This is a genomic window from Tianweitania sediminis (genome assembly GCF_017813335.1).
In the GTDB taxonomy this organism is placed as follows: Bacteria; Pseudomonadota; Alphaproteobacteria; order Rhizobiales; family Rhizobiaceae; genus Tianweitania; species Tianweitania sediminis.
Map to the genome: position 1 here is coordinate 224473 of NZ_JAGIYY010000001.1, position 113345 is coordinate 337817.

The window sequence follows — 113345 nt, forward strand, 5'->3', positions numbered from 1 at the left end:
AAGGGTGTGCGGACACACAGCACGACGCCATGCCTGGGTGCGAGTTGGCTGGCGACATAGCCACCGATCGCCCCGCTGCCGATGATGGCGATCTTCCTCGGCTCCGTGTTGGTCGTGTTCACAGGATCAAATCTCGTTTTTCTTTGCTCTGGACGTTGCGCCCTGCGCCTTGCCACGTTTGCGGCTCGCGACCACCTGTTCAAGCGTCACAGGCCGAAGCCGCTGTGGATCGACCCCCACATCGAACTGCCGCGTCCCGGGTGACAAGCGTCCATGCGAGTGACCATGCAGGTTGATGGCCTTTCTGCCCATGCCGTTCCAGGTCCTGAAGGGGTAATGACACAGGACCAGCCGCTGATCGCCGAGAAGCAGTTCCTTGTAGTGCGCGACGCTTGTCCAACCGGAAGCCTCGGCGGTTTCCACGGGATCGTTGTTGCCGATGATCAGGTGTTTGTGGCCGTTCAGGCGCGACAGGAGGTTTTCGACGTGGAGCCGGGTGCCGCGGGCAAAATCGCCAAGATGCCAGACCTCATCGCGAGGGCCGACGAGCTCGTTCCAGGTGGCGATCAGCGCCGCGTCATGATCTTCTGTGCTCGCGAAAGGTCGACGATCGATCCTGAGCACACGCGGATCGCTGAAATGCGTGTCGGCGGTGAAGAAGATCATGCGAACGAGGAGGCCAGACGCTTCATGCAGGAGTTCCAAAAACAAAAGGTCGGCACAGGGCCGACCTCTTGGTGTGTATCACCGCAGCGCGCCAGTCCATCCGTGGTCGCGCTTCGCTGACTAGCAGGATCACACAATAAGATCGTTAACATATGGTTAACATCGGTATCGCTGGCGAACCGGCGTTGCCATTTTCGTCCTTCTGTTTGTTTCTCGAACTGCGTTCCGCCCCTTCTACTTCAAGGAGGCGGAACTGACGTTCGGTTACAGCCGACCGGAGTTCTGTTTCCTTTCGCGGAACTGCCCGCGTTTAACCTATTTCCGAATTCGCCTAAGTACTGGATTGAAAGGCCAACGTCCTTTTGCAAGACTGCCTTCTGCTGACATGGATGGACAGGCAACACCAAGTCCGTTTCGGCACGATCGCACCAGTCGCAACTGGGGAGGGCCGGGAATGAAAGAGCGCAACCGCGCTAAGCAGCGGCGCAAAGAGCGTCGTCTCGCGAGGAAGTTGTTCAAGTCAGGCACCAAGCAACCGCCGGAGGTTTTTGTCGCCTACCTGCAGGGCCTGGTTCGGGGAACCGAACTGCGCCAGGCGCAGGAACTCGCTATCCGCGACATCCCGATGATGGACATCTTCGGACAGCGTGTTTCCGGCCTCGGGGTGGTGCGCGCTTCGGCGGATGAGGGCGAATACGACGCCCTCGGTGCAAAGGAACCGGATCTGATCCTGCACTGAGCCACAGCGTGGCGATCCTCATCAGGCAACAAGGGTTGCTTCGCCCCGGATTTCTTCGGTCATCCGCATCTTGAGGTCGACAAACGTCGGATCGGCCTTGAGATGGTAGTCGCGCGGATAGGGCAGCGCGATCGGAACATCGGCCTTGATGCGACCGGGACGCGCCGACATGGCGAGGCAGCGGCTGGCCAGGAAAATGGCTTCCTCGATGTCGTGCGTCACGAAAAGCACGGTCTTACGTTCGGACTGCCAGATGTCGAGCAAGAGTTCCTGCATCAACCCACGCGTCTGGTTGTCCAGGGCACCGAACGGTTCGTCCATCAAGAGGATGGCCGGATCATTGGCAAGCGCGCGCGCGATTGCCACGCGTTGCTGCATGCCGCCGGACAGTTGCCGCGGCCAATGATGCTCGAAGCCATTGAGGCCGACCTTGCGGACATAATCCTGCACGACGCCGTCGCGGGCCGATTTAGGCATGCCTTTCTCGCGCAGACCAAAGGCGATGTTTTCGGCAACCGTGAGCCAAGGAAAAAGCGTGTAGGACTGAAACACCATGCCGCGATCCGACCCCGGACCCACGACCCTTATCCCGTTCACCAACACCTCGCCCGTGCTCGGATCGTCGAGCCCACCCACGATGCGCAGAAGCGTAGACTTGCCACAGCCGGACGGCCCCAGGATCGTCACGAACTCGTTTTGCGCGATATCGAGGCTGACGGGCGTCAGGGCGACGGTCGGCTCTCCGCCGCGCCGGGCAGGAAACACGCGCCCGACGTTTTTGATCTCAACAGCGCTCATGCAAGGCTCCACGGAAACAAGCGCCTGTTTGCAGCCTTAAACAGGAAGTCCGACACCAGGCCGATGATGCCGATGACGATGATGCCGAAGATGATCTGGCCGGTGTTGAGCATCGCCTGACTGTCCACGATCATGTGGCCGATGCCCGACGAGGAGCCGATCAGTTCCGCGACGATCACATAGGTCCAGGCCCAGCCAAGAACGAGGCGAAGCGTTTCGGCGATCTGCGGCGCTGAAGCCGGGATCAACACGCGCTTCACGATGCCGAGGTCGCTTGCTCCCAGCGTGTAAGCTGCTTCAACCAGGTCGCGGCGGGTCTGGCCTACGGTGAAGGCCACCATCAGGATGATCTGGAAAACCGAGCCAATGAAGATCACCAGCAGCTTCTGCGTTTCGCCAATGCCGGCCCAAAGGATCAGCAGCGGAATAAAGGCGGAGGCCGGCAAATAGCGCGCAAAGGAAACGAAAGGCTCGAGTAGCGCTTCCACCACCTTCCAGGCGCCCATGGCGATCCCCAAGGGGACTGCGATAATGGCCGCCAGCACGAAGCCGCCGACAACACGCCAGATGGTGACGGCAATGTCGTAGCTGAAGTTATATTCAGTCAGCAGGCTCCATCCTTCCTGCACCATCCGCAGCGGACTGGCGAGGAAAAGCGGAGACACGAAGCCGCCAAAAGTCGCCGCGCCCCAGGCGGCCACGAACAATGCGAAGAACAGGAAGCCGAACGCCAGCTTCGCGGCGCCCGGCAGCGGTTGCAGCGGGCGCAAATAGCGCCCGCGTCGAATGGTTGTCATTGGTACGGCCGGACGCTCAGTTCATCCAGCTGGTATCGATTAGCGTCGACGTTTCCGGGATCGACTTGATGATGCCGATCTTTTCCAGCAGCGGCCCGGCTTTGGCATAGAACTCCTCGATGCCCTTTTCCATGAACGCCTTGTTGGCTTCGGCATCCTGCCACTTGAGGAACGAGGCCGATTTGCCGAAATCCTCGCCGCTCTGCTTCACGTCGGCACCCATGATCTCGTAAGCCTTGGCCTGATCCGTTTCGATCATCTCCAACGCTTCATAATAGCTTTTCGCCAGTGCCTTTACGGCTTCCGGATTGGCTTCGATGAAGTCCGGCGTGCAGCCGAACGTGTCCATCACGATCGGATAATCGAGCGTGGTGGCGATGATTTTGCCGGCAGAGGGGTTGTCGCGAACGGTGGACAGATAGGGTTCGTAGGTCATGGCAGCGTCGTTCTGGCCTGCCACGAAAGCTTGCGCCGCGGCTGACGGCTCAAGGTTGACCACGTTGACGTCGTCAAGCGAGAGCCCGTTTGCGTCGAGCATCCAGGCGAGCACGAAGTAGGGCGAGGTTCCGGGTGCCGAGGCGGCGATCGTCTTGCCCTTGAGGTCTGCAATGGATCCCGTTTCGTTGCGAACAACCATTCCGTCGGCGCCATAGCTCATGTCGAGCTGGAACAACTGCTTGATCGGCACGCCATTGGCGTTCCAGATCATGAAGGTTTCCACCGTGGTTGCGGCACATTGGATGGCACCCGAAGCAACAGCCAGATGCCGGTCCTTTTGCGGGATCTTCTTGATCTCCACGTTCAGGCCGTTCTTCTCGAAGAGGCCGGCTTCCTTCGCAAGCGTCAAGGGCGCAAAGCCCGTCCAGCCGCTGATGCCGATTGCGACATCCGTGCTTTGTGCCGCAGCTGGACCGGCCAGCATGAGCAGGCCGATGGTGGCCGAAGAGATCATCGTCTTGATGGACATGGTTCCCACTCCAGGAGTTTTCTTGTTGAACTCGCCTCCCAAGCCAGCAAAGCACCACGCGGGTCTTGCCATGTCAATCAACCGGGCGACCGCCACTCCATAACGAATCCTTCGCTAAACCAACAGGTTTGGTTGCCCCTTGTGCACCAAAGATCGCGCGCACAACGACTGAAGCGATTTTGGGGTCACGCATTCATGGTGCGGTAAGGAATCCAGCTTTACCCAGCCGCCTGTCATTCCTCTGTCAGGACCGCGAACATGAAGTTCGATGTGGACAGAGCCGAGCCCAGATATGAGATCCTGGGTATCTGCTTTGTATTGGTTGTATTGAATCTCGTTATCTGGGTAGGCCTCTCATGAGGCCTCACCAACGGCGACGACGCGCGCCCTAGCGTGTCTCGAGCCAGTGCCAGACATAGGTCCCTAGCGGCGCTTCGACATGGATGCGCGCTGTTTGTTCATCCACGCGATGAAGCAAGGCTTGCTGGCCGCAAACCAGCGTTGCGGCCGACGGGCTTCCCTCTTCCAGATCAGCAAACGTCATTTCCGAGACAAGCGCGCGCAATCCTGGCCCGCTGATCTCGATCGTGACGTATGCATCCGTTGCCGGGCTCACGGCGAAGCCGGACGCGTTCCAACCCGGCGTTGCGACAAGCGGCTTTGCCGCGGTCAACAGCATCCGATCGCGCCCGACGCGGATCGGGTGCACACTGCCCGCAGCGACCTGCCATAGGCCGATGCTCGGCACGGCCGGCGCGAACATTCCAAGCGCGGCATCGAGGTTGCCGCTCACGAGCAGCCGGTGAAGCCCGAGCACCGGGCGCGCAGTCCAGCTGTCGTACTGGAGAACGACAGATCTCCAATCCGGCGCCTGTGTCCAGAATGTGCCGCGATCAGCCATGGTTTTGGGGAGCGGTTCAGGCATTGAGGCGCGCTCCATCTGGATCAAGCGCGCACGGATCGCTGATCCTGGCGCGGAAGGTTTGACCGAGGTGAACGAGATCGATCACCTCGCCTTTGCGCTCCATGCCGCGCTCGATCAGCCCGAGGGCAATGGGCCGGTTCAGGGTGGGGCTGTTGTAGCTCGACGTGACGAAACCTATGGAGCGGCGCTTCTTGTTCACCCGCTCGACGCCATGCGCGCCCACCGGCAGCATCTGCTCGCCTTCAACCGTCAGCCCAATGAAATGCTGGCGATCCGTGCGCTGCGCGTTTTCCGTGAAAAGCGAGCGGCGGCCGACATATTCGTTTTGCCGCTTCTGCATCGGACCGGCGACGCCCAGATCATGCGGCATGGTGGTGCCATCCGTGTCTTTGCCGGCGATGACATAGCCTTTTTCGGCGCGCAGCAAGAGCAGCGCCTCCGAGCCCATCAGAACGGCGTCTAGCGGCTTGCCGGCTTCGCCCATGGCAGCCAACAAAGCAGCCGCCTTGGTTGAGGGCACGGTGATCTCGTAGGAGCGATCGCCGGTAAAGGACACGCGCGACACCCGTGCCGGTGCGCCATCGAAGCTGCCGTCCGCAAAAGCCATGTGCGGCAGGGCGGCGTCATTGAGATCGACCCCAAGACCGAGTGCCGTAACGAGGTCCTTCGCCTTTGGGCCGCTCGCCGTCAGCGTCGCCCACTGCGGCGTGGAGTTGTGAACGAACACGCGCGACGGGTCGAAGCGGTCCTGGCGCCATTCCTCAAGCCGGGCAACCACACCCGCCACGTGGCCAGACGAGCAGGAAACGACATAATGCTCGTCCGAGACTTTGGAGGTCACGCCGTCATCATAGATCACGCCGCTTTCGGTCAGCATGAAGCCATAGCGGATGCGGCCGGGCTTCAGGTTCGACAAGGTGTTGTAGGAGTTATAATCCACCAGCGCGCCGGCGTCCGGGCCGATCACCTCGATCTTGCCGAGCGGCGAGCCATCCAGGATGCCAACCGTGGTGCGCGCGGCCATCGCTTCGCGGCGAATATTCGCAGGCCCGTTTGCACCACCGAACCAGGCCGGTCGCAGCCAGCCGCCATATTCGCGGAAATTTGCCCCGGATTGCCGGTGTTCCCGCTCCAGCACGAGCCGACGCACGGGATTGAAGAACTCGCCGCGCCGGCGCCCCGCCACGACGCCGAACGGCACGGGCACGAAAGGTGGGCGATACGTCGTGGTGCCGGTTTGAGGAATGGTTTGCCCCGTCAGCGCGGCCATGGTGGCAAGGCCGTTCATGTTGGAGGTCTTGCCCTGGTCGGTCGCCATGCCAAGCGTGGTGTAGCGCTTCAGATGCTCCACCGAGCGGAAGTTCTCGCGCTCGGCCAGCGCGATGTCCTTCACCGTCACGTCATTTTGGAAATCGACCCATTGCCGCCCCTTGGCGTCACGTTGCGGCCAGGCTGGGGCGATGGCGTAAGGATGTGCTTCGCCGCCAACGCCAAGGATCTCGTTGAGGGAATACTGCCCCGCAGCCGCGCCGACCACCTTCAGGCCCGGTAGGTTTTCATGCGGCACAAAGGCAGCGATCGTCTCGTCGTAGCGCAGCTTGCCGCCCGCCTGGCAATGCAGATGCACGCTCGGCGTCAAACCACCGGCCATCAGCAGGCAATCAGCGGTGATCCGCTTGCCGGAAATGGTTACGGCTTCGACGCCCTTCGCGCCATGCACGGCCTCGATGCGGGCATTGGCGACCGCACCCTCGCGTGCACCGCTTCGCAGGTCGGCAACCGTCACCTGCGCGCCGGCCCGACGCAGCGCGTCGGCAACGGAATAGGCACGATCATTGTTGGTGGCGAGCACGACCTGGCGTCCAACCAGCACGTTGTGACGGGCGAGATAGCTCAGCGCGGCATCGGACAGCATGATGCCGGGGCGATCGTTGTCCGGGAAGATCAGCGGCCGCTCGATGGCGCCGGCCGCCACCACGATCTCTTTGGCGCGCACGCGCCATTGCGCATCGGACTGACCCGGACGGCGCTGCCAAAGCGCAACGAGGTTGTGGTCGTACACGCCGTAAGCCGTCGTGTCCGTCATAACACGCTGGCCGGCGGCCTGAAGGGCGGCAGCAACTTGCAAGGCCCATTCCAGGCCGGGCTGGCCGTTGATTTCGGCCGAACGCGACAGGAGGGAGCCGCCGACTTCGCGCCCGTCTTCCACCAGCATCACCGACTTGCCAGCCTTTGACGCCTGATCTGCAGCTCGAAGGCCGGCTGGCCCCCCGCCAATCACCAGCACATCGCAAAAGGCTGCGATCTGTGGGTTGTTAGCCGGAGGCTCATTGGCGGGATCGAGGCGCCCGAGCCCTGCCATTGCGCGGATCGACGGTTCGAAGCGGTGCCAATCCGGCCAGATAAAGGTCTTGTAATAGAAACCGGCGGGCAGGAATTGCGCAAAGCGGTCGATGAACCCGTTGCGGTCGGAGGCTGCCACCGGGCTCGCGTTTACCGACTGCACCGCCATGCCGTCCACGAGTTGTTCGGTCGTGGCGCGCAGGTTCGGCGTGGTGACCCCGTTCAGCGTGACATCCACAAGGGCGTTTGGCTCCTCCACGCCGTAACCCATGATGCCGCGCGGGCGGTGGTATTTAAACGAGCGGCCCACCACGCGCACGCCATTGGCCAACAGCGCGGAAGCGATCGTGTCGTCTGCACGGCCATGGTAGCGCGTGCCATCGAAGGTGAAACGGAGTGTTTCGCTGGCAATCGAGCCGATCCTGTGGCTGGTCATGCCTCACCCCCGCGCAAGGGCTGCGTGTTCGCCACGACGTGGCTCACCGTGTTGCGCTCCATCAGGAAATACTCGCCACAGGTTTGATGCACCCAAATTTCGCGCGTCGCGCCGCGCGGATTGGACACGCGGTGGAGATATTTGGACCAGTCTGCGGCCGACACCTCCGGCGCAGGCTCAGGCCGGACCTTGCCGGCTTCGGCCGCAAACAGGAACTCGGTTTCGTCGCGCGGGCCGCAAAAGGGGCAGGAGAACAGCTGCATGGTTGCCTCCTAATGCGCGATGCCGGATCCGGCCGCTTCGTCCACCAGCCGGCCGGTGCGGAAACGATCGAGATCGAAGGGCCTGCTGATGTCGTGATGCTCGCCGGTCGCCAAAAGGTGCGCAAACACGACGCCGCCGGCCGGAATGGCTTTGAAGCCGCCCGTGCCCCAGCCGCAATTCAGGTAAAGCCCCGGCACGGGCGAAGGTCCGATAATCGGCGAGGAGTCGGGCACCACATCCACCACCCCGGCCCATTGTCGCAGCATCTTCAGCTGTCCGAAGCTCGGAAACATTTCCAGCATGCCGGAAAGCACGATTGCCTGCACAGGCGGGTTGCCGCGCTGCGCATACGACGGAATGCGGTCGATGCCGCCGCCCACCACGATCTCGCCCTTGTCGGACTGAAACATGTAGGTGCCGGTGCCCAGATAAAGCACTACCGTGTCGAGGCACGGCTTCACAGGCTCAGACACCATGGCCTGCAGAGAATAGGATTTGATCGGCAAGTTGAAGCCGGCCATGCCCGCCACCACGCCGGAATTGCCAGCGGTCGCGATGCCGACCGCCCCGGCGCGCACATCGCCTTTGCTCGTTTCAACGCCAACGCAGCGGCCGTTTTCCATGAGGAAGCCGGTGACCTCACAGCGTTCAATGATGTCGACGCCGTATGCGCTCGCCGCACGCGCATAGCCCCAGGCCACTGCGTCGTGGCGTGCCACACCGGCCCTGCCCTGCCAGACCCCGCCGAAGATCGGATAACGCGCCGCATCACCGCTGTTCAGAAGGGGCGCCTTTGCCAGCACCTGTTCGCGGGTGAAAAGTTCTGCATCCGTGTCATTGATCTGCATCGCGTTCACAATGCGGGCGGCGATCTCCATCTCGGCATCGGAATGCGCGACCGTGACCACGCCACGCTGCGAGAACATGATGTTGTAGTTCAGCTCCTTGCCGAGCGTCTCATAGAGCTTCAGCGAATAGTCGTAGAGCGCCACGCTTTCGGGATAGAAGTAGTTGGAGCGGATGGTGGAGGTGTTGCGCCCCGTGTTGCCGCCGCCGATCCAGCCCTTCTCGATCACCGCGACCTTGGTCATGCCGTGGTTCTTGGCGAGGTAGTAAGCGGTTGCGAGCCCCTGACCACCGCCGCCGATGATCACCGCATCATAGGAAGATTTTGGTCCGGGCGGCGAGCGCCATGCTTCTTCCCAGCCGGAATGGCCGCGAAGACCCTCGCGAAAAAGGCTCCAGGCCGAATAGCGCTTGTTGTTCCGCGGTGGCTGCAACGCAGTTCTCCGATTAGCCGGCAAGCGGCTCCACGTCCTGCCTATTGCCCGCCCGCGCGCCGTGACACGAGCGAACCGACATTCATTCCAGTTCCTGCGCCATGTGCAGTTGGGCGTAAAGCCCGCCCGCCGCGAGGAGCTCGCGATGGGTCCCGGTTTCGGCGATGCCGGAGCGATCCACAACGACGATCTTGTCCGCGTTGCGGATTGTCGCCAGCCGATGGGCGATCACCAGCGTGGTGCGGCCCTTCGAAAGCTCGGCAAGCGACTTCTGGATCTCCCGTTCCGTTGCCGTGTCGAGGGCAGAGGTTGCCTCGTCCAGGATCAGGATGGGCGGATTCTTCAGGAACATGCGGGCGATCGCCAGGCGCTGCTTTTGCCCGCCCGACAGCTTGACCCCGCGCTCGCCCACCACGGTTTCCATGCCGTCCGGCATGGCTGCGATCAGCGTTTCCAGGCGTGCCAGCCGCGCCGCTTCGGCAATCTCCGCATCGCTTGCGTCGAGCCGGCCGTAAGCGATGTTGTCGCGGATGGTGCCGCCGAACAGAAAGACATCCTGTTGCACGAGGCCGATCTGCCCGCGCAAGGAAGCCAGTGTCATGTCGCGAACATCGATTCCGTCCACCGTGATCGCGCCGGCCTGAACTTCGTAGAAGCGCGGCAGCAGCGAACAAATTGTGGTTTTGCCAGCTCCCGACGGCCCCACAAAGGCTACGGTTGAACCGGGCTCGATGCGCAGATCGACGCCTGACAGGATGGGCTGGCCGCCGTAGCCGAAGCCAACGCCGCGATATTCCACCAGGCCCTGCAGCGGCGGGGCTTCCGTCGCACCCGGACGGTCGGCAATGTCGGGTTCGGTGTCGAGCAGTTGCGTGTAGCGGCGAAAGCCGGCGATGCCCCTGGGATAGGTTTCGATGACCGAGTTGATCTTCTCGATCGGCCGGAAAAATACGTTCACCAGGAGGAGGAAGCCGACGAAGCTGCCGGTGGAAAGCTCGCCTCGCAGCACGAAGAAGCTGCCCGCGATCATCACCACCAGCTGGATCAAGCGCATGCTCATGTAGTTGAGCGACATAGAAGCGGCCATGATCTTGTAGGCCTGCAGCTTGGTTGACCGGTAATTTGCGTTGTCGCTGGCAAAAAGCCTGCGCTCATGCTCCTCGTTGGCGAAAGCCTGGACCACGCGCATTCCGCCCACATTTTCTTCGATCCGCACGTTGAAGTTGGCAACGCTGCCATAAAGGCGCTGCCAGTTCTGTTCCATGCGCACCCCGTAGACGCTGGTGACCCAGGCGATCACCGGAACAACAGCGGCCGTAATCAGCGCGAGCTTCCAGTTGACCGAGAACATGAGGGCGAAGGCCCCGATAAACGTCATCACCGCGATAAAGAGATCCTCGGGGCCATGATGCGCCACCTCGCCAATCTCCTCGAGATCCTTGGTGACACGGGCGACGAGATGGCCTGTCTTGTGGTTGTCGTAGAAGCGGAAGGACAGCTTCTGCAGATGGTCGAAGCTCTTGCGGCGCATCTCCGTTTCAATGTTGATGCCGAGCATGTGGCCCCAATAAGTGACCACGGCCATCAGGCCGGTGTTGATCGCGTAGATCACGAGCAGGCCAATCGAGGCAGCGACGATCAGCGGCCAATTGCCGGTGGGCAGCAGGTTGTCCACAAAGGCGCGCACCGCCATGGGAAAGCCAAGCTCAAGCAGCCCGGACAGGATGGCACAGCCGAAATCGAGGAAGAACAAACCTTTCCAGGGCGCATAGTAGCCGAAGAAGCGCCGAAGCATAGGTTGGGAAACGGCTGATGGCCGCGTCGGAGGCGGAGTGGCAAGCATGGAGCGTCCAGGATCTTGAACCGGCAAGGCGCACGGCCTTCGGCTTGCCAGCGCACGCGCGCCTTCTAGCGCTTCAACGATGGATCGGCAATGTTGACGGCTGTCAGCCCTAATCAGGCACTCGAACCGCGCGGTCCACGAAGCCTTCCACAAGGCCGATGAAGCGCGTCGGGGAGATGCCCCGCTGGCGATATTTCCAACGTTTCAGGTACCAGTCCTGAAGCAATGGCTTGATCAGCCCGGCCAGAAGGGCTGCCTCGACGTCCACGAAAAGGCCGCGCTCCTGGCCTGCCTTGATCGCGGCGGAAAACAGCGCTTCCGTGCGCAACTCCTGCGCGATCGCGAAGGCACGCGCCTGCTTGTCGAAGGCTTTCACTTCCAGAAATGCAAAATAAAACCAGCGCTGCAGATTTTCGGTCAACAGCACGTGCCGGCGGATCAGGCCGCGCAGCCGCAACAGCGGATCCTCCGCTTCCCCCGCTTCCATCGGAGCAACGGCGATGTCCACGGCATGGCTGACGGCCGTCAGGATCATCCGCAGCAACGTTTCCTTGCTGTCGACATAGGTGTAGATCGCGCCCATCGACAGGCCGCTGTGTTCGGCAAGATCGCGGGTGGTGGTGGAATGGAAGCCGTTGCGGGCGCTGAGTTCAAGCGCGGCAAGCAGGATCTTTTCCAGGTTGGGAACGGCGACGTGTTCCTTGCGGATCCGGATCACCTCGCCATGCCGGCGAAACACCTCAGCGCATAACATAGCGGCCGTGATGTTGCGTGGATCAACAGGGTCGCCTGCCTCGATCCGATCCGCCACCTGTTCAACTGCATCCGCCATGCCTGCCGGTATCGCGTACCCGATGCCGGCGCGCAAGCGACGAGCGCTGCCCATGTCATCGGCTCTTCATGCGCGCCGGTTCAAGAAGGATCCCGGCGTTTTGACGCTGCCCGCTTCAACACCTAGATTGCTTGCCATGACAAACACACCTCAAGCTGCAGGCTCCACGCCAGCGTGGGCCAACTCCGTTCTTCAGTTCTGGTTCGATGAACTCACCAGGGAAGACTGGTTTTCCGGCGATGCCGGCGTTGATGCCCGGATCAACGAGCGCTTCGCAGAACTTTACGCGGAGAAATGCGCCAGCATTCCGGAGGGAGCGCTTCAGGACCCTCGTACGGCGCTCGCCGCGATTCTCCTGTTCGACCAGATCCCGCGCAACCTTTTTCGCGGTTCAGCCAAGGCGTTTGCAACCGACGAGATGGCGCTGACGATTGCCCGCACCGCAGTCGACAAAGGCTTCGATTCTCAACTCGGCAAAGAGGAACAGGCGTTTTTCTACATGCCCTTCGAGCATTCGGAGACTCTGGCGGACGGGGAGCGCTGTGTTTCCTTGTTCAAGAGCCTCGGTGACGAAGAAATGATCCGCTTTGCTGTGGAACATCGCGACATTCTCGCGCGCTTCGGCCGATATCCCCACCGCAATCGGGCCTTGAACCGGGAAAGCACGGCGGCTGAAGAAGCCTTTCTTGCGGAACACAAAGGCTTTGGGCAGTAGCCGGGTGCGCTTGCAACCAAAGGCGCCCTGCCAGTATCGTGACGCGGAAGAAAAGACTTGAGGGAGCGAAGCGTGGCCAAGGAAGTGGGTTCAAAAAGCGAACAGTCGCAATCGGCGGAAACAGACAAGCCCAAACGCAGCCGCAAGACGCAAACCGCCGAAGCAGCGAGCGCAACTTCCAAGCCCGCCGCCGCGCCGCGGACCCGCAAGCCGAAAGGTGCCACAGCCGAACCACAGCCATCGGCAGCTGAGCCGGCGCCCAAGGCACCCGCTCGCAAGGCGTCCAGCCGATCCAGCAAGGCGCCGGCCGGGGAGGCGAATATGCCTGCTTTTGAGAACACAGCGCCTGCCGCCGACAAAGCCGCAACTGCTGAAAAGGCGCCGGCCAAACCGCGCACCCGCAGCGCTAAGGCAAGTGCGAGCGCCACAGAAACCGCTACCAACAGCAAAACCGCTGAAACCATCCCTGCTGTCGAGAAGCCCGAGGCGGCTCCCGATGCTATCGACGCGAATGCTGCTGCGCCCACGGCCTCGGCCAAGCCGCCGGCTTCAACGCCGAAGCCGTGGCTTGCGAGCTATCCGCCTAATGTTCCCGCCGACATTGTCGGTTTGCCGGCCGACTCGCTCGGCGCCATGATCGTGGCGGGCTGCAAGACACATGGCGCGAAGCCTGCCTTCACCTCGATGGGCAAGTCGCTGAGCTTCACCGACTTCGCTGCGGAGTCGGAAGCCATGGCGGCCTACTTTCAGTCGCTCGGACTGAAGAAGGGTGCGCGCATCGCGCTGATGATGCCCAACATCCTGCAATATCCGATCGCGCTCGCGGGCGCGCTGCGGGCCGGATATGTGGTCGTCAACGTCAACCCGTTGTACACGGCCCGAGAGCTCGAGCATCAGCTGAACGACTCCGGCGCAGAAGCCATCGTCATCCTCGAGAATTTCGCCAACGTCCTGCAGCGTGTCGTGAACAACACTGCCGTCCGGCATGTGATTGTGGCCGCCATGGGCGATCTGCTCGGGCTCAAGGGGTTTGCCGTCAACCTCGTGGTGCGGCGCGTCAAGAAGATGGTTCCCGCCTGGCAGCTGAAGAACCACGTGCGCTTCAACGCCGCCTTGAAGGCTGGCCGCGGCATGACCTTCAAGCCTGTCACGGTGACGGCGGACGACCTGGCCTTTCTGCAATATACCGGCGGGACCACCGGCGTTGCCAAGGGCGCCATGCTCACGCACGGAAACGTGCTGGCCAATGTCGCCCAGAACGCGGCCTGGCTGGAAAGTGCGTTCGTGAAGCACAAGAGGCCCGAACAAGCGGTTTATCTCTGCGCCTTGCCGCTTTACCACATCTACGCCCTGACGGTGAACGCCCTGACCGGCATTCATCTCGGGTCGCAGAATGTGCTTGTCGCCAACCCGCGCGACATTCCGGCCCTGGTGAAGGACTTCAAGCAGCACAAGGTCAACTTCTTCCCGGGCCTCAACACGCTGTTCAACGCGCTCCTCAACAACGAGGACTTCAAGAAGCTGGATTTTAGCGCGCTGGTGCTGACCTTTGGCGGCGGCATGGCCGTGCAGCAGGCTGTTGCTGATCGTTGGCAAAAGCTGACGGGCGGCGTCATCTCGGAAGGCTATGGTCTTTCCGAAACGTCGCCGGTGGCCACGGCCAACCCCTTCGACGCCGAAAAGTTTTCCGGTACGATCGGCTTGCCGTTGCCGTCTACGGAAATCTCGATCCGCAACGACAACAATGAAGAAGTGGCAACGGGCGAAGCCGGCGAAATCTGCATTCGCGGGCCTCAAGTCATGAAGGGCTACTGGAACAGGCCTGACGAGACCGCCAAGGTCATGACGGCGGACGGTTTTCTGAAGTCCGGTGACATCGGCTTCATGGACGAGAAGGGTTACACCAAGATCGTCGACCGGAAGAAAGACATGATCCTGGTTTCGGGCTTCAACGTTTATCCAAACGAAATCGAGGACGTGGTGGCGCGCCACCCGAAGGTTCTCGAAGTGGCGGCAGTCGGCGTCCCGGATGAAAAGTCCGGCGAGGTCCCCAAACTTTTCGTGGTCAAGAAGGATGCTTCTCTTACCGAAGATGAAGTTCGCTCGTTCTGCCGCGAGAATCTCACCGGCTACAAGCGGCCTCGTTTGATCGAGTTCCGCGATGAGCTGCCGAAAACCAATGTGGGCAAGATCCTGCGACGAGAGTTGCGCGGCTAGCCGTCGCGCATCTCACTCCGGCGCATCGGCATCGAGTCGATCAGGTCGAACACCGTCTCGGGCTCGATCAGTTCCGTTTCGCGCAGCTTCTCACCGCCGTCCTTGCCAACCAGCACGACGGTCAGATCTGCGTTCTCATCCACGCGAAACCGGGTCCGCAGCGCCGAAGCGGTGGGCAGCCGCTCCCTGGAAACCCCATCGGCAACGAGGTTGCCAACGATGCTGAGGACCACCAGGTCCCGCTCGTTCGCCTGGCTTTGCTGTTCTGCAAAGCGCCCGTCCTGCTGCGCGACCTCGGCTTCCTCGCCAAAGATCAGCAGCACGCGCTTCTTCCACTGATAAGCAGCGAGCGGGCCTGGATCAGCGAAAGCACCGCTGATCGGCAGTGCCGCCACCAAGAGCGAGCCTGCAAGAAGTACACGCAACATCGTTTGCCACCTTCTCATCAGAATGAGGTGGGGCGCGATCCTCAGATGTCGAGGTGCGGCGGGGGCGCGGCAGCCGTCCCGCCGCTGAGGATGTCCAGCTGTCTTGGCAGATCCACAACAGACGCAAGCAGCACGTCGGCCAGGCTTCCAAGGCTCGCGCGCGTACCGGTGCCGCTCAGAACACCCACCGCCAAGCCTGCTCCCCCGGCTTTTGCCATCTCAAGGTCGTGGCGATTGTCGCCCACCATCGCCACTTCATCCGGCCGCACGCCGCAAAGATCTGCAAAGGCATGTAGCGCATCAGGCGCAGGCTTGGGATTGGCAACGGCATCATAGCCGTAGGCGGCAGCAAACATCTGCGCGATGCCGAGGCTGAGCAGCGTTTTTTCTGCGCCAGCCGTGGAGTCGTTCGTGGCCACGCCGAGGCTCAAGCCCCGCTTGTGCAGCAGGGCAATCGTGTCGGTTACGCCTGGAAGCGCAACGGCCTGGGCAGCGCCTTCTTCCGCCGTGAAGCTGTCGAACTCGCGGATCAGGATTTGGCGTTCGGCCGGTGAATGATCGGGATACCACAGCGCCACGATTTCAGCGTTGGTGCCGGCCGCAAAAACCGAGTCCGGCTTGAAGCAGCGATTGACGCGATCAAGCCCGCCTCGCTCAAGCAGTCGTTCGGCACGCTCGGGGTCGCCGTCCGCAGCCTTCATCGCCATGCGCTCGCCGATGGCGAGCCAGGTCTTCTCGAAGTCAATAAGAGTGCCGTCCTTGTCGAACAAGATTGCCTTGATGGCCATGACGCCCTCAGCCGCGCAGAGCAGAAACGGCGGCGACGAGACCTGCGGTAGATGCGTCGCGTCCTGACGCATCTTCCTTGCCTTCCACCACCGGCTGCAGTTGCGTTGCCAGTTCCTTGCCGAGTTCGACACCCCATTGGTCAAACGCGTTGATGCCGAACAGCGCGGCTTCCATGAACACCCGGTGCTCGTAGAGCGCGATCAGGCGCCCAAGGGCAAACGGATCCAGGATCCGGTGCACGATGGTGATCGAGGGGCGATTGCCTGGGAATACCCGGTGCGGCGCCAGCGCCTGCGCGTCCGTTGCCGACACACCCTTCTTGATCAGCTGAGCGGTGGCTTCTTCAAGCGTGCGGCCGCGCATCAACGCTTCTGATTGCGCCAGGCAGTTGGCGATGAGGAGGTCGTGGTGGACCTTGAGATCCGGCTCATGGGCTTGTGCGGCGATGATGAACTCCACCGGAATGACATCCGTGCCCTGGTGCAGGAGCTGGAAAAACGCGTGCTGCCCATTGGTGCCGGGCTCACCCCAAACCAGTGGGCCGGTCGGCGTTTGCACCGGCTCGCCATCAGAGGTGACGCGCTTCCCGTTGGATTCCATGTCGAGCTGCTGCAGGTAGGCAGGGAGGCGGAGAAGGCGCTGGTCATAGGGGATCACGGCGCGCGCGGGATAGCCGCAGATCACGCGGTGCCAGTAGCCGATCAGCCCCAGCACCATCGGCAGGTTCTTTTCTGCGGGTGCTTCGCGGAAGTGCTCGTCCATGGCCCGCGCGCCATCCAGGAAGCGACGAAAGTTCTGCGGGCCAACGGCAAGCATGATCGGCAGGCCAATGGCCGACCAAAGGGAATAGCGACCGCCAACCCAGTCCCAGAAGCCGAACACGCGCTCAGGAGGGATCCCGAAGGACGCGACCTTGTCGAGCGCGGTGGACACGGCCGCGAAATGCTGCCCAACAGCGTCCTCGCCCAGCGCTTCGGCGATCCAGCGACGCGCGGTTTGCGCGTTTGTCATGGTTTCGATCGTGGTGAAGGTCTTGGACGCGATGATTACGAGCGTTGACGCCGGGTCGAGCCGCTTCAAGGTGTCGTGGATGTGGGCACCATCCACGTTGGACACGAAATGCGCCTGCGGGCCGTCGTGGTAAGGCGCCAAGGCCAAGGTCGCCATCACCGGGCCGAGATCCGACCCGCCGATGCCGATGTTCACAACATCGGTGATCGCCTTGCCCGTGGACCCACGCGTTTCACCCTCGCGGACAGCGTCCGCGAAGGCGCCCATGGCTTCGAGCACCTCGATCACACTGGGCACCACGTTCTGTCCGCCGGTGGAAACGGTTGCATCCGGCGCAGCCCGCAAGGCCGTGTGCAGAACCGCGCGATGTTCCGTGGTGTTGATGATCTCGCCCGCGAACATCGCGTCGCGACGAGCTTCCACACCCGCGGCTTCGGCGAGCTTTCCCAGTAGCTGCATGGTTTCGCCCGTCACCGCACATTTCGACCAGTCGAGCAGGAGATCATCGAGTTCGGCGGAAAAGCGAGCAAACCGCTGCGGATCTTCGGCGAAGGCTGCCCGCATGTCGCGCGGGCTTGAAGCATGATGAACCCGCAAGGCTTCGATGGCTGCAGCAACTGAAGGCTTCATCACAGGTGATCCTTTCCGGAGATCCGGCTTCTGCTTGGACGGGCCGTGTCATAGCAAGCACCGGCGCCTGCGCGCCAGCCGCTTTGCTCCGAAGCATCTATTCCGCTGGTTGAAGCGTTCATCAGAAAAATTGGTGGCTCAATGGCTTGGGCCAGTCTTGATCAAATAGGCAGGCTCCCTTAGCATTGTTGGTAGAGGACATTCGCAATGCCGCATCGCAACGACGCCGCCATCTGGTCCGGCCTGTTCCGGATCTCGCCGGACTCCGGGCAAACGCTGCAAGCGCAGATCCGTCAGGCCATCGTTGCGGCCATTCTCGACCGACAGATCGCAGCATCAATGCCCTTGCCGTCTTGCCGTGTTCTGGCCGACAAGCTCGGCGTCGCGCGCGGCACCGTGGTGATCGCGTTTCAGCAACTGGTGGATCAGGGCTTCCTTGTTGCCAAGGAAAGGCGCGGCCATTTCGTCAATCCGCAAGTGCTGACGTCACCCAGCAAGCCGCATGTGAAGCCGGACATCGCGCCGCCCGGGATCGACTGGAAGGCACGACGGCAGGTTTTTGCGAGCGACATGCCACGCGTCACCAAGAGCGACAACTGGATCAAGTCGAGCTACCCCTTCGTTTACGGTCAGTTTGACCCCAACCTGTTTCCAACGGCCGAATGGCGCGAATGCAACCGCATGGCGCTCGCCGTGCTCGAGATTCGCAACTGGGCGTCCGATGTGGTGGACCGCGACGATCCGCTGTTGATCGAGCAGATCCAGGCGCGTTTGCTTCCACGCAAGGGGATCTTCGCCAACCCCGACGAGATCATCGTGACGCTTGGCGCGCAAAACGCACTCTACATGCTGGCTACCCTTCTCATGGCCAAAGGGTCACGCGTGGCCATGGAGGATCCTGGCTATCCCGACGCGCGGGCGATCTTTGCGCTCGCGGGCGCCGAGATCGATCCCGTGCCGGTTGACGCCAATGGGCTCGTGGTTTCGGCCGTGCCAAAGTCCAGCGGCTTCGTGTTCACCACGCCAAGCCATCATTGCCCGACCATGGTGGCGATGAGCCCGGAGCGGCGGCAGTCGCTGATTGCAGGTGCCATTGCCAACGACCAGATCATCATCGAGGACGGCTATGACAGCCAACTCGTCGACCAGGCGCCGCAGCAGGCGCTGAAGAGCCTCGATCGTTCCGGCCGCGTGGTTTATGTCGGTTCCCTTTCCAAGACCCTCGCGCCGGGCCTGCGCCTTGGCTACATCGTGGCGTCCGCCGACCTGATCGCCGAGCTGCGGGCGCTGCGCCGCCTGATGCTGCGTCACCCGCCGGCCAACAACCAGCGCGCGGTGGCTCTTTTCCTGTCGCTTGGCCACCACGAAGCGCTTGTGCGCCGCTTGTCCAGCGCATTCGATGAGCGTCGCCGCCGCCTGTCCCAGGCAGTTGCTTCCTTCATGCCGGAATGGCGGACGAGCGACCCTGCCGGCGGAACATCGCTTTGGCTCGAGGGTCCGCATGGCGTCGACTCGCGCGCGGTTGCGGAAGCCGCGGCGGCCCGCAGCGTGCTTGTGGAACCCGGCGAGCGCTTTTTCGCCGAAGCCAACAAGCCGCAGCGGTTTATGCGACTTGGGATCTCGTCGATTGCCTTGCAAAGTATCGAACCCGGCATCCGCGAACTCGCATCTGCGGCCGGTCGGCGGTCCGCAGCGGCCTAAGATTAATCCGCTAGACTGCGAGAAAGGTGTCGTCGAAGGGCAAGCGCAGAACCGCGCCGCTTTCTTGCACGATCTTCAGGGCGCCGTCGCCGGCAGAAACGGCAACAACAGGAACGGCCGTTTCGGCAAGCGGCACCGCGCCGAACGCCTGGCGCACAACAAGCGTTTCGCCGTCGAGCTTGAAGGCGGTTGGCACGCCCTGAGCCGTCAGGCTGTTTTCGCCGGTCGACGCGCGGTGCCCGCCGGGATGCGCCCTTGCGTCCTCAATGCCGAGCACCCCGGTGTGGCGGGCGTTCCAAGGCGGGTAATTGCGCCCACCATTTGACATCCACAGCATGGTGATAGGCAGGGTTTCAGCGTTCTTCAGGACGAGAACCATGTCTTGTTCAGCATGGCGGCTGATCGCAGTCCAACCGAGCCCTGCCCCTGCATCCTCCGCCAGCGTCAGGAAATCCTCGTGACGTTCGGCTGGTGGGTAGATGCGCAGATCCTTGGTGCCCCCTTGCGCCAGAGGAAAGGCGCTCAGGTCTTCGACGTGGGCCGGATAAGCAAGGGCAAAGCGACCCCGCGCAGGATCTGGCTCAAGCGGCGCATCCGGCGTTTGGGCAAACCGTTTGGGCGAAGATGCCAACAGCCCTCCAGCCTTCATGCGCGTCATGAGGTGGTGCGACACGGACAACAGGCCGCTGCCGCCCCTGAGGCGATGTTCCTGGTACACGAAGGGATGGTTGGCGCGCAGGGTGATCTGCTTCTCGATCGTTGCGCCGAGCACAGGACGCTGGAGGCGGAAACTCGCGCTGACGCCGCCGCCGTCCACCGCTTCTTGCTCCACGAAGCCCCAAGCAGAATTCGCCGGCCAGCCATGCACCGGCGCATCTTCAAGGTCGCTGCGGGAAAACGGCGCGCAGAAGAAATCGCCTGACAAACGCGCCAGCCCCAGGGAAGTGCCGTCGGGCAACTCCTCACCGCTGTCCACCCACGGCGCGCGATGAAGCGGCCGCAACGGCCGGTCGGCGGCCTCAATCACACAATCAACGATATGGCCGTTGCGAAGGTCTAACCGGAGCCGAATCCCTTCCGCCGCAAGTTCGTGCTCACCCGTCATGATTACCCTTTCCGCAGCGGCTTCCTCCTAGCCCTTGACCCCGGTTGCCGCAAATGGTCCGGGGAACTCGGGAGCCGGTGAGAACTTTTGCTCTGGCCCGCTGCAGGAGCATTTGGTGATCCGCAAGAAGACCCGACCGCCGCGCAACCTGATTCTCGTGATGGGCGATCAGCTTGACGGCGCGTCAGCGGCCTTCCACGGCTTTGACGCGGCGCAGGACATCATCCTGCAGATGGAACTGCGGGAGGAAGCGAGCACCGTGCCGCAGAACAAGCGGCGCATCGCCTTCTTCTTTTCCGCCATGCGCCATTTCCGCGACGAACAACGCGCGCTCGGACGGCAGGTCTGGTACACGGAGCTCGACGATCCCGAGAACCGGCAAAGCTTCCCGGCCGAACTCCAAAGACGCTTCGACCAGGCCAGGCCGGATGGTGAGATCATCGTGCTGGAACCCGGCGATTACCGCGTCCGCGCAGCCCTCGAAGCACTCGACCTTCCGATCCGCTTCATCGAGGACGATCATTTTCTGTGCAGCCGCAGCGAGTTCCAGGCGCTGATCGCCGCCAACCCCACCATGATCCTGGAAACCTTTTATCGCGCAATGCGGCGCAAGCTGAACGTGCTGATGGAAGGCGAGGAGCCGGTCGGCGGGCAATGGAACTTCGACCGCGACAACCGCAAGAGCTTCGGCCGCAAGGGTCCACCTTTGATGATCCCGCCGCCGCGCTTTCCGGCCGATGACACCACACGGGCGGTGCTGGACCTCGTGGAGCGCAGCTTTCCCGACAATCCCGGCAGCCTCCAAGACTTTGCCATTCCCGTGACGCGCGCACAGGCGCTGCAATCGCTGGACGATTTTGTGCGCCACCGGTTGCCAGATTTCGGCCGCTTCCAGGACGCCATGGCTGGTGGCCAGGCTTTTCTGTTCCACAGCGTTCTTTCAGGCCCGCTGAACCTTCATCTTTTGCGGCCCCTTGAGGTGCTTCGCGCCGTTCTGGCCAACCCTTCCAACGCACCGCTCAATGCGGTGGAAGGCTTTGTGCGGCAACTGATCGGCTGGCGCGAATTCGTTCGCGGCATCTACTGGCACCTGATGCCGGACTATGCGGCCCGCAACGCGATGGGCGCGACCCTGCCGATGCCACGGTTCTACTGGACCGGGGACACAGACATGCGCTGCCTCCATGAAGCGATCGGCCACACGATCGACCACGCGTACGCGCACCATATCGAACGGCTGATGGTGCTGGGCGAGTTCGCGCTTCTGCTTGGCGTGCGGCCCTACGACGTCCACCGCTGGCACATGTCGATGTTCTGGGATGCGATCGACTGGGTGTCCCTGCCCAATACGCTCGGCATGAGCCAGCATGGCGACGGCGGGGTCATGGGTACGAAGCCCTATGCCGCGTCGGGCGCTTACATCGACCGCATGAGCGATCATTGCGGGCGCTGCCGCTACCATCCGGGCAAGAGCCTTGGCGAGGACGCTTGCCCGTTCACCACCCTGTACTGGGACTTCCTGGCACGGCATCGCCGCAAGCTTTCGCGCAATCCAAGGATGCGCGGACCCTATCAGAACCTGATGCGGAAGCCGGCTAAGGATGTGCTTGCTATCCGCCGCCGAGCCACGGCGCTGCGCAAGGAACTGACCCGCGAAACCTTTTTGCGCGAGCCGGATCAGGCATAGCGGCGGGGAAAGGTCGAGATTGCGCGCGCAGCCGTTTGAACGCCGGCTTCAAGGGCGGCCTCAAGCGCTTCGCCACGGCTGAGCGATGCCAGGAAGGCAGCGTTGAACGTATCGCCTGCCCCGACGGTGTCGATCACGGCCACCTCTGGTGCTGCGGCATGGCATGAACCCGCCGCGGTGAGCGCGGTTGCGCCCTCCGCGCCTCGTTTCACAACGACGATCTGGTTAGGCCCTATCGTCGTGGACAGATGCTCCAGTGCGGCTGCGTCATCCATGGCCCCAGTGAAAGCTTTCGCTTCTTCCGCATTGATCAAGGCGATGCCGCACGCCCGGAGCCAATCAGCGAAGGCCTGCTTGGCGTCGTTCATCCAGCCTTGCGGCGGCCAGCCCGGATCAACCGCCGTTTGCCAGCCTCGCTCCTCCAGCCTGCGCAGGATCTGGGGCGTGGCACTCATGATCTCCGGCATCAGGAAAGCGCCCGACAGGAGCGCGAAGCTTTGCCCATGCGGGGCTTGCGGGAGGCGCTCCAGGAGATCCGCCGCTGATGCGGAATGAAGATGGCCCGGCGTGGTGAAGAACACGCGGTCGCCGCCCTTGTGCACAATCCCCACCGTCACGGTCGTATCGGCTTGTTCGTCGATCCACTCACAGAACTGCGGGTCGAATTGTTCCCGCAGCCATAGGCCGTTCGGGTCGCGTCCGGTGGAGCTCACCAGGCGATGGGGCACGCCCAGGCCGCTCAGTGCCAGTGCCGTGTTTCCAGCCGAGCCGCCGGCGCGCAGTTCGGACCGCTCCACCACCACTTCCGTGCCGATCGCGGGCCAGCCATCGACTTCGCCAAGCACGAGGTCCACGTTGACATTTCCCAGCACAAGCAGCGGCGGGACGGTCATGGCGCTTCGCCGTTCGTGACCTTGGAGGAGCGGAGCGGCGTGCCGAACCCGTCGCCGACCCGTGCGGCAGCAGCCTCGATCGCCAGCCGCTGAACCGCAGGGAGGAGAACGGCAACTCCAGCCAACCCGTTGAGCGGCGGCAGCTGCACGTGGATCGCACCGTCAATCGTCGGCTGATCGCCCAGATCAAACAGAACGGGACGAAGGCCGTAGCTCACAGCAGCCTGCGCCGTGCGTGTCACGGCGGCAGCGTCCGCACCGACCGGCCGCGCCAGCACCAGAGTGTGGGTGGGCTCCAGCATTTCCATCGGGCCATGCAGCAGCTGTCCCAGTTCCAGAGCCATCGCCGGCGTACGGGCAAGCTCCATGAAGGTCAGGGACGCGGCTTGCAAGGCGCCATGCAATTGACCACGGGCGGACATCACCAGAAGCGACGTGTCTTGCAGGGTGTCCAACGCGTCGGCGGGCGGCTCCGCACCGAGTGGATCACCGCTGTTCAGCACATCGATAAGCGCGTTCATGTCCTCGCCAAGAGCTGCAAGAATGGCCGCATGCAGGCACAGCGTCAGCGTGATGCTGCGGGTTGCCGCGAAAGCCTGCTCCCGCCCGCCTACCCCGATCAGGCAGGGAACCGCGCGTCCAAGCGTGGAGTCCGTGTTGAGGGTCAGCCCGAAATGGTCGGCGTGATCTGGCGTCCGGTCGAGATAGGCCGCCACCTCGCCCGAACCGCCGGATTGCGAAACCAGGATCGTTACCCGGTCGCGCGGCGGCTGCGGCATACGCATGGCTTCCGACAGCACCTCCGCGGCTGCTTCGATGCCTGCCGCGCGGTAAGACGCCAGCACCATGCGGTTGGCCCAATGGGAGGCGCCCATTCCAAGAAGCGTCAGGCGACCGGTTTCGCGGATCCGCGACGCGATGGCTGGCGCCTGCTCATGCGCTTCGTGAAACGACTGAAGCGCGTCGGTGTATTGCCGCGCCATCTCCCGGCGCAGCACCTCAAGTCCAGGCAAGCTCATCGCTCTGCCGTCGAACGGGCGACCACGGGAACATAGTCTTCCAACTCAGGCGCCGGGAAGTGGACTGTCCGACCGGTTTCCGCCGAAAGGTAAAGCCCCATCAGCATTTCGACGACGCCCAGTCCGTCTTCGAAGGTTTCCAGCGGTGTTTGTCCGGTACGGAAGCATTCCACCATATGCCGATTTTCGTCTGTGTAGCCGTAAACGCCGGCTTCGTCTTCCAGCACCGGCATCAGCCCCTGCTCTGCATTCTGCTTCTCAACGAGGTCCTCGCCTTCCGAGCCGGTGACCTGGCGCGACATGAAGATCTTGAGCCCGGTGGACAGCGAGTTGAACTCCATGGCGTATTCCGGCCCGAGCAACTCGAGCTGGATGCGCAAGCCGGCGCCGACATAGGCCCAGGAGGTGGAGGCTTCCACCATTAGCGCGTTGCCGTCCTCATCCTCGAAGGTTAGCGTGCCGCGCGCGAAATCCTCCGACGGACGATTGCGATAATCCACCCCGAAGCGCTCGCGCAGCTGGTCTGCGTAGTGCGGCCGGGTCCATTTCAGATTGGCAACCTGGCCGTTGGCCGTCTTGAGCTTGAGTGAAGAACGCGGAGCGCCGGGTGCGGTGAGGAGATGGCGGCCCACTTCAACCGAATGGCACATCATGTCCGACAGAACGCCGCCACCCTGCTTGTCGCCCTGCCAGAACCAGGGCTCATGCGGGCCGGAGTGCTCTTCCGCCGCCCGTGCGAGGTAAGGTCGTCCGGTGGTTGATGCGGCACGCCGCCAAATGATCTCCTTACCGCGCAGAACGGGCGTGCAGAAAACCTGGTTTTCAAGATAGCCGTGGTTCAGCTTGGCCTCCTGCGCCAAACGCAGCATTTCGCGCGCTTCGCCCACGGTGCGGGCGAGCGGCTTTTCACAAGCCACCGCAAAGACCTTGGAGCGGCCGGCCGTAACTTCCTTGTGCAGCACCCGCATCACGTCGAGCCGCGTGTAGTTCGGCGAAAGGATCCAGATCGCGTCGACATCATCGGCCTGGAAAAGGGACTCGAGGCTTTCATGCGCGCGGCATTGTCCGAGGCCCAGTTGCTCAACCTTGGCGACAAGCCGGTTCCGGTTTTCAGCACTGCGGCTGTAAACACCGGTGACGTCGATGTTGCGCACGCCCACCATTGCGGCGAGATGAAAATGCGCGATGAAACCGCTTCCAACGAAACCGACCCGCAGGCGAGGCTTGGGAAGATCGACCATGAATCATGCACTCCTGAGTTGGACTTGAGCGAGCGGCGCAGCCGTGCTGCCGCGCACCTGAAGGGTGGTCGGCAACACGAACGGCTCGCTGGGTGGCGCGCGCCCTGACAGGATGTCCAGGAGCACGCCCATGGCAGCCCGCCCCAGTTCGGTTCGGGGCTGGCTGACCGTGGTGAGCGGCGGCTGGAAAGCCTCGCTCAGGTAGAGATCGTCAAAGCCGACAACGGAAAGATCGCGCGGAACTTCAAGACCGGCGCGCCGTGCCGCGGCAATGGCGCCGAAGGCCATTTCGTCGTTGGCCGCAAAGATGGCGGTCGGCGGCTCCGGCAGGGCAAGCAGCTGGCAGCACAGGCCCTTGCCGGCGGCCAGCGAATAATCGCCGCGCAAGACGTAAGACGACGGCACGGGCAGCCCGGCACCTGTCATGGCTTCACGAAAGCCGCGTTCCCGGAGGGACGCCATGGGTTCGGGCACGGGACCGCTGATGTGGGCAATGCGCCGGTGCCCGAGCCCCACCAGATGCGCCACCGCATCGGCAGCAGCCGCCTTGTTGTCGATCTGGACATGCGGCAATCCGGACTGCTCCACCATCTCCAGCGCCACCACGACCGGCAACTGCGCGAGAAGATCGCGGTGCATCTCGTCCTCCGGCAGGCTGCCGGTAATCAGGATCATGCCGTCGGCATGACCGTCGCGCAGCATGTCGAAGTAGCGATCTTCGCCGCCCGGCTGGTTCTCCGTATTGCCCATCAGAACGGAGTAGCCGGCTTCACGCGCGCAGGCTTCGACGCCCTTGAGGACATCAAGGTAGAAAGGGTTTCCAACATCGCGCACCACCATCAGCACCGCCTTGGAACGGCGGGTGCGCAGGTTGCGGGCGCTGACATTGGGGCGGTAGTTCATCGCCCGAGCTTCGTCGCGAATGCGCGACAAAGTGGGTTCTGCGACGAGGCCGGTGTCGGACAAGGCGCGCGACACGGTGGCCGGCGAAACGCCAACCCGTCGTGCGATGTCGATGATCTTGACGCGGCCGGTGATCATCTTGGGATCAGCAAAGGGGCCAGGTCATGTCCGCAGCGCCTGGCCACGGCCGTAAAACAGCATCAGCAGCAAAAGCGTGGCGCCAAACACCATTTGCCGGCCGGATTCATCGATGTTGACCGTGGTCAGGATGCCTTGCAGGACCGTCAACAGAATGGCGCCAGCCATCGTGCCGGTGTAGCCCCCCTTGCCGCCGGACAACGGCGTGCCGCCGAACACCACCGCAATAATGGACGGCAGCATGTATTGCTCGCCGACATTGGCGAAGGAGGAGCCGGTATAGCCAAGCAGGCAGATTCCGGCGATCGCGGCGAACATGCCGGACAACACGAAAAGCAGGATGCGCGTGGTTTTCACCGGCATGCCCGCCATGAAAGCGGCCTGCTCGTTGGAGCCAATGGCATAGATGCGATAGCCGAGGATCGTGCGGCGCAGAAGAAATGCCATAAGCAGGCCGATCGCGATCCACAGCCAGATGATGCCCGGCAGCCCCAGGAACAGCGGCTGGGTGACGAAGCCGGACAGGCCGGGTGCTGCGCGGCCGGAAGGAATGCCGTTGCGGATCACCACAAGCAGGCCCTGCAGCACGCCCAGCATGCCGAGCGTCATCACCAGCGGCGGAATCCGCAACAGCGTCACGCCAATTCCGTTGATCAAGCCGATCAGCGCGCCCGCGGCGAGGCAGCCGAGAACGGCAAGGAGGATGCCGGAATCCTGTCCGCTCATCAGGTTGCCGGCAATGATCGCGGCGAGCGAAACCACGCCGCCGACGGACAAATCGATGCCTTCGCGTCCGCCGAGAATCACGAGGTTCTGGCCGGCGGCGACGATTCCCATCAGCGCGGCGACGATCAGCAAACGCAGGATCTGCTGCGCCGATGCGAACCCAGGCGAAAGATATTCGCCCAGCGCCAGAAGCAAAACGATCAGCAGAAGGGCCACCATCAGCGGCGCCTTGAGCGCGGCCATTGGGGAGAACCCCGCGTCCTTGCGCGTTCCTTCCACTGCACTCATCGGCGCGCTCCCCGGCTGACCAGGATGCCCACCATCAGCGCCACGAGGATCGCCACGCCCTGAACGAGGTTTTGCCATTCCGACGGCGTGCCGACGAAAAAGACCAGCGAACCGATCAGGCCAATGATCAGCGCCCCGATCACCGATCCCGTCACCGTGCCGAAGCCACCCGCCAAAGCCGTGCCTCCGAGAACCACGGCGGCGACCGAGTTCAGCGTCATCTTGCCGCCAACCAGCGGATCGCCGCTCGCCGTATCACCCGTGATGCAAAAGGCAGCCAACGCGGCAAAGAGACCGGCCAGCGCATAGCCGGTGATGCGGATGCGCGTCACCGGCAAGCCGCTTTGATACGCCGCCTGCTGGTCGTCGCCCACCGCGAGCAGGCGCGTGGTCAGCTGCGTGCGGGCAAGCACCAGCAAAAGCACTGCAAGCAGCACCGCAGCGTACATCACGAAGGGAATATCAAGAATACGCCCGCCATAGGTGCGCCAAAAGGCGGTGGGTGCCGGTGTGCCGGCCACCGGCAGCACATAAAGCGCAAGTCCCGTAAAGAAGATGGATGTTGCGAAGGTCGCCACGATCGCCTGCAAGCGCAGCGCCGCCACGACAATGCCATTCACGATGCCGCAAGCGAGGCCAACAAGGAGGCCGAGGCCCAGCCCGAGCAGAACCGCACTCGTGCCGCCACCTAGTGCGTCCATGGCGGTGATGATCGACACGTTGACCAGCGAAACAATGGCACCGGCGGACAAGTCGATGTCGCCGGCATAGACAACATAGGTTTGCGCAACGGCAAGCAGCATCAGGGCAAGATAGGTTTTCACCAATCCCGTGATGCCGACCAGGCTGACGCTTCGTGGCTGGTACAAGCCGTTGAGCACCAGCAGAACCACCAGGATCAGCAGGGCCGGCAGGAAAGGAAAACGCTCGATTGCGCGCTTCAGTCCGTGCCCTGCAGTTTTCGGCGGTGCGATCGCGATGTCGCTCATGCTGCCTCGTAAGCGGCTTGATAAAGGTTGAAGGCGGTGCGGTCTGCGCCCGTCAGTTCGCGCGTTACCCCGCCGCCGTTGAACACGAGGATGCGATCCGCATTGCCGAGAAGCTCGGCGTCCTCGGAGGAATACAGCACGATCGCCATGCCTTCGGCAGCAAGCTTGCGGATAAGCTGGAACAGGTCCGTCTTTGCCGACAGATCGATGCCCTTAGTTGGATCGTCGAGCAAAAGCACGTCCGGCCGATCAATCAGCCAGCGGGCGATCACGATCTTCTGCTGGTTGCCACCCGACAAGGAGCTGATTGGATGTCCAAAGCCGGCAAACTTCGTGCGCAAGGCTTCAAGCGCTGGCTTTGCGCGGTCGCGGAGCGAGGATGGTGCGGCAAGAGCCAGGCGCTGCTTCAGGGCGTGGATCGGCGTGACATTTTCCAGGATCGGGCGGCCGGCAATGACGCCGTCCCGCCTGCGGTCGCCCGAAACATATGCCACCCCGCGCTTGATCGTGGCGCGCGGGCTGTTTGCATCAAGCGGTTCGCCCTTGAGCGACACGCTGCCGGAGGATGGCGGCGAGGCACCAAATAGGGCGCGCAGAACGGCGGACTGGCCTTGGCCGTGCAAGCCGCCGAGGCCGAGGATTTCGCCGGCGGCAAGGTCGAAGCTGACGTTGTGAAAGCCGACGCCTGAAAGGTTGCCCACAGACAGCACGGTCTGCGCAGCCGCCTTGTTTGCCGCGGGCGCCCGTGCGGCCGTTTCCATTCCCGCGCTTTCGCCGCCCACCATCAAGCGGATCACCTCCGCGGCATCTGTTTCATCGATGCGCTTGGTGGCCACGGTTTCGCCGTCGCGGATCACGGTGACGCGGTCGCCCAGCGCAAAGATCTCGTCCATTCGATGCGAAATGAAGACGATCGATCGGCCTTCGGCTTTCAGGCGCCGCAGGATGTCGAAGAAGCGGTCGACCTGCGCCCGGTCGAGTGCGGATGTCGGTTCGTCGAAGATCAGGATCGGCGCTTCGGTGGACAGCGCCTTCATGATCTCCACCAGCTGGCGCTGGTCAGGCCGGAGCGCTTCCACCGTCGCACCGGCGGAAAAGCCTTCTCCCGTGACGCCATCGAACAGGGCGATGTAGCGGCTTGCGGTGGCAACCAGCTGCTTGCGGTCCACGAATACGCCGCCGGGAAGGTTGGACAGCAGGATGTTCTCCGCAACGGTGCGGTGCGCGGCGAGGCTGAGTTCCTGATAAAAGATGCCGATGCCGTAGGTTTTTGCTTCCTGCGGGTCGTTGATGGTGACCGGCTTGCCGTCGAGGAGAAGTTCGCCGGAGTCCGGACGCACGCTGCCGGCAACGATCTTGCAAAGCGTGGACTTGCCAGAGCCATTGGAGCCGATCAGCACGTGTACTTCGCCTGCCTCGACCTCAAGATCGCCACGGCGCAGCGCCTTGGTGGCACCGTAGGTCTTGCTCACAGCCTTGGCGACAAGTCTGGCCACGCGAAAGCCTTTCCAGCAGGAATTCAGGATGCGCGAAGGCTGGCCCGCTCCGGCTGGAGCGGACCAGTTCGCCCGTCAGGTGGCGCTTTTACTTGAAGAGCGCCTCAGCTTCCTCGATGGAAAGCTGGTCGGTGTAGGAGTAGTAGCCCGGCTTGCCCTCAACCTGCTTGGCCGCTTCAGCCAGGTTCGACGAGTCAATGAACGGGATGTCGAGATACATCGCGTTGCCGTACTGGCCAGCCGTTGCCGGCTCCTTCAGTTCCTTGTCCTGGAGCAGGAGAACCGCGACGTTGAGCGCCGAAGCCATCACGCCCGGAGGATTCACCGAAGCACCCGAGTTCAGCTTGTCCTTTGTCCAAAGATCGATGAAGTCCTTGCGGATTTCGCCAGTGGCCGCGATCTGGTCGCTCTTGTTGGCGTCCATGATCGATTTCCAGGCGCCGGCAGCCATGCCGTCCTGAACCCAAACGCCAGCAATGTCCGGATAGGTTGCGAGCAGGTTCTGCATGGCCTGCTGGCCCTGCGCCTGATCCCAGTTCGCATTTACCTCGTTGACGATCTTGATGTCCGGGTGCTTGGCGAAGACTTCCTTGTAGCCAGCCACGCGCATTTCGTTGGCCGGATGGCCCGCAACGCCGTTGATGGCAACAACATTGCCCTTGCCGTTCAGGGTCTTGGCGAGCCATTCGGCGCCAGCCGCACCCCAGGCCTTCTGGTCGATACCGACATACATCGCGTCGGGCGACGACACTTCCGCGTCGGTTGCGATCACCAGGATGCCAGCTTCCTTCGCCTGGGCGAAGACCGGATCAAAAGCGGTCGGGCTGTTCGGGTTGATGATGATGGCATCCACGCCTTCCGAAATGAAGTTGCGGACGTGAGCGATCTGGCCGGGAACGTCGACATTGGCGCTCTGCACCACGACTTCAACGTTGTGGCCCTTTTCCTTCCAGGCAGCCGCGGCAGCTTGCGCTTCCTCGATCATCTGGGTGCGCCATTCCGAGCCGACCCAGCCGTTGGACAAACCGATCTTGAAATCTTCGGCATGTGCGGCGGCCGAAAGGGCAACTGCGGCAACCGTGCCGAGCGCAAGCGAAACAAGCTTTTTCATGCATTCCTCCCAATGAGCAAACTTCGATCGCCACGCTAAATCGACATGAAATCGATTTCAATAGGCATTTTGCTGGCCAAAAGCGCTGTTGAAGGGGATCGTTAATCCTCAGCGGCAAACACCGCCGCCTGTGAGGAAGCGCAGCATGAAGATCGCGACATTCAACATCAACAACGTCAACAAGCGGCTGGAGAACCTGTTGGTGTGGCTGGACGAAAGCCGGCCGGATGTCGTGTGTTTGCAGGAACTGAAGGCCGAGCAGAAGGCGTTCCCGCTGCGGGCGATTGAAAATGCCGGCTATGGCGCAGTTTGGAAGGGCCAGCGGTCCTGGAACGGTGTTGCGATCCTGGCGCGGGACGCCACACCCGTTCTCACCCGCGATCACCTGCCAGGAGACCGGGAAGACATGCAAAGCCGCTATATCGAGGCGGCCGTTCGGGGCGTGCTGATTGGGTCGATCTACGCTCCCAACGGTAATCCGCAGCCCGGCCCGAAGTTCGACTACAAGCTCGCCTGGCTGCAGCGGCTGCGGCGCCATGCAACAGCTCTTCGCAAAACGGGTGCGCCGGTTGTTCTTGCCGGCGATTTCAACGTCGCACCCACCGCACGCGACATTTATCCAACACGCTCGTGGGACGATGACGCGCTGGTTCAGCCGGAAAGCCGCGCGGCTTACAAACGCCTGCTTGGCCGCAGTTGGACGGATGCGTGGCGCAGCCTTTATCCGGACGAGCCGGGCTATACGTTCTGGAGCTACCTCAGGAACCGCTACGAACGCGATGCAGGCCTGCGGCTCGACCACCTGCTCGTCAGCCGCGACCTCGCTTCAAGGATCCGTGCAGCAGGCGTTGATCGCGAGGTGCGCGGGCGCACGGAGGCGAGTGACCACGCACCCGCCTGGATCGAACTCGACCCTGCCTAGCCGTTCCCGTGATGGGGAACGCTGAACTCCGACTTGGACTCGCCGGCAGCTTCGCCCTTGCCGCCCGGCGCACCGCGCGCTGCATCGTCACCGATGCCCACGCCGGCATCCGCATCTTCGCCGGGCCGCCGGATCAAGGCAGCCGCTTCGATCACCAAGGGCTTCAAACCATCGCCGCCGTTGTCCAGGTGCTCAAACAGCTTGCGCCGCATGCGCGGCTCCCAGAACTTGTTGATGTGCGTGGCGACGCCCAGCGGACCATCCGCAGGCGGCTGAGAGGCAAAGAATGTGGCGATCTGGTTCGCCATGTAGATCAGCTTCTGGTCGGTGTTCATGTCGCCTCCCTTTGCTTTGCGAGCGGCTGCGAAGCGCCCTTGTCGATCTCGACCCGGTGAGGGTGCGTGAAGACGTCAAATTCTGTGCCGCGGACCAACGCCACCAGCGTCAGGCCAGCGCCGTCCGCCGCACGGATCGCCAGCGCCGTAGGTGCCGATACGGCGATAATGAAGCCGGCGCCGATCGCGGCTGTTTTCTGAACCATCTCGACCGAAACACGGCTCGTGACGATCACGGCGCCCGTGGCGCCCGCAATTTCGACGCCTGCCAGCGCGCCCGCCAGCTTGTCCAGAGCGTTGTGGCGGCCGACATCTTCGCGCGCGCAGACCACACCATTAGCCGGCGAATAAAGACCTGCGGCGTGGACCGCTCCGGTTTCGCGATGAAGCGGTTGCCGCCTCGACAGCGCCGCGACGGCATCCGCAATCTGTTGAGGCGACAGTGTCATGCGAGCTTCCACGGCAGGGATGCTGCGCATGGCCTCGTCGATCGACTCGATGCCGCACAGGCCGCAACCAACCGGGCCGGCCAAGCGGCGGCGGCGTGCTTGAAAGCGCGTGTTGGCGCTGTCCTTGAGCCGGATCTGTATGTCGATGCCGGCACCCGCTTCCTCAACCTCGATCGTGTCGATCTCGGCGGGCGAGGCGATGATGCCTTCTGTCAAGCTGAAGCCCAGCGCGAAATCGCGGAGATCGGCCGGCGAGGCCATCATGACGGCGTGGGTGGTGCCGGCATAAGACAGCGCGATCGGCACCTCTTCCGGGACCCGGCGCTCAGCCTCGAAAGATCCGCTTTCGCGCTGGGCGAAGCGGATCACCGACGTGGTTGGGGGCCGTGTTTCCATTGGCAGGAGCGGAAGGGTTAAACCCCTATTCCGCGGCTTCCAAGTGGCCGGCGATGCGGCGGCTTTGGCGTGCCTGCTCATCATATTCGACCTGCCATTCCGACGGTCCGTTGGATGGCGATATCTGTACGGCAGTCACCTTGTATTCCGGGCAGTTGGTTGCCCAATCCGAGAAATCGGTAGTGATGACGTTGGCCTGCGTCGTTGGATGGTGGAAGGTGGTATAAACAACGCCTGCCGCCACGCGATCTGTGATCGTCGCGCGCAGCGTCGTATCGCCGGAGCGGCTCGACAACCGCACCCAGTCGTCCTGGCGAATGCCACGCTGTTCCGCGTCGTGGGGATGGATTTCCAGCCGGTCTTCCGGGTGCCAAACGGTGTTTTCCGTCCGGCGGGTTTGCGCACCCACATTGTATTGGCTGAGGATGCGCCCCGTGGTCAGGAGCAGCGGGAAGCGCGGGCCGGTGCGCTCGTCCGTTGCCACATATTCAGTGCGGATGAACTTGCCCTTGCCGCGCACGAAGCCGTCGACGTGCATGATCGGCGACCCCAGCGGCGCCTTCTCGTTGCACGGCCATTGAACCGAACCGTGCTCCTCGAGATAAGCGTAGTTGACCCCAGCAAAGGCCGGCGTGGTTGCGGCGATCTCGTCCATGATCTGGGATGGATGGGTGTAGGTCCAGTCCAGCCCCATGGCGCGTGCGAGGTTCTGCGTCACTTCCCAATCAGCAAAGCCGTTCTTTGGCGTCATCACGCGGCGCACGCGATTGATGCGGCGCTCGGCATTGGTGAAGGTGCCGTCCTTTTCCAGGAAGGTCGAGCCTGGCAGGAACACATGGGCGTAGTTGGCGGTCTCGTTCAGGAAGAGGTCCTGCACGACGACGCATTCCATCGCGGCGAGACCGGCGGCCACATGCTTAGTGTCGGGGTCGGACTGCAGAATGTCTTCGCCCTGGATGTAGATGCCCTTGAACGAGCCTTCCACGGCAGCATCCAGCATGTTGGGGATGCGCAGGCCCGGTTCCGACGAGATCGAGACGCCCCAAAGCTTCTCGAAGATGTCGCGTGTGGCATCATCGGAGACATGGCGATAGCCTGGCAGCTCGTGCGGGAACGAGCCCATGTCGCAGGAGCCCTGCACGTTGTTCTGGCCGCGCAGCGGGTTCACGCCGACGCCGAGGCGGCCGATGTTGCCGGTCACCATCGCCAAGTTGGCGATCGCCATCACCGTGGTCGAGCCCTGGCTGTGTTCCGTGACGCCGAGGCCATAATAGATCGCGCCATTGCCGCCGGTTGCAAACAGCCGGGCTGCCTTGCGCAGTTCCTCGGCCGGCACGCCGGTGTAGCTTTCCGTTGCTTCGGGGCTGTGACGCTCTTCCGAAACAAAGGCCGCCCAGTCCTCGAACTCCGACCAGTCGCAGCGCTCGCGGATGAACTGTTCGGCCTGGATGCCTTCCGTCACAATCACATGCGACAGCGCGGTCATGACGGCGACATTGGTACCTGGCTTCAACGCAAGGTGATGGGCTGCCTTGATGTGCGGCGACTTCACGAGATCGATGCGACGCGGATCGATCACAATCAGCTGCGCGCCCTGCCGCAAGCGCTTCTTCAAGCGAGAGCCAAACACCGGATGCCCATCCGTCGGATTGGCGCCGATGACGATCACCACATCCGTGTGCTCGACGGAGTCAAAGTTCTGCGTGCCTGCCGAGGTGCCGAACGCCTGACCCAGACCATAGCCGGTGGGCGAATGGCACACGCGGGCGCAGGTATCGACGTTGTTGTTGCGGAAGCCCGCGCGGATCAGCTTCTGGACGAGGAAGGTTTCCTCGTTGGTGCAGCGCGACGAGGTGATGCCGCCGATCGAAGCACGACCATATTGATACTGGATGCGGCGGAACTCGGACGCCGTATGCGCCAAGGCCTCCTCCCAGCTCACTTCGCGCCACGGATCCGTGATCTTTTCGCGGATCATCGGGTTGAGGATGCGATCCTTGTGCGTGGAATAGCCGTAAGCGAAGCGGCCCTTCACGCAGGAATGGCCGCGATTGGCCTGGCCATCCTTCCACGGCACCATACGCACCAGTTCTTCGCCGCGCATCTCGGCCTTGAAGGAGCAGCCGACGCCGCAATAAGCGCAGGTGGTGACCGCCGAGTGCTCCGGTTGGCCGATGGCGATCACCGACTTTTCCGTCAGGGTCGCGGTCGGGCAAGCCTGGACGCAAGCGCCGCAGGACACGCATTCGGAATCCACAAAGAGTTCATGCGCGCTGGGCGACACACGGGACTCGAAGCCGCGCCCCTCGATGGTGAGCGCAAAGGTGCCCTGCACTTCGGCGCAGGCACGCACGCAGCGCGAACACACGATGCACTTTGACGGATCATAGGTGAAGTACGGGTTGGACTCGTCCTTCGGCATCCATTTGGCGTTGAGATCGCCGTCCTGGCGCGCGCGGACGTGGTTGTCGCCGTCGTAGCCATAGCGCACGTCGCGCAGGCCCACCGCGCCGGCCATATCCTGCAGTTCGCAATCGCCGTTGGCTGCGCAGGTCAGGCAGTCAAGCGGATGGTCGGAGATGTAAAGCTCCATCACGCCGCGCCGGATGTCCTTGAGACGACCCGTCTGGGTATGGACAACCATTCCCGGCATCACCGGAGTGGTGCAGGAAGACGGGGTTCCCGCGCGTCCCTCGATCTCCACCAGGCATAGACGGCAGGAGCCGAAAGCATCCACCATGTCGGTGGCGCAGAGCTTGGGGATCGCGATGCCCGCTTCCATGGAGGCACGCATGATCGAGGTGCCTTCGGGCACCGAGACCTGGCGGCCATCCACAGTCAACGTGATCGTCTTTTCTGCGCGGGACTCCGGCGTTCCGAAGTCGATTTCTTGAACGAGACCCATTCCGAGACTCCTATTTCGCCTGCTCGGCACGGGCATGTGCCACGAGCGCGTTTGCATGACCGTGTCCGAGACCGTGCTCGGCTTTCAGCCAGTTCACGACTTCCATATGCTTTTCACCCGACCGAGTGCCGACCAGCGACAGCCAATGATCAACCGGCTGACCATAGGTCTTCTCGATCGACGGAAAGTAGGACGCCGGGCCCTTCACTTTTTCCGCCGTCATTCTGCCGCTTCCCGCATCGGGACCGGGGCAAAGTCTTCCGGGAAATGCGTGATCGCGCTCATCACCGGATAGGGTGTGAAGCCGCCGAGCGCGCAAAGCGATCCGAACTTCATGGTGTTGCAAAGGTCGGTCACCAGCGCGAGGTTCTTTTCAGGCTCGATGCCGGCCCGGATCTTGTCGATGGTTTCCACGCCGCGCGTCGATCCGATGCGGCAGGGTGTGCACTTGCCGCAGCTTTCGATGGCGCAGAACTCCATGGCGAAACGCGCCTGGTTCAGCATGTCAGCGGTGTCATCGAACACCACGATGCCGGCATGGCCGATCAGCCCGCCCTTGGCGGCGAAGGCCTCATAGTCGAAGGGCGTGTCGAACAGGCTTTCGGGGAAGTAGGCGCCAAGCGGGCCGCCGACCTGGACGGCTTTCACCGGTCGTCCCGTTGCCGTGCCGCCCCCAATTTCGTTGACGATTTCGCCCAGCGTCATGCCGAAGGCTGCTTCGAAGAGGCCGGCATGCTTGACGTTGCCGGCAATCTGCAAGGGCATGGTGCCGCGTGAACGGCCGATGCCGAAATCCTTGTAGAAGGCGGCACCCTTGTCGAGGATGATCGGCACGGAAGCCAGCGAAATCACGTTGTTGATCACGGTCGGCTTGCCGAACAGGCCTTCGATTGCCGGCAAAGGAGGCTTGGCGCGCACAACCCCACGCTTGCCTTCGAGGCTGTTCAGGAGCGCCGTTTCCTCGCCGCACACATAGGCGCCGGCGCCGACGCGCACTTCCATGTCGAACATGTTGGGTGAACCCAGCACGTTCCAGCCGAGCAGGCCCGCTCTTTGCGCGATGGCCACCGCTTCGCGCATGATCTTGATCGCTTCCGGATATTCGGAGCGGATGTAGATGTAGCCTTTGGTGGCGCCCGTCGCGATGCCGGCGATCGCCATGCCTTCGATCAGAACGAAGGGGTCGCCTTCCATGATCATGCGGTCGGCAAAGGTGCCGCTGTCGCCCTCGTCGGCATTGCACACGATGTATTTGTTGGTGGCCTTCGCGTCGTGCACGGTTTGCCACTTGATGCCGGTCGGGAAGCCGGCGCCGCCGCGGCCACGCAGGCCGGACTCGGTCACCTGCTTGACGATCTCGATCGGGGCAAGCTCGAGCGCCTTGCGCAAGCCCGACAAACCGCCATGCGCCTCGTAGTCTTCCAGCGACAGAGGGTCGGTCAAGCCGCAGCGGGCAAACGTCAAACGCTGCTGCCGGGCAAAGAACGGGATCGCTTCCGGGTCGCCCAGCCAAAGGGAGTGGCTGTTTCCATTGATGAAGTCGGCTTCAAACAGCGAGGCGACGTCCGCCGGCTTCACAGGTCCGTAGGCAACACGGCCGGCCGGCGTTTCCACCTCGACCATCGGCTCCAGCCAGGTCATGCCGCGCGATCCGTTGCGCACAATGGTGATCTCACTTCCGCGCTTTGCGGCTTCTCCGGCGATGGCCTTGGCAACCTTGTCGGCGCCCAAAGCCAGCGCAGCGGAGTCGCGGGGGACGTAGATCTTCAGGCTCACAGCCGCACCTCGGACACGATTTCGCGAAGGCGCTCTTCATCGAGGCGGCCAATCAACTGCCCATCGAGCTGCGCGGCCGGAGCACAGGCGCACAGCCCCAGGCAATAGGTCGGCTCCAGCGTCACTGAGTTATCGGCAGCGGTTTGGTGGAACTTGATTCCGAGCAGGTCTTCCGCACGCTCTGCCATGGCTTCGCCGCCCATGGCCTGGCACGCTTCGGCACGGCAGATCTTCAGGACATGCCGCCCGGCCGGCGCGCTGCGGTAGTCATGGTAGAAGGTGATGACGCCATGCACATCGGCGCGCGACAGGTTGAGCGCGTCGGCGATCACCGGAACACTTTCCGCCGGCACATAGCCGAACTCGTCCTGAATCCCATGCAGGATCGGCAGCAGCGCGCCATCCTGATGCTTCATCGCCTCCACGACGTCCAGCATGCGCTGGTGCGCTTCGGTACCTGCCTGCATCGCCATGCAGAGCCCTCCCTAGTCCTCCTGAAGACTGGGACCAGATCAGCGGCCGAATTTCAATAGAACAGTTCCGTTACGCGATAGAACATTTCTATTGCTCCTTTGCCATCTCGGCTGCCAGCGTCCGTGCCTCGTGAAGCAGAGCCGACACCATCGGCGTGTGCGGCTCGCGCTGCGGAACAACCAGGCCCACTGCATGGCGTGCATCCGGCTCCACAATCGGAACGGCACGGATGGGGTCCGAAAAGCCCAGCATTCCGCTGAGGTTGAGCGGCATGATGGAGGCCCATTTGCCAGTCCGGATGTGTGAAAACAGCACGATCATGGAGTTCGATTCCAGCGTTGCCGTGACCTCCGCCCCGGCTTCGGCAAGGTGCTTGTTGATGATGCGGCGGTTCTGCATGTCGGGCGTCAGGAGGCACAGCGGAACTGTCGCCACTTCCGCCCAAGTCACCGTTTCGCGATCCGCAAACTGATTTCCGGCTGCCGTGATCAGCTGGTAACGCTCCGAATAAAGCGGCACGGAGGTGACGCGGCCAAGCGGCTCGTTGTCGAGATAGGTGATGCCGGCGTCGATCTCGAGATTGTCGAGGTCGCTTAACACCTGCAGCGAAGTTCGCGATACGATGGAGAAGGTCACGTTCGGGTGCCTTTCCCGGAAAGGCGTGGTGAGGCGCGACACCATCGCAAGCGCGGTGGGAATGGCGGCGATCCGCAGGTGACCGGCAAGACCGCGCCGCGCCGCCCGCATTTCCTCGCGCATCGTGCGGCTGTCGGCCACGATCCGGCGCGCCCATTCCAGCACACGTTGGCCTTCCGGCGTCAGACCCTGGAAACGCGACCCACGCTGAACCAGACTGACACCGAGCTGGTCTTCCAGTTGCTTGATGGCGGCCGAAAGCGTCGGCTGCGTGATGCCGGATTCTTCCGCCGCACGGCCGAAATGCTGGTTCTTGGCGAGCGCGATGAAGAATTCCAGCTTGTCGATCATGCAAGGGAAGCTAGCTGCAGGAAGACGCCGCCGCTAGCGCAGTTGCGTCACCTCAGGCCCTTTCAAGCGCCGTGATGTCGAGCTTCACCATCTGCTGCATGGCGGACCATCTTTCCATCGGGGACGTAAACACAGTGGCACTCGCCGTGTCTCTTGCCGGTGGGCGTTGCGGAACCTAGCTCCGCAGTCCCCGCAAATTCAGGAATGTTCATGTCTCTTCAGCTCAAGGTCATTATCGGCAGCACGCGTCCGACCCGCCAAGGCGATAAGGTTGCCAGGTGGTTCGAAGGTGCTGCGCGCGAACACGGCGCCTTCGACGTCCAATTGCTCGACCTCGTCGATTTCCAGCTGCCCGTGTTTGACGAGCCGAAGCATCCGCGCATGAAGGATTATGCGCATGAGCATACGCGCCAATGGTCCACTGCGATCGACCCCGCAGACGCTTTCGTGTTCGTGACGCCGGAATACAACTACTTCCCGCCCGCTTCGCTGGTGAACGCGCTCGATTACCTGGTGCTCGAATGGTACCGAAAGCCGGCCGCGATGGTGAGCTATGGCGGAATTTCGGGTGGGCTTCGTGCCGCGCAATCGCTGCGCCCACTGCTTTCGGCGCTCAACATGATGCCCATCCCGCAGGGTCTGCCGGTGCCGTTGTTCAACACGATGATCGAGGATGGCACCTTCAAGCCCAGTGAAGCCATCGCGTCCGGCGTCAAGCCGATGCTGGATGAATTGGCACTGTGGGCCGGGGCGCTGAAGCCGATGCGGAACAGCCTGAAGTAGGCGGGCTGCGACGCTGCCGGCTTTGCCCCGCGGCCGAAACTGCATTATCTGCACGACGAACCACCAGTTGAGGCAGTGAACCGATGAGCGTGACCCAGGATCAGGTGATCGATGCGTTGCGGACCGTGAAAGGTCCGGATTTCGAGGGTGATCTTGTGTCTCTCGGGCTCGTGTCAGAAATCTTCATTGCCGATTCGAAGGTGTTCTTTTCCGTCACCGTCCCGGCTGCACGCGCAAAGGAACTGGAGCCGTTGCGCGCAGCGGCCGAGCGCGCCGTGAAGGCGATCCCCGGCGTGCAGTCCGCCGTGGTGGTGCTGACGGCCGAAAAAAAGGGCGGCGGCATGGAAAGTGGCCGGCCACAACCGCGTCCGGCTGCGCCCGCGACCCGGCCTGCTCCTGCGGCACCGAGCCGCCCGCACACCCCTTCCGGCCAGCAGCCGGGGCGCCGCGGGGTTCCCGGAATCACCTCGATCATCGCGGTTGCTTCCGGCAAGGGCGGTGTGGGCAAATCCACCACGGCCGTCAATCTGGCGCTCGGCTTGCAGGCGCTCGGGCTGAGGGTGGGCATCCTCGATGCCGACATCTACGGTCCTTCCATGCCGCGCCTGCTGGGGCTTTCCGGCCGACCTGAAACCGTGGACGGCAAGGTCATGCGGCCCATGCAGGGCCACGGGCTCAAGGTGATGTCGATCGGTTTCCTCGTGGAAGAAGAAACCCCGATGATCTGGCGCGGGCCGATGGTCATGTCGGCGCTGACGCAAATGCTGCGTGAGGTTGAATGGGGCGAACTCGACGTGCTCGTGGTAGACATGCCGCCCGGCACAGGCGATGCGCAGCTGACGATGGCGCAGCAGGTGCCGCTCGCCGGCGCGGTGATCGTTTCCACACCGCAGGACCTTGCGCTGATTGATGCGCGCAAGGGCCTCAACATGTTCCGCAAGGTCGATGTGCCCCTGCTCGGCATTGTCGAGAACATGAGCACCTTTATCGCTCCCGATACCGGCACCCGCTATGACATCTTCGGCCATGGCGGGGCACAGCGGGAAGCGCTGCGGCTCGGCGTTCCCTTCCTTGGCGAGGTGCCGCTGGTGATGGCGATCCGCGAATTGTCGGATGCCGGAACGCCGATCACGGTTGCAGAACCTGAGGGACCGCATGCCGCTGCTTATCGCGAAATCGCGGCCAAGGTCATGGACGAGATGGCAAAAAGCTCGGCGGCACAGGAAGCGCGCGCTCCCACCATCGTGTTCGAATAAGCGCCAATCCGCGCGCTCCATGAAAATATGACAACGACAGTCAACAAAGTGGTCGCGATCTCCTGCGCTTTGCGCTAGGGAGCGGACTATCGTGTTTTATTGGCTGTGTTGGGGTTGATCGTGCGCAGGTTCATTTTCGCTTCGGCTGTGGGGTACGCCCTTTTGGCGAGCCTTCCCGTTTCCGCGCAAAGCCCATTGCCGGCAGGGGTTGAGAGCCAGGCAGCACCGCCCGCTGCATCCCCCGGCTCCGAAACTCCGGCCGTTTCTCCAGCGTCTCCGGCGACGACCGGCACCGATGCTCCAGCCAGCCCCGCCGTCGAAAGCGAAGATTCCAGCGCCGAGGGTAGCCTTCCGCTTGAGCCGATCGACACTGGCAGCCGCTTGACCCTGCCGCACGATCTTTCGCCCTGGGGCATGTTCATGGCGGCGGACATCGTGGTGAAGGCGGTGATGCTCGGCCTCGCCTTTGCGTCCCTTGTAACCTGGACCGTCTGGCTGGCAAAATCGCTTGAGCTCGGCGCCGCCCGGCTACGGGCACAGAAGGCCGCGGCTGCCATCGGCAAGTCGCGCACCCTGGAAGACGCAGCACAGGCCCTTCCGCAAGCCGGCGGGCCAGCCGCTGCCTTTGTTCATGCTGCCGTGCAGGAAGTGTCCTTGTCGCGCAACGCGCTCCACGTGGCGCATGGGGATGGTGTGAAGGAGCGAGTCGCTTCCGTTTTGTCGCGCATCGAAGCGCAGGCCGGCCGACGCATGTCGCGCGGCACCGGCGTGCTGGCAACCATCGGCTCCACTGCGCCTTTCGTTGGCCTGTTCGGCACGGTCTGGGGGATCATGAATTCGTTCATCGGCATCAGCCAGGCGCAGACCACGAACCTGGCCATCGTGGCTCCCGGCATCGCCGAAGCGTTGCTCGCTACCGCAATCGGCCTGGTCGCGGCAATTCCCGCAGTGGTGATCTACAACGTCTTTGCCCGATCCATCACCGGCTACCGCCAGGTGCTGGCCGATGCGGCCGCCGGGGTGGAGCGCCTTGTGAGCCGGGATCTCGATTTCAATGCCGCCGCGCCCCTGCGCCGGGCGGCCGAATAGGAGCTTGAGCCATGGCTGGCGGCATTCGCGAAGGCGGCGGCGACGACCTGCAGGAAAGCCACGAGATCAACGTCACACCTTTCATCGATGTGATGCTTGTGTTGTTGATCATCTTCATGGTGGCGGCCCCGCTTGCCACGGTAGACATCAATGTCGACCTGCCGGGATCGTCCGCCAGCCCAACGCCGCGCCCCGACAAGCCGCTGTTTCTGACGCTCAAGCGCGACCTATCGCTGGCTGTCGGCAACGACCTCGTGCAGCGGGATCGCTTCGGGGCCACGCTGGACGGTCTGACATCCGCCAACAAGGACACCCGGGTTTACCTGCGCGCGGACCGGGCCGTTGACTACGGCCAGGTGATGGAAGTCATGAACCTGCTGCGTGCGTCCGGCTACCTGAAGGTTGCGCTTGTTGGCCTTGAAGGAGCGCCGTCTGCCGCAGGAGCTGCCGCGGCACAATGAGTTTTGCCGACCAGCCATACGGTTTCGGCCCGTTAGCCGCGCGGCGTGATTGGGCGCTGTGGGGAACGGCGGCCGCGATCGTGCTTGCCGTGCATGTCAGCGGTGGCTGGTACCTGTCGCGCCAGTTGGAGATCAGCACAGAACCGCCAGCCGCAGCCAAGCAATCCATGGTGGTGGACCTGACGCCCGTGATGCAAACCACGCCGGACGCGGTGGAAAGTGAAACGCTGACGGAGGAACCGCCGACCGAAATGGCGGCGGCCGAAACGCCGGTGGAAGCCGCCGAACAGCTGGAAGACGCGGTTCAACCCGAGGTCGCCGAAGCCGTCACGGCCGAAACCGCTATGCCTGTCCAGGAAGATGTGCCGCCGCAAACGGTGGCGGAAGACGCAGCGACCGCCGAAACGGAAGACACGCCTGTTGTGCAAGAAGCGGTTGAGCCGGAAACCCTCGAACAGGAAGTCGCCGAAGTCGAGCCTGTGGAGCAGGAGGTCGCCGAGGCCGAGCCCGTGCAGGCAGATGTCGTCACCGAAGAGGTGATCGAAATGCCGGCCGTCGCTCTTCCGGACACGGATATTCCGCTGCCGGTGACGCGGCCGACACCACCACAGCCGCGCGAAACCGTCGAACGTCCGCAGCGCCGGGAGCCGCCGCGCGAACGCGCCCAGCCGCAGCGCGAACAGCCGCGGCAGCAGGCGCGCCAGCCGGAGCGCCAGCCGGAGCGGCAGGAACGGCGGCCAACCCAGCAGGCACGTCCACAGCCGCGTTCGCAAGCGTCCACGGAGCAGCGGGCGTCTTCTGCGCCGAGGGTCTCGCCCGCTCGTTGGCAGAACCAGGTGAGCAGCATGATCCAGCGGCGGATGTCGCGCGAAGCTCGCCGCTTGCGGGCGCGGGGTCAGCGGGTTGTTGTCGCCTTCACGATCACCGCGTCGGGCAGTGTTGCCGGCGCGCGCGTGGTGAGTTCATCAGGCGATGGCGCAGTGGACGAAGCCGCCCTTCGCGCCGTACGCGGCATTTCGCCCCCACCGCCGCCAAGCGGAAGCAGCGAGAATTTGCGCCAACCCGTTCTCGTGCGCTGAAGCTTTCCTTTCCAGAAAGTGAACCATGACGGCGTCAGGCCGTTGATGCCGCTCGTGCTGGATCCGCAATGCGCTTGTTCAAATTTCTCCTCATTGTTCCCCTTCTGCTTCTCGCCGCCGGTTGCTCGTCTCTTGGCCTCTTGAACGCGGTTCTTCCCAAGGACGCGGGCAGCCGCCTTCTTGCAAAGGACATCGCATTCGGCGCCGAGCCACGCCAGCGCCTGGATGTTTACGGCCCGCTCGAGGCCGCCGCGGGAAGCCGGCAGGACGTGGTGGTTTTCGTTTATGGCGGCTCGTGGGCGAGCGGCTCGCGCAGCGACTACAGTTTCGCGGGACGGGCCTTTGCCAGCCAGGGTTTCGTCACTGTCATTGCCGACTACCGGCTCGTGCCGGATCACCCCTACCCCGATTTCGTGAAGGATACAGCGGCCGCCGTTGCCTGGGCTCACCGCAACGCGGCTCGCTTCGGGGGCAATCCTGACCGCATCTTTCTTGTCGGCCATTCAGCCGGTGCTTACAACGCGGCAATGGTGACGCTGGCGCCGGAATTCCTGCAGGAGGAGGGGCTGGATGTCGCTGCCATCAAGGGGTTCGCTGGCTTGGCCGGGCCCTACGACTTCCTGCCGCTCGATCCGGGTGCCGCACAAGACGCGTTTGGTCACCTTTCAGCAGAGGCGCTCCGGCGCAGCCAGCCGATCAACCGCGTTGCCGCGTCACGCCAGCTTCCACCGTTCCTGCTGGTCACCGGCGATGCCGACGAGACGGTGCGCCCCCGCAACACGCAGCGGCTCGCCCAGGCACTGAACGAGTCTGGCAACACCGCGGAGGTGAAGCTCTATCCCGGCGTCAGCCATGCCGAGCTGGTTCTTGCGCTCAGCCGCCCGTTGCGCGGTCGCGCGCCCGTGCTTGATGACGTGGTGTCGTTTTTTCGGCGGCAGTAAACCACCGAACGGCGATCAGCCGACGAAGGCGCGTTCCACCACGAAGTCTGCGGGCGCGGAATTCGACCCTTCCACAAGGCCGGCCGCCTCGACGATGTCCTTGACGTCCTTCAGCATCGCCATGGATCCGCAAATCATGACGCGATCCGTTTCGCGGTTGAGCGGCGGCACGCCAAGATCGGAGTAGAGGGTGCCTTCGGTCATCAGCTTGGTGATGCGGCCCATGCGCGGCGACGGCTCGCGGGTGGTGGTTGCGTAGTAGTGCAACCGACCTTCGACCAGTTCGCCAATCAGCGGATCTTCGCGGACGCCTTCCACCAGCTCATTGCCGTAGCGGAGATCTGCGACGTCGCGGCACGTGTTGGTGACGATGATCTCGTCGAACTTCTCGTAGGTTTCCGGGTCACGGATCAGGCTCGCAAACGGCGCAAAGCCCGTGCCGGTCGCGATCATGTAAACGCGCTTGGCGGGGGTGAGCGCATCCAGCACCAGCGTGCCAGTGGCCTTGGGGCGCAAAAGCACGGTGTCTCCCGGCTGGATCTTCTGGAGGTGCTGCGTCAAAGGACCATCGAGGACCTTGATGGAATAGAACTCAAGTTCTTCGTCCCAGGCCGGGCTCGCCACTGAATAAGCACGAAAAACCGGCTTGGCGGCATTGGGCAGGCCGATCATCGCGAACTCGCCCGAGCGGAAGCGAAACGATGCCGGCCGTGTCATGCGAAAGGAAAACAGGCTGTCGGTGTAATGCGTCACAGACACCACACGTTCGGCATGAACGTTGGCCGGGATCGGGAATGAAGTTTCCGCGGTTTGAAGCGCGAGCGCTGCGTTCTGCATCCAGTTGTTCCGTGTTTTTCCGGCGCAGGGGCGCCTGCCGGCCGCAGGGGCTACGACCTCAAGATCTGCCAACTACCTAGTATAGTGGTGCCGAAGCAGCAAGTTTGCGAACGGGTTCGGTTTGCTAAATGCAGGCGGACCATGAGGGCTCCTTTGCTCGGGAAGCGTTTCCCGGAGAACAACCATGCACCGCGCGTGCAAAGCGGTGAGCGGGTTGCACGCGCGAGGCTCAGTTGCCAAAATCGCTTCTCTTTCGGAAGGATCGTTTTCATGGTCGACGAAGCGCTGATCGTTGTGGACGTTCAGAACGACTTTTGCCCCGGAGGGGCGCTCGCCGTTGCCGGAGGCGACGAGATCGTGCCAGTAGTCAACGCGCTGATCGAGCGTTTTGAGCATGTGATCCTGACGCAGGACTGGCATCCTGCGAAACATTCAAGCTTTGCGTCGCAGCACGTCGGCAAGGCGCCGTTTTCCTCAACCGCCATGCCCTACGGCGAGCAGACCTTGTGGCCCGATCATTGCGTTCAAGGAAGCGGAGGGGCCGAGTTCCACAAGGCGCTGAAATGGACAAAGGCTGAGCTCGTGCTTCGCAAAGGCTTTCGCCCAGCCATCGACAGCTATTCCGCCTTTTTCGAAAACGACCGCAGCACCCCAACGGGGCTGGGAGGCTATCTGCGCGAACGCGGCATTTCCGCCCTGACGCTGTGCGGCCTCGCCACTGACTTCTGCGTCGCCTTTTCCGCCATCGATGCCGTGCGGCAAGGCTTTTCCGTTCGCGTCGAACTTGAGGCCTGCCGGGCCATCGACCTCGATGAGTCCCTGTCGCAAAGCTTGAACGCCATGCGCGCGGCCGGCGTCGTGATCGACTGAAGAACCGACCTTTGGTCCAGGAGCGGCCACTCCTTTTCTTTTGAAGCGGTTCCTGCTTAGACGTACACGGAAATTGCGGGGAATTAGCCGTCATGGCGAGAACCGACATCGCGCGGCGTGTCTACAACCACACCTGGAAGCTCGATCCGATCATCCGGAGCCTGCTCGACACGGATTTCTACAAGCTCCTGATGCTGCAGATGATCTGGGACCTTTACCCGGATGTCGACGCCACCTTCTCCCTGATCAACCGAAGCCGGAAAGTGCGCCTTGCCGAAGTGATCGACGAGGGCGAGCTGCGGGAGCAGCTTGACCATGCGCGCACGCTGAAACTGTCGAAGAAGGAGCTGATCTGGCTCGCCGGTAACACTTTCTACGGTCGCAAGCAGATCTTCCAGCCGGACTTCCTGCAGTGGTTTTCGGAATTCCAGCTGCCGGAATATGAGCTCGCGCGCAACGGCGACGGCCAGTTTGAGCTCACCTTCCATGGGCGCTGGACCGACACCACACTCTGGGAGATCCCGGCACTCGCCATCATCAACGAGCTGCGCTCGCGTGCGGCGATGAAGGCACTCGGTCCGTTTGCGCTGGATGTCCTTTATGCGCGCGCGAAGTCCAAGATGTGGGAAAAAACCGAGCGCCTGCGGGCGTTGCCGGATCTGCGCATTTCCGATTTCGGGACGCGGCGGCGTCATTCGTTTCTGTGGCAGCGCTGGTGCGTGGAAGCGCTGAAGGAAGGGATCGGTGGGGCATTTACCGGCACCTCCAACGTGCTTCTGGCCATGGACACCGACCTGGAAGCCCTTGGCACCAACGCGCATGAACTGCCCATGGTGGCTGCCGCGCTCGCGAAAACGGACGACGCCCTGAAGGCTGCGCCCTACAAGGTGCTGCAAGACTGGAACACGCTTTACGGCGGCAACCTCCTGATCGTGCTGCCGGACGCCTTCGGGACGGCCGCCTTTTTGCGCGACGCGCCCGACTGGGTTGCCGACTGGACCGGCTTTCGCCCCGACAGCGCTCCGCCGATTGAGGGGGGCGAGCGCATCATCGCCTGGTGGAAAGAGCGCGGGCGCGATCCACGCGACAAGCTGCTGATCTTTTCAGACGGGCTCGACGTCGACACGATCATCGACACCTACAAGCATTTCGAAGGCCGCGTCCGCATGTCGTTCGGCTGGGGCACCAATCTCACCAACGACTTCGAGGGGTGCCTGCCCACCTTCAGCGAAGCGCTGGACCCGATCTCCTTGGTCTGCAAGGTGACGCGCGCCAATGGCCAGCCGGCCGTGAAGCTCGCCGATAACCCGAACAAGGCAACAGGCGATCCGGGCGAAATCGCGCGCTACCTGCGTGTATTCGGCGGCGTGGCCCGCGAAGCGCAAGCCGTTCGGGTTTAAGGCCGGACCAGCGTTCTGCACGGAGAGCAGTGCAGCGGTGCTGCACGACCTCCGATCTCAGCCTCCCCGGTGCCGCCGGTTCACGCTGTTCGGTCGGCCCGGAAGCGTCAATGCCGTGTCCCGGCGAGGCCGCTCCGCCACCACCTTGCCGCGGGACACAACGGCGGTGCGTTCGGCACGCAGGCGCAGCGCTTCAACCGGTGTGCCGGCATCGAGCACGACCAGACTGGCACGCTTGCCGACCTCAAGGCCGAGATGGTCGAGGCCGAGAATGGCGGCATTCACCTTGGTGACCATGTCGAAGCAGTGCGCCATGTCAGCGGGGCTGGTGAGTTGCGCGACGTGGAGGCCCATGAAGGCCACGTCGAGCATGTCGGCAGTGCCCAGCGGATACCAGGGATCAAGCACGCAGTCTTGGCCAAAGCCGACGCGGATGCCCGCCTTCAGCATTTCCGGGACGCGCGTCATGCCGCGGCGCTTGGGATAGGTGTCGTGGCGGCCCTGGATGACGATGTTGATCAAGGGGTTCGGGATCGCCGACACGCCTGCCTCCGCGATCAGCGGCAGGAGCTTGGAAACGTAATAATTGTCCATGGAATGCATGGAGGTCAGGTGCGAGCCGGCCGCCCTGCCCTGCAAACCCAGTCGCTGGGCTTCGAAAGCCAGTTGCTCGATATGGCGCGATTGCGGATCGTCCGTTTCATCGCAATGCAGGTCGATCATCAAGCCGCGTGCGGCAGCTAGTTCGCAAAGCTCCGTCACCGATCGGCGGCCGTCCGCCATGGTGCGCTCGAAATGAGGTATGCCGCCGACCACGTCGACGCCCATGTCAAGCGCGCGGATGGTGTTTTCGCGCGCCGTGGGATCGCGGTAAAAGCCGTCCTGCGGAAAGGCGACGAGTTGCAGGTCGAGATAAGGAGCAACCTGCTTCTTCACCTCAAGCAGCGCTTCCACGGCAAGCAGGCGGTCGTCGCATGTGTCGACATGCGTGCGGATCGCAAGCAAGCCCATGGACACCGCCCAGTCACAATAAGCGAGCGCGCGTTCCTTGACTGCTTCGTGCGTGAGCAGCGGCTTCAACTCGCCCCAAAGCGCGATGCCCTCGAGCAGCGTTCCGGATGCGTTGATGCGTGGGATGCCGTAGGACAGCGTCGCATCCATGTGGAAATGGGGATCCACGAAGGGCTGGCTGACCAGGCAATCGGTGGCGTCCACGATGCGCCCGGCTTGGGCCGCGAGGGAGGGCTCGATCGCGGCAATCGTTTCGCCGCTGATGCCGATGTCGACGCGGCGGCCATCGGTCAGGACGCCACCCTTGACGATCAGGTCGAAGCTCATCTTTCCCCCTTCTGGTAAGGCACCATCAGCGCCTTCGGATAGGTTGCCCGCCGCGCAACAAGGATCAGCGCTGCGATCGATAGAATGTAAGGCATCATCAGGAAGACCTGATAGGGCACGATCCCGCCGGAAATCTGCTGCAACCGGATCTGGAAGGCATCGAAGGCGGCGAAGAGTACGGCGCCAAGCAGCGCCTTTCCCGGCCGCCAGGAACCAAACACCACAAGTGCGATGGCGATCCAGCCGCGGCCGTTGACCATCTCGAAGAAGAAGGAGTTGAAGGCCGACATTGTCAGGAAAGCCCCACCGATCGCCATCAAGGCGCTGCCCACCATGACCGCGCCGATGCGAATGGCAGCGACGCTGATACCTTGCGCTTCCACGGCACTTGGGTTCTCGCCGGCAGCGCGCACTGCAAGGCCGAGCGGCGTGCGATAAAGAACCCAGGCCGTAACAGCCACCACGGCGTAAGCCAGGTAGGTGAGCGGCGTTTGCGCAAACAGCGCTTGGCCGACGAGCGGGATCTCGGACAGAGATGGGATCGGGAGCGGTGTGAAGGGCTCGATCTTTGGCGGCGAGGACACCTGCGGCAGAACCAGGCGGTAGGTGAAATAGGTCAGGCTTGTTGCGAACAAGGTGATGCCGATGCCCACCACATGCTGCGAAAGCCCGAGCGGAACCGTCAGCGTGGCGTGCAGCAGGCCAAAGGCAGCGCCAACCAGCGCAGCCACGACGACACCTGTCCACAAGTCGCCGCCGCCATACACAGTCACCCAGCCGGCAAAGGCACCGGCAACCATGATGCCCTCGATGCCAAGGTTGAGCACGCCGGCGCGCTCGCAGATCAACTCGCCCATGGTGGCAAAGATAAGCGGCGAGGCGATGCGGATCGCGGCAACCCAGAACGACGTTTGAAGCAGGATCTCGAACGCTTCCACGGTCACCTCCACCGGATGCGGAAGCGCGTCAGCATGATGGCGGTCACCATGGTGAGCAGTGCGACTGCCACCATGACATCAGCGATATAGCTCGGCACGCCGGCCGCGCGGCTCATCGAATCGGCGCCCACAAAGATGCCGGCCACAAAGATCGCCGATGCGACGACCCCCAGCGGGTTGAGCATGGCGAGCATGGCCACCACAATCCCCGTGTAGCCGAAGTTGGCCGACAGGTCAGAGGTCAGGTTGCCCTTCAACCCCGTGACTTCGGAGAAGCCGCCAAGGGCCGCGAGCCCGCCTGAAAGCAGCGCTGTTTTCATCAAGACGCTGTTGACGGGGATGCCGGCAAAGCGTGAGGCTTCCGGGTTGTGCCCGACCGCGCGCATCTCGTAGCCCAGCGTCGTCCGCTTCATGACCACCCAAAGGATCACGGACGCGACTATCGCCAGGACAAAGCCATAATGAAGCCGACGACCGGTGATGATGCGCGGCAAACGTGCTTCCGGCAGGACCTTGATCGATTGCGGCCAGCCCATGCCCATCGGGTCCTTCAGGGGCCCTTCCAGCAGCATGGAAACGAACAACAGGACGATGAAATTGAGGAGCAGCGTGGTGACCACCTCGTCCACGCCGAAGCGGGTTTTCAGGAAGGCCGGACCCAGGAGCAAGAGGGCGCCGGCCAGCATGGAGGCTGCCATCAGGATCGGGATCAACAAGGGCGCCGGCAACGGCAGCGCACCCGTGCCAAGCACAACCGTCGCAACGCCGCCCATGTAAAGCTGGGCTTCCGCGCCGATGTTCCAGAGCTTGGCTCGAAACGCGACGGCAATCGCGAGCCCGGTAAAGATCAGCGGCGTAGCGCGGGTCAGGGTTTCCATCAGCGCGAATTGAGAACCGGCAGCGCCCTTGGCCACCAGAAGGAACACGTCCAGCGGCGATGCGCCCGCAAGCAGCGCAAGAACCGAAGTGAACACCAGTGTCGCTGCCACCGCGCCGAGGGGGTACAGTAGGGTGGCTGCAAAGGACGGCGCGGGCTTCGGCTCAAGCCGCATGAAGGGCGTCCTCGCTGCGGCCGGCCATCAATTCTCCGAGTTCGCTGACCGACCGTTCGCCGCGTGCGGACGGCGATGACAGTCGGCCCTTCGACATCACGTAAACACGGTCGGAAAGCGCGAGGATCTCTTCAAGGTCTTCCGAAATCAGAAGGATGGCGGCGCCACGTTTGCGCGCCTGGAGCAGGCGGGAATGAACATAGGCCACGGCGCCGACATCCAGGCCCCGCGTCGGCTGGTTGGCAAGGATCACCGGCGGATCGCCATCCAAGGCACGGCCAAGGATCAGCTTTTGCATGTTGCCTCCCGACAGGAGTCGGATCCGCGCGTCGGGTGACGGACATTTGACGTCATAATCGCGCACCAGTTCTTCGGCGAAGCGGCGCGCGGCCGTCCAGTCAAGAAAGCCGAAGCGACTGAAGCGCCGCGTGCGGTAGCGTTCCGAAATCACGTTTTCAGCCACGGTCATGTCGCCGATCGAGCCCACCGCGTGGCGATCTTCCGGAACGCGGCCGATGCCTGCGCCCAGGGCGGCGCGCGGCGTCCAACTGCGGGCTTCTCTGCCGTCCACCGCAATGGTGCCGCTGGAGGGCGCGATCGTTCCCGCCATCAGGGCGGCAAGCGTTGCTTGGCCATTTCCGGAAACTCCGGCCAGGCCAGCGATCTCGCCGCCGTGCAGCTCAAGCGTCAAGTTGTTCAACGGCACCCCGGCCGGCGGGCGGGCCGAGACCTGCGACAATGCAAACCGGACTGAGCCACGCTGCACCGCTTCTACTTTTGGCGAGGCGATCTCGCCTCCCACCATCAGCGCCGCCATCGCTCGGCTATCGGTCTCGTTGGTCTTGCGCTCGCCAACAAGCTTGCCGCCGCGCAACACGAGTACGCGGTCACTGATCGCCGTGACCTCATGCATCTTGTGCGAGATGAACAGGATCGAAAGGCCCTTTGCCACCAGAAGCTTGAGCGTGCGAAAAAGCGCCTCCGCTTCGCCGGGAGTGAGAACGGCCGTGGGCTCGTCCAGGATGAGGATCCGGGCGTCCCGGTAAAGCGCCTTTAGGATTTCCACGCGCTGGCGCTCACCCACCGTGAGCCGCCCGATCGTTGCATCGGGATCAACAACAAGACCGAAACCTTGCGCCAAGGCCCGGATCCGGCTGCTTGCCTCCTTGCGATCCAGCCGCGGCGCCCACAAGCTTTGCGTTCCCAGCGCCACATTTTCGAGCACTGTCATGTTGTCGGCCAACGTGAAATGCTGGTGCACCATACCGATCCCGGCAGCCAAGGCCGCGTTGGGATCCCCCGCAGGCAGAACCTTTCCGAACGCTTCGACGGTGCCTTCGTCGGCAACGTAGTGGCCGAACAGGATGTTCATCAGCGTTGTCTTGCCGGCGCCGTTCTCGCCCAGAAGCGCAACGACCTCGCCTTCGCGCACATCAAAGGAGATGGCGTCGTTGGCGACCAGCGAACCGAAGCGCTTGGTGATGTTGTGGAGGCGGAGAACTGGGGTCGGGGACATGAATGGCCGCTGATGACTGCTTGCTTTCCCGTGCCTGGCAAATGCCGCTTAGCGCCGCATGGACTTGTGCGGCCTGGAGGGGGAGGTTGGCTCCGGTCCACGACGCGCCCACGCCCTCTCCCCGAAACAGGGAGAAGGCTCAAGCGAGGACTGAATCAGCTCGATTTCGGCTCGGTGTCGTCGATCTCGACGGTGAAGGAGCCGTCCTTGATCGCCTTTTCCCGTTCCACCACCTTGTCCATCACGTCGGCCGGGACCTTGCCTTCAAACGTGCCCAGCGGGCTCAGCGAGGAGCCGCCTTCCTTCATGAAGGAATAAAGCCCGTAGTCAGCTGCCTTGAACGTGCCTGCCTTTACTTCGGCCAGCGCCTTGTCGAGCGTCGGCTCGAAATGCCAAAGAGCGGATGAAACCACGGTTTCCGGGTAGTCGGCCTGGGTGTCGATCACGTTGCCAATGGCGAGCACGCCCCGCTCCTTGGCCGCATCGGATACGCCGAAACGCTCGGCGTACAACAGGTCCGCGCCGCCATCGATCTGGGCGAAGGCGGTTTCCTTGGCCTTGGGCGGGTCAAACCAGGAGCCGATGAAGGCGACCTGGAACGTGGTGTCCGGTGCGGTCTCCTTTGCGCCCGCCATGAAGGCGTTCATCAAGCGGTTCACTTCCGGGATGGGATAGCCACCGACCATGCCGATCTTCTTGGTCTTCGACATCGCGCCGGCGATCATGCCGGTCAAGTACGACGCATCCTGGATATAGTTGTCGAACACCGCGAAGTTCGGCACCGCGTCGTCGGGCTTGAAGCTCGAACCCATCAGGAAGGCGACATCCGGGTAATCGGCCGCAACAGAGCGGGCGGCATCCTCCACGCCGAAGACTTCGCCGAGGATCAGCTGGTTGCCGGCTTCGGCATATTCGCGCATGACGCGCTCATAATCGTTGTTGGCGACGTTTTCGGTATAAACATACTCGATCTCGCCCCGCTCCTTGGCTGCCATGGCTGCCTTGTGGATGCGGCTCACCCATTGCTGCTCAACCGGAACGGTATAAACCGCGGCGACCTTGATCGGGGTCTCCTGGGCATAGGACGGCAAGAGGCCAAAGGCGGCAAGGGCGCCTATGGCGGCGGAAGCTTGAAGAAAGGTGCGGCGCGGAAGGCCGCGCGAAAGGATATCGGTCATGACTGGATCCACCTCTTGTTCGGTCTGCCTTGAGAAAACGCGTTCCGCCCAGGGTCTTCTTATTGTTGGCTGAACGTTAGAAAAAAAGCGGCGCCACCACAATTGGCTAGCGCTGCCTGCGTCATCCTATCCTCACATTGCACAAGGAAAAGCCCGGAGATTGAGGCTCCGGGCTTGTTCTCACCGTGAACAGGCTGCGAGCAGCCTCAGGCGGGTATTTTCAAGCCCGTCTGGCTCGCCGGCCGCGCTTCGGCTCGCTCGACCCAGCCCGCGACGTTCTTCAACTCGCCAAAGCCCAGCTCATCGCCAGCGCCATAGAAAACGGTCAAACCGCGAACCCACGGGAAAATTGCGATGTCTGCAATCGTATAGTCCGCCCCCATGATCCACTGGCGATTGGCAAGCCGTCCGTCGATCACCTTCAAAATGCGCTTCGCTTCGTCGCGGTAGCGCTCCAGCGGACGCTTGTCCTCGATCGCCTTGCCCGCAAACTTGTAGAAATAGCCGAACTGACCGAACATTGGTCCGACATGACCAACCTGGAAGAACGTCCACTGCAAGGTCTCGTAGCGCAGCGCGGGGTCGGCGGGCATCAGGCCACCGCCGCTCTTGTCGGACAGGTAAAGGAGGATCGCGCCGGATTCGAAAAGAGCCAGCGGCTTTCCGCCGGGTCCTTCCGGGTCGATGATCGCGGGGATCTTGCCGTTGGGGTTCAGCGCGAGGAAATCGTCGCCCCAGGTCTCGTTCTTGGTGATGTCGACCTTGTGCGCCTCGTAAGGCAGGCCAAGCTCTTCAAGCGCAATTGAAGCCTTCACGCCATTGGGCGTTGCAAAGGAATAAAGCTGGATCCGGTCAGGATGCTGCGCTGGCCAGCGGCGGCTCACGGGGAAGGAAGAAAGATCGGTCATGGGAGGCGCGTCCTCTCGGAAAGCAGTGGCGGAGTTGCAGGCTTCAGATAGGAAGCCTCGACGCGCTGCCTAGTCGGGACCTCAGGCGGCGCGCACCGCGACAACCGCATTCGTGCCGCCGAAGGCGAAGGCATTCGATATCGCCACCCGCACGGTTCGCTCACGCGCTTGATTGGGTGTGACGTCGAGATCGCAGTCAGGATCGGGCTCACGATAGTTGATCGTCGGAGGGACAACGCCCTCGCGGATCGCCATCACGCAAGCCAGCAGCTCGAGCGCGCCCGATGCGCCGAGGCAATGACCGTGCATGGATTTGGTTGAGGAGATGGACAGCCGCCGGGCGGCATCGCCGAACACCCGCTTGATGGCGTCGGTCTCAATCTTGTCGTTGGCCGATGTGCCCGTTCCATGGGCGTTGAGATAGTCCACGTCGCCAGGCGTCAGACCCGCATCCGCTAGGCACGCAGCCATGGCGGCAGTGGGGCCTTCCACGGTGGGGGCAACGATGTCGGAAGCATCCGCCGACAATCCGATCCCTGCCAGTTCCGCCAGGATCATCGCGCCGCGCGCCTTTGCATGCTCCTCGGTTTCCAGAACAACCATGGCCGCCCCCTCGCCGATCACCAGTCCCTGGCGATCCTTTGAAAAGGGCCGGCAGGTATCGGGGGAAAGCACGCGCAGCGCTTCCCAGGATTTCAGGATGCCAAAGGAAAGCGGCGCCTCCGTTCCGCCAGCAACCACCGCGTCGGCGCGCCCCAGCAGCAGTTGGTCACAGGCCGAGGCCAGGGCATGGTTGGTCGAGGAGCAGGCCGAGGTCACGCCGAAGACCGGTCCTCGCATGCCGAACTCCATGGAAACCTGACCCGCGGGCGCGCCCGGCATGATGCGTGGCACGGTGAAGACATTGGCGCGCGGCTTCTTGTGCACGAGAACCGCATGGTAATTCTCGTCTGCCGTTTCTGCGCCATAGACACCGGTTCCGACGATCGCGCCGACCCTGGTCGTGTTCCCCTCGCTGATCACCAGGCCCGATTGGGCGAGGGCTTCTTTCGCGGCGATCACGGCCAACACGCTGAACCGATCCATGGTGATCAGGCGCCGTCGATCGAGGCCGTGATCGGGCAAAGCCTTGATTTCGGCGCCCACTTTCACCTGAAGGGGCGTGGTGTCGGTGTTTTCGAGAGGGCCGATGCCGCCCCGGCCATCTTTCATGGACGACCAGATGGAGGCAACATCGTTGCCCAGCGCGCAGATGCCGCCCAGGCCTGTGATCACGATGCGGGGGCGCGCCATGCCGGTGGGTCAGCCCTTGGCTTTGATCAGCTCGCGGACGGCTTCCACGATGTCGCCCACCGTGCGCAGATTGCCCCAAGCCTCAGCGGTGTTCATCTCGACGTGAATGCCGTGCTCGTCTTCGATGTCGAAGATAATTTCGGTGAGCTCGAGCGAGTGGATGCCCAGCGTGGTGAGTTCGCTATCCAGCGTTACGCTGCCTGGCTCCAGCTCGCCATGACGTTCGATCTTGGCGATGATGTCGTTGGCGAGCGCGTCGGCCATGTTCGATCACCGGCGCGCAGCCGGCCCCTGTTGCTTTGCGGGTATAAAAGACCGAACGCGTTTCGCGCAACCGCTGAAGATGGAACAGGACGCTTTCAGGTTAGTCAGCCGGCTGTTGGGGTGCAGCCTGGACCGCTCCGCCGCTTGCGGGCTTGGCGGCGGCATAAACCACAACAGTGCTGCCGTTGTCGGTCACGTCGATGCCAAGAACGTCGCGCATCAAGACCTGCCTGGAATTGATCGCGTGGTAAAGCAAGGCATTGCCCTCCATTTCCTGCCGCAACGTGGTCAGCGCATCCGATTTTTCTGCGAGCTTCTCCTCGATTTCCTTCGGAGGCCCACCTTCGGCAAGGGTGGCATCGGCCAGAAACACGATGTTGAGCCGGTCCAGGTTCGTGATCTTGCGGACGACGGAGATGTTATCCTCGGTCTTGTCGATTGCCGCCACGACCTTGGCCGGATCAGCCGCAGCCATCTGCTCTTCCTCGCGGACCGGCGCCTGAACGATCGCGTCAATCGTGCCTTCGCTGTCCAGGCCCTGAGCAGCTGCCGGTTCCATGTTCAGCAGCGCCAGCAGGGCGGCTGCCGAACTCATGATCTGGGCGCGGTTTGGCATGTCCGTTGGACCTCGCTTCTCACCTGTTTGTGCGGGCTGATGCCGCGCAACGCACGGAGCCCTCATCGGTTCCGCATTTATGAATCGAAGAGCGTTCCGTTCGCTTCCGCTCACGATGGCTAAGCGGTTTGTTCTGTTTTAGGATGCCGTTCGCCGCCGCTGTCTTCGCCGACTGCTGCAGTTCCCCAGGCCGAACAGAGACACACTGCGATGAAGCTTTCCCTCAACACCGACTTCACGCAACTGCCGCGGGCCGGAACTCATGTGGCAGCCGCTTCGGCAACAAACACCGAAGCCTTCGATCGCCTGCTTCTCGAGCATGATGAGCGGAGCGTCCGTCGACGGGTGGTTTCGTTGCATGGCGGAAGCAAGATCCTGGTGGATCTTCCGGACACCACCGAGCTTCGGCCCGACGACATTCTGGTGCTGGACGACGGGCGAGCGGTGAAGGTCGAGGCCGCCGCGCAAGACCTGCTTGCGATCCGCCCGCAAGGCGCCCAACAGCTTGGTGAGCTGTGCTGGCACCTCGGCAGCCGCCATGCCCTTGTTGCCGTCAGCAGCGACCAGCTCCTTGTTCTTCCGGATACCGCGCTGGAGGTCCTTCTGGATGGGTTGGGCGTTACGGTTGAAGCGGTGCGCGCCCCGTTCCAGCCTGTTGCCGGCGTCGCTCATTCTGCTCACGCGCATCATCATCACGATCACGCCCATCACGGGCATGACCATGGTCATGCTCACGGTCACGGCGAACTTGATGCCTTTGGGCGCAAGCCAGGCGATCCGCATTACGGCCACAGCCATCCGTGATCCGTCGAGCGGCCCAATATCCAGAGGGAACCCCATGAACATCGCACAGCATCCGGACCTCGCCGTCGCTACCCCAGCCTTTCAACAGGAACGCGCGGATCTCGCGGCCGCGTTTCGCTGGGCGGCGCGCCTCAACATGCATGAAGCGGTGGCGAACCATTTCTCGCTCGCCGTGAACGAAGACGGCACGCAAATCCTGATCAACCCGAACCAGATGCATTTCGCGCGCATCCGGGCGAGCGACCTCCTGCTGATCGATGCGAAGGATCCCGACACAATGAAGCGTCCCGATGCGCCGGACGCAACGGCCTGGGGACTCCATGGCGCAATCCACCGCAACTGCCCCCACGCGCGGTGCGTCATGCATGTGCATTCCACGCATGCCACGGTTCTGGCGTCGCTCAGCGACTCTAGCCTGCCAGCAATCGACCAGAACTCCGCGATGTTCTTCAATCGCGTGGTGGTGGATGACAATTACGGCGGGTTTGCTTTTGCCGACGAAGGCGAGCGTTGCTCCAAGCTTCTCCACGACCCCGCCAAGAAGGTCATGGTGATGGGCAATCATGGTGTGCTGGTGATCGGGGACACGGTGGGCGACACGTTTGACCGCCTTTATTACTTCGAGCGCGCCTGCGAGACCTACATCAAGGCACTTTGGACCGGAAAGCCGCTCCGCCTGCTGTCGGATGCGGTCGCAGAAAAGGTGGCGGGCGCGATGGATCATTACCCCACCTCCAAGGCTGGCAAGCACCTAGAAGAACTGCGCGCCATCCTGGACGACGAGCGCTCCAACTACGCAAGTTGATCCCACGTTCCCGTCGGGAACTTCCCTTGCTGACGCAGCGTTGCCATAAGGGCAACACTTTGGCGGAGAGCGGGCGGGACGATGGCGAACATCGCGGCAGTGGAAGGCAAGCACCAGCGGCGCGCTTCAGAACCCGGGCGCGGGCGCAATGCCGAAAAACCGCTGCAGATCCCGTGGAAGGGCTGGGTTGATATCTTCTGGCGCATTTATGCGTCGATCATGGAAGATCGCATCCTGCTGATTGCAGCCGGCGCGACCTTCTACCTCCTGCTCGCGCTGTTTCCAGCCCTTGCTGCGTTCGTGTCGGTTTACGGCTTCGTCGCTGATCCGCACACAGTCGCGGACCAGGTCGCCTGGCTGGGCGGCATGCTGCCTGCCGGTTCGCTCGACATGATCCGCAGCCAGTTGCAGGCGCTTGCGAGCCAGGAAACCAGTTCACTGTCCTTCAGCTTTTTCTTCGGTCTTGCCGTCGCACTGTGGAGTGCCAACAACGGCATCAAGACGCTTTTCGAAGCCATGAACGTCGCCTATCGCCAGAACGAGACGCGCTCCTTCCTGAAGCTGAACCTGGTAGCGTTCACTTTCACCTTGGGCGCGATCTTCATCGGCATCCTGATGATCGTGATGGTGGGTGTTGTCCCGGCCATGTTCACGCTGTTTGGCATCGACAGTTGGACCGGCATGATCGTGAAGATCGCGCGCTGGCCCCTCATTCTTCTCTTTGTCGGCCTCGGCATCACCCTGATCTACCGCTTCGGACCAGATCGTGAGCCGGCAAAGCTCCCATGGCTGACTTGGGGCGCAGCAGTGGCCAGCGTTGTTTGGCTGGTCACGTCGATCCTGTTTTCCTGGTATCTGGAAAACTTCGCCGATTACAACGCAACCTATGGAACACTAGGGGCGGCGGTCGGCTTCATGATGTGGACGTGGATTTCTTCGATCATCCTGATCATTGGCGCCGAGATCAACGGCGAAATGGAGCACCAGACAGCCGTCGACACCACCACCGGCCCCGACAAGCCAATCGGTGAGCGAGGGGCTGTCATGGCGGACACGGTGGGGATCGCCGCCAACGAGAAGCCCTGACTCGGGAGCAGACGGGTGTGCTACGCTGAAGGCCAAGGAAGCGCCTCAGCGCGGCCGCAGGCCCTGCACCAGTTGACGTCCGATGTCAGCCGGCGACAGCCTGGCCGAAGGACGATACCAGGTGGGCATCCAGTTCAGCGCCCCAAGGAAGTTCAAGCGGAACAGGCTGCGATCCACGTCCGGCGGCAGGTCCAGCGCTTCCACCAGATCCGCCACCACGGTTTCGTAGCGATCACGCTGCGCAACCAAGGTTTCGCGCAGCCCTTTCAGCGACTCCGAATAATAAGGTGAAACGATCACCGGCACTTCGCTTGAGCCTAGAAGGTCGTTGCAATGGGCAACAGCCGCCGCTTCCAGGCGATCCCAAGGATCCTCGACGCCTTCGATTGCCGCCAGCACGGCCTGGGTGATCTTCTCCATGCCGGCGCCGTGAACGGCAACGAAGATGTCTTCCTTCGACGCAAAGTGGTAGTAGATGGAGCCGCCGAGAATACCGGTCGCTGCGGCGATGTCGCGAATGGTGGTGGCTTCAAAGCCACGTGTGCCGAACAGCCGGGCGGCTTCCTGCATGATCTGGCGCCGGCGGGCTCCTGCGCTGGCATCCTCGTCCGGGCGCTTGTCGGAGGCTGCGGCTTTCGCGGAGCGCTTGGAGGTTTGCGGCAGCCGCTGGCCCTTGGTGGATGTCGTGGTCATAAGATCGCTTAGCCGAGTTTAGCGGGGGATGCGAGATCAATCATACAAGCGTTCGTTTGATCGACCTTGATAGCGCTTGCGTGATCGACGGAACACCGGCCTGCGCGCTCCGTTGCGAAGGGGAACCCACCCCCTGTCACGGAGAGTGTCCATGCCCGTAACCATGACCCGCCGCACCACGCTTGCCCTTGGAGCCGCAGCCGCCGCAAGTACCCTGTTCAAGCCACATGTCGCACGCGCAGCCGCTCCCTTCGAGCAGCCCCCGCTGCCTTACGGCGAGGACGCGCTCGCGCCGCAGATTTCGGCCCGCACCGTTGGCCTACACTATGGCAAGCACCACGCCGGCTACTACACCAAGCTCAACGAACTGGTGCCCAACACGCCCTATGCCGACATGACCTTGGAAGAGGTCGTCAAGCAATCAAAGGACAACAACGACAACGCGATCTTCAACCAGGCGGGCCAGGCGTGGAACCATGAGTTCTATTGGCAGCAGTTTGCGGGCGGCCCCAAGCAGCCGAACGCGACGCTCGAAGAAGCCGCAACGCGCGATTTTGGCGGTGTGACCGCCATGAATGAAGCCATCGTCAAGGAGGCCGGCAATGTGTTCGGCACCGGCTGGGTTTGGCTGCTGCAGGACGGCGACAAGCTTGCGGTGCGCGGCTACCAGGATGCAGGCAACCCGCTTGCCGAGGGCCTGAAGCCGTTGATGGGCATCGACGTTTGGGAACACGCCTACTACCTGGATTATGAGAACCGCAGGGCGGACCACGTCAAGACGCTTCTTGCCGAGCGCGTGAACTGGGCCTGGGTCGGCGAACAACTCGCCAGCTAAGGTCGCAGCATCGTACAGCCCCCGCTCCACGGGGGCTGGCCTTTCTCCGCGTTCCTTTCTGCAGGAGCGAACCAAGCGTGGGGTGGAGCGTTGAGGCGTCAGTCACAACGAGGAGCACGCCCCCGCCATGGACGTTTTGCGCATCTTGCTCGCCATCATCCTTCCGCCTGTTGGCGTTTTCATGCAGGTCGGAATTGGGCTGCACTTCTGGCTCAACATCCTCCTGACGCTCTGCGGCTACATTCCGGGCATCATCCATGCCGTTTGGGTGATCATGAGACGCTGACGCAAAAAAGGCGACCGAAAGGCCGCCTTTTTCTTCGTGAAGTCGGTGGGGTCGATCAATAAACCGGGCAGCCACGGTCGCGGCCGAAGGTAATGACGCGGCGATCGCCTCGCCGATCGCGTCCACCGACTTCAATGGTGCGGCGGCCTTCACGCAGAACGCGCACACGGCGCAGGCCTAAACGCTCCGCCTTGTCGAGCGCTCGGTCCACGCTGCAGCCGCGGCGGTCCCGCCGGTCTTCGCGCCGGTCTTCACGCCGTTCTTCACGCCGCTCAAAGCGCTCGCGGCGCTCCCGGTCCCGGTCACGCACGCGCACGCCATCGGGACCAACTTCGATCCGAACGTCCTGTGCAGCAGCGGGGGCAATCATCGCTCCCGGCGAGGCCAGCATCATGCCGGCAATGGAAAGGATAAGGAATTTGCGCATCTCAGGTTCTCCTTCGGGCGCGGATCTGCCCGTGGCGCGAAAACGCACCGGGCGCCCAAGTGGTTCAACTCACATCGAAATTAAGTTCAATCACCTGAACCGACGCTGAACGCGAAGCTGCAGCCAATTCGCACGGCCCACTGCGGTAGAACCACAGATCCAGTCCGGTGCCGTGGATCAAGGATGGTCGAAAGGCGACCGCAAGGTCGTTGTGCAAGGCCATCGCTTTCGCCGACGGAGCCTTATTCTGGATCGTAATGTGCGGTCGGAAGCCCTGCTGGAAGCACGGGCGTTTTTACCGTCACCGCCTGGAGATCATCGACGATTCCGGCTCAGCTCCGCGCCCGGCAGCTTGTGGAACAACGTGCAATGGGCCGGGGTGTGGTTGCGTTCGGGCGGGAAATGAAGCCGCCGAAGCTGGTTGAACTCGGCAAAGGAAGCTTCATCCAGGCTCCGGGTGAGGATGAGCGGGGCCGAAGCCCCGCCTGCCGCCTCAGGCGAGATAAGCGGCATCCAGCCAGATGCCGTTCTCGATCGCGCCCTGTACGTTCACGCGGTTTTCCTCGCTTTGCGAGAAGGCCACGAGCACCTCGGCGCGGCTCATGCCGCTGTCCATGCGATCGAGCCAATAGTCATAGCCGCCGCCGTCGGCCGGCCGATCAAGCACATTGCGGTAAAGCAGGTCCACGAACTGTGCGTCGGTTGGGCTGCTGCCGTAGAGGCTGCGGAACTCCGCCGAGCCGATAAAGTCGGCTGCGGCGCTCGTCAGCGACGTGCCGCCATCCAGGCGATCCACCCAGTAAGACAGTCCGCCGAGATCGGGGGTGCGGTCAAAGGCAGCCTGATACAGGCGATACCCAGCCGCCGCGCCTTCATCGAAGGCCAACAGGCCGTTGTCGAATGACAAGCGCTCAACGGAAAACAGGGCGTCGTTTATCGCGCCGTCCCGCCGCGTCAGGTAGATCACGCCGTCATCCACGTCGATCGTGAAGTCGGCGCCGCGTCCGGAATAAACCGCGTAATCAAAGCCGGTGCCGCCATCGATGTCGTTGCGCCCCAGGCCGGCATTGATGATGTCGTTGCCCCCGAAGCCGCTCAAACGGTCGCTGAACTGCGAGCCATAGACCGTATCGTTTCCGTTGAAGGCGGTGACAAGGAGCCCACGCAGATCATTGGCGTAGATCGCATCGGCCACTGCAAAGGCCGGCACCCGGAAATCATAGGCTTCGCCGAGCAGGTTGCCGTCGCGGCCATATTCCTCGTAAGCGGTGACGATGCCGTCCACCAGATAAAGATCCGGTGCGTATCTCAGGCCGGTTCCGAGATACACCGCCTCACGGCCGCCGTCGGTGAGCGTGAACTCTCCGGAGTCGGCGGTCACCACAGTGCCTCTCCAGGCAGTAGGCGAAATCAGATCGGTCGCGGTGTAGGCGCGAAAAATTGCCATTGGGGTTTCCTCGTTTGCTGCTGGAGCAGTGTCCCATGTTCATGATGAGCAACTCATGAACATGGGACACCGGTTTCATCCGCCCAGATCCATCGGTGTCTTGTTTTGCAGGCCGGGCTCCTTGATGTCGGTTGGGCGCACAACCATCCGGTGGATGCGCGGAGGCTCCGCGCCGGCATGCAGCGCGCGGATCGCGTCGTAGATCACCGCATCGGCATGGGTGCGACGCTGGTTGTGCCGAACATAGTCGTTCCAGGTTGGCAGATGGTAGCTTTCGATCCATTGGTCGGGGTGTTGGGTGTCGAGCATCAGTTCCCATTGGCGGCCGCCGTCCCGCCTTATGATGCGGCGCCGTTCGCGCATCAGCGCCAGAAACCGCGCCGAGTCCTCTTTTCGGATGATATGCTCCACGAGAACCACCATGGGGCCGCTGCGACCCTGAAGGTCGAGCGCCACATCAGGCACCTTCCAGCGGTTGAGGGGCTCGAGGTTTTCGCTGGAAAGATCCGGCAGCGGCAGCCAGCGACCCAGCAGCGCGCCGACCAGCATCACAACGGCCGCAAGAAGGAAGGCTGACGGGATGTCGTGCGCTTCGGCCACGAGTCCCCAGATCCAGCTGCCCAGCGCCATGCCGCCGAACGTCGCCGTCTGGTAAAGCGCAAGTGCCCGTCCGAGCACCCAGCGCGGGGTCGAGAGCTGGACGGTGACGTTGAACATGGACAGCGCCATGACCCAGCACGCGCCGGCCACAAAAGCGCCGAGCCCCACCGCCCAGGCACTGCCGCCATAGCCGATCGCAAGGGCGCTCACCGCAAAGCCGATGAAGGCGCCACGTGCAATCACTTCATTCGAGGTCAGCTGGCGCACCTTGCCGCCAAGAAAGGCACCGCCGACGGCCCCGATGCCATAGCAGCCCAGCAGAAGGCCATAAAGCAACGGTCCGCCGCCGAGCTCATCGCGCGCCACGATCGGCAGCAACGCCAGAACAATGATGGCCGAAAAGCCGAAAAGCAGCCCCCGCAGCAGCACCTTCTCGATCTGCGGCGACATCGCGACATAGCGGAGGCCAGAGGTCATGGCACGGCCCAGCGTTTCCGGCGGCAGCGTGTTGGCTGGCGCAGCCAGGCGCCAGCGCAGGATCACGATGAGCAATGGCAGGTAGCTGAACGCGTTCGCGGCAAAAGCGGCCACCGCGCCAGCGCTGGCCACGATCAAGCCGCCGATCGCCGGCCCCACGCTGCGGGTCAGGTTGAAGTTCACGCTGTTGAGCGCCACCGCCTGAGGGAGATCGGCACGCGGCACCATGTCACCGACCGAAGCCTGCCAGGACGGGTTGTTCAGGGCCGTGCCGCACCCGATCAGGAAGGTGAAGCCCAGCAAAAGCCATGGCGTCATCCACTCGAACCAGGTGAAGAGCGCCAGGAGCACCGACACCAGCAGCATGAAGAGCTGTGCTGCCACCATGACATAGCGGCGGTTGAAGTTATCGGCGATTGCGCCCGAAGCGAGTGAGAAGATCATGACGGGCAGCGTGGTGGACGCTGTGACCAGCGCCACCATGTCGGCCGAACTCGCGATCGACGTCATCAACCACGCCGCGCCGACGGACTGGATCAGGCCACCGAGATTGGAAACAAGGCTGGCCAGCCAGACCCGCAGGAACACCGGCGAACGCAAGGGGGACAAGGGCGAAGAGGCGGTTGTGTCTTTCGCTTGTTCCACCCGCTTTCGTCCGCCCGTAACGTGTGCCGCTTCACCGGCTAATCTGATGCAGCGGCAGCATCAGGCAAGACGGAACGTGCAATCTCGCTCCATCCCTCCCCTTGCTTTCAGCGGTGCCTTATGCGCGCTGGCGAAGCAGCGGATAGCCGGCCAAGACGGCGCGTGCGGCAAGGGCAGCGATGGCGGCCTTCAGGAGGTCGCCAGGGATAAAAGCGAGCGATCCCATTGCCACGGCTGAAAAAGGTGTGCCTGCAACAAGGGAAACCCAGGGCATGCCGATGAGGTAAAGCACGACGATGCCGCCAGCCACCGAAGCAGCGAAGAAGCCGGCAAGCTGTCGCCATTCGCCCTGTTCTTCGCGAACAAGGCGTTCGGCACAGAAGCCGGTTACCAGGGCCGCCGCGATCCAGCCGAGCACATAGCCGCCGGTCGGTCCGAACAACACAGCCAGGCCACCGCGTCCGCCCGACAGCACCGGCATGCCGACCGCCACCAGAAGCACAAAGATCAGGTAAGCAAGCGCGCCCCGCTTGGCGCCTATGATGCAGCCAGCCAGCATCACGCCCATGGACTGCAGCGTGATCGGAACCGGAATGAAGCCCAGCGGAACAGGCGGCACCAGACCGAGAACGATGATGATGCCGGTGAAAAGAGCCGCGAAGGCGAGATCTCGCGTCGTCATGAAGGGCGGATTCCTTTGTTGGAGGATTTCGTGGGCGGGGGCGCCACGGCGCGCAGGCTCCGCGCGTCGATTGCTGCCGCGACATCATCGGCCTGCTTCAGCGTCAGGATCACCAGCGGCGTCAAAAGCGTCAAGGGGCGAACCTTCAAGCCCCGAGCCTTGTGTGCTTCTGCCAAGGCTCCATAGCGCGACAGAATATCGGGCACGAAGCGGAGGCTCAACCCGACCGCAAGACCGGCGTCGCCGGGACGCAGGAGTCCTGTTCGCTCCAGCGGGCGCAGCAGCCGGTTCACCGCCGTGATAATCGCGTCGATGGGGGTCGTGGCCGTCACTGCCGCCGCCGCGACGAGAAGCGCCAGAATGCGCAGGAACAGCACCCCAACCTCCGCTGCCGACAGAAAGAACAGGTTCAGCGCCATCAGAAACAGGAGCGAATAAAGCACGGGCATCAGCCGGCGCAGCGCCTTGCCCGGCGTCAACCCGGCATGAAGATAAAACGCGGCGGCAACAACAAGCACCCCGCCCAGCAGCAGCGGCGATGAAACAAAGAACAAGGCGACTCCCAGCGCCGCCAGACCAAGAAGCTTTGCTTCCGCGCTTATGCGGTGGAGCAGTGAATTGCCCTCGACGTAGAAGCCGTTCAGCATCCCGCGATCTCCCGATACCGCGCGATGGTCTCGCCCGGCGCCCCATCGGCGACAAGCCGGCCTTCGTGGAACAGAAGCAGCCGCGGCAAACGCGCCGCAAATTCCAGGTCATGCGTCACCACCAGAGCATCCTCCGCCATGGTCTCAATTGCCTTGATCACGAGACGGCGGTTGCTGAGGTCGAGCTGGTTAGTCGGCTCATCAAGAACGAGGATGCTCGGAGAAAGGGCGCAAACACTGGCCATTGCCGCCAGTTGCAGTTCGCCGCCCGATAGTTCGTGCACGCGCCGCTGGGCGAGTTCGGCGATGCCAAAACGCGCGAGAACCGACGCCGTGCGCTGCTCGGCCTCCGCGGTTGTTGCTCCCCGTGCCTTGAGGCCGAAGCGGATGTCGTCCGCAACCACCGGCATGATCAGCTGGTTTTGCGGGTTCTGGAAGACATATCCGGCTTCTCCGCGCACCCGGTCGGGCTCGGCCCTCGTGTCGATGCCGTTCACCACCACCCGGCCTAGGCTTGGCAGTGTCAAACCGTTGATGAGCCGGGCGAAGGTGGTCTTTCCCGAGCCGTTCAGCCCGATCACGCCCACCCGATGCGCTTGCACCCGCAGATCAAGCGGATGCAGTGCGACGCGTTCGCCATAACGGACGGAGCAACCCGAAAACACGAGATCCAAGAGACTTCCCAAGATGATGCGCCACATGCAGCGGCACCTGCGCTTCAAGCCGCCCCATGCGAAACGGTCAAGCCTTTGCGTGACAAAGACTCACCGCAAGAACAGCAGCGCCATGCCCGCGACGACGCTGACGGCACCGATCCATGCGCCTGCTGTGGGCCGCTCCCCGGTGTGCGCCCACAGCATCGGAAGGATGATCACCGGCGTGGTTGCCGAGAGTGTGGAAACGATCCCGACCTTGCCGCCGCTCAAGGCAAAAAGCAGCAGCGTCATCCCGACCCCGAGGCCGAGCAAGCCGGTCAGCGCGGTGAGAAGCGCCACCTGAGGCGTCAACGCTGCCTTCCTTGGCTTCACGGACGCAAACGGAAGGGCAGTCAGGGCGGTAAGAAGCAGGGCAGCGATCCCGACACGCACCATGGACGCCAGGAATGGATCCATGCCGCCTGCCATGACAGGGCGGGCGAGGATTGCGCCAACGGCCTGGCCCAAGGCTGCACCAAGGCCGAGCGCCACGCCAACCCAAAGCGAACCCTTCACCGTTTCCCATGCGTGGACGTCGGTGCGGCGACGGCCATACAGGATCGCGGTGATCACCCCGCCGACGATCAACAGGATGCCGACCACAGCCTGCGCAGCAAGCACTTCGCCCAACAGCGCATAGCCAAGCAGCGCCGCCATAGGCGCGTTCAAGGCAAAGATGACCCCTGTTTTCCGCGGGCCCAGGCGGTTCAAGGCCGCAAACAAGAGCGTGTCGCCGGCAAAAATCCCGACCACGCCCGAAAAGAGCAGCGGGACAACGGCCTCGGTTCCGAGCGTTCGCCATTCTCCTGTTGCAAGAACATAGATGGCGAGCCCGGCGGTAACCAAGACTTGCCGGAAGCGATTGAACGCCAGGGCACCCAGATGAGCGGCTGGTCGCACCGCCAGCAGCCCCGTGGCCGCCCAGCATGTTGCAGCCCCAAGGGCCGCCAGTTCGTAAACCAGCACCTCGATCTCCATTCCAGCCAAGGATGATCCGGAGCCGCAGCATACCGGAAACGGCGCGCTTCCCGTGTTGTGGCGCTTTCCGCCCGGGGACGCAGGAGGCTCCCCTCGCATGGTTGTCTTTCCGCCTCAAGCATGCGCCGAAAAGAAGCGTTGGCACACGCGCGGCTTTGGCGCGCGTTGTTTTCCGGCCGGCGCAACCATAGCTTTGCTTCATGTCTCATTCCCGCATCCGCGTTGTCGACCTGGAAACCGGCGGCAACGGCCGACAGGATGTTTGCGAAGTCGGCTGGCAGGATGTCGTTCTCGGTGCGGACGGGCTTTGGCGCTTGTCAGGAGAACGCGGTGCGATCCTTGTTAATCCCGGCCGGCCAATTGCGCCCGATACAATGGCGGTGCACCACATCCGGGATGCCGATGTTGCTGACGCGCCGTTCTGGCGCGAGGTCGCACCGGATGTTCTGCGGCCGGAAGGCGGTTGCCTGGCCCTGGCAGCGCATCGCGCTGGCTTTGAGCAACGCTACTGCACACCGCGCTTCACCGGTGACGTGCCGTGGATCTGCACCTGGAAATGCGCGCTGCGGGTGTGGCCGCATCTGCCCCGCTTTTCCAACCAGATGCTGCGCTATCTGCGCTCGCCGGAAGGGCTGGTTCACGAGGTGGGGCTGCCGGCCCATCGTGCCATGCCGGACGCTTATGTCACCGCGCACCACCTGAGGGACCTGCTCAACGAAGCATCCCTTGAGCAGTTGATTGCCTGGAGCCGTGAGCCGGGCCTGCTGCCGCGCGTGCCGGCAGGCTTGGACCGGGGCAAAAGCTGGGAGCGCCTGACCCTCGACGCCTTGCTTGCCTTTGCGCAGGATCGCGACGTCGATGTTCGCTTCACCGCAGCAACCGAGTTGGCGCGGCGCAGCGAAGCACCGGCTCCTGTTGAAGACAGGCCGGTGCAGGGGTCGCTGCTTTGATGCGCGACGCGCAGGCTTGGAACGGCGCTAGCCCTTAAAGCCGGTCAGGAATGCGTCCAAACAAGCCTGGATTGCGTCGATGGCATAGCCACCTTCCTGCACCACAAGAGTGGGCAGGCCGATGTTCCGCACCTTTTCCCCGATCATCCCGAAATCATCCGCGTCGAGCTTGAGCACGCCGATCGGATCATCCTTGTGGGCGTCAAAGCCGAGCGCCACCACCAGTACCTCCGCGCCGTGCTCATGGATCGCCTCCCGCGCCGTGTCCACCGCCGAGGCCATCGCGGCAGCGCCGCTGGCGTGTGGCAGCGGCAGGTTCAGGTTTGAGCCTTCACCCGGACCATTGCCCCGTTCATCGGCATAGCCGGTAAAGAACGGATAATAGTTGTCCGGGTCGGCGTGCACCGAAACGGTGAGCACATCCGGCCGGCGGTAGAAGATCTGCTGCGTCCCGTCCCCGTGGTGCGCATCCACATCCAGGATCGCGACCTTGCCGTATTTGGAGCGGAGAAGCTGGGCTGCAACCGCGGTGTTGTTCACGTAACAGAACCCGCTCGCGCGGTCGGCGCGGGCGTGGTGACCGGACGGCCGGCAGAGGGCATATACGGCCCGTTCGCCGGCCAGGATCGCTTCCGCACCTTCAACGGCCGTTTCTGCGGAGCGAAGCACAGACGTCCAGCAATGAGGCCCAACTGGTACGGACAGATCGCCCAGATACCAGCCGAGCTGTCCGATGAAACCGCTCGGCCGGCATGGCGGCCGGACATCTTCATCCGGCCTGCCGCTCCAATAAGGGAAGGTGCTCGGCCACACTTCCGGTCCTCGTTCGGATGGCAGGTCCTGCCACTTGTCCCACGCCGTTTCGAGGAAGCGGATGAAGCCCGCGTCGTGCACGGCGAGAATGGGTTCCTTGCCATGCTCCCGCGGTTTTTCCGGCGCGATGCCATGGTGTGCCAATGCGTCCAGCAGGCGTTCGGTCCGTTCCGGCAGGTCTTTTGGCGCAACAACCCGGCCGAACCGCATATATTGCAGGGTTTCATGCAGCGCCTGATCGGGGTGGTAGAAAGCACGCATCGTTGTTCTGGTCCTCGAGTGTTGCTAACTGGTGGTGCGGTGATGGCTTCAGATAACGGCTTCCACCAGGAAGGGTCCACGCCGCCGGAAGGACGAGCGCAGGAGATCGGCCAGTTCCGCACCGGTTTGCGCCCGCGCGGCTTCAACGCCATGGCCGCGGGCAAGGCTGATCCAGTCCAGCGCGGGATCGTCGAAGGTGAGCATGCGCCGGGCATTCGCCCCATAATCCTGCACACCGACATTGGCCATCTCGTTTTCTAGAATGGCGTAGCGGCGGTTCGACAAGATCACCGTCGTGACGTCGAGGCGCTCGCGCGCCTGTGTCCAAAGCGCCTGCACCGTGTACATGGCGCTACCGTCCGCCTGCAGACAAACCACCCGACGGTCCGGGCAGGCGACGGCCGCCCCGGTTGCCAAGGGCAAGCCGATGCCAATGGAGCCGCCGGTCAGCTGCATGTAATCGTGCGCCGGAGCATTGTAGCTCGCTTCAAAGAACATGCGGCCCGAACTCACCGATTCGTCGGTGACGATGGCCCCGTCCGGGAGGGAAGCGGCCACGATGGCACAGGCCGTGTCGGCCGTCAGCGGACCGGGATCGAAAGCCGGCGGCTCCTTGACGCCGCCCCCCGGAAGAGGCGCCGTCTCGGCGGCACCGACTTCATCGGCCAGACGCTCGATTGCGTCGGCGAGATCCTCATGGTGCCCCACCAGCGTGGTGATCCGGCTGCCCTCTTCATTCATGAGGCTGGGCTTGTCTGGATAAGCAAAAAAGGCGACCGGCGGCCGGGCATCCACCAGGATGATGCGCTCGACGCCGCGAAGACGCGCCAGCGCTGGATCAACGTAGTAGGGCAGCTTCCTGACCGGAACACGCCCTTGGCCGCGCTCGATTCGCGCGTTGAAGGTTTCCGCCATGAATTCCGCGCCGGTTTTCGCGCAGATGGCCGCGATCCGCTGGAGCGTTCCGGCACGCAGTGCGCGCCCTCCGAGCAGGAGAACAGTTCGGCCGGGCTGGCGAAGGTCCGCTGCTGCCGCCTTGATCTTCGCCATTTCGACCGGGGGCAAGGCAGCCCGCTGCCGGGGCTTGATCGATCCACCCTGTGCCTTGTTCCACGCAATGTCGGCGGGCAGGATCAGCGTTGCTACGCCAGGCATAGACACGGCCGCTTCCCATGCGTCCGCGGCTTCCGACGGAAGCTTGTCGGGATGGGTCGCGCGGCCAACCCAGTCCGACATCGGCCTGGCCAGGCCATCGATGTCGCTGGCAAGGGGCGCATCGAACTTCAGATGATAGGTTGCATGGTCGCCAACGACGTTGATCACCGGGGTGCGGGCCCGCTTGGCGTTGTGCAGGTTGGCCAGGCCGTTGGCCAGTCCGGGCCCCAGATGCAGAAGGGTGGCCGCCGGCTTGTCGGCCATGCGCCCATAGCCATCGGCAGCGCCGGTCACCACGCCCTCGGAGAGACCGAGAACACAGCGCATGTCCGGGCGCCGGTCGAGTGCGGCAACAAAATGCATTTCAGACGTGCCGGGGTTTGCAAAGCAAACATCCACGCCCTGAACGATGAGCGTTTCGCAAAGGCGCTCCGCGCCGTTGCTTTGCTGTTCGGTGGTCATTCCCTGCATCCAGTCTCTTCGGTCTGCGGTTGCGCCGCCCATAATAGGCGCGAAAAGAAGCCGCGAGGCCAGGCGTGGCCCCGCGGCGGTTTGGGGTAGCCTGAGCTTATTGCGGCTTCGAGGTCGCGACGTTTTCCGGCCAGATGATCTGGTTCTTGCCGCCCTGGATCTGCGCGACCGGAACCGGAATGAAGTCCGGTCCGGATTGCACCGCATGGTCCTTGTCGAACTTGAACCGGCCGACAACACATTCGTGGTCGGTGTTCTTGATCTGCTCGGCAATGGCCTTCGGGTCGGTTGAACCGGCGGCATCAATGGCGCGCAGAGCGATTTCCATCGTGCAGTAGGCATGCGCCGTGCTGTAGGTGCCGGGGTTGCCGTATTCGGCCTGCACGCGATCGCTGAACGCCTTGTGCTCCGGATTGAGTTCCGAGCTGAAGGTCAGCGCGGCCCAGTACGTGCCTTCCGCCACGTCCGCGGCTTGCTGCAGGAATTCCGGCTTGGTCGGATAGTAGATCGCGAGATGCGAGGTATCCAGCGCCTGTTCCTTCAGCTGGCGCACGAAGGCAATGCCGGAATTGGCAACGGTGAACACGGACACCACCACGTCCGGACCTGCTTCGCGCAGCTTGGAAAGCTGCGGGTAAAAATCGGTGGTTGCTGGCGGCACGGTTTCCGTGGAGGTCACGGTCCAGCCATCGGCCTTGAACAGTTCACCGACCTTTTCCGCGTTGGCAATGCCGTAATCCGTGTCTTCCACCACGAACGCGATCTTCTTGTCGCCGGGGTCCAAAGTCTTGTTGTCGAAGGCCCATTTGTAGAAGTCGTGCACGGCCGTGCCATAGCCGCTGCTGTTCCAGTTGCCCTTCCAGTAGAGCTGGTAGCGCTCTTCGTCCGAAAGCACCTTATCGGCGATCGCGGAGCTGACCGGCTCGGCGCTGAGTATCGGCAGGTTGTATTGCGGCGCCAGTTCCATCAGCGCCAGCGTCACGTGGCTGTGCAGCGTGTCGCCGATCAGCATCTTGATGTTTTCGCGGGTGATCAGGCGCTGGGCGGCACTGATGGCGACTTCCGGCTTTCCGGATGTGTCTTCCATCACGAGCTTGATCTTCGGCGGGTTCTGGGAAACGTAATTCCCCTTGCCGTCGTTCCAGTCCTTCACTGCCAGTTCAAGGCCCTGGCGATGGTCCTTGCCTGTGTTTGCGGCCGGACCGGTCAAAGGTCCGACGGCGCCAATGGTGATTTCCTCCTGGGCGTGGGCGGGCAAGGCGAGAAGGGCCGCCCCCAATAATCCTGCTGAAACAAGTGCCGGAAAGGATAGCCTGGACATGATGTTCATTCCCCTGTTGTGGTTTCACCAACTTCCGTCGCAAGCAGTGACCGACGCCGCTGCCTGCACGCCTACACCGCCTCGACCGTCTTCCTTGTTTCGGTCTCTTTGCGGCTGAACCGCGGCTTCAATCCTGCGATCCCCGCAGGCGCGGCAAACACGAACACGATGATCAAGGCACCGTAGAGCAGCATCCGGAAATCGCCAAAGTCGCGCAGCAGTTCGGATGTCACGGTCAAAAGAAGAGCACCGTAGATCGGGCCGAAAAAGCGGCCGACGCCACCGACAATGATCATCGCCAAAAGGCTGATCAGCATTTCGGGCCCCGCCACCGAGGTTGGCGTGAGGATCAGCACGTAATGAGCGTAAACGGCGCCGCTCAAGCCGACAACCGCGGCACTGATTGCAAAAGCAAACAGCTTCCACGCCGCCAGGCGGACACCCAGGCTTTCGGCAGCGGCTTCCGCATCGCGGATGGCAAGGAAGGTCAGGCCGCAACGACCGCGCAAAAGCAGAAGCAGCGCCAGATGCACGCCAACAAACATGATCGCGGCAACGGCGAAGGACCCGGCGGCATTGCCGAGGCCGAAGCGGATCGTGGTTTCACCGATCTGGATCGGATCAAACGGCGGGATACCCCAGAAGCCGAGTTCACCACGGGTGATCTCCTTCAGGTTCGCGAAAACGAGGCGCACGATTTCCGCGAAGGCAAGCGTCACGATCGCCACATGCGGCATGGAGCGAATCCGCAGGATCGGAAAGCCGATCAGGAGACCCGTGAGCGCGGCAATCAGGGCGGCCAGCCAAATGGTGATCCAGGGACTGACCCCGAAGTAATGGGACACCATGGCGGAGGCGTAGGCGCCAACCGCAAAGAAGGCGTGGTGGCCCAGCGTCTTCAAGCCCAAGATGCCGAGGGTCAGGTTCCAGCCGGTGGCAAAGACGGCAAAGATCAAGAACAGCGTCAGGACATGAAGGATGTAGTCGTTCAGCTGCAAAAGCGGCACCGGCGCAAGCAGCAGCGCCATCACCAACAGCACCAGGTAGGGACGACGGCCAAAAACCTCTAGCATCGTGCAGCCTCCTTATGCGCCACGTCCGGCGAAAAGCCCTTCCGGTCGGGCCCAGATCACGGCGATCAGGAAAAGAAACGCCACAACGTTGCTCCATTCGGTGGACACAAAGGCCACGCTGAACGACTCGATCAAGCCGAGCAGGAAGCCCGCAGCCACCGCGCCACCGAAGCTGCCAAGCCCGCCAAGGATCACCACGGCGAAGCCCTTGAGCAGATAGGACGCGCCCATCCAGGGGCTGACGGTGACCAGCGGCGACAGGAGGATCGCGCCCGTGCCTGCCAGCGCGGCGGAAATCGCGAAAACCGCCGTGTGCACCAGGCCGGAGGGAATCCCCACCGCCAGCGCCGCTTCCGCATCCTGCGCGGTAGCGCGAATGATGCGGCCGAGCCTTGTGCGATAAAGAACCAGCGCACACAGCCCCATAACACCCAGTGCAACAAGGAAGATGGCGATCCGCTGCCATGGCATGCGCACTTCGCCGATCACCGCGACACCGTTGAAGAAATACGGAACGCCCTGGAACTGCTCGCCCCAGATCAGCTGCGCCGCACTTTGCAGGAAGATGGACAGGCCGATCGTGGCGGCCACGACGTTGAACGCCCAGTCTTCGCGCTTCAACAAGGGCGCAATCGTCACCCGCTGGATCACGGCACCAAGGAGCATCACGATCAGGATGGTCGCCAGGGCTGCAAGAAGCACCGGCCAGCCCAGGGTCACGGCGAAAAGAAGCACGCCGTAGCCGGCCAGCATCATCAGTTCGCCATGGGCGAAGTTGAGCACGCGGGTCGTGCCGTAGACCAGCGCGATGCCGGATCCGACGAGAGCATAGATCGACCCGGTGATCAGGCCATTGATGATGAGTTCGATGAACTGCGTCGCGCTCACGCGGCTGTCTCCCGAATGCCGAGATACACGCGCCGGACCTCGGGATGATCCAGCATTTCCTCGCCCGAACCGCTCAGAACCACACGGCCGCTTTCCAGCAGATAGCCACGGTGACTCATGGAAAATGACAATTTTGCATTCTGCTCGTTGAACAGGATCGCGACGCCACGCTCGTTGATCATCTGCATGATCGAGCACACTGTTTTCACCATCGCGGGTGACAGCCCGAGAAACGGCTCGTCCATCAGCAGCACGCGGGGATTGGCCATCAAGCCGCGCGCGATCGCCACCATCTGCTGTTGGCCGCCGCTCAGCTTGCCGGCCGTTGCGTTGAGGTGCGGCTTGATCTCCGGCAGGAGGTCCAGCACCCAGCGGAAGGTTTCCCGCGCTTCCGAGGGTTTGCGGGTGTAAGCGCCGAGCATTACGTTTTCTTCCACGCTCATGCGCGGAAACAAACGCCGCCGTTCCAGAACGATGCTCATGCCGCGCTTGGGACGCAGGGTGGCGGACTTGTTCTGAAGTTCCTCGTTGTCGAGGCTGACGACGCCTGAAGACGGCTTCTTCAGCCCCATGGCGGCCTTCAAGACCGTGCTTTTTCCGGAGCCGTTCGGCCCCATGATGGCGACAATTTCACCGGCGCCCACTTCCATGGCCACGTCCCAAAGAACGCGCGTCGCGCCGTAATGGACGTTCACCCCCTCAAGCCGCAACATCGGCATCTCCAAGGTAGATGCGGCGGACGGCCTCGTGGTCGGCGACCTCTTCCACGCTGCCCGTTACCACCACCTCGCCGCGGTTGAGGAAGAAGGCATTGTCGGCAAGACCCAGAAGCACTTCCATGTTGTGTTCCACCACGACAATCGTGATGCCGCGCTCTTCGCGCAGGCGCCGGATCACATCGAGAAGCTCGGGAATGCTCGGCCGATCCACGCCCCCCGTCACCTCGTCCAGAAGAAGCAGCTTCGGGTGGGTCGACAGGGCGCGCGCCAGCTCGAGGCGCTTGCGCTGTCCGGTGCTCAGGATCCTTGCGGGGTCTTCCGCCTTGGCGTTGAGCCCGACAAAGTCGATGTAGGTGGAGGCTTCGGCACGCGCTTCCTTCATCGTCACGCCGCGGGCAGCAAGCGCCACCATGACGTTCTCGCGGACAGACAAGCCGCCGAAAGGCTGAGTGATCTGGAAGGTGCGGGCGATCCCAGCGTGGCAGCGCCGGCTGGGCGAAGCGTTGGTGATGTCGGCGCCCTGGAAGTAGACCTTCCCGCTGGTTGGGCGCACTGCGCCAGCCACGGCATTGAAGAGCGTTGTTTTGCCTGCGCCGTTCGGACCAAGGATCGCTGTGGTTTTCCCCTGCACCACGGACAGGCTGACATCTTTCAAGGCAACGATGCCGCCAAAGGCGACCGTGACGCGGTCGGTTTCAAGAAAGTTGCGTTGCATCCACCGGCCTTGTTCCCCGCAGTTGAAAAAGGCTAACCTCCCGACCGGCCGAGCTCAATACCTAAACGCACGAGATTTAATCATTTTTCGCAGCTGATCAAAAACTAGCCCGACACCTTGCATAACGTATTGACGAGCCTTCCCCGCCGTGTCCTACTTCGGCCAGGGCGTTCTTCTTGCTTCGCCACCTCTCCCTCTGCGCCAGGCGGATGCTACCTATGCCCAAGCTCGATTCCCAGCTGCGTGAAGCCATCCTTTCTTCTGTGGCCGAAGGTTTTGACGCACAAGTTGCTTTCACGCAGGACCTGGTCCGCTTCCCCTCAACGCGCGGATCAGAACACGCCATCCAGGACTTTCTGTTCAAGGCACTGAGTGCGCGCGGCTATACGATGGACCGGTTCAAGATGGACCGCGATGCGATCGCGCAACATCCCGGCGGATCGCCCTGGACGGACGAGCATTCCAACGCCCCCATCGTGGTTGGCATTCATCATCCACGCGAGGAAAAAGGTCGTTCCTTGATCCTCCAGTCGCATCTGGACGTGGTTCCAGCGGGTCCCGCGGACATGTGGATGCAAGGCGCCTTCGATCCGGTGATCCGCGGCGATTGGCTGTTTGGCCGCGGGTCGGCCGACATGAAGGCGGGAGCTGCGGCCAACATTTTTGCGCTCGATGCCCTGAATCGGCTGGGCCTGCAGCCCGCTTCCACGCTTTACGTGCAGTCCGTGGTGGAAGAAGAATCAACAGGCAATGGCGCCCTGATGACGCATTTGCGCGGCTACAAGGCCGACGCCGTGCTGATCCCGGAGCCGGAAGACGAAATGCTGGTGCGCGCCAATACCGGCGTCCTGTGGTTCCAGGTCGAGGTCAAGGGCCTTCCCGTGCACGTGCGCGAAATGGATACAGGCACCAATGCGATCGACGCCGCTTATCGCGTGGTGGCGGCGCTCAGGGAGTTGGAAGAGCGCTGGAACGCGCGCAAAGCCGAGCATCGCTACTTCGAGGACCTGGCCCACCCGATCAACCTCAACATCGGAAAGATTACCGGCGGCGATTGGGCTTCGTCCGTGCCAGCCTGGTGCCGCGTGGATTGCCGCATTTCCATCTATCCAGGCGTTGATGCAGCAACGGCCGCAAAGGAAATCCAGGACTGCGTGGCAGCCTTTGCGTCGAGCGATACCTACCTCGCAAACAGCCCACCCACGGTAACGTTCAACGGCTTTCATACCGAAGGCTACACGGTGGAGCCGGGCTCAGAAGCGGAAGCCGTCTTGGGTGAGGCGCATCTGGCTGCCGTCGGCTCGCCGCTCAAGAGCTTCACGACACTGGGTTATCTCGATACGCGGGTTTATGCCCTTTACGACAAGATGCCATCGCTGTGCTACGGCCCGGTCTCGCGGAACGTCCATGGCTTCGATGAATGCGTCAGCCTGTCTTCCGTGAAACGCATCACCGGCGCCATGGCCTTGTTTATTGCCGAGTGGTGCGGGACCGAAGCCTCATCCTGAGGACCACGAACGGGAATCCAGATTATGAGCGTGATCAAAACCGCAGAAGAGTTGCGCAGCGTTTACAAGGCTCCTCTTGAGCGTGCCGTGCTGAAGCAGATGTCGCGGCTCGACAAGCATGCGCATGCCTTTCTCCAGCGCTGCCCGTTCGTCATGATTGGCTCCTGCGCAGAAGGCGGGCGTGCCGATGTCAGCCCCAAGGGCGACCAGCCGGGCTTTGTTCGGGCGCTGGACGACCGCACCATCGCCATTCCGGATCGTCCCGGCAACAACCGTCTCGACACCTACGAGAACCTACTCACAAACCCAAATGTCGGGCTGATCTTCCTGATCCCCGGCATGGACGAAACGCTGCGCATCAATGGCCGGGCGGAAATCCGCACCGACCCCGAACTGCTGCAGATGTTCGAATATGACGGACGGCTTCCGATCAGCGTCATGGTTGTCACGGTTGAAGAGGTTTACCTGCATTGCGCCAAGGCCTTCATGCGCTCGGGCCTTTGGAACCCCTCGACCTTTATCGAGCGCAGCAGTTTTCCTTCGTTTGGCGCCATGCTGAAGGACCAGATCCGGTTGGAAGAGTCGGCCGCGGAAATCGATCAAAACCTTGCCGAGCGCTACAAGGCCACGCTGTACTGATCCTCCCAGCCAGGCGTGCTAAGCTGACGCTGTCGTGCGCTGCAACATAAAGCGGCTGCGACTAGGTATTCTGCAAGTTTTGAAGGTTATCTTACTGGTTTCTTAGGGAGGTTGTGGTTCGATCCGGATGACAGAGCCGGAACCATGATCGAAATCGACGAAGACGCTCGCCTGGACGCGCTATACCAGTTGAACCTGCTTGACACCTCGCCCAACGAGGCGTTTGACCGAGTCACCCGGATGGCCGCGCAACTTTTCGGCCTCCCCATTGCCGCAGTGTCGCTGACCGATCGTGACCGGCAATGGTTCAAAAGCAGAGTGGGCGTGGAACACACGTCAATTCCGAGGGAAAAAGCACCCTGCGGGGCCGTGGCGGAGTCCAACGAGCTCCTTGTCGTGCCCGATCTGCTCGATGATCCCTGCTACCGCAACAGCGTCCTCGCCAGCCAAGGTGTTCGCTTTTACGCGGGTGCGCCGCTCGTTACCCGTGAAGGGTTTGGCCTTGGCGCTCTTTGTGTTCTCGGTACAGAACCCAGAACAGTGACCGAACACGAGCTGGCAGCTCTGAACGATCTCGCGCAGATCGTGATGTCGCAGATAGAACTTCAGCACGCCTTCGGACGCATCGACCCCTTGAGCGGTCTTCCGAATCGCACGCAATTCCTGGACGATGTGGGCGATCTGGAACGCGATCATCCTGGCGAGGACCGGATCGCAGTCTTGCTCGATCTTCTTCGCGCCGATGAACTCGATCAGGGCATGCGGGTCATGGGACCCTCCTATATCGACGAGATGGTGCAAGACAGGGCGCGCCTGATCCGGGCCATGCTGGATGACGGGCAGACCGCCTACCACGTCGCCGCTACCCAGTTCGCCGTACTCGTTCGCCGTGGCGTCGACAATGCCGCTTTCCTTGCTCATCTGCCAGCGCTGGTGGAACGCTTCAAGGAACAAACCCGCAAGCAGTTCGTGGTGACACCCGTGGTCGGCGCGGCTCCTTTCACCTTGGGCGCGATATCGGCTGTCGATGTCTTGAGATGCGCGAACGGTGCCGTTCAGGATGCTCGTACGGCAGGCCTTTCGGTGAGTGTTTATTCAGCCTCGAGTGACAGCGTCTACAAGCGCAGCTTCGCCTTGTTGAACGACTTCAGCTATGCCTTGAGGCAGGAAGACCAGGTCCGGCTGGTGTTTCAGCCTCGGATCGAACTCGGCTCCGGAAGGATTATCGGCGCCGAAGCCTTGCTCCGCTGGCGCCATCCCCAGATGGGGGACATTTCGCCAGCTGAATTCATCCCGATCATCGAAAAAACTGCCCTGGCCAAACAAGCCACGGCTTGGGTGATGGACACCGCACTGAGGCAGCTTGGCGCATGGACGCGGTCGGGGCTGGATTGCCGGCTTTCGCTCAACGTATCGGCAGCCAATCTCGAGGAAAGCGATTTTGTCGAAAGTGCCGGGCATGCCTTGCAGCGGCACGACATTGCGCCGGAGCTGGTGGAACTGGAAATCACCGAGAGTGCGTTCATGGCAAACACGCGCCAAACCATGGACACACTCAACGGGCTTCGCGATCAGGGATTTGCACTCGCGATCGACGATTTCGGCACCGGTTACAGCAGCCTCGCGTATCTCCAAAGGCTTCCTGCCACGGTTCTGAAGATCGATCGATCCTTCATCCGTGACCTTTCTCCCAAAGATCCCAAGACCGTGGCGCTGGTTCGCTCGATGCTGACGCTGTCTCGTGACATGGGGTACCGGGTCGTTGCGGAAGGCGTGGAACAGCAAGAAGCGGCCGATCTGCTTCTGGCAATGGGCTGCGAGGAAGCACAGGGTTACCTGTTTTCCCGTCCCCTTGAAGCATGGGATTTCGAAGAACTGCTTTGCAGAAGCACCGGAACAAAGCCCCTCCTAACTGCGGTCGCGTAAAGCCCTACCAGCCAGGGGACCTGTGTTGCAGAAGACATGGCTTCTGCAGCAGGTGAGGTGTGCGTCCTTGATCCGCGCCTGAGGCGCTCGACCAGGATCTCCGTAGAGCCAACTTATGTTAGCGCTTGCTTCTCCCGCTCGGGTTAGGGGGTTAGTCACGCGCCTGGCGCGTTCCGTTCACCCCCATTCCGACGCCTTTTGCCGAGTACGCACCATCCCGCCGTCCCGCACCATGTCCAGCCAAGCGCATTCCCCTGAAAATGTCCTGCCCGAAAACGCAGCGTTTGACGTTGCCATCGTGGGCGGAGGGCCGGCCGGCCTGACGGCCGCCTTGTATCTCGCGCGTTTCCTCCGCTCCGTGGTTGTTTTCGATGCAGGCGCAAGCCGCGCGCGGCTGATTCCTCGGACCCATAATCACCCAAGCACGCCGGGTGGCATCAACGGCAACGAGTTGCTTGCGACCCTTCGGGAGCAGGTTTCGCCTTATGACGTGGCGGTTCTTTCCGGCGAAGTGCAGGCGCTGGAAAAAACGGAAGCCGGATTCACGCTCGCCACGTCCTGCGGCATCGCCCGCAGCCGCTACGTCATCCTTGCGACGGGACTTGTGGACCATGCCCCCGCCCTTCCTGACGTGCAGGATCTCATCCTTGCCGGGACGATCCGGCTTTGCCCGGTTTGTGACGCGTTTGAAGCCCGTGCCAAGAGGGTGGGGATCATAGGCACGGGCGCCAGTGCGCTAAAGGAAGCGCGCTTTCTCCAACGCTACAGCGCCGACATCACGCTTCTTGCGCACGATCCGGCGGATCTGTCCGTGACCTTCCGCGATGATGCGCAAGCTCTCGGCGTGAAGCTGATCGACAAGATGGAAGAGCTTCGCGCCGAAACCGGTGGCGTGCTCGTTCGCGGGGCGGGTGAAACGCGGCTGTTCGACGTCGTTTACTGCGCGCTTGGCTGTGACATCCGCACCGAACTCGTCGCACCTTTGAACGTCGCGCACTCCGACCACGGGCCGCTCCTGATCGATGAGCACCAGCGCACATCCGTGGACGGTCTTTACGCCATTGGCGATGTGGCCAGCGGCCTCAACCAGATCGCCGTTGCTTATGGCGGCGCGGCGATTGCGGCCAGCGACATCAACCGCCGCATGCTGGAGGACGCGTTTCCTGTCAGCTAGAGCCACCGGCGCGCAATCCAGGGCGATCGCATCGGGAGGACGTCGTCAGCGTAGCCGCGGCGGTCTTTGATCCCGACGGGCCTTCACGAGCGCTGCCACCAGCAGGGCCGCTCCTGCCACGATCACAGCCTTTCGCACGAAGCCGGCGCGGTTATGCTCCCACTCGGCCCGGGCGCCCATTTCGCCGGGAATGTTCGGGATGTGCCCTGCGGACAGATCCGCAAGCACCCCTTCCACGACATTCACCCGGTCCGCTCCCATCAGCATCAGCCAATGCCGCCAGTCGGATTCGCTGTAGCCGAATGCGGCGCGTCGCATCGAGCCGCTGACGCCGCTCGGCGGCTGCCCAGTTCCCATGACGGCCGGCATGCGATTGTGCTCAATCGAACGAAGGATCTCGACATTGGGTCTTTGCAGCGGCGGCCGCTGCCAGTTCATGCCGGGTCCGTCATCCTTTGAGCGGTCGCGCATGGGATAAGTCGGATCGTTGCGAGGATCGGCGTCGACCCCCCAGCCGATCACGGTTTGGGGGTCGATGCGTTGCTGACGAGCTACCGTTGTCATTGTTGGCGATCTCCTTGTCAGCTCAGGCCGTTGGGGTAGAGAACCGGCTTGATGCAGCCGTCCAGTTTGGCGGAGAAGATGTGATACGCATCCGAAATGTCTTCGAGCGGCACCCGGTGGGTGATCAGCGCCTTCGGATCGATCCGCCCTTCCCTCACATGCTCGATCAGCCGCGGCAGCAGCCGCTTCACGGAGGCCTGGTTTGCGCGGATGGTGATGCCCTTGTTCAGGACGTTGCCCATCGGAACCATGTTGCCGGTCGGTCCGTAAACGCCAACCACGGACACGATGCCACCCTTCTTGACGCTGTTGATCGCCCAATGAAGCGCAATGGCCGAACCCGCTTCGAGCTTCAGCTTGGTGCCGAACAGCGTGTGAAGCGCGTTGCCGGCTGCATCGCCGCCCACGGCATCGATGCACACGTCGGCGCCAAGCGAGTCGGTTTCCTTCTTGATGAACACGGCCATGTCTTCGATGTCACGGAAATCATAGACCTCCGCCGGGCAATAATGGCGCGCGAAATCAAGCCGGTAATGGACGTGGTCGATCACGATCACCCGTCCGGCGCCAAACAGCCAGGCGCAGCGTGCGGCCATGATGCCGACCGGACCGGCGCCGAACACCACAACGGTGTCACCCTTCTGGATGCCGCCCATTTCGGCGGCCTGGTACCCGGTTGGCACCACATCCGTCATCATCACCGCGTCGTCAGGGTGCATCCAGTCGGGGATCAGGGTCGGCCCGACATCGGCATAAGGGACGCGGGCATATTGCGCTTGTCCGCCATCGAACCCGCCCGTGGTGTGCGAGTATCCGAAGATGCCGCCGGCGGCCGTCGCTTCGGGATTGGCCTCGTGGCAGTTGCCAAACAGGCCCTGCTTGCAGAAGTGGCATTGGCCGCAGGCGATGTTGAAGGGGACGATCACATGGTCCCCGACCTTCAGCTTTTCCACATCGGACCCGACCTCTTCCACGACCCCGCAGAACTCGTGTCCGAACGTGGTGCCGACGCGCGTGTCCGGGACCATTCCGTGGTAAAGGTGCAGGTCCGAACCGCAGATGCAGGAGCGGGTCACCCGGACCACGGCATCGCGTGGATGCTCAATGCAGGGCATGATCTTCTGTTGAGCGCGCACCCGGTACGGCCCGCGATAATTGGCTGCTAGCATGTCGTCCTCGAACAGATGGCTTCCGGGCTAAACCCGAAGGAGCCGACCATGTTCCCCGACAATGCAGCGTGGTGGCGTTATCTTGGCTTTGCGCAGCAAGTACCGGCTGACCCGGCTGACCACTTTCCGAGGCTACTCGCCCTCGGTGACTCGGACACGCGCCCCCCGCATCACGACTTAGCAGCTGGTGGATTGGATCACGTCGCATCGGCTGTACGGGGTTTGACTAGATTGCGTTGGTGGTTTGCTGCACGGCGCTGGCCTTGGTTGGCGCAAGCTGTGCCCTGTGGCCTACTAAAGCTGGCGGTCTGCTATCGATCAGGAGCTATGGAGGCGACCCGACGCTGCTTCGAAACGCGTGTACGCGCATGCGCGAGGCCGATGGACAAGCTTCTTTGTTTTTTGCTCGCTCTACCCATCGAGGCTTCTTCGTGCCCGCGAACCGAGGTTTCTCTTTATCTTCCAAGCGGCGTGTCCAACGGACAAGCCATAGATCGTCGTCCATCCCGTGGATTGACTTGACGTACCCTTTGAGATCACAGCAACCAAGATGTTCCCACTCACGCCACGGTGCTTGCGATTTGGATCCACCGCAGAGTAGCTGCGCGTTACAATCAGGAGTGAATGCGACTGCCCTTTATTAGTTCAGAACCAGGAGGGGAGGAACTGCCGGGGGAGAATCCCATCCCTTCGCAGAGTGGTGGCCCCATGCAGCACCAGATGGTCTACGAGATGCTGCGTGAGAAGTTGATTGTCGGTCAGCTGGAACCGGGAAAGGGTATCAGCCTGCGCGGGATCAGCGACATGCTGAAGGTGGGGATCATGCCTGCGCGGGATGCAATCCGGCGCTTGTCGGCAGAAAATGCGCTTGAGGTCCAGCCAAACCGCCGCGTGTGTGTTCCACGCTTAACACCAGCGCGCTTTGATGAGTTGATGCAGGCGCGCCTGGCATTGGAGCCGCTCTGCGGCGCTCGGGCCCTTCCGTTTGTTGATGGCCCCCGGCTGCAGCGCATGATCGATCTCGACGCAGAAATGAACTCCAACTACCGCACCGGTGATGCTGCAACTTACATGCTGAGCAATTACCGCTTTCATTTCGAGCTTTATCGCGCCGGCGGCGCAGGCGTTTTGTTGCTCCTGCTGGAAAGCCTCTGGGTACAGTTTGGGCCCTTCATGCGAACAATCTATGATGTGGTCGATGAAGCCGAGATCATCGACAAACATCAGATGGCTCTGGATGCGATCAGGCGGCGCGACGCAGAAGCGCTTAAGGTTGCGATACAAGCAGATATTCTTGACGGTATTTACCTCCTGCGTCGTACGATCCCTTGGGAAAGCTAAACCTGTTGATTTCGCTAGCCCGCCTTGTGGGTTCAGAAAAGCGACCCGTCAGCTGTTCTTTTGTTCCTGCAGGATGTTGCCTCCATCCACCACCAGGATTGCACCATTGACATAGCTTGCAGAGTCCGAGGCAAGAAAGATCGCCGCTGCCGCTACCTCCTCGGGCGTTCCAGCTCGTCCTGGCGGCGTGTTGCGCGCGGCCGCCAGTTCCAAAGCGGTGGAGGACGCAGTGGCGATCCAGCCCGGCGCTATCGCATTAACCGTGATGCCATGCATCGCGACCTCTAGGGCCAGAGCTTTCGTCATGCCCACCATGCCCGCCTTTGCAGCAGAGTACGCGCTCTCGCCGATGTTCGAGACATAAGGACCCGTCACCGAGGCGATGTTGATGATTCGCCCTCGGCCATGATCGACCATCCCAGGCAGAAAGGCGCGCGTGACCAGAAATGCAGTTTTCAGGCTGACGTCGATGCCGCGATCCCAATCCTTTTCATCGAGTTCAAGGAATGTCCTTTGAAGCGCGGGATTTGCAGCGCTTCCCATTCCCGCGTTGTTGACGAGGATGTCTGCTTCACCGGTCTTGCTCCGCAAATCCTCCACTTGTGCAGCAACCGTCAAGTCGGCCACGAAGGCGCGAGCGTTGATCCCATCGCGGCGCAAGTCCTCGGCTCTTTGATGGATCCGCTCGCTTGCTCCGACGATTGAAAGTCGAAGGCCTGCTTCACCCAGAGCGCGTGCGATGGCGAAGCCTATTCCTTCGAGAGACCCTGCACCGGTCACTACGGCATGGCCTGATTTGTTGAACTTCAGCAATCGGCCTCTCCTTTGGCTTCAGCGACCGGTTCCCTCGCAACTGAACTCGGTCCTGGAGCATCCACCCCTTTCAACTTGTTTATTGCTGGGTGGCTACGGAACAGAACTGATGATCGGCTCCTCGGAGGGCGTTCGACGCCGAGGCTCTGATCAGTAGCCTGCGGTAAGGCCAAAGTCGATTGGAAGCGCGGCGCCGGTGATCGGTGCCGCGCCAGGCTGACACAGGTAGTGGATGAATTGCGCGATTTCGCCCGCTTCAATGAAGCGGGCCGATGAGGCCTGCGGATAATGGCTGAGGAGGCGCTTCTTGTAACCCTCAGGATCACCTTCGCCATAGGTCGCAGCCTGGAACTCGATCATCGGCGTTTGAACATCTGCCGGACAGATCGCGTTGACCCTTATTCCCCGCGGCGCGAGCTCCAGCGCCAGCGCCTTCGACAAGAGGACGAGCCCTCCTTTAGACGCGCAATAAACAGCGGCGCCCTTGTTGCCAACCAGCCCTGCATCGGACGCGATGTTGATGATCGAGCTTCCCCCATTTGTCATGTGCGGGATGGCCGCCGCGGTGAGAAAGAACGCGCCCTTCAGATTGACGTCCAGGACGTGGTCCCAATCCTGTTCTTCGACGTCCTGGGACGGGCCTTCCAGCCAGACGCCGGCCGCATTGATGAGGACATCGATGCCATTTCCGAAAGCAGCGGCATCTTTGACGACCTGGCTGCATTGCTCCACAACTGTGATGTCGAGTGGAATGGTCTGCACGCGCGCGCCGGTTTGAGCCACCCGCTCGCCGGCCTTTTCAAGCCGCTGGCCAGGTAGGTCCGCAAGCACAATGCAGTCTCCGTCCGCAGCGAAGCGCAGAGCGGTCGCCAGTCCCATTCCGCCAGCGCCTCCCGCGATCAAAATAGTCCTGCTTGCCATCACGCGACCTCTCCGCGGGCCTCAGGCGTTTGCCTAGCGACGTCCATCAGGTTCGGCGACTCGCGTGCACGAGTTCACCCAAGACCTCACGATACGCACGCGTGAAGCGGATCGCGTCGGCTTCCTGCAGTGCCGGGCAAACAAGAACCATGTTGTGGAATGGGGTCAACAGGAAGCCACGCTCCAGAAGCAGAAGGTGAAGTGCGTGTTCGATGACTTCGGAAGACGCTTCCCGAGACTGCTCGGCGTTTGAGGGCGGCGTGGCGGAGAACACGATTTCAAGTCGAGCGCCGATCCGGCTCACGTGCCATGGGAGATCACAGTCCTCAATGGCAGACCTGAGGCCAGCCTCAACGATGTCGGCAGACCTGTGCATCGCGCGGTAGGCTTCGACGGTCATGACCTCTTCGAGGCAGGCGCGCAAACAAGCCAGTTGCAAAGCACTGCCGGACAAGGTCGTGCCGATGCCGGAATGTCCCGACGCATTTCGCGCGCGGCGCGCATCATCGAAGCGAAGCGCGACTTCTTCGCTCATTCCCCACACGCTCACCGGAATGCCTCCGCCAATCGGTTTGCCGACGACGAGAATGTCTGGCTCCAACCCATACGCAGCGGAGTAGCCCCCCAGCCCCGTCGAAATCGTGTGCGTTTCGTCGATCACCAACAGTGTTCCATGCTGGCGCGAGAGTGCCCGAAGCGCTTTGTGGAAGCCGGGAGCGGGAAGGATCATGCCGCAATTCGTCATAGCCGGTTCGGCAAGGACGCACGCAATGTCGCCATGCGCCAATGCGGCTTCGAGCGCAGCCTCGTCGTTGAACGGCACAGCCACGGTGCTTTCACCCAGCTCGGCAGCCTGCCCAAGAAGAGAGCCGCGCGCCTGCGTTCGACCGTCAACCAGATCCACAAGGGTCTCGTCCACGGCACCGTGGTAGCAACCGTCAAAAACGAGGATCTTGCGCCGGTCGGTTACCGCCCGCGCCGCACGTATCGCAAAGCGGTTGCTGTCACTTGCCGTGGCAGCAACCTGCCACCGGGAAAGGCCGAAGCGCTCTGCAAGCAGCCGTCCCACCACTCCAACGTCGGGAGACGGCAGCATCGTCGTCAAACCTTGAAGCGCGCTTCTGCCCAGGGCTCGCAGAACCGGCTCAGGGCCGTGTCCGAACATTGCCCCTGTGTCTCCGAGGCAGAGATCTATCACCGTGTTTCCATCGACATCTGTGAGCCGAGCACCGGTAGCCTCAGCAACCACCATCGGAAAGGGCGTCGGCCAGTCCAGCATCCAGTACATCGGAACACGATCGAAGAAACCGTTGTCTGCCAAAGCAAACGCTGCGGATTTTGGGCGCTTCACCTCGTAGGCGGCTGTTGCCTGCGGCAACAGCATGCGCGCGCCCGCTTCCAATGCAGCCTTCTCCATTTTTCAGCCTCTCGACAGCATCCACTGAAGACCCACCGATTGTGATCACAATCGCAAGCTAATTGCCTCTATTTCATAGCTGTAGCGCTCTATCAAGCTTCCCTGCTGCCAAGTGTGATCACCAAGTTACTCCTGGTAAGGTTTTCTCCTTGCGGACGAGCGATTTGGATTCTAGCCTCACCTTCCTGTCAGTTGTCGCAATCACATGAGCGATAAGGCGCTAGTTTGCTCGTGTTGTCTTGGGGGAGAAGCGTTGAAAACCGGCTACGTCTTCCACGAGCATTATCTTTGGCATGATACCGGCACGAGCGCGCAGATGATGGCGCCTGGACCCTTTGTTGAACCAGGCCTGCACATCGAGTCGCCAGCCAGCAAACGGCGCCTGAACGGCCTTCTTCAGGTAAGCGGCCTTGCACGTGAACTGACAGCGATCGACCCGCAGCCGGTAACGCGCGAAGACCTCGAGCGCGCTCACACCAGCCAGCATGTGGACACCATCATCGAACTCAGCAAAGTTGGCGGGATGTATGCCGGGCCCCAGGCGCCAATCGGCCGCGGCAGCTTCGAGATTGCTCTTCTTTCCGCCGGCGGGTGCTGGGCTGCCATGGCTGCCGTGGCTGCCGGCAAAGTGGACAATGCTTACGCGCTGGTGCGGCCGCCGGGCCATCATGCCGAACCGGACACAGCCATGGGCTATTGCTTGTTCGGCAACGCCCCCGTTGCCATTCGCCGTCTCCAGGCCGAGCGTGTACTCGACCGCGTGGCCATTGTGGATTGGGACGTGCATCACGGCAACGGCACAGAGTCCATCTTCTTGGACGATCCGTCCGTGCTGACAATCTCGATACACCAGGATAACCTTTACCCCGTCGGGCGGGGCGCCATCCGTGACATCGGCAAAGGAAAGGGAGAGGGTTTCAATCTGAACATCCCGCTCCCGCCAGGCAGCGGTACAGGTGCCTATGAGGCGGCATTTGACCGTGTGATCCTTCCCGCTTTGCGCGCCTTCAAGCCCGACATGATCGTTGTGACATCGGGGTTCGACGGAGCGGGGTTTGATCCTCTTGGTCGCATGATGCTGAACAGCGACTGTTACCGCAGGCTTGCACAACGCATGATGGACATTGCCGCCGAGCTTTGCGGTGGGCGACTGTCGATGACACACGAAGGTGGGTATTCCGAAGGCTACGTTCCTTTTTGCGGCCACGCCGTAATGGAGACACTGTCCGGCATCCGCACGAGCGTTGTTGATCCGATGTCGGAACACATCGACGAGTGGGGGTGGCAAGCGCTTCAGCCGCACCAGGATGCCATAATTGCGGCAGCGGAGCCGCTCGTGGCGCAACTCCAAGCAAGGCTTCGGGCGAAGAGCTGAGCATGGAAGTTGCCGCGACGACGCTGCTCAACGCCCTGACCTTGATCAGCATCCTGGCTCTTGTGGGCCTTGGGCTGACGATCAGCTTCGGCCTGATGAACGTCACAAACCTGGCACATGGCGAGTTCGTCGCCATCGGCGCCTTCAGCGTTTATTACATCCAGAGCCTTGGTGGTTCATTCTGGTTGGGCTTGATGGTCGCACCGCTGGCAGGTGCGGCTGCAGGCTTCATCCTGGAATGGTTGATCCTGCGCCACCTTTATGACCGCCCCGTTGGAGCAATACTGGCCACCTGGGGGATCAGCCTCATCCTCCAGCAGTCGCTCGAACTCATCTTCGGCTTGGGCGCAAAACCAGTGGTGCCGCCGGTTGATGGCGTTTCGGATCTGGGCCTGATTACCTATCCCACCTACCGCCTGATCCTGATCAGCATCGCGGCGACAACACTGCTGGCAGTGCTCCTCTTGCTCCGGCGCACAGGCTTCGGCCTGGATATCCGAACTGTTATCCAAAACCGCGAGATGGCCGAAGCTGTCGGCATCAACACGAGACGAGCCTTCGCGGTCGCCTTCGCGTTTGGCGCGGCTGTGGCGGGGCTCGCAGGAGCATTGGTTTCTCCGCTCGCGACGGTCTTGCCCCAAATGGGCGTCAACTATCTCGCCAACTCCTTCTTTGTCGTCATCGTTGGTGGAGCAGGATCCATCACGGGACTTCTGGCGGGGAGCAGCTTTGTCGGCGGCTTCACCAGCATCCTCAACTACCAGATCTCACCTTCCCTGGCGCAGGCCCTTGTTCTGACGGCCGCAATCGTTCTTGTGCGCCTCCGTCCCAATGGCTTCGTGCCTGTTGGGAGCCGCTTCTCATGAGAGATCCGAGCTGGTTGATCGCTTTTGCCATCGGCCTTTTGTTACTTGCGCTGCTCCCCACGTGGGTAGACAGCTACAATCTCACCGTTCTGAGAGATGCACTGATCTTCGGCTTGTTCGCGGCGAGCCTCGACTTTTTCTGGGGTCGCACCGGCATCTTGTGCTTCGGTCACTCGGTGTTCTTCGGTCTCGGCGCCTATATCATGGCGCTGGTCAGCATGACGCCTGACATTCCGCTGCCGTCATTGCTTGGCCTGCTGGCAGGCATCACCGGCGCGGGCCTGCTCGCGGGCGCGGTGGGGTACTTCCTCTTCTTCGGTGGTGTGCGCGGCAGCTATTTCACGATCGTCACCCTTGCGCTGTCCGTTATCGCGCAGCAGGTGGCCGTATCCTGGAGCAGCGTAACCGGCGGGGACACTGGCCTCATCGGAATTCCGCCACTCATGTTCGGCGGCCTTGATCTGTCGGGGGATGTCGCAAGCTATTTCACGGTTGTAGCACTTCTTGCCACTGTGCTGCTCGGGCTTTGGGCACTGTCCCGGGGGCGCTGGGGTCGCATCCTCACAGCAATCAGCGACAACGAGATGCGTGCCGCCGCGCTCGGTCACAATGCGGCTCTGCGTCTGACGATGACCTTCGTGATCTCTGCGTCAACCGCCGCGCTGGCAGGCGCGCTCTACGTTGCTATGGCGGGCCTCGTGGCGCCCGACCTGATCGGGCTGCTTCTTGCCACCGAAGTGATCGTCTGGGTCGCTGTTGGAGGTCGCGGCACGCTGATCGGCCCGGTTGTCGGAGCGGTCCTCGTGCAGCGCGCTCAGCAAGAAATCTCAAGCTTCAACCCGAGCCTTTGGCCGTTGATCATCGGGTGTGTCTTCGTTCTCATCGTTTTCCTGCTTCCCGAGGGCGTGCTGTCGATCGGCACTCGTATTCGCGCCTTGTTTAGAAGAGGTGCCGCGTGAGTTCATCATTCCTCCGCGCTGAGAAGATCGGCATGCGCTTTGGCGGCTTGCAAGTTCTCTCCGACATCGACCTGGAAATCGGCGAAAGGTCTTTAACGGCGATCATCGGTCCAAATGGCGCCGGCAAGAGCACGTTCCTCAACGTTTTGACGGGTGTGCTTCGCCCAACGGAAGGTGTTGTCGCGTTTCGGGGCCAAGCGATCGGCGGCTTGCCCCTTCATCGCATCGCGCGCCTTGGCATTGCTCGCAAGTTCCAGATCCCGTCGATCTTCTCCTCGTTGACGGTGGTGGAAAACCTCCAGGTCGCACGTTGGGGAAGCGCGCGAACCGAATGGCCCGAAGACGAACTCCTTGAGATGATCGGCCTCAGGGACCGCCGGTCGGTGCAAGGAGCCGAACTGGCCCATGGCGAGAAGCAATGGCTGGAGATCGGCATGGCGATTGCCTCCAGTCCGACACTGTTGCTCCTGGATGAACCGACGGCTGGAATGACGCCCCAGGAAACCGCTGACACAGCAGCTCTCATCCATCGGCTGAACAAGAAGTTGGCTGTGATCGCCGTGGAACACGACATTTCGTTTGTCCGTGCGCTGGGGGCCGATACGCTGGTGCTTCACCAGGGCCGCTTCTTTCGCCAAGGGCCGTTCGCCGAAATCGAAGCCGATGAGGCCGTTCGCGATGTCTATCTCGGGAGACGCTAGATGCTGACCGCGTCCGGTCTTCGCTCAGGCTATGGCGCACTGCCGGTTCTGCACGGGGTGGATATCGCTGTCGGCGAAGGTGAAGTCGTGTCGGTCTTGGGCCGCAACGGCGCGGGAAAAACAACGCTTCTGCGAACATTGTCGGGAGCATTGGCTGCCCAAAGTGGACAGATCTCGGTTGGTGGGCTTGATGTCACGCGTCGACCTGCCTTTCAGCGAGCGCGCGCAGGCATCGCTTATGTTCCGCAAGGGCGCGGCATCTTCGGCATGCTCACTGTCGAGGAAAACCTTGAAGTGGGTACGCGCGCTGCAGTCGGGAGCGACACCACCGACATAAGACAGCGCGTTTTTCAGTACTTCCCAATCCTGAAAGAACGATCCGGCCAACGCGCGGGCACGTTTTCTGGCGGGCAACAGCAGATGCTCGCCATCGCCCGGGCCCTATGCGGACAGCCCAAGATCCTTCTTCTTGACGAGCCAGCGGAAGGCATTCAGCCCAGCATCGTCCATGAGATCGGCACGCTTGTCCGAAGGCTGGCAGACGAGCAAGGTTTGGCCGTTCTTCTGGTGGAGCAGAACCTGGACCTCGTCATGTCTGCATCGTCCCGTTGCCTGGTGATGGACAAAGGCCGCATCGTGCACGCCATACAGCCGGAAGACTTGAAGGACGAAGTGCTGCTGAAACAGTTCCTGGCATTATAAGCGGGACCAGGCCCGCATCGCAAAGAGGGAAGCACATGAAGAAAGAGATCACACGACGCAATGTTCTGAAGTCTGCGGGCGCTCTGGCGACGATGGCCGGCGCCGGGATCGGCATGCCTGGCATCTTGCGGGCGGCCGACACCATGAAGATCGGTCTGTCCATTCCGATCACGGGTCTGCAGGCCATTCTCGGTGAGACCCTGCTCAACTGCTACCGTCTGGCTGCGGATGAGCTGAACGCCAAGAACGGCATTGCGGGACGTCAGATCGAATTGGTGGTGGAAGACAACCAGACGACCACCAAGGGCGCGATCGACAAAGCTCGCAAGCTGATCGGTCAGGACAAGGTCGATGTCGTCATGGGCACCATCATCTCACTCGAGCGCAGCGCGACGCTGTCGGTGACATCGCGGGCGAAAAAGCTGTTCTTCTACCCGACCAACTTCGAAGGCGGCGAATGCAGCCCGTATTTCGTGGCAACGGGACCGATCCCGATGCAGCAGGTCGATCCCATGGCGCCCTGGATCACGGAAACCCTCGGTAAGACCGTTTACATCATGGGCTCGGACTACGCTTGGCCGCGCAAAATGACAGAGGCGATCAGCGCTTCGCTGGAAAAGAATGGCGGAAAAGTCGTCGGAGCGGACTTCTACCCTTTCGGCACGCAGGACTTCGGTCCAGCCTTCCAGCGCATCAACGGGGAAAAGCCGGATGTGGTCTGGTCTATGGTGGTCGGCAATGACGCCGTCACCCAGATGAAGCAATACCGCAGCTTCGAAATCCAGCAGCCCTTGATCGCACCGCTCGACGAAGTCTTCAACAAGGACGCACTTCCGCCCGGTGTCGCTGCCGGTACCTACGCACCCCAGCCCTACTGGATGTCCATCGACAACCCTGCCAACAAAGCCTTTATCTCTGGCTTCCGCGAACGGTTTGGGCAGGACAAGATGGTCAATGGCATCGGCGAAGGGGGCTACAACGGCCTTCATCTTTACGCCCTCGCCGCGGAGAAAGCCGGCTCCTTCGAGGATGATGCGGTGCTTGCGGCGCTTCCTTCCGTCGAGTTCGATGCGCCGCAGGGTCTTGTGCGGATCGAAGCCTCCAACAACCATTGCGTCGTGAACTCGTTTGTTGGTCAGGCTGCTCAAGACGGTATCGGGTATGACGTCGCGAAAGCATTCGGGACGATCAAACCCGTGACCGAATACTGCAAGCTCTGATGATGTCGAGCCTTCGCTAGGCCCGCTCATTTCACCGGTTAAAGGGATCAGCAACGGATTGCTGCTCCCGCTTTCCCGAAGCCATCTGCAAGTCTAGCGTGCGACATCAGAATCGGTGAGAGCCTGACCTACGAACTGCGCGGCTGCGTTGTAGCGGCCGTTGCGGTTCGGTCGACACCAACATGTCCGTGTGAGCCCGCAAGGGTTCAGCCCGCATAGGCGACATCTTTCCGCAAGGTCCTGCTTGAGGAGGTTCTTCCATGTTCGACGTCGTCGAGGCTTCCATCAGCCAGTTGCGCACCGCCTTGGACGAGGGGGCGGTCACAAGTGTCGGGCTTGTTGCAGCCTACCTGAACCGGATCGCCTTCTATGATCGCCGCGGCCCGATCCTCAACTCGGTTTGCGTGCTGAATCCCAAGATGTTCGAAGAGGCGAAGGCCGCTGATATCCGCCGGTCCGGAGGGAAAGTTCTCAGCCCGCTCGATGGGATTCCCTACACAGCGAAAGACAGCTTCAAGGCCAAGGGATTGACGGTGGCTGCTGGTTCGCCAGCCTTTGCCGATCTCATCGCCTCCGACGATTCTTTTGCCATTGCAAGGCTTCGCGCCAGCGGCGCTGCCCTGATAGGCCTGACGAACATGCCGCCCATGGCAAACGGCGGGATGCAGCGCGGTTACTACGGAAGAGCAGAGTCCCCGTACAATTCCAACTACCTGACCGCCGCGTATGCGTCAGGCTCATCAAACGGTTCCGGAACGGCAACAGCCGCGTCTTTTGCCGCCTTCGGATTGGGCGAAGAAACATGGTCGAGCGGCCGCGCCCCAGCGTCCAACAACGCGCTTTGCGCCTATACACCCAGCCGAGGGGTGATTTCCGTTCGCGGGAACTGGCCGCTCGTGCCCACCATGGATGTGGTGGTGCCGCACACACGCACCATGGCGGACATGCTCGAGATCCTTGATGTGCTCGTGGCCGATGACGAAGACAGCCGAGGTGATTTCTGGCGGAGCCAGCCTTGGATCACGCTGCCTCGCCCGTCCGAAACACGCCCCGCCAGCTATCGAAACGTCGCCCGGACGGCCACTCTCAAGGGTTTAAGGCTCGGTGTTCCCGCCATGTATATCAATCAGGACCCCGTGGCAGGCTCAGGGGCAAAGCCCGGCATCGGTGGTCCTACTGGGCAGCGGATCGACACACGGCCTTCAGTTCTGGCTCTATGGGAGCGAGCCCGTCAGGCTTTGGAAGCCGCAGGCGCCGAGATTCTCGTCGTCAATTTCCCTCTTGTCTCGAATTATGAGGGGGATCGGGTTGGCTGTCCGACCATCGCTACGCGCGGGCTTGTGAGCCCACCATTCCTGCATCACGAGATCCTGGATCTATCCGCTTGGTCATGGAACGACTTTCTGGAGCAGAATGGCGATCCGCAGTTCCCTAACCTGAACCAGATCGAAGGCAAGGCCATTTTCCCACAACCAGCAGGCGCCTTGCCGGACCGCTACCACGGCTTCCCTGACTGCCTGTCAGACTACCCGAAAAACGCGGGAGAAAATGCCGGCAGGAAATTCAAGGATATTCCCGATATTGAAGATGGCCTCCTCGGACTGGAGGAGACGCGTCGTCGGGATTTGGAACAGTGGATGTCTGAACTAGGACTGGACGCAGTGATATTCCCAGCGGTGGCAGATGTGGGTCCTGCGGACGCCGACACGAACGCCGCCTCCGCTGATCTCGCCTGGCGCAACGGGGTTTGGGTAGCGAACGGAAATCTCGCGATAAGGCACTGCGGCGTTCCCACCGTCACTGTTCCAATGGGTATCATGGAAGACACCAAGATGCCGGTCGGCCTTACCTTTGCAGGCCGAGCCTGGGATGATGTCAACCTGCTCGGCATGGCATCAGCTTTTGAGGCTACTGGTCCGTATCGGGGCGTGCCGCCAAGAACCCCTCCGCTGAAAAAAGGTCCGCCGGTGGATGTTGCTTCGGCAGGCCCCTCCGGAGAACTCCGCCTGGCTGTCCGGGTCGAGGACGTCGACAGCACGCATGAGCGCGTGACCGTTGAGGGAGAATGCCGCACTTCTGCTGTGAACATCACCATCAACGGTGCTCCCATCCAGGTGGATCAGAACGGTGCTTGTTTTCGCGGGTCGGAAGTTTTTCCGAAGAACAAGCATGTTCACAGCCAATGGAGTGATCCCTGGGGACATTTGGTGATCGCGATTGCAAGCGACGGGCAGGGCGCGTTCGTTGAAGCAGCTGCGAGGCGCACCGACCCGTCTCATCATCATCATCATCGGTAGACCTGCACATCTACTGACCCAACGAGTTGCCTTCCCCGGCGCATACTGCGGTCGGTTCGTCTGAAATGGTGAGCCTCGGCTGCCGCACCGAAGACTGAGCGAACGCGAGCCTTCGGCTAGCCGCGGCCTCCAGCTGCGGCTATATCTCAGAGGAACTCTTCCTGGTGTGATGCATGCTTCGCAAGATCCGACCTGCGCTCCTGCTGAGCCTTGCTGCAGTCATCCCCATGATCCTGCTCCTCGCCGCTCTCGGCGGCTACCTCTTCAGAGAGCAGCAAAGAGGTCTTGAGGAAGCGATACGGCAGAGCGCCGGACAGACTGGCGCACTTCTTGCGCAAGAACTGCGCACTCAGGTGCAGCTCCTCACAGTCCTTGGCGAGTCTCCGCGGCTGGATCCGCCTATGCAAACGGATGAATTTGTCCGACTGGCAGAGCGCCTGCGCTCGCGGATCCCGTTGTGGGAAATCATACGAGTAACTGATCTTGATGGTACGATCCTGGCTTCAACGCCGCCCCGGGAGGGTGTGGTCGGGTCGCCTGTGATTGACCGCGAAAGCCACGAGCAGCTCTCGTTGACCGGCAAACCCGTGATCGGAAATCTCGTGAGGGGCCGCAACGGGCGTTGGGCCTTTCCCGTCCGCGTTCCTGTTCAGCGTTCAGGCACCGTTTACGTACTGTCTGCAGTGCTGCGTCCCGAAAGTCTCGCTGAATATCTCTACGCAAATGGGCTTCAGAGAGGTTGGGAAGCCTTGATCCTTGATGGCGAGGGTCGTGTTGTTGCAGCAACCGGCTCCACATCCCTTCTGCTCGGATCACAAGGTGTGCTGGAGCCGCCAACGACCCAGGCTTCGAGCGAAAGTTTCCGTGTGAATGTCGGATCCGAGCCCTACGAGATGGGTGCTGCTTCAATCGGCGGCACAAAGTGGAGCGTTTATGTCGGATTGCCCTTGGTTCAATACCAGGCTCCGATCGGACGTGCCTATCGGATGCTGCTGCTGGCGGGCTTTGTCGCGCTTTTGCTGTCCATATTTGCCACCTGGCTGGCGATCAGAGAGTTAGCGAGTCGCCGGGAGCAAGATCGTGTTCTATCCAATAATCACCGCCTCGAGGCTCTCGGCAAACTGGCAGGCGGAATAGCGCACGACTTCAACAATCTTCTTATGAGCTTTCAGTCCGGGATCGAGATCATCAGACGCGGAACAGGGGGAGACGAACGGACCGAACGTGTCTCTAAGTTGATGCTTGAATCGGTGGAACGGGGCAAGAACATGTCCCAGCGCCTGTTGGCCTTCTCCCGGCAGTCTGATCATCGCCGGGAGGTTTTTGACCTGCAAGCGCGACTCGACGAGCTGCGGCCAGTAATCTCCCAGGCGACGCGTGCCAACATTAATCTTGCGATTGAAGGAAGTCCGGAGCCTTGGGCGGTCAATGTCGATCCCGAAGCTTTGGAGATCGCAATGGTCAACCTCGTAAGCAACGCGAAAGATGCCATGCCTGATGGGGGAACGCTCAGCATTCAGGTGAAGAACATCCAGGACGGCAAGACTATTTCACCCGCCTTGAAAGGACCTTTCGTGAGTGTCTCAGTTAGCGACACCGGCTCCGGCATTAGCCAAGCGGATCTCCATCGGGTTTTTGATCCGTTCTTCACCACCAAGGGAGCCGGGTTCACTGGTCTCGGCCTCAGTCAGGTTTACGGCTTTGCAAAACGATCAGGCGGGGTCATCGAGGCGTCCAGCGTGCCGGGCCGCGGATCGATATTTTCCCTTTACCTCCCGCGTGCGGACGCACCCGCCTCGCCTGAAGCCACCTTGAAGGCCGAAGCTCCGCTGGCGGGCGTGGTCCTAGTCGTCGACGACACGCCTTCAGCGTCTAGAGCTGCACAGATGTTGCTCGAAACAGAAGGCTGCGAAGTCTTGCTGGCCTCCAACGGCGATGAGGCTCTGGAACAGCTAAATCGGCAAAGCCGCATTCAATGGGTTCTCTGCGATGTCATGATGCCCGGCATATCCGGACTCGATCTTGCGCCGCTGATCCGCCGAAACCATCCAAGACTGCCGATCATTCTGATGTCGGGCTACAATGAGTTGATTGGGAAGGGTGTTCCTTCAGCATTTCCGCTGCTGCGCAAGCCTTTCGACTCGCAGCAGTTGCGTCGAGCCCTAGCCTCCGCCGAGGCAGAATGCACGCGCACCGCGACGATCCTTCAGTTGAAGCGGGGGTAAAAATCCTTTCTTTCGAAGGGCTTTGTGGTTGCGAGCCTAATCGCCTGGCACGCTACTAATCGTCCGCCTAAAACGACTTTGCACCGCTCTCCTTGAAGCTGGAGCCATGTCCCTGGTGTGTGCGTCTGTTGACAAAGCTTGTGGGCGGAAGTCCCGCCAACTCCACCAGGCGCCCCGCCGTGTTCCTTTGAGAGCATGTTAACCAAGGCCGCGGAGAACCGCCAAGAGATGGGGCGCACTGGTTCGTTTGCTGCTCGCTGACGCTAGCTACCCTGCAGGAAGGAGGTCAGACATGCGCTTCACCAGGCTCATCATCGGTTTTCTGGTCATTCTGCTAGCGGTTGCCGTGATCGCTGGCGAGCAGATGGCCGGAGCGAGTGCGGATGCCGTCGTTAATGCCCGACTGACCACGGTCAGGGCACCTATTGCAGGGCAGCTGACAAGCGAAAGGCGCGCCTTGGGGTCTGCGGTCGCTGAGGGTGAAAGCTTAGGAAGGATACAGGACACGACAGCAGACGATATCCGGCTGAACGACCTGATCCATGATCGAGCCATGGCGTCGGCTGAGGTCGAGCGGCTGACCAAGTCCATTGCATCGATCGAGACCGCCGTGAGAGGTCTTCAACTCCGTTCTCAGACCTACCGAGAAGAGCGCGTGCGGCAGCTCGCGACCGAGTTGAGTTCAGCGCAATCGCAGATCGCAGTCGCTGAAGCGCGTGTCGAAGAAGCTCAGGCGGCCTTTGCAAGATCTCAGCAGCTGACCAACAGAGGTCTTGAACCCTCCGCCTCCTTCGAGCGTATCCGCGCGACGCAACAAGTTGCGGAATTGGAACTGGAAGATGCCAAGCAGCGCGCGCGAGCAGCCGAGATCGTCCTTCAGTCCGCAAGGCGGGGCACATTCTTGGGGGACGGTTACAATGACGCTCCTTATTCAGAACAGCAGATTTCCGAACTGTCTCTTCGCCTCGGGGAATTGAGGGCGAGCCTTGCAGCCGAGCAAGCCAGATCAAGCGCCCTTCAGCAGCGCATCGCGACCGAACGGTTACGCGTGAACCGCCTGGCCTCGGCTGAGCTGAGTTCAAACGTGTCGGGACGCGTTTGGGAGGTGCTTGCTGGCAATGGTGAAACGGTCCAGCGCGGCCAAGACCTGATAAGGCTGATCGATTGTCGCTCGGCGATCGTGACGCTCAGCGTCTCGGAAAACGTGTATAACCGCCTCAAGGTCGGCGATGCTGCTACGTTCCGCGCCAGTGCGGACGGACAGCTGTTCTCAGGCACCATAACCAGATTGGCAGGTTCGGGCGCTGAAACGATCTATCGCAACCTGGCGATCGCACCAGGCGAAAGCCATCTCGAACGCTACGATGTGACCCTTCTCTCCCCGTCGCTTAACGGAGACCCGGATCTTGGTTGCGCTGTGGGCCGGACAGGTCGCGCCTTCTTTGAATCACGGCCTTTCGATTTCCTGCGTCGGTTCTGGAGCTGAAATGCCTTTCCTGCACCTGAGCGAGACAGGTTCGAGCCTCGTCCACCTGGTGTTGGTGCTGGCAATCGGGATGATCGCGCCTGCTCTGTTTTCAAGAACCGTCACCTGGCACCGCGCTCTTCTGTTCGGCATCGCAGCCATCCTGACCCTACGCTACATCTGGTGGCGTGCCACGGAAACGCTTGCGCCGCTTGGTTTATCGCTCGACTTCTTTGCGAGTTGGTCATTCTTTGCCATAGAGGCCGGTGCCGCGCTTTCATCGATCAGCGCCTTCCTGATCTTGTCCCGTACGTTGGACCGCCGTCCAGAAGCGGATCGACACTTGGATTGGTGGAACCCGGGTGAAGCCCCGCGAGCTGCGATCCTGATTGCAACCTACAATGAGGAAAAGGAAGTTCTTGAACGAACGATCGTTGGGGCGCGTGCTTCAAACTATCCGCATGTCGAGGTTCTTGTCCTTGATGACGGCAAGCGGGAGTGGCTAAGGGAATTCTGCGAAGAGCGTGGCGTTCGGCATGTCACGCGGCCTGACAACAAGGGCGCAAAAGCCGGCAACATGAACCACGCGCTCGATTTGCTGGAAGCGGAAGGACCGCCGGATTTCATTGCCGTCCTTGATGCAGATTTTGTGCCGCATACGAATTTCTTGAGCCGCACCATCGCGCTGTTTCACCAGGCAGATGTGGGATTGGTTCAGACTCCGCAACATTTCTTCAATGCCGACCCTATCCAGCACAATCTTGGCCTCAGCCGATCCTATCCCGACGAGCAGCGCTTCTTCTTCGATCACCTTCAGTCCTCGCGCGATGCCTGGGGCATCGGCTTTTGCTGCGGAACGTCGTCGGTGGCACGATGGGAGGCGATCCGAAAGATTGGCGGCTTTCCGACGGAGAGCATCACCGAAGACTTCATGCTGACCTTGGCGCTGCAGGACGCAGGGTACCGCACCGTCTATCTAAACGAGGCACTGACGGAGGGCCTCGCGCCCGAAGGCCTCAAGGAGTACATCACGCAGCGTGCGCGCTGGTGCCTGGGCCTGATGCAGATTGCCCGAAGCCGGCTTGGGCCATTCGGGAGCAACAGCCTTCGCCTGCGGGACCGCTGGAGCGTTGTGGATTCGGTGCTCTATTGGACCATGAGTTTCGCGTTTCGCTTGGCAGCCCTGATTTACCCGCTTCTTTACTGGTTCTTCAACGTCACTGTTGTTGACGCGACCGTGCCGGACGTTCTGAGCTACTTTGGTGTGTACTTCGTTTGGATCCTCTTTACCCTCAATTTCGTCTCAGGCGGGCTGGTTGTGCCAATCGTCAACGATGTCAGCCAGCTCTTGGGCGCAGTCCCCATCTCACGTGCAGCCTGGACTGGGCTTCTTCAACCCAAAGGGCACCCTTTCTCGGTTACGGCGAAAGGGGGTGACCGCAGCAAGGTCGTCGTGCAATGGCGGCTCATGCTGCCCTTTGCAACGATGTTTGCCTTCACCTTCATAGGGCTTGTCCTCGGCATCTTCTTTGATCGTTACGCGTTCAACGAGGCTGGCGACGGCAAGCTCGTCATCTTGTTCTGGACCTTTTACAATCTCTTCGTTCTGGCCGTGACGCTGGTTGTTTGTGTGGAGCTTCCCAGGCGGGAACGCCATTTGGGTGATCAACCTGAGCGCGCCATCGTGCGAATGGGCGGCGAAGAGCACCAGGTCTGGATCACCAGCCTGACCCAGAACACCTTACGGATCCGCGGCGCAGCGATCGCTGACGAGCAACAGGTCGAGATCGAGATCAACGGCGTGGGCCTGGTCCGTGCTGTCGTGTCTTTGCCGAGCGAGGATGGCGCAAGGCTGCTGCTTGAGCCCACAATGGATCAGCACGACGCATTGCTGCGGCGCTTTTACGCGACCGGCGATGCGCCTGGGGTCACTCAAACCCGTTACAATGGGTTACTACGGGATCTAGCCCGCCGCTTCTCATTCGCGCAAGAAAGCGCTTAGCGCTTTGATCTGCCCTGAAGAAGTGCCAGAGCCGCGCTCAGCGTTTGTGCCTCTGCGGTACTGCGGGACTCGTAAGGGTATACGTCCTGGCCCTTCATGACCGCGGCAGCGGTGTTTGCCAAGTTTCTGAACGGATCCGCAAAAAGCCGTACAAACAACAGCGTCATCAAAAGGAGGCCCACCACAAAAGCAGCGGGGATGATCACCAGGGATGACATTGGTGTCGTCACGGAGACAGCATTATTGTCGATGCGCGCCACCATGCTCCAGCCAAAGGCGGGCAGGTCTTCATAGCTCACCTGTGGAATGACGGTGGTGAAATATTCCTGCCCGTCTGTCCATGTCTCGAGGCTCGTGAACGCGACGCCTGCCATAGCGGCGCGCGTGCTTGGCAAGTCGAGCGTCTCGATCTCATCTTTGGTACCGATCACGACCGTCCCCGACCTATCGATCAGAAACACGTCAAGCCCCATGGCTTGCGCGCTATCCCGAAGATGTCTTGAGGCCCAGGCCTGATCCAGATGAAGGCCGAGGACACCGGAAACTGCGCCATCTTGATTTCGAATGGGTGTCGCCAAATCAAGGAAGCGGCGTGGCTCTCCTGATTGAGAGGGCAGCAGCTTCGCCAGCAAAACAGCCTCGTGAACATCGCCGGCGAAATCGCCTTCAAGCCCTCGCTGGAACCAGGGACGCTGCGAAACGTCCTGCCCTTCAAGAAGTCGCCCGGAGGCCATGGTCACGGTACCGTCAAGTGCCGCAATCCCCGCCCAGGAGACGCGTGAGCTATCGCCAACAACGAGATCGAGGGACGAACGCACGGCTTCGGGGCCTCGTCCCACAATATCTTCTGCAATTGTGCGGGCATGACGCCATTCCTGATGCAGAGCCCGAGCGAAATCCACCTGCAGTCCCCTGGCTCGGACTGTCACGGCTTCTGCCAGAGCATCACGCCGAAACTGCGAACCTCGATCGGAAACGAGGTACCAACTCACCGAGGCCGCTAGGGCGAGCGCCAAGGCCACAAAACCGAAGATCGCAGTTGTCAGGGTTGGCGCTTTGGTTTTTGCTTGTTCTGAGGGCAAGCTGCTTCCCGGCTTCGTTATTCAGCCGCTCCGGCCGATACTCAAGAGGTCGTCGTTTCGGCCGCCTTCGCCGACAGCCAAATCGACGTGCCTCCAATCCTGAGCGCAGAATCTCAATGAGCGGTTAAAGCTGTGTGCCAAGGGACACCTTCCTAGGGCAACGGTCTTCTTTGCCGAATTCCGCCGCCTTCATCGCAGCGGGTGATCACGAAGCCGGGCAGCGGCGAAGGCCGACCGCCCAGCAGCTCCCACAAGTCTGCTTCAACCAAGCCGCTCTTTAAAGCCGCCCTTCAGCTTGCCACCCACATCTTGGCGCCGCACCTTGCTTCTCATCAGGTCAGAACCTGCTCTACTTCCGCGGCAATCCTCAGCAGCGCCCAATCGCGATACCAAGGCGCGCAGATGTGCAAGCCTACTGGTAATCCCCTTGCCGTGCGGCCAGACGGGATCGAAATCGCTGGATGGCCGGTGAGGTTCTGCGGATAAGTGAACGGGTACCAGGCGCCGCGCACGGTGCCCTCATTGTGCCCGTCGATCATGATGTCGCCGGTTGCGTCGACGGCGATCGGCAGTGGCGGGGCGGTCAGCGTCGGCGAGACAATGACGTCGAAGCGCTCGAACAGCTGCTGGAACTCCTGGAACAGAACGGTGCGAGCGTTGGTCGCCTGTGACAGGGCCACGCCGGAATAGGTCTCGCCGACTGCGATCGTATCGACCAGCGACTTCGCGACTAGGTGTTCGCGGCCCTTCACTGCCGGGCCGGCGCGCGCGGCAAGGCCAACGCGCAGCATGGTGAGGAAAACCGGCTCATAGGACTTGAAGTCGATCTCGGCTTCCTCGACCAGCGCGCCTTCACCGGCGATTTTTTCCACTGCTCGCCCGGTCACCGCGGCAACCTCCCGCTCCACGCGAGCGCCACCGTTGGCGATAAAGGCCACGCGCAAGCCCTTCAGCGAGACATCGCTGGCGCCGTGCAACTGGCTGGCTGGTTGGCCATAGGGGTCGCGCGCATCCGGTCCGGCGATCGCCTTAAACAGAAGCGCGACATCGGCAACAGTGCGCGCCATCGGGCCGACATACGAATTGGCACCGAAAAGATCGGGCAGTTGCAAGTGCGGGATGACACCCAGCGTCGCCTTGAAGCCGATCACGCCGCAGCAGGCAGCCGGGATGCGGATTGAACCGCCGCCATCAGTGCCCAGCGCGATCGGACCCATGCCAGCAGCGACGGCGACGGCGGCACCGGCGCTGGAAGCGCCGGGCGTCGCGGTCGGGTCGATCGGGTTCAGGGTCCGTCCGAAGAGCGGCGAAGTGGCCGACTGGACATGGCCGAACTCGGGCGTCGTGGTTTTGCCAACCAGGATCGCACCGGCAGCGCGTGCTCGCGCAACAGCAACGCCATCTTCCTTCGGCACGTTATTTTCAAATAGCTTCGAGCCCATCGTGGTGCGCACGCCGGCTGTATTGACGAGGTCCTTGACCGAATAAGGGATGCCAAGCAGCGGCGGCAGTTCGCCACCCTGCATGACCTTCCCCTCCGCTGCCTTCGCCTCGGCGCGCGCCTTGTCGGCGCAGACCGTGATGAAGGCATTGAGATCGGTGCGCTGATCGATGCGGGTGAGGATCGCCTCCGTCACCTCCACCGGCGACAGGACCTTTGCCTGGATCTGCTTGGAGAGTTCAACGGCGGAAAGATCGGCTATTTCGGTCATGATGGTCTCCTCAGATCATCCAGCGTCCGCCGTCAATCAACAGGCTCTGGCCAGTAATGAAGCGTGCCTCGTCGCTCGCCAGAAATGCGACGGCAGCCGCCACATCCTCCGGTTCGCCGACAAAGCCGGCGGGCGTGGTGGCCTTGATGCGGGCGATAACGGCTGCCGGCATCGTGTCATGGGCGCGGGTGCGGATAGCGCCGGGCGCCACGACATTGACGGTCGCCCCGTATGGCGCCAGTTCGCGCGCCAGCGAGCGAGTAAAGCCGACAATGCCCATCTTGGCGGCGGCATAATCGGTAAGGCCGGCATCGCCCACGAAGGCGGCGTCGCTCGACATGTTGACGATGCGCCCGCCGCGCTCGCGCATGGCACCCGCGACAAGGCGCGACAGGCGCATTGCGCTGAACAAGGAGACTTCCATCACAAAGCGCCAAACGTCCTCACTGGATTCGTGGAACGGTGCGGAGCGCTCCCGGCCGCTCTGCCCGACATTGTTGACGAGGATGTCGACCGGGCCGAAGTCTGCAACGACTTTGGCGTGAAAGGTTTCGAGCACGGCGCCATCGGTGCAGTCGCCATCGAGGGCGATCAGGCGGCCGGCGTGCGTCTCGGCTAGTTCGGCCACAAGTTCTGCCGTGTGCAGATCAACCACGCCCACGCGTGCACCTTCGCTCAGAAAGCGCCTGACGATGCCAGCACCAATGCCGCCTCCGCCGCCGCTCACCATCACGGTCCGGTTCTTGAAGCGGTTCGCGACAATCATGATGCTCCGTTCCGTCAGTGGAAGGTCCGGCCGCCATCGACGGCGATGGCCGTGCCGGTCATGTAGGAGGCGTCGCGGCTAATGAGGAAGGCAATCATCGCGGCGATCTCGTCCGGCTCGGCGATGCGGGCTAGCGCGTAACGCTCGCGCACGGCCTGGAGCGCGGAATTGGGATCATCGGCGGGCAGAGAGGAGCGGAAAAGCTCGGTCTCGACCGCACCAGGGCAAACCGCGTTAACGCGCACGCCGAACTCGGCAGCTTCCAGCGCCAGCGCCTTGGAAAACATCTGCAGCCCGGCCTTGGACGCGCAATAGGCGGTGCGGTGCTTGAGCGGCTGAAGGCCTGCTCCCGAAGAGACATTGACGATGCTGCCGCCACCGGCTCGGCGCAGATGCGGCATGGCTGCGCGGCAAACCAGCATGGGTGCAGTCAAGTTCACCGCCATCAGCCGGTCCCATTCGGCATCCCTCATGGCTTCGATCGGGACGCGCAGGTCGAGACCAGCCGAGTTTACCACGCCGTCCAGACCGCCCATGAGGGTGACTGCGCGGTCAACAGCGGCGCGTACCGCGGCGGGGTCTGCGAGATCAACAGGAATGGCGCACAAGCCGGCCTGCTTGGTCTGCGCTGCCAGCGCCTCCTCGTCGCGATCGAGAATGGCAACCTGCGCGCCGCCGGCCAAAAAACGCTCGGCGCTTGCCCAGCCGATGCCGCGTGCGCCGCCCGTCACCAGGATGCGGCGGCCCCTGAAGTCGAGGCTCACCGGCCTGCCGTTTCGAGGCGAGGGCGCATCGCCTCGACCATCTCGTCGCAGCGGCCCATCCAGACGTCGCCCCGCTCCAGCGCATGCTTGATGAGGCCCTCCAGCACGCCTATGCGCGATGGCTGGCCGATCATCTCGGGATGCATGCCCACCATCATCATGCGCTTTTCGGCATGAAGCACATCGAACTCGGCCTTCCAGGCTTCGAGCAGCGCCGACGGCGCCTGCATGGTGCGGCCGGGCAGCACAATCGAATACTGGAAGAAAGGCGCGTCATCGAGCACCCAGCGGAACGGCAATTCGACGATCCTGGTCTTCTTGCCCTCGATCGTGTGGAGATAGGGCGAGTCATCGTCGAAGAAGTTCGAGGAATAATCGAAGCCGTATTCCACCAGCATCGGCATGGTGATGGCGCTGATCTCGGCTGCCGGCGAGCGCCAGCCACGCGGTGCGTAGCCGGCAACGCGCTTGATCGACTGGAAGCCTTTCTCCATCTCCTCGCGCTCCTGCTCGGGCGTGAGGCTGAGGATCCAGGAGTGGGTATAGCTGTGGTGGGCGATCTCGTGCCCCCCCTCCAGAATGCGCTCCATCAGTTCCGGGCGTTGATCGATAATGATGCCGGGAATGAAGAAGGTCGTCCTGATGTCGTAGCGGGCAAGCAGGTTCAGCACGCGGTCGGTGCCGACCTTCCAGCCGTAAGCGCCCTGCGACATCAGGATAGGACGATTGGCATATTCGGGATCGCGCGCCGTCCACATTGTTTCAGCATCGAGATCGAAGGTAAAAAAAAGGGGAAAGCCCCGGCTCGTGAGATGCATAGTGGTTCCGATCAAACGAAGCGGTGGAAGCCGGTCCAGCGCTCGGCAACGAAGAGCACCGCGACAGTCGCGATGATGAGGATGGTCGAAACGGCCGCAACACTCGGGTCTACGCCCATCTCGACGGAGGTGAAAATCAGGATCGGCAGCGTTGTCTCGCGCGGCCCCGCGAGGAAGATCGTGACCGGCACGTTTTCCATCGAGGTGACAAAGGAAAACAGCGCACCGGCGACAAGGCCAGGCTTGATCAGCGGCAGGGTCATCAGCCGAAAGGTGGTGAAGCCGTTAGCTCCAAGGCAGCGGGCAGCCTCCTCGACGGAAAGGTCGATCCCCGAAAGGCTCGCGAGCGCGGAGCGCACGATATAGGGTACGGTGATCACCACATGCGCGATCAGCAGGACGAGGAAGCCGCCGCGTAGGCCAACTAGCGTGAAATACTGCAGCAGCGCCACGCCGATCACGACCGAGGGTATGATCAAGGGCGACATCAGCAGCGAGGTCAGCGCCTCGGAGCCGGGCAGCATCTTGCGAAACAGCGCGTAAGAGGCGGCGACCCCAAGAACCAACGAGATGACGGTCGCGCCAACTGCCAGTATCAGGCTGTTCTTGATAGCCGCCAGGTAGTTGGAGCTGGTGAAAACGGCTTCGAACCATTTCAGCGTCCAGCCCTGCGGCGGGATGGTCAGGTAGGAGGTCTCGCTGAACGAAGCGAGTACGACAATGATCACCGGGATCTGCAGGAAGATAACGACCAGAAGAGCGATGGTCGTAATCGAAAGGCCCGGGCGCTGTTCGATCATGCCAGACCTGCCCAGCGCTTGGTCATGCGGCTCGACATCCAGATGATCAGGATGGTGACCAGAGCCAACGAGAAGGACAAAGCCGATCCGCTCGGCCAATCGAGCAACTGCATGTACTCGTCGTAGATAAGGGTCGCCATGACCTGATAGGTCGGGCCGCCCAGCATGCGCGGCGTGACCAGCGCGCTGATGGTGAGCACGAAGACCAAGATCGAGCCGGCGATGATGCCGGGCGCCGTCAGCGGCAGCGTCACGGCGCGGAAAACGTGGAGCCGGCTGGAGCCAAGCGTTGCAGCAGCCGATTCCACATCGCGCGGGACATTCTGGAGCGCGGCCACCAGCATCAGCACCATGAACGGCAGGTAGATGTGGGTGAGCCCGATCATCACGCCGGTCAGGTTGAACATCAGCTTGAGCGGCGTTTCGATGACGCCGAGGTCAATCAGCAGGTTGTTGACCACCCCGCGATTGGTGAGGAGCACGATCCAGCCGAAGGAGCGTACGACCAGGTTCAGCATCAGCGGGAAGATGACGAGCAGTGTCAGGGCCAAGCGCCAACGCGGATTGCCCCGCACGATCAGGTAGGCGACGGGATAACCAAGCAGCAGGCAAGCCAGGGTGACCGCTACGCCCAAACCGAGGGTGCGGACGACCACCTCGCGATAATAATCGTCGGCAACGATGCGGATGTAGTTTTCGAGCGTGAAGGAGCCTGCAGCAATGCCGGCACCGGGCTGATATTCCTGAAAGCTGGTGGGCGCCAGCAGGATCAGCGGAATGACAAAGGCGCCGACGAGCACGAGCAGCAGCGGCGAGAACAACAGCAGCCCAGTGCGCATCTGGCTCATGAACGAACGCTCTCCCCCAGCACCAGCACGTCTTGCGGCCGCACCTCCAGAGTGACCGGCTGCCCATGCTCAAGGTGGCTCGCAGTTCCGGAGGATGCCGCTTCCACCACCAATTCATGGCCGCCAGCGATGCGGATGACATATTGTACTTGCGGACCGGAAAAGGAGCGCAGCGCAATTGTGCCGGGGATCCGGTTAGCGTCGTCGGCGCCGGTGGGCGTCAGGTTGATCGCCTCCTGACGAATGAAAACGTCTGTAGCAGAGCCATCGGCACCAAGCGCGCTGTCGGTGCGGAGATCAAGACCCTCGCCCAGCGTTAGTCTGCCGCCCCGCACCGTCGCCTTCAGCCGGTTCGGCTTGCCGATGAAGCTTGCGACGAAGGCTGTGGCCGGCCGGCGATAAACGTCTTCGGGAGCTGCAAATTGCTGGATGATACCATCGTTCATGACGCAGACGCGGTCGGACAAGCTCAGCGCCTCCCCCTGGTCGTGAGTGACGAAAAGGGTGGTGATGCCAAGCTCCCGCTGCAGGCGCTTCAACTCGATCTGCATCTCGTCGCGCAACTTGGCGTCTAGGTTGGACAAAGGTTCGTCAAACAGAAGAACACTCGGACGCGGCGCAATCGCCCGAGCCATGGCGACACGCTGCTGCTGACCGCCCGAAAGCTGGCGTGGATAGCGTTCGCCGTAGCCCGGCAGCCGAACCATGGCCAGCGCTTCGTTCACGCGCCCGTCCAATGTCGTGCCGCTTTCACCTTTGCGGCGCAAACCGAAGGCTACGTTCTCGAAAACAGTCATATGCGGAAAAAGAGCATAGGACTGGAAGACCAGCCCTATGTTGCGCTTGTTGGGCGGCAGTCGCGTGACGTCGGTTGACGCGATGCGGATGGCCCCGCCCGAAGGTTCGATGAGCCCCGCGACCATGCGCAGGATCGTCGTCTTGCCACAGCCCGAGGGACCAAGAAGCGAAACGAACTCGCCCTCCTTGATCCCCAGTGACACATCCTTGACGACGGTAAGGTCACCGTAGCGCTTGACGACATGGTCGAGGGAAAGATTGCTCATGAAGCCGCTCGGAGCCGAAGATCGCCTCGGCTCCTCCCCTTTCGATCAGCGAAGGACTTCACGCTGCCAGCGGCGCGTCCAGTCCGGCAGCTTCGCGGCCATCTCGTTGGGGTCGAGGAACAGCATGTTGTTCATCGCCTCGCCGGTCGGCACCATGGCGGAGACTTCGTCAGACAGCGTCACGTTCTTGTTGACGGAGCCGATGAACTGGCGCTCGGAGAAGCACTTCTGGTTCTCTGCATCCAGAACCGTGTCGATGAACTTCAGCGCGAGTTCTTCCTGTTCGGTGCCCTTTGGGATCATGATCGACGGACGGATGCCGACCGCACCTTCCTTAGGGTAGGCGGCGGCGAGCGGAAGCCCGTTTTTGGCCTGAACACCAGCGCGGTCTGGATACCAGACCGCGATGTCGATCTCGCCGCGTTCGAACAGAGACACGACCTGATCAGCCTGGGTGTAGAGAAGCACCGCATCCTTGGCGAGCGGCTTGATCTTCTCGATTCCGGGCGTGACGTTGTCGAGCGTGCCCCCCTCCATCTTGTTAACGGCCGCCAGGAACTGCCACCCTGTTGTGCCGGATATGTCGCCGATGGTGACACGCCCTTTGTACTTCTCGTCGAACAGGTCGTTCCACGAGGTCGGAGGCGTGGTGATCTTGTCCTTGTTGTAGATGATCGTGGTGGCGCCGAGCATCGCAGCGACGTAGAGGTCTTCTTTGCCCCAGGCGCCGTCGATGATCTCCGGTGCGTTGCTCAGTTTGGCTCGGTCGAGCGGAACCAGCAGCCCTTCATTGGCCATCTGCACGGCGAAAGCATCGTCAGCAAACACCACATCCATGTCGGACTGGCCGGCGGTTGCGCGTACGGCTGCGGCGTGCTGCGCGGAATTGGCGAGCTTGGTGAGAACGGTTGCGCCCGTTTCCTTCTCGAAAACATCGATATAGCAGGCTTTGACGTTGTCGGCGAAGGAGCCGCCGAATTCACCCAGCACCAACTCCTGCGAATTGGCGGATGACAGGGAAGCGCCAGTCAGAAGGGCTGCGGCAGCAAGCAACTTGGTACGCGTTTTCATCGATCATCTCCCATTGTTCAACTGACCCTGGGGCATCTCTACGGATGCCGTTGCCAAGAACGCTAACACCGACGAATTTATCTTTCAAGAAAGAAAAAACAAAGGTAATCTTCCTTAGCTTTTGGCTTGTTTCTCGCGACGTCGATCGGGTAACGAAGCAGAAAAACAAGGCTTTGGATCTTGGACGAACCGGTTCTGCGCTATTGGGAGATCGACCGCGTTGGCCGCGGGATGGAGAAGTGGCGGCGTGCACGGCCCGATATCGACGGCAGCGGCAAAGCCATTGTTGGTCGCATACTCCATCTCAACGAGATCATCATGCGCGCCGTCGACAAGGCACTGGCCAAGCATGGCGTAAAGTATCCAGTTTATGCGGTTCTGGCCACGATCCGTGTTTCTGGACCGCCTTTCCGAATGTCCCCGACCGAACTGCTTTCGACGCTTCTTGTCACTTCGGGTGGTCTTTCGAACCTCCTGCGCCGCATGGAGGCTGACGGTTACATCACCCGCACGGCCGACGAGCGAGACGGACGGGGAGTTATCGTCGAGTTGACGGACAAGGGTGTTGCGGTTGCTGATGCCAGCATGGCGGACCATGCTGCCGTTGAGCGTGAGTTGGTGGAATGCCTTCCGTCTGACACGCGCGAAACGGTTGCCCGCGCGCTGGGGCTGATGATTACGACGGCGGAAAGGTAAAAGGCTCCGTTAGGTGCGCCAGACGCGCCGTCTGCGGGCCCTTTAGTCCGACTGCTTCAGTTACAACCTTGAGCGGAGACGCCAGTCCGGCTGCCGCCAGTTGCAGCCACCACCGTGGCGCGTTATCGTGAGCAGCGGCTGATCACGTTTGCTTCCAGTCCTTCTTCACTAAGTTGTCGGCGCGGCATCGCTGATCTTGGTCGTGACGCTGAACTATGCGAGCGGCATCGGGGGCTGAAGACCGTACCGAGCCTTCGGTGCACTCTCAAAAAAGCATGATTACAGAGCAGGTCCTTTCAAGGCGCGCTTTGCAAAAAACGCACTGCCACGGCCGTTGACAGCGGAGGCCGGTCTCCAGCCCGCTGTTAGGATGTGTCCTCAGGCCTTCACACCGCACCAGTCAATGACGGTCGCTGCGATCACCTTGGCGCTCTCCACCAGGCTCTGAATGTCGACATATTCGTCGGTCGAATGGAAGCCGTCCCCGGCCGGGCCGAAAATCGCGCCGTTCACGCCGGCACCTGCATAGTGGGCGATGTCGGCCACCGCGATGAAGCCCTTGACCTCCGCCGCTTTGCCGATCTCGCCCTTGCGCTTCACCAGCGAGGTGACGATCGGGTGGTCGACCGGCGTGTTAACCGGTGGGAAGTGCAGGCCGCCGAGTTCCCAATCGATCCTGATCGGGTTTTTCCGCAGCCAATCGTCCATCTGGCAGAAATGGTCGACGAAGGCTTCGAAATCCCGACGGTACTGCGCTGAGGTCTCGTCCGGCAGGAACTTCATGTCGAGGTCGAGCACGGCGACATCCGGGATGATCGCCGGATTGGTCATCACCGTCGGTAGACCATTTTCCCCAAGCGCCGTGCCGCCCCACATAGCGCCGATGTTGATCGTGTTCATGCCGGCCGGCAGCAGTGGATGGCTCCTTGCCTGCACACGGTTGCGCTCGAACTGATGGACCGCGGCGATGAAGCGCGCCGCGATGTCGATCGCGTTGACCGCCGGGACAAGTCGGTCCTTGGTGTGCTGCTGCGGATAGACCTCGTTGAATCGGAAGGCCGAGTGGCCATTGCGGCCCCGGATGGTGACGCGCGCCCATTCGAGCCCGCCCTCGGCCGGAAACACGTCGCCCCAGCTCGGCTCGGCGACGATGATGCCCTCGGCGAGCTTGCCGCGCTGGACATTAGCAATCGCACCGCCGCCACCGGCCTCCTCGTCCACGACCGAATGCAGCGCCAGCCGGCCATCGAGCGTGATACCGGCGCGGTTGATGGCACGCATAGCGGCGACACATGCCGCGACGCCGCCCTTCATGTCGATCGAGCCACGGCCATAAAGCCGACCGTCCCTGATCTCCCCGCCGAACGGATCGACGGTCCAGTCCTTCAGCGCGCCGACCGGGACGACGTCGATATGGCCGCACAGGATCAGGCTCTTCTCTTCGGATCCCGGCTTCTCGCCGATCAGGTTCGGCCGCCCCGGCAACGCGTCGAACTGCTCGGTGGCGAAGCCCTCGTCCTTGAGGATCGGCTCCAGCAGCGCCTGCACGTCGCGCTCGCGGTTGAGCCCGTCGCCGGCCTCGAACTTGGGGTTCACCGATGGGATGCGCACCAGGTCCCGCGTCAGATTGATGACGAAGTCGCGGTCCTTCTCGATGAAGTCCTGCAGCGCCTTGACGGTGGTCTCGTTGTCGGACATCGGGTTCCCCTGTTCTTAGTTGTTCAGCTTGCCGCCGAAAGCCATGGTTGGCTTGGGCCCTGCATCCGCTGGATGGAGAGCAACACGGATCTACTTCCCCTCACCCTCTGACGGCTTGATATTCAGGCGCTGATCGTTCGAGGTGCAGGCTCACCGTCCGATCTCTTGTTCTGAATGCTGTCGAAGAAGGCTGCCAGCTTTGCATTAAAAGCATCTGCCGCAAGCAAGA

107 protein-coding genes (2 of these 107 only partly in view) are annotated in these 113345 nt (G+C 62.1%); 36 read left to right on the plus strand and 71 right to left on the minus strand.

The genetic code is table 11. The features are described 5' to 3' along the window. Both J5Y06_RS01040 and J5Y06_RS01045 read right to left on the minus strand, forming a co-directional pair. Nucleotides 1-122 carry the beginning of a 2-dehydropantoate 2-reductase gene (locus tag J5Y06_RS01040; RefSeq protein WP_209333260.1) on the minus strand. Its footprint begins 790 nt before the window's first position, so only the first 122 of its 912 coding nucleotides appear in the window; its start codon is at nt 120-122; the stop codon falls past the left edge of the window. A gap of 4 nt (nt 123-126) precedes the next feature. Then, nucleotides 127-666: a metallophosphoesterase family protein gene (locus J5Y06_RS01045; RefSeq protein WP_209334309.1), complete on the minus strand. Its 540-nt coding sequence runs from the start codon at nt 664-666 to the stop codon at nt 127-129. A gap of 454 nt (nt 667-1120) precedes the next feature. Here J5Y06_RS01045 and J5Y06_RS01050 point away from each other — a divergent pair, with 454 nt between their 5' ends. Beyond that, on the plus strand, nt 1121-1405 hold the full coding sequence (locus J5Y06_RS01050; protein WP_209333261.1) for a hypothetical protein: 285 nt from the start codon (nt 1121-1123) through the stop codon (nt 1403-1405). A 21-nt stretch (nt 1406-1426) separates the two neighbouring features. On the opposite strand, the gene J5Y06_RS01055 is transcribed toward J5Y06_RS01050, so the two are convergent. From J5Y06_RS01055 to J5Y06_RS01095, 9 genes are all read right to left on the minus strand, one after another. Continuing rightward, the gene (locus tag J5Y06_RS01055) at nt 1427-2203 is read right to left on the minus strand and encodes an ABC transporter ATP-binding protein (protein ID WP_209333262.1); all 777 of its coding nucleotides are present in this window, start codon (nt 2201-2203) and stop codon (nt 1427-1429) included. Further along, on the minus strand, nt 2200-2973 hold the full coding sequence (locus J5Y06_RS01060; RefSeq protein WP_245247611.1) for an ABC transporter permease: 774 nt from the start codon (nt 2971-2973) through the stop codon (nt 2200-2202). The genes J5Y06_RS01055 and J5Y06_RS01060 overlap by 4 nt, the downstream gene beginning before the upstream one ends. 43 nt (nt 2974-3016) lie before the next feature. Next, entirely contained in the window at nt 3017-3967 is a 951-nt protein-coding gene (locus tag J5Y06_RS01065; protein ID WP_385932212.1) for an ABC transporter substrate-binding protein, read from the minus strand. A 388-nt stretch (nt 3968-4355) separates the two neighbouring features. Further along, a complete protein-coding gene (locus tag J5Y06_RS01070) occupies nt 4356-4892 on the minus strand; it encodes an aminomethyltransferase family protein (RefSeq protein WP_209333264.1) in 537 nt (178 codons plus the stop codon). After that, a complete protein-coding gene (locus J5Y06_RS01075; RefSeq protein ID WP_209333265.1) occupies nt 4885-7671 on the minus strand; it encodes a 2Fe-2S iron-sulfur cluster-binding protein in 2787 nt (928 codons plus the stop codon). The genes J5Y06_RS01070 and J5Y06_RS01075 overlap by 8 nt, the downstream gene beginning before the upstream one ends. Continuing rightward, nucleotides 7668-7934: a sarcosine oxidase subunit delta gene (locus J5Y06_RS01080; RefSeq protein WP_209333266.1), complete on the minus strand. Its 267-nt coding sequence runs from the start codon at nt 7932-7934 to the stop codon at nt 7668-7670. Before J5Y06_RS01080 ends, J5Y06_RS01075 begins: the two co-directional genes overlap by 4 nt. 9 nt (nt 7935-7943) lie before the next feature. Beyond that, nucleotides 7944-9215 carry a sarcosine oxidase subunit beta family protein gene (locus J5Y06_RS01085; RefSeq protein ID WP_209333267.1) on the minus strand — a complete coding sequence of 424 codons (1272 nt, stop codon included), beginning with the start codon at nt 9213-9215 and terminating at the stop codon, nt 7944-7946. An 82-nt stretch (nt 9216-9297) separates the two neighbouring features. Further along, a complete protein-coding gene (locus J5Y06_RS01090) occupies nt 9298-11010 on the minus strand; it encodes an ABC transporter ATP-binding protein (protein WP_209334311.1) in 1713 nt (570 codons plus the stop codon). 157 nt (nt 11011-11167) lie between these two features. After that, nucleotides 11168-11944 carry a TetR/AcrR family transcriptional regulator gene (locus tag J5Y06_RS01095; RefSeq protein WP_209333268.1) on the minus strand — a complete coding sequence of 259 codons (777 nt, stop codon included), beginning with the start codon at nt 11942-11944 and terminating at the stop codon, nt 11168-11170. An 82-nt stretch (nt 11945-12026) separates the two neighbouring features. Here J5Y06_RS01095 and J5Y06_RS01100 point away from each other — a divergent pair, with 82 nt between their 5' ends. Both J5Y06_RS01100 and J5Y06_RS01105 read left to right on the plus strand, forming a co-directional pair. Beyond that, nucleotides 12027-12605, plus strand: coding sequence for a DUF924 family protein (locus tag J5Y06_RS01100; protein WP_209333269.1), 579 nt, complete (start codon nt 12027-12029; stop codon nt 12603-12605). A 321-nt stretch (nt 12606-12926) separates the two neighbouring features. Further along, nucleotides 12927-14822 (plus strand): long-chain-fatty-acid--CoA ligase, encoded by a 1896-nt coding sequence (locus J5Y06_RS01105; protein ID WP_209333270.1) that lies wholly within the window; start codon nt 12927-12929, stop codon nt 14820-14822. Here J5Y06_RS01105 and J5Y06_RS01110 read toward each other — a convergent pair. Genes J5Y06_RS01110 through pgi form a run of 3 tightly spaced genes read right to left on the minus strand, consistent with a single transcriptional unit; the run spans nt 14819 to nt 17680 of the window. Continuing rightward, a complete protein-coding gene (locus tag J5Y06_RS01110; RefSeq protein ID WP_209333271.1) occupies nt 14819-15250 on the minus strand; it encodes a DUF4174 domain-containing protein in 432 nt (143 codons plus the stop codon). The two genes, J5Y06_RS01105 and J5Y06_RS01110, sit on opposite strands and share 4 nt — an antisense overlap. Before the next feature lie 41 nt (nt 15251-15291). Continuing rightward, complete coding sequence (locus J5Y06_RS01115) at nt 15292-16038, minus strand: HAD family hydrolase (RefSeq protein WP_245247505.1); 747 nt, start codon at nt 16036-16038, stop codon at nt 15292-15294. A 7-nt stretch (nt 16039-16045) separates the two neighbouring features. Next, nucleotides 16046-17680 (minus strand): glucose-6-phosphate isomerase, encoded by a 1635-nt coding sequence (gene pgi, locus J5Y06_RS01120; protein WP_209333273.1) that lies wholly within the window; start codon nt 17678-17680, stop codon nt 16046-16048. A gap of 207 nt (nt 17681-17887) precedes the next feature. Here pgi and pdxR point away from each other — a divergent pair, with 207 nt between their 5' ends. Further along, complete coding sequence (pdxR, locus tag J5Y06_RS01125; RefSeq protein ID WP_209333274.1) at nt 17888-19381, plus strand: MocR-like pyridoxine biosynthesis transcription factor PdxR; 1494 nt, start codon at nt 17888-17890, stop codon at nt 19379-19381. Between the two features lie 10 nt (nt 19382-19391). On the opposite strand, the gene J5Y06_RS01130 is transcribed toward pdxR, so the two are convergent. Further along, on the minus strand, nt 19392-20486 hold the full coding sequence (locus J5Y06_RS01130; RefSeq protein WP_209333275.1) for a hypothetical protein: 1095 nt from the start codon (nt 20484-20486) through the stop codon (nt 19392-19394). Between the two features lie 115 nt (nt 20487-20601). Between J5Y06_RS01130 and J5Y06_RS01135 the strand changes: the two genes are divergently transcribed. After that, nucleotides 20602-22173 carry a cryptochrome/photolyase family protein gene (locus tag J5Y06_RS01135; protein WP_342453350.1) on the plus strand — a complete coding sequence of 524 codons (1572 nt, stop codon included), beginning with the start codon at nt 20602-20604 and terminating at the stop codon, nt 22171-22173. Here J5Y06_RS01135 and J5Y06_RS01140 read toward each other — a convergent pair. The 8 genes from J5Y06_RS01140 to J5Y06_RS01175 all read right to left on the minus strand — a co-directional run bounded on the left by J5Y06_RS01140 (nt 22164) and on the right by J5Y06_RS01175 (nt 30977). Further along, nucleotides 22164-23066 (minus strand): carbohydrate kinase family protein, encoded by a 903-nt coding sequence (locus J5Y06_RS01140; RefSeq protein WP_209333276.1) that lies wholly within the window; start codon nt 23064-23066, stop codon nt 22164-22166. The two genes, J5Y06_RS01135 and J5Y06_RS01140, sit on opposite strands and share 10 nt — an antisense overlap. After that, on the minus strand, nt 23063-24079 hold the full coding sequence (locus J5Y06_RS01145; protein ID WP_209333277.1) for an SIS domain-containing protein: 1017 nt from the start codon (nt 24077-24079) through the stop codon (nt 23063-23065). The genes J5Y06_RS01140 and J5Y06_RS01145 overlap by 4 nt, the downstream gene beginning before the upstream one ends. A 2-nt stretch (nt 24080-24081) precedes the next feature. Beyond that, nucleotides 24082-25326: a Gfo/Idh/MocA family protein gene (locus J5Y06_RS01150; RefSeq protein WP_209333278.1), complete on the minus strand. Its 1245-nt coding sequence runs from the start codon at nt 25324-25326 to the stop codon at nt 24082-24084. Between the two features lie 3 nt (nt 25327-25329). Continuing rightward, complete coding sequence (locus tag J5Y06_RS01155) at nt 25330-26364, minus strand: LacI family DNA-binding transcriptional regulator (protein ID WP_209334313.1); 1035 nt, start codon at nt 26362-26364, stop codon at nt 25330-25332. Nucleotides 26365-26391: 27 nt separating this feature from the next. Further along, nucleotides 26392-27336: an ABC transporter permease gene (locus J5Y06_RS01160; RefSeq protein ID WP_209334314.1), complete on the minus strand. Its 945-nt coding sequence runs from the start codon at nt 27334-27336 to the stop codon at nt 26392-26394. Between the two features lie 41 nt (nt 27337-27377). Further along, nucleotides 27378-28370, minus strand: a complete 993-nt coding sequence (locus J5Y06_RS01165; protein ID WP_209333279.1) for an ABC transporter permease — start codon at nt 28368-28370, stop codon at nt 27378-27380. Beyond that, nucleotides 28367-29866 carry a sugar ABC transporter ATP-binding protein gene (locus J5Y06_RS01170; protein ID WP_209333280.1) on the minus strand — a complete coding sequence of 500 codons (1500 nt, stop codon included), beginning with the start codon at nt 29864-29866 and terminating at the stop codon, nt 28367-28369. The genes J5Y06_RS01165 and J5Y06_RS01170 overlap by 4 nt, the downstream gene beginning before the upstream one ends. A gap of 88 nt (nt 29867-29954) precedes the next feature. Further along, on the minus strand, nt 29955-30977 hold the full coding sequence (locus tag J5Y06_RS01175; protein ID WP_209333281.1) for an ABC transporter substrate-binding protein: 1023 nt from the start codon (nt 30975-30977) through the stop codon (nt 29955-29957). A 145-nt stretch (nt 30978-31122) separates the two neighbouring features. On the opposite strand from J5Y06_RS01175, the gene xth reads away from it, so the two are divergent. After that, nucleotides 31123-31899, plus strand: a complete 777-nt coding sequence (gene xth, locus J5Y06_RS01180) for an exodeoxyribonuclease III (RefSeq protein ID WP_209333282.1) — start codon at nt 31123-31125, stop codon at nt 31897-31899. On the opposite strand, the gene J5Y06_RS01185 is transcribed toward xth, so the two are convergent. The 7 genes from J5Y06_RS01185 to J5Y06_RS01215 form a co-directional block, all read right to left on the minus strand. Then, nucleotides 31896-32234 carry a formate dehydrogenase subunit delta gene (locus tag J5Y06_RS01185; RefSeq protein ID WP_209333283.1) on the minus strand — a complete coding sequence of 113 codons (339 nt, stop codon included), beginning with the start codon at nt 32232-32234 and terminating at the stop codon, nt 31896-31898. The genes xth and J5Y06_RS01185 overlap by 4 nt on opposite strands. After that, nucleotides 32231-33079, minus strand: coding sequence for a formate dehydrogenase accessory sulfurtransferase FdhD (fdhD, locus tag J5Y06_RS01190; protein ID WP_209333284.1), 849 nt, complete (start codon nt 33077-33079; stop codon nt 32231-32233). Before fdhD ends, J5Y06_RS01185 begins: the two co-directional genes overlap by 4 nt. 25 nt (nt 33080-33104) lie before the next feature. After that, nucleotides 33105-35984, minus strand: coding sequence for a formate dehydrogenase subunit alpha (fdhF, locus tag J5Y06_RS01195; protein ID WP_209333285.1), 2880 nt, complete (start codon nt 35982-35984; stop codon nt 33105-33107). 10 nt (nt 35985-35994) lie between these two features. Continuing rightward, a complete protein-coding gene (locus J5Y06_RS01200; RefSeq protein WP_209333286.1) occupies nt 35995-36207 on the minus strand; it encodes a DUF4287 domain-containing protein in 213 nt (70 codons plus the stop codon). Then, nucleotides 36204-37760 carry a formate dehydrogenase beta subunit gene (locus tag J5Y06_RS01205; RefSeq protein ID WP_209333287.1) on the minus strand — a complete coding sequence of 519 codons (1557 nt, stop codon included), beginning with the start codon at nt 37758-37760 and terminating at the stop codon, nt 36204-36206. Before J5Y06_RS01205 ends, J5Y06_RS01200 begins: the two co-directional genes overlap by 4 nt. After that, nucleotides 37757-38233 carry a formate dehydrogenase subunit gamma gene (locus J5Y06_RS01210; protein ID WP_209333288.1) on the minus strand — a complete coding sequence of 159 codons (477 nt, stop codon included), beginning with the start codon at nt 38231-38233 and terminating at the stop codon, nt 37757-37759. The genes J5Y06_RS01205 and J5Y06_RS01210 overlap by 4 nt, the downstream gene beginning before the upstream one ends. An 88-nt stretch (nt 38234-38321) precedes the next feature. After that, the gene (locus J5Y06_RS01215; protein WP_209333289.1) at nt 38322-39221 is read right to left on the minus strand and encodes a LysR family transcriptional regulator; all 900 of its coding nucleotides are present in this window, start codon (nt 39219-39221) and stop codon (nt 38322-38324) included. 210 nt (nt 39222-39431) lie between these two features. On the opposite strand from J5Y06_RS01215, the gene J5Y06_RS01220 reads away from it, so the two are divergent. The 6 genes from J5Y06_RS01220 to J5Y06_RS01245 all read left to right on the plus strand — a co-directional run bounded on the left by J5Y06_RS01220 (nt 39432) and on the right by J5Y06_RS01245 (nt 44830). Then, the gene (locus J5Y06_RS01220) at nt 39432-40004 is read left to right on the plus strand and encodes an NADPH-dependent FMN reductase (RefSeq protein ID WP_209333290.1); all 573 of its coding nucleotides are present in this window, start codon (nt 39432-39434) and stop codon (nt 40002-40004) included. 83 nt (nt 40005-40087) lie between these two features. Then, entirely contained in the window at nt 40088-41260 is a 1173-nt protein-coding gene (locus tag J5Y06_RS01225) for an Mrp/NBP35 family ATP-binding protein (protein ID WP_209333291.1), read from the plus strand. Nucleotides 41261-41380: 120 nt separating this feature from the next. Next, the gene (gene exbB, locus J5Y06_RS01230) at nt 41381-42349 is read left to right on the plus strand and encodes a tonB-system energizer ExbB (protein ID WP_385932224.1); all 969 of its coding nucleotides are present in this window, start codon (nt 41381-41383) and stop codon (nt 42347-42349) included. An 11-nt stretch (nt 42350-42360) separates the two neighbouring features. Further along, complete coding sequence (gene exbD, locus J5Y06_RS01235) at nt 42361-42810, plus strand: TonB system transport protein ExbD (RefSeq protein ID WP_209333292.1); 450 nt, start codon at nt 42361-42363, stop codon at nt 42808-42810. Next, nucleotides 42807-43889: an energy transducer TonB gene (locus J5Y06_RS01240; RefSeq protein ID WP_209333293.1), complete on the plus strand. Its 1083-nt coding sequence runs from the start codon at nt 42807-42809 to the stop codon at nt 43887-43889. Before exbD ends, J5Y06_RS01240 begins: the two co-directional genes overlap by 4 nt. A gap of 68 nt (nt 43890-43957) precedes the next feature. Continuing rightward, nucleotides 43958-44830: an alpha/beta hydrolase gene (locus J5Y06_RS01245; protein ID WP_209333294.1), complete on the plus strand. Its 873-nt coding sequence runs from the start codon at nt 43958-43960 to the stop codon at nt 44828-44830. A 15-nt stretch (nt 44831-44845) separates the two neighbouring features. Here the strand turns inward: J5Y06_RS01245 and J5Y06_RS01250 are convergent, their stop codons facing one another. Beyond that, nucleotides 44846-45667 (minus strand): ferredoxin--NADP reductase, encoded by an 822-nt coding sequence (locus J5Y06_RS01250; protein ID WP_209333295.1) that lies wholly within the window; start codon nt 45665-45667, stop codon nt 44846-44848. 270 nt (nt 45668-45937) lie between these two features. Here J5Y06_RS01250 and pncA point away from each other — a divergent pair, with 270 nt between their 5' ends. Beyond that, complete coding sequence (pncA, locus tag J5Y06_RS01255) at nt 45938-46537, plus strand: bifunctional nicotinamidase/pyrazinamidase (RefSeq protein WP_209333296.1); 600 nt, start codon at nt 45938-45940, stop codon at nt 46535-46537. Between the two features lie 92 nt (nt 46538-46629). Next, complete coding sequence (gene pncB, locus J5Y06_RS01260; RefSeq protein ID WP_209333297.1) at nt 46630-47937, plus strand: nicotinate phosphoribosyltransferase; 1308 nt, start codon at nt 46630-46632, stop codon at nt 47935-47937. 57 nt (nt 47938-47994) lie between these two features. Here the strand turns inward: pncB and J5Y06_RS01265 are convergent, their stop codons facing one another. The 9 genes from J5Y06_RS01265 to J5Y06_RS01305 form a co-directional block, all read right to left on the minus strand. Continuing rightward, on the minus strand, nt 47995-49275 hold the full coding sequence (locus tag J5Y06_RS01265) for an amidohydrolase family protein (RefSeq protein ID WP_209333298.1): 1281 nt from the start codon (nt 49273-49275) through the stop codon (nt 47995-47997). Continuing rightward, entirely contained in the window at nt 49272-50213 is a 942-nt protein-coding gene (locus tag J5Y06_RS01270) for an ABC transporter permease (protein ID WP_209333299.1), read from the minus strand. Before J5Y06_RS01270 ends, J5Y06_RS01265 begins: the two co-directional genes overlap by 4 nt. 2 nt (nt 50214-50215) lie before the next feature. After that, entirely contained in the window at nt 50216-51265 is a 1050-nt protein-coding gene (locus tag J5Y06_RS01275) for an ABC transporter permease (RefSeq protein ID WP_209333300.1), read from the minus strand. Continuing rightward, nucleotides 51255-52781, minus strand: a complete 1527-nt coding sequence (locus J5Y06_RS01280; RefSeq protein WP_209333301.1) for an ABC transporter ATP-binding protein — start codon at nt 52779-52781, stop codon at nt 51255-51257. The genes J5Y06_RS01275 and J5Y06_RS01280 overlap by 11 nt, the downstream gene beginning before the upstream one ends. A 155-nt stretch (nt 52782-52936) precedes the next feature. Further along, complete coding sequence (locus J5Y06_RS01285; RefSeq protein WP_209333302.1) at nt 52937-53959, minus strand: BMP family protein; 1023 nt, start codon at nt 53957-53959, stop codon at nt 52937-52939. 206 nt (nt 53960-54165) lie between these two features. After that, the gene (locus J5Y06_RS01290) at nt 54166-54867 is read right to left on the minus strand and encodes a glutathione S-transferase N-terminal domain-containing protein (protein WP_209333303.1); all 702 of its coding nucleotides are present in this window, start codon (nt 54865-54867) and stop codon (nt 54166-54168) included. Between the two features lie 81 nt (nt 54868-54948). Next, the gene (locus J5Y06_RS01295) at nt 54949-56160 is read right to left on the minus strand and encodes a beta-ketoacyl-[acyl-carrier-protein] synthase family protein (RefSeq protein WP_209333304.1); all 1212 of its coding nucleotides are present in this window, start codon (nt 56158-56160) and stop codon (nt 54949-54951) included. Between the two features lie 9 nt (nt 56161-56169). Further along, nucleotides 56170-56424: an acyl carrier protein gene (locus J5Y06_RS01300; RefSeq protein WP_209333305.1), complete on the minus strand. Its 255-nt coding sequence runs from the start codon at nt 56422-56424 to the stop codon at nt 56170-56172. 100 nt (nt 56425-56524) lie between these two features. Next, the gene (locus tag J5Y06_RS01305; protein WP_209333306.1) at nt 56525-57040 is read right to left on the minus strand and encodes a hypothetical protein; all 516 of its coding nucleotides are present in this window, start codon (nt 57038-57040) and stop codon (nt 56525-56527) included. Between the two features lie 210 nt (nt 57041-57250). Between J5Y06_RS01305 and J5Y06_RS01310 the strand changes: the two genes are divergently transcribed. From J5Y06_RS01310 to J5Y06_RS01320, 3 genes are all read left to right on the plus strand, one after another. After that, the gene (locus tag J5Y06_RS01310; RefSeq protein ID WP_209333307.1) at nt 57251-57844 is read left to right on the plus strand and encodes an urease accessory protein UreE; all 594 of its coding nucleotides are present in this window, start codon (nt 57251-57253) and stop codon (nt 57842-57844) included. Nucleotides 57845-57878: 34 nt separating this feature from the next. Then, complete coding sequence (locus tag J5Y06_RS01315) at nt 57879-58649, plus strand: class II aldolase and adducin N-terminal domain-containing protein (protein WP_209333308.1); 771 nt, start codon at nt 57879-57881, stop codon at nt 58647-58649. A gap of 81 nt (nt 58650-58730) precedes the next feature. Then, nucleotides 58731-59735 carry a YihY/virulence factor BrkB family protein gene (locus tag J5Y06_RS01320; protein ID WP_209333309.1) on the plus strand — a complete coding sequence of 335 codons (1005 nt, stop codon included), beginning with the start codon at nt 58731-58733 and terminating at the stop codon, nt 59733-59735. Between the two features lie 45 nt (nt 59736-59780). On the opposite strand, the gene J5Y06_RS01325 is transcribed toward J5Y06_RS01320, so the two are convergent. After that, a complete protein-coding gene (locus tag J5Y06_RS01325; RefSeq protein WP_209333310.1) occupies nt 59781-60428 on the minus strand; it encodes a TetR/AcrR family transcriptional regulator in 648 nt (215 codons plus the stop codon). Between the two features lie 151 nt (nt 60429-60579). On the opposite strand from J5Y06_RS01325, the gene J5Y06_RS01330 reads away from it, so the two are divergent. Together J5Y06_RS01330 and J5Y06_RS01335 are read left to right on the plus strand one after the other, a co-directional pair. Next, nucleotides 60580-61263, plus strand: a complete 684-nt coding sequence (locus J5Y06_RS01330) for a superoxide dismutase (protein WP_209333311.1) — start codon at nt 60580-60582, stop codon at nt 61261-61263. A gap of 127 nt (nt 61264-61390) precedes the next feature. Further along, a complete protein-coding gene (locus tag J5Y06_RS01335; RefSeq protein WP_209333312.1) occupies nt 61391-61549 on the plus strand; it encodes a YqaE/Pmp3 family membrane protein in 159 nt (52 codons plus the stop codon). Nucleotides 61550-61604: 55 nt separating this feature from the next. On the opposite strand, the gene J5Y06_RS01340 is transcribed toward J5Y06_RS01335, so the two are convergent. From J5Y06_RS01340 to J5Y06_RS01370, 7 genes are all read right to left on the minus strand, one after another. Then, a complete protein-coding gene (locus J5Y06_RS01340; protein ID WP_209333313.1) occupies nt 61605-61976 on the minus strand; it encodes a hypothetical protein in 372 nt (123 codons plus the stop codon). Nucleotides 61977-62469: 493 nt separating this feature from the next. Next, nucleotides 62470-63423 (minus strand): DUF4214 domain-containing protein, encoded by a 954-nt coding sequence (locus tag J5Y06_RS01345; RefSeq protein ID WP_209333314.1) that lies wholly within the window; start codon nt 63421-63423, stop codon nt 62470-62472. A 75-nt stretch (nt 63424-63498) separates the two neighbouring features. Next, a complete protein-coding gene (locus tag J5Y06_RS01350; protein ID WP_209333315.1) occupies nt 63499-65145 on the minus strand; it encodes an MFS transporter in 1647 nt (548 codons plus the stop codon). Nucleotides 65146-65263: 118 nt separating this feature from the next. Further along, complete coding sequence (locus J5Y06_RS01355; protein WP_209333316.1) at nt 65264-65827, minus strand: biotin transporter BioY; 564 nt, start codon at nt 65825-65827, stop codon at nt 65264-65266. Then, nucleotides 65824-66474 (minus strand): energy-coupling factor transporter transmembrane component T family protein, encoded by a 651-nt coding sequence (locus tag J5Y06_RS01360; RefSeq protein WP_209333317.1) that lies wholly within the window; start codon nt 66472-66474, stop codon nt 65824-65826. Before J5Y06_RS01360 ends, J5Y06_RS01355 begins: the two co-directional genes overlap by 4 nt. After that, nucleotides 66468-67148: an energy-coupling factor ABC transporter ATP-binding protein gene (locus tag J5Y06_RS01365; RefSeq protein WP_209334316.1), complete on the minus strand. Its 681-nt coding sequence runs from the start codon at nt 67146-67148 to the stop codon at nt 66468-66470. Before J5Y06_RS01365 ends, J5Y06_RS01360 begins: the two co-directional genes overlap by 7 nt. Before the next feature lie 90 nt (nt 67149-67238). Continuing rightward, complete coding sequence (locus J5Y06_RS01370; RefSeq protein WP_209334317.1) at nt 67239-68135, minus strand: DMT family transporter; 897 nt, start codon at nt 68133-68135, stop codon at nt 67239-67241. 212 nt (nt 68136-68347) lie between these two features. On the opposite strand from J5Y06_RS01370, the gene J5Y06_RS01375 reads away from it, so the two are divergent. Beyond that, nucleotides 68348-69097, plus strand: a complete 750-nt coding sequence (locus J5Y06_RS01375; RefSeq protein ID WP_209333318.1) for a DNA polymerase III subunit epsilon — start codon at nt 68348-68350, stop codon at nt 69095-69097. 27 nt (nt 69098-69124) lie between these two features. Here the strand turns inward: J5Y06_RS01375 and J5Y06_RS01380 are convergent, their stop codons facing one another. The 7 genes from J5Y06_RS01380 to J5Y06_RS01410 form a co-directional block, all read right to left on the minus strand. After that, entirely contained in the window at nt 69125-70171 is a 1047-nt protein-coding gene (locus J5Y06_RS01380) for a histone deacetylase family protein (RefSeq protein WP_209333319.1), read from the minus strand. 48 nt (nt 70172-70219) lie between these two features. Then, a complete protein-coding gene (locus tag J5Y06_RS01385; protein WP_209333320.1) occupies nt 70220-71788 on the minus strand; it encodes an acetolactate synthase large subunit in 1569 nt (522 codons plus the stop codon). A gap of 106 nt (nt 71789-71894) precedes the next feature. Continuing rightward, complete coding sequence (locus J5Y06_RS01390) at nt 71895-73118, minus strand: ABC transporter substrate-binding protein (RefSeq protein ID WP_209333321.1); 1224 nt, start codon at nt 73116-73118, stop codon at nt 71895-71897. Between the two features lie 71 nt (nt 73119-73189). Next, entirely contained in the window at nt 73190-74191 is a 1002-nt protein-coding gene (locus J5Y06_RS01395) for a branched-chain amino acid ABC transporter permease (RefSeq protein WP_209333322.1), read from the minus strand. Nucleotides 74192-74203: 12 nt separating this feature from the next. Beyond that, nucleotides 74204-75079 (minus strand): branched-chain amino acid ABC transporter permease, encoded by an 876-nt coding sequence (locus tag J5Y06_RS01400; RefSeq protein ID WP_209333323.1) that lies wholly within the window; start codon nt 75077-75079, stop codon nt 74204-74206. After that, on the minus strand, nt 75076-75792 hold the full coding sequence (locus J5Y06_RS01405; protein ID WP_209333324.1) for an ABC transporter ATP-binding protein: 717 nt from the start codon (nt 75790-75792) through the stop codon (nt 75076-75078). The genes J5Y06_RS01400 and J5Y06_RS01405 overlap by 4 nt, the downstream gene beginning before the upstream one ends. Then, a complete protein-coding gene (locus J5Y06_RS01410) occupies nt 75779-76513 on the minus strand; it encodes an ABC transporter ATP-binding protein (RefSeq protein ID WP_209333325.1) in 735 nt (244 codons plus the stop codon). The genes J5Y06_RS01405 and J5Y06_RS01410 overlap by 14 nt, the downstream gene beginning before the upstream one ends. Before the next feature lie 218 nt (nt 76514-76731). Here J5Y06_RS01410 and J5Y06_RS01415 point away from each other — a divergent pair, with 218 nt between their 5' ends. The 4 genes from J5Y06_RS01415 to J5Y06_RS01430 all read left to right on the plus strand — a co-directional run bounded on the left by J5Y06_RS01415 (nt 76732) and on the right by J5Y06_RS01430 (nt 81760). Continuing rightward, the gene (locus J5Y06_RS01415; protein WP_209333326.1) at nt 76732-78021 is read left to right on the plus strand and encodes an ArgE/DapE family deacylase; all 1290 of its coding nucleotides are present in this window, start codon (nt 76732-76734) and stop codon (nt 78019-78021) included. Nucleotides 78022-78045: 24 nt separating this feature from the next. After that, a complete protein-coding gene (locus J5Y06_RS01420; protein ID WP_209333327.1) occupies nt 78046-78660 on the plus strand; it encodes a pyridoxamine 5'-phosphate oxidase family protein in 615 nt (204 codons plus the stop codon). A 144-nt stretch (nt 78661-78804) separates the two neighbouring features. Further along, nucleotides 78805-80586, plus strand: coding sequence for a putative bifunctional diguanylate cyclase/phosphodiesterase (locus J5Y06_RS01425; protein ID WP_209333328.1), 1782 nt, complete (start codon nt 78805-78807; stop codon nt 80584-80586). 232 nt (nt 80587-80818) lie between these two features. Next, nucleotides 80819-81760 (plus strand): NAD(P)/FAD-dependent oxidoreductase, encoded by a 942-nt coding sequence (locus tag J5Y06_RS01430; protein WP_209333329.1) that lies wholly within the window; start codon nt 80819-80821, stop codon nt 81758-81760. A 45-nt stretch (nt 81761-81805) separates the two neighbouring features. Here the strand turns inward: J5Y06_RS01430 and J5Y06_RS01435 are convergent, their stop codons facing one another. Both J5Y06_RS01435 and J5Y06_RS01440 read right to left on the minus strand, forming a co-directional pair. Beyond that, complete coding sequence (locus tag J5Y06_RS01435; RefSeq protein ID WP_209333330.1) at nt 81806-82324, minus strand: hypothetical protein; 519 nt, start codon at nt 82322-82324, stop codon at nt 81806-81808. Between the two features lie 17 nt (nt 82325-82341). Beyond that, nucleotides 82342-83493, minus strand: coding sequence for a zinc-dependent alcohol dehydrogenase (locus tag J5Y06_RS01440; protein WP_209333331.1), 1152 nt, complete (start codon nt 83491-83493; stop codon nt 82342-82344). A gap of 708 nt (nt 83494-84201) precedes the next feature. On the opposite strand from J5Y06_RS01440, the gene J5Y06_RS01445 reads away from it, so the two are divergent. Further along, nucleotides 84202-84834, plus strand: a complete 633-nt coding sequence (locus J5Y06_RS01445; protein WP_209333332.1) for a GntR family transcriptional regulator — start codon at nt 84202-84204, stop codon at nt 84832-84834. Between the two features lie 48 nt (nt 84835-84882). On the opposite strand, the gene J5Y06_RS01450 is transcribed toward J5Y06_RS01445, so the two are convergent. The 3 genes from J5Y06_RS01450 to J5Y06_RS01460 form a co-directional block, all read right to left on the minus strand. Then, nucleotides 84883-85647: an SDR family oxidoreductase gene (locus J5Y06_RS01450; RefSeq protein WP_245247514.1), complete on the minus strand. Its 765-nt coding sequence runs from the start codon at nt 85645-85647 to the stop codon at nt 84883-84885. A 150-nt stretch (nt 85648-85797) separates the two neighbouring features. Beyond that, entirely contained in the window at nt 85798-86568 is a 771-nt protein-coding gene (locus tag J5Y06_RS01455; protein ID WP_209333333.1) for an SDR family NAD(P)-dependent oxidoreductase, read from the minus strand. 46 nt (nt 86569-86614) lie between these two features. After that, complete coding sequence (locus tag J5Y06_RS01460; protein WP_209333334.1) at nt 86615-87985, minus strand: transaminase; 1371 nt, start codon at nt 87983-87985, stop codon at nt 86615-86617. Between the two features lie 253 nt (nt 87986-88238). On the opposite strand from J5Y06_RS01460, the gene J5Y06_RS01465 reads away from it, so the two are divergent. The 10 genes from J5Y06_RS01465 (at nt 88239) to J5Y06_RS01510 (ending at nt 101797) form a co-directional block, all read left to right on the plus strand. Then, the gene (locus tag J5Y06_RS01465; protein ID WP_209333335.1) at nt 88239-89360 is read left to right on the plus strand and encodes a class II histone deacetylase; all 1122 of its coding nucleotides are present in this window, start codon (nt 88239-88241) and stop codon (nt 89358-89360) included. A 2-nt stretch (nt 89361-89362) separates the two neighbouring features. Further along, nucleotides 89363-90226: an ABC transporter permease subunit gene (locus J5Y06_RS01470; protein ID WP_209333336.1), complete on the plus strand. Its 864-nt coding sequence runs from the start codon at nt 89363-89365 to the stop codon at nt 90224-90226. Beyond that, the gene (locus J5Y06_RS01475; RefSeq protein ID WP_209333337.1) at nt 90223-91185 is read left to right on the plus strand and encodes a branched-chain amino acid ABC transporter permease; all 963 of its coding nucleotides are present in this window, start codon (nt 90223-90225) and stop codon (nt 91183-91185) included. The genes J5Y06_RS01470 and J5Y06_RS01475 overlap by 4 nt, the downstream gene beginning before the upstream one ends. Further along, on the plus strand, nt 91182-91886 hold the full coding sequence (locus J5Y06_RS01480) for an ATP-binding cassette domain-containing protein (protein ID WP_209333338.1): 705 nt from the start codon (nt 91182-91184) through the stop codon (nt 91884-91886). Before J5Y06_RS01475 ends, J5Y06_RS01480 begins: the two co-directional genes overlap by 4 nt. After that, on the plus strand, nt 91887-92588 hold the full coding sequence (locus J5Y06_RS01485) for an ABC transporter ATP-binding protein (protein WP_209333339.1): 702 nt from the start codon (nt 91887-91889) through the stop codon (nt 92586-92588). It abuts the gene before it with no gap. Nucleotides 92589-92623: 35 nt separating this feature from the next. After that, entirely contained in the window at nt 92624-93808 is a 1185-nt protein-coding gene (locus J5Y06_RS01490; RefSeq protein ID WP_209333340.1) for a substrate-binding protein, read from the plus strand. A gap of 260 nt (nt 93809-94068) precedes the next feature. Further along, nucleotides 94069-96105 carry an amidase gene (locus tag J5Y06_RS01495; RefSeq protein ID WP_209333341.1) on the plus strand — a complete coding sequence of 679 codons (2037 nt, stop codon included), beginning with the start codon at nt 94069-94071 and terminating at the stop codon, nt 96103-96105. Nucleotides 96106-96332: 227 nt separating this feature from the next. After that, nucleotides 96333-98330 (plus strand): response regulator, encoded by a 1998-nt coding sequence (locus J5Y06_RS01500; RefSeq protein WP_209333342.1) that lies wholly within the window; start codon nt 96333-96335, stop codon nt 98328-98330. 292 nt (nt 98331-98622) lie between these two features. Next, nucleotides 98623-99816, plus strand: a complete 1194-nt coding sequence (locus tag J5Y06_RS01505; RefSeq protein WP_209333343.1) for an HlyD family secretion protein — start codon at nt 98623-98625, stop codon at nt 99814-99816. 1 nt (nt 99817) lies between these two features. Beyond that, entirely contained in the window at nt 99818-101797 is a 1980-nt protein-coding gene (locus J5Y06_RS01510; protein ID WP_209333344.1) for a glycosyltransferase, read from the plus strand. On the opposite strand, the gene J5Y06_RS01515 is transcribed toward J5Y06_RS01510, so the two are convergent. From J5Y06_RS01515 to J5Y06_RS01555, 9 genes are all read right to left on the minus strand, one after another. After that, entirely contained in the window at nt 101794-102819 is a 1026-nt protein-coding gene (locus tag J5Y06_RS01515; protein WP_342453376.1) for a cache domain-containing protein, read from the minus strand. The two genes, J5Y06_RS01510 and J5Y06_RS01515, sit on opposite strands and share 4 nt — an antisense overlap. A 392-nt stretch (nt 102820-103211) precedes the next feature. After that, the gene (locus J5Y06_RS01520) at nt 103212-104591 is read right to left on the minus strand and encodes an amidase (protein WP_209333346.1); all 1380 of its coding nucleotides are present in this window, start codon (nt 104589-104591) and stop codon (nt 103212-103214) included. Nucleotides 104592-104601: 10 nt separating this feature from the next. Then, nucleotides 104602-105357, minus strand: coding sequence for an SDR family NAD(P)-dependent oxidoreductase (locus tag J5Y06_RS01525; RefSeq protein ID WP_209333347.1), 756 nt, complete (start codon nt 105355-105357; stop codon nt 104602-104604). 14 nt (nt 105358-105371) lie between these two features. Then, nucleotides 105372-106121: an SDR family NAD(P)-dependent oxidoreductase gene (locus tag J5Y06_RS01530; RefSeq protein ID WP_209333348.1), complete on the minus strand. Its 750-nt coding sequence runs from the start codon at nt 106119-106121 to the stop codon at nt 105372-105374. Further along, nucleotides 106118-106939 carry a polysaccharide deacetylase family protein gene (locus J5Y06_RS01535; RefSeq protein WP_209333349.1) on the minus strand — a complete coding sequence of 274 codons (822 nt, stop codon included), beginning with the start codon at nt 106937-106939 and terminating at the stop codon, nt 106118-106120. The genes J5Y06_RS01530 and J5Y06_RS01535 overlap by 4 nt, the downstream gene beginning before the upstream one ends. An 11-nt stretch (nt 106940-106950) precedes the next feature. Beyond that, entirely contained in the window at nt 106951-107739 is a 789-nt protein-coding gene (locus J5Y06_RS01540) for an ABC transporter permease (RefSeq protein WP_209333350.1), read from the minus strand. Continuing rightward, nucleotides 107736-108587, minus strand: coding sequence for an ABC transporter permease (locus tag J5Y06_RS01545; protein WP_209333351.1), 852 nt, complete (start codon nt 108585-108587; stop codon nt 107736-107738). The genes J5Y06_RS01540 and J5Y06_RS01545 overlap by 4 nt, the downstream gene beginning before the upstream one ends. After that, nucleotides 108584-109651 carry an ABC transporter ATP-binding protein gene (locus J5Y06_RS01550; RefSeq protein ID WP_209333352.1) on the minus strand — a complete coding sequence of 356 codons (1068 nt, stop codon included), beginning with the start codon at nt 109649-109651 and terminating at the stop codon, nt 108584-108586. The genes J5Y06_RS01545 and J5Y06_RS01550 overlap by 4 nt, the downstream gene beginning before the upstream one ends. Nucleotides 109652-109696: 45 nt before the next feature. Then, on the minus strand, nt 109697-110722 hold the full coding sequence (locus J5Y06_RS01555; RefSeq protein WP_209333353.1) for an ABC transporter substrate-binding protein: 1026 nt from the start codon (nt 110720-110722) through the stop codon (nt 109697-109699). 180 nt (nt 110723-110902) lie between these two features. Here J5Y06_RS01555 and J5Y06_RS01560 point away from each other — a divergent pair, with 180 nt between their 5' ends. After that, nucleotides 110903-111418 (plus strand): MarR family winged helix-turn-helix transcriptional regulator, encoded by a 516-nt coding sequence (locus J5Y06_RS01560; protein ID WP_245247516.1) that lies wholly within the window; start codon nt 110903-110905, stop codon nt 111416-111418. A 378-nt stretch (nt 111419-111796) separates the two neighbouring features. On the opposite strand, the gene J5Y06_RS01565 is transcribed toward J5Y06_RS01560, so the two are convergent. Both J5Y06_RS01565 and J5Y06_RS01570 read right to left on the minus strand, forming a co-directional pair. After that, on the minus strand, nt 111797-113116 hold the full coding sequence (locus J5Y06_RS01565) for a M20 family metallopeptidase (RefSeq protein WP_209333354.1): 1320 nt from the start codon (nt 113114-113116) through the stop codon (nt 111797-111799). Between the two features lie 122 nt (nt 113117-113238). Further along, on the minus strand, nt 113239-113345 hold the end of the coding sequence (locus tag J5Y06_RS01570; RefSeq protein ID WP_209333355.1) for an alpha/beta fold hydrolase. 1780 nt of this gene lie beyond the right edge of the window; the window shows 107 of its 1887 coding nt (coding positions 1781-1887); its start codon lies off the right edge, out of view; the stop codon is at nt 113239-113241.

What these genes read in the sequence shown, in the direction of transcription:
- J5Y06_RS01565 (WP_209333354.1), bottom strand. Translation starts at nt 113,116, where the DNA reads ATGTCCGACAACGAGACCACCGTCAAGGCGCTGCAGGACTTCATCGAG.
- J5Y06_RS01050 (WP_209333261.1), top strand. Translation starts at nt 1,121, where the DNA reads ATGAAAGAGCGCAACCGCGCTAAGCAGCGGCGCAAAGAGCGTCGTCTC.
- J5Y06_RS01440 (WP_209333331.1), bottom strand. Translation starts at nt 83,493, where the DNA reads ATGCTAGCAGCCAATTATCGCGGGCCGTACCGGGTGCGCGCTCAACAG.
- J5Y06_RS01500 (WP_209333342.1), top strand. Translation starts at nt 96,333, where the DNA reads ATGATCCTGCTCCTCGCCGCTCTCGGCGGCTACCTCTTCAGAGAGCAG.
- J5Y06_RS01220 (WP_209333290.1), top strand. Translation starts at nt 39,432, where the DNA reads ATGTCTCTTCAGCTCAAGGTCATTATCGGCAGCACGCGTCCGACCCGC.
- J5Y06_RS01305 (WP_209333306.1), bottom strand. Translation starts at nt 57,040, where the DNA reads ATGCCAAACCGCGCCCAGATCATGAGTTCGGCAGCCGCCCTGCTGGCG.
- J5Y06_RS01420 (WP_209333327.1), top strand. Translation starts at nt 78,046, where the DNA reads ATGAGCGTGATCAAAACCGCAGAAGAGTTGCGCAGCGTTTACAAGGCT.
- pncB (WP_209333297.1), top strand. Translation starts at nt 46,630, where the DNA reads ATGGCGAGAACCGACATCGCGCGGCGTGTCTACAACCACACCTGGAAG.
- J5Y06_RS01045 (WP_209334309.1), bottom strand. Translation starts at nt 666, where the DNA reads ATGATCTTCTTCACCGCCGACACGCATTTCAGCGATCCGCGTGTGCTC.
- J5Y06_RS01285 (WP_209333302.1), bottom strand. Translation starts at nt 53,959, where the DNA reads ATGACCGATATCCTTTCGCGCGGCCTTCCGCGCCGCACCTTTCTTCAA.
- J5Y06_RS01290 (WP_209333303.1), bottom strand. Translation starts at nt 54,867, where the DNA reads ATGACCGATCTTTCTTCCTTCCCCGTGAGCCGCCGCTGGCCAGCGCAG.
- J5Y06_RS01385 (WP_209333320.1), bottom strand. Translation starts at nt 71,788, where the DNA reads ATGACCACCGAACAGCAAAGCAACGGCGCGGAGCGCCTTTGCGAAACG.
- J5Y06_RS01390 (WP_209333321.1), bottom strand. Translation starts at nt 73,118, where the DNA reads ATGTCCAGGCTATCCTTTCCGGCACTTGTTTCAGCAGGATTATTGGGG.
- J5Y06_RS01335 (WP_209333312.1), top strand. Translation starts at nt 61,391, where the DNA reads ATGGACGTTTTGCGCATCTTGCTCGCCATCATCCTTCCGCCTGTTGGC.
- J5Y06_RS01210 (WP_209333288.1), bottom strand. Translation starts at nt 38,233, where the DNA reads ATGGCGATGCAGGCAGGTACCGAAGCGCACCAGCGCATGCTGGACGTC.
- J5Y06_RS01055 (WP_209333262.1), bottom strand. Translation starts at nt 2,203, where the DNA reads ATGAGCGCTGTTGAGATCAAAAACGTCGGGCGCGTGTTTCCTGCCCGG.
- J5Y06_RS01485 (WP_209333339.1), top strand. Translation starts at nt 91,887, where the DNA reads ATGCTGACCGCGTCCGGTCTTCGCTCAGGCTATGGCGCACTGCCGGTT.
- J5Y06_RS01315 (WP_209333308.1), top strand. Translation starts at nt 57,879, where the DNA reads ATGAACATCGCACAGCATCCGGACCTCGCCGTCGCTACCCCAGCCTTT.
- J5Y06_RS01555 (WP_209333353.1), bottom strand. Translation starts at nt 110,722, where the DNA reads ATGAAAACGCGTACCAAGTTGCTTGCTGCCGCAGCCCTTCTGACTGGC.
- J5Y06_RS01245 (WP_209333294.1), top strand. Translation starts at nt 43,958, where the DNA reads ATGCGCTTGTTCAAATTTCTCCTCATTGTTCCCCTTCTGCTTCTCGCC.
- J5Y06_RS01300 (WP_209333305.1), bottom strand. Translation starts at nt 56,424, where the DNA reads ATGGCCGACGCGCTCGCCAACGACATCATCGCCAAGATCGAACGTCAT.
- J5Y06_RS01215 (WP_209333289.1), bottom strand. Translation starts at nt 39,221, where the DNA reads ATGATCGACAAGCTGGAATTCTTCATCGCGCTCGCCAAGAACCAGCAT.
- J5Y06_RS01535 (WP_209333349.1), bottom strand. Translation starts at nt 106,939, where the DNA reads ATGCATCTCACGAGCCGGGGCTTTCCCCTTTTTTTTACCTTCGATCTC.
- J5Y06_RS01185 (WP_209333283.1), bottom strand. Translation starts at nt 32,234, where the DNA reads ATGAACACCGACCAGAAGCTGATCTACATGGCGAACCAGATCGCCACA.
- J5Y06_RS01445 (WP_209333332.1), top strand. Translation starts at nt 84,202, where the DNA reads ATGCAGCACCAGATGGTCTACGAGATGCTGCGTGAGAAGTTGATTGTC.
- fdhD (WP_209333284.1), bottom strand. Translation starts at nt 33,079, where the DNA reads ATGGAAACACGGCCCCCAACCACGTCGGTGATCCGCTTCGCCCAGCGC.
- J5Y06_RS01435 (WP_209333330.1), bottom strand. Translation starts at nt 82,324, where the DNA reads ATGACAACGGTAGCTCGTCAGCAACGCATCGACCCCCAAACCGTGATC.
- J5Y06_RS01200 (WP_209333286.1), bottom strand. Translation starts at nt 36,207, where the DNA reads ATGACGGCGGAAAAAGTGAAGGGCCCGGCGTCCTACTTTCCGTCGATC.
- J5Y06_RS01375 (WP_209333318.1), top strand. Translation starts at nt 68,348, where the DNA reads ATGTCTCATTCCCGCATCCGCGTTGTCGACCTGGAAACCGGCGGCAAC.
- J5Y06_RS01415 (WP_209333326.1), top strand. Translation starts at nt 76,732, where the DNA reads ATGCCCAAGCTCGATTCCCAGCTGCGTGAAGCCATCCTTTCTTCTGTG.
- J5Y06_RS01240 (WP_209333293.1), top strand. Translation starts at nt 42,807, where the DNA reads ATGAGTTTTGCCGACCAGCCATACGGTTTCGGCCCGTTAGCCGCGCGG.
- J5Y06_RS01130 (WP_209333275.1), bottom strand. Translation starts at nt 20,486, where the DNA reads ATGACGGGTGAGCACGAACTTGCGGCGGAAGGGATTCGGCTCCGGTTA.
- J5Y06_RS01250 (WP_209333295.1), bottom strand. Translation starts at nt 45,667, where the DNA reads ATGCAGAACGCAGCGCTCGCGCTTCAAACCGCGGAAACTTCATTCCCG.
- J5Y06_RS01140 (WP_209333276.1), bottom strand. Translation starts at nt 23,066, where the DNA reads ATGACCGTCCCGCCGCTGCTTGTGCTGGGAAATGTCAACGTGGACCTC.
- J5Y06_RS01080 (WP_209333266.1), bottom strand. Translation starts at nt 7,934, where the DNA reads ATGCAGCTGTTCTCCTGCCCCTTTTGCGGCCCGCGCGACGAAACCGAG.
- J5Y06_RS01495 (WP_209333341.1), top strand. Translation starts at nt 94,069, where the DNA reads ATGTTCGACGTCGTCGAGGCTTCCATCAGCCAGTTGCGCACCGCCTTG.
- J5Y06_RS01470 (WP_209333336.1), top strand. Translation starts at nt 89,363, where the DNA reads ATGGAAGTTGCCGCGACGACGCTGCTCAACGCCCTGACCTTGATCAGC.
- J5Y06_RS01405 (WP_209333324.1), bottom strand. Translation starts at nt 75,792, where the DNA reads ATGTTGCGGCTTGAGGGGGTGAACGTCCATTACGGCGCGACGCGCGTT.
- J5Y06_RS01510 (WP_209333344.1), top strand. Translation starts at nt 99,818, where the DNA reads ATGCCTTTCCTGCACCTGAGCGAGACAGGTTCGAGCCTCGTCCACCTG.
- J5Y06_RS01225 (WP_209333291.1), top strand. Translation starts at nt 40,088, where the DNA reads ATGAGCGTGACCCAGGATCAGGTGATCGATGCGTTGCGGACCGTGAAA.
- J5Y06_RS01460 (WP_209333334.1), bottom strand. Translation starts at nt 87,985, where the DNA reads ATGGAGAAGGCTGCATTGGAAGCGGGCGCGCGCATGCTGTTGCCGCAG.
- fdhF (WP_209333285.1), bottom strand. Translation starts at nt 35,984, where the DNA reads ATGGGTCTCGTTCAAGAAATCGACTTCGGAACGCCGGAGTCCCGCGCA.
- J5Y06_RS01265 (WP_209333298.1), bottom strand. Translation starts at nt 49,275, where the DNA reads ATGAGCTTCGACCTGATCGTCAAGGGTGGCGTCCTGACCGATGGCCGC.
- J5Y06_RS01090 (WP_209334311.1), bottom strand. Translation starts at nt 11,010, where the DNA reads ATGCTTCGGCGCTTCTTCGGCTACTATGCGCCCTGGAAAGGTTTGTTC.
- J5Y06_RS01280 (WP_209333301.1), bottom strand. Translation starts at nt 52,781, where the DNA reads ATGTCCCCGACCCCAGTTCTCCGCCTCCACAACATCACCAAGCGCTTC.
- J5Y06_RS01380 (WP_209333319.1), bottom strand. Translation starts at nt 70,171, where the DNA reads ATGCGTGCTTTCTACCACCCCGATCAGGCGCTGCATGAAACCCTGCAA.
- J5Y06_RS01475 (WP_209333337.1), top strand. Translation starts at nt 90,223, where the DNA reads ATGAGAGATCCGAGCTGGTTGATCGCTTTTGCCATCGGCCTTTTGTTA.
- J5Y06_RS01425 (WP_209333328.1), top strand. Translation starts at nt 78,805, where the DNA reads ATGATCGAAATCGACGAAGACGCTCGCCTGGACGCGCTATACCAGTTG.
- J5Y06_RS01175 (WP_209333281.1), bottom strand. Translation starts at nt 30,977, where the DNA reads ATGAAAAAGCTTGTTTCGCTTGCGCTCGGCACGGTTGCCGCAGTTGCC.
- pncA (WP_209333296.1), top strand. Translation starts at nt 45,938, where the DNA reads ATGGTCGACGAAGCGCTGATCGTTGTGGACGTTCAGAACGACTTTTGC.
- J5Y06_RS01065 (WP_385932212.1), bottom strand. Translation starts at nt 3,967, where the DNA reads ATGTCCATCAAGACGATGATCTCTTCGGCCACCATCGGCCTGCTCATG.
- J5Y06_RS01505 (WP_209333343.1), top strand. Translation starts at nt 98,623, where the DNA reads ATGCGCTTCACCAGGCTCATCATCGGTTTTCTGGTCATTCTGCTAGCG.
- J5Y06_RS01455 (WP_209333333.1), bottom strand. Translation starts at nt 86,568, where the DNA reads ATGGCAAGCAGGACTATTTTGATCGCGGGAGGCGCTGGCGGAATGGGA.
- J5Y06_RS01105 (WP_209333270.1), top strand. Translation starts at nt 12,927, where the DNA reads ATGCCTGCTTTTGAGAACACAGCGCCTGCCGCCGACAAAGCCGCAACT.
- J5Y06_RS01540 (WP_209333350.1), bottom strand. Translation starts at nt 107,739, where the DNA reads ATGATCGAACAGCGCCCGGGCCTTTCGATTACGACCATCGCTCTTCTG.
- J5Y06_RS01410 (WP_209333325.1), bottom strand. Translation starts at nt 76,513, where the DNA reads ATGCAACGCAACTTTCTTGAAACCGACCGCGTCACGGTCGCCTTTGGC.
- pdxR (WP_209333274.1), top strand. Translation starts at nt 17,888, where the DNA reads ATGCCGCATCGCAACGACGCCGCCATCTGGTCCGGCCTGTTCCGGATC.
- pgi (WP_209333273.1), bottom strand. Translation starts at nt 17,680, where the DNA reads ATGAAGCCTTCAGTTGCTGCAGCCATCGAAGCCTTGCGGGTTCATCAT.
- J5Y06_RS01310 (WP_209333307.1), top strand. Translation starts at nt 57,251, where the DNA reads ATGAAGCTTTCCCTCAACACCGACTTCACGCAACTGCCGCGGGCCGGA.
- exbD (WP_209333292.1), top strand. Translation starts at nt 42,361, where the DNA reads ATGGCTGGCGGCATTCGCGAAGGCGGCGGCGACGACCTGCAGGAAAGC.
- J5Y06_RS01340 (WP_209333313.1), bottom strand. Translation starts at nt 61,976, where the DNA reads ATGCGCAAATTCCTTATCCTTTCCATTGCCGGCATGATGCTGGCCTCG.
- J5Y06_RS01115 (WP_245247505.1), bottom strand. Translation starts at nt 16,038, where the DNA reads ATGGCCATCAAGGCAATCTTGTTCGACAAGGACGGCACTCTTATTGAC.
- J5Y06_RS01160 (WP_209334314.1), bottom strand. Translation starts at nt 27,336, where the DNA reads ATGGCCGCGCTCAAGGCGCCGCTGATGGTGGCCCTTCTGCTGATCGTT.
- J5Y06_RS01095 (WP_209333268.1), bottom strand. Translation starts at nt 11,944, where the DNA reads ATGGGCAGCGCTCGTCGCTTGCGCGCCGGCATCGGGTACGCGATACCG.
- J5Y06_RS01275 (WP_209333300.1), bottom strand. Translation starts at nt 51,265, where the DNA reads ATGCGGCTTGAGCCGAAGCCCGCGCCGTCCTTTGCAGCCACCCTACTG.
- J5Y06_RS01110 (WP_209333271.1), bottom strand. Translation starts at nt 15,250, where the DNA reads ATGTTGCGTGTACTTCTTGCAGGCTCGCTCTTGGTGGCGGCACTGCCG.
- J5Y06_RS01100 (WP_209333269.1), top strand. Translation starts at nt 12,027, where the DNA reads ATGACAAACACACCTCAAGCTGCAGGCTCCACGCCAGCGTGGGCCAAC.
- J5Y06_RS01070 (WP_209333264.1), bottom strand. Translation starts at nt 4,892, where the DNA reads ATGCCTGAACCGCTCCCCAAAACCATGGCTGATCGCGGCACATTCTGG.
- J5Y06_RS01520 (WP_209333346.1), bottom strand. Translation starts at nt 104,591, where the DNA reads ATGACCGAAATAGCCGATCTTTCCGCCGTTGAACTCTCCAAGCAGATC.
- J5Y06_RS01395 (WP_209333322.1), bottom strand. Translation starts at nt 74,191, where the DNA reads ATGCTAGAGGTTTTTGGCCGTCGTCCCTACCTGGTGCTGTTGGTGATG.
- J5Y06_RS01330 (WP_209333311.1), top strand. Translation starts at nt 60,580, where the DNA reads ATGCCCGTAACCATGACCCGCCGCACCACGCTTGCCCTTGGAGCCGCA.
- J5Y06_RS01550 (WP_209333352.1), bottom strand. Translation starts at nt 109,651, where the DNA reads ATGAGCAATCTTTCCCTCGACCATGTCGTCAAGCGCTACGGTGACCTT.
- J5Y06_RS01345 (WP_209333314.1), bottom strand. Translation starts at nt 63,423, where the DNA reads ATGGCAATTTTTCGCGCCTACACCGCGACCGATCTGATTTCGCCTACT.
- J5Y06_RS01150 (WP_209333278.1), bottom strand. Translation starts at nt 25,326, where the DNA reads ATGGTCGATCTTCCCAAGCCTCGCCTGCGGGTCGGTTTCGTTGGAAGC.
- J5Y06_RS01075 (WP_209333265.1), bottom strand. Translation starts at nt 7,671, where the DNA reads ATGACCAGCCACAGGATCGGCTCGATTGCCAGCGAAACACTCCGTTTC.
- J5Y06_RS01545 (WP_209333351.1), bottom strand. Translation starts at nt 108,587, where the DNA reads ATGAGCCAGATGCGCACTGGGCTGCTGTTGTTCTCGCCGCTGCTGCTC.
- J5Y06_RS01165 (WP_209333279.1), bottom strand. Translation starts at nt 28,370, where the DNA reads ATGAGCGACATCGCGATCGCACCGCCGAAAACTGCAGGGCACGGACTG.
- J5Y06_RS01320 (WP_209333309.1), top strand. Translation starts at nt 58,731, where the DNA reads ATGGCGAACATCGCGGCAGTGGAAGGCAAGCACCAGCGGCGCGCTTCA.
- J5Y06_RS01360 (WP_209333317.1), bottom strand. Translation starts at nt 66,474, where the DNA reads ATGCTGAACGGCTTCTACGTCGAGGGCAATTCACTGCTCCACCGCATA.
- xth (WP_209333282.1), top strand. Translation starts at nt 31,123, where the DNA reads ATGAAGATCGCGACATTCAACATCAACAACGTCAACAAGCGGCTGGAG.
- J5Y06_RS01355 (WP_209333316.1), bottom strand. Translation starts at nt 65,827, where the DNA reads ATGACGACGCGAGATCTCGCCTTCGCGGCTCTTTTCACCGGCATCATC.
- J5Y06_RS01525 (WP_209333347.1), bottom strand. Translation starts at nt 105,357, where the DNA reads ATGATTGTCGCGAACCGCTTCAAGAACCGGACCGTGATGGTGAGCGGC.
- J5Y06_RS01325 (WP_209333310.1), bottom strand. Translation starts at nt 60,428, where the DNA reads ATGACCACGACATCCACCAAGGGCCAGCGGCTGCCGCAAACCTCCAAG.
- J5Y06_RS01430 (WP_209333329.1), top strand. Translation starts at nt 80,819, where the DNA reads ATGTCCAGCCAAGCGCATTCCCCTGAAAATGTCCTGCCCGAAAACGCA.
- J5Y06_RS01295 (WP_209333304.1), bottom strand. Translation starts at nt 56,160, where the DNA reads ATGGCGCGCCCCCGCATCGTGATCACAGGCCTGGGCGGCATCTGCGCG.
- J5Y06_RS01490 (WP_209333340.1), top strand. Translation starts at nt 92,624, where the DNA reads ATGAAGAAAGAGATCACACGACGCAATGTTCTGAAGTCTGCGGGCGCT.